Origin of the sequence: Pseudomonas sp. Irchel 3H7 (assembly GCF_900187605.1) — a bacterium.
Taxonomy (GTDB): domain Bacteria; phylum Pseudomonadota; class Gammaproteobacteria; order Pseudomonadales; family Pseudomonadaceae; genus Aquipseudomonas.
In genome coordinates, this window is sequence record NZ_FYEA01000005.1 from 115,344 (window position 1) to 230,435 (window position 115,092).

Genomic DNA, 115,092 nt, shown 5'->3' on the forward strand with positions numbered 1-115,092 from the left:
TCTGGAAGGTACCCGCTACACCGCGGCAAAAAGCGCACAGCAGCAATCACCGTTCAAGCATTTGCTCAAGCCCAAGGCCGGTGGCGTGGCGTTTGTGTTGGCGGCGATGGGTGAACAACTGGATGCGATTCTCGACGTCACCGTGGTTTATCCACAGGAGCGAATTCCGGGTTTCTGGGATTTGATCAGCGGCAACGTGCCGCGCGTGATCATCGACATCAAGACCCGCGAACTCGACCCGGCGCTGTGGCAAGGCGATTACGAGAATGATCCGGCGTTTCGCCAGAAGGTCCAGAGCTGGGTCAACCAGCTCTGGAACGAGAAGGATCAGCGCATCGCCGAACTGCGCAGCGAGCGCGGCTGAATCAGCTACCGGTGCCGGCGCCCCAGATGCTGCCCAGGCTGCTCAACAGCGAACCGCCGACGCCCTGCTGACCGAGATATTGCAGGAGCACCGGGGCAAACTGGCCGATCATGCCGCTGTCCATGCCAAGTGCGCTGAAGGCATTGTTCAGGTCGTTGGTGTCCTTGACGTTACCCAGCGCATTTTCCAGCCCGGCAGACTTGCCGGATGAACCGAGCAAGGCGCCCAGCGCCGCCAGATTGCCGCTGCCACCTGACAGTTTGTCGATGCCCGGCACTTCTTTGGCCAGTTGTGAGTAATCGGTGCTGCTCAACTGATTCTTCGCCAGCCCGAGCATCGCACTGGTGCCGCCCACGGCCTGCTCCGGCGTGACATCCAGCGCACTCAGGGCACTCAACAAACCGGCGGTTTCCGAGGTCGGCGCCGCAGCGGCCGCCTTGTCGCCACCCTGCATGCCCGAAACCGCGCCGGCCACGTCATTCAGACTGAAACCGGCAAACACCGGCCCGGCGGCCAAGGTCAGGAGCGATGCCAAGGCAAAACCGCGTGAAATTTTCATTCAGACATCCTCTTGGGAAAAGCTGCCACCGGACAACGGCGACGAAACTGGCGTTTTGACCGGGAATCCGGTGGCATGTTCCGGTCATTCCAATTCGAAATCGGGACAATTCCAAAACGTTTCTAAAAACTGTCAAACCTGACAGTTACCGACTCAATTCTAGTGAATTACATTGAATTCGAGCCAGGTTTGCCGCGGATCATTTCGATGGAGGCGCTGCGATGGAGAAGCGATTGTCAGACCGCGACGACTTGATCATTCCGCCGTTGAACGAACCGTCGAAGGACGTTGCAAAGAAAATGATTGCTCAGCCCTCAGCCATCATCTTTTGCGTTGATCCGGACGATCCCATCATTGGAAAAATCAAGGCCGGACGAAGGGTCAGTTATGAAGTGATGAAAAGCGATACAGGGCAGCAATACGCAATCAATGTTCGATTGGTTCGCGACAGAAGGAACAGATAAATCCTGGTCGCTATCGCTCGGATATGAATCGATACACAACGCAAACAGGAAGCATGGTCATGCCAAATAAACAAACCGGTACCGTAAAGTGGTTTAACGACGAAAAAGGCTTTGGATTTATTACACCTGCTGATGGCGGTGCTGACCTCTTCGTCCATTTCAAGGCTATCCAATCCGATGGATTTAAATCCTTGAAAGAAGGACAAACCGTTTCTTTTATCGCGGTGCCGGGGCAAAAAGGAATGCAAGCGGAACAAGTCGAAGTCGTATAGAAACAATCGTTCGATAAAACGGCGCCTGAATGGCGCCGTTCTGCTACTGCGTAAACCTTACGCCGCACTGAACAACTTATGCGGATCAATCACAAACTTCTTCGGCACACCCGCATCGAACTCGCCGTAACCTTCCGGCGCCTGATCCAGACTGATCACCTGCACCCCCACCACTTCGGCGATGTTGATGCGATCCCACATGATCGCCTGCATCAGTTGACGGTTGTACTTCATCACTGGCGTCTGGCCGGTGTGGAAGCTGTGCGACTTGGCCCAGCCCAGACCGAAGCGAATGCTCAGGCTGCCCATTTTTGCGGCAGCGTCCACCGCACCTGGATCTTCGGTGACGTACAGGCCCGGGATACCGATCTTGCCGGCCACACGCACCACGCCCATCAGCGAGTTGAGCACGGTGGCCGGCGCTTCGGCTTTTACGCCGTCGTGACCATGGCCGCGAGCTTCGAAACCAACACAGTCCACCGCGCAATCCACTTCCGGTTCGCCCAGCAGTGCGGCGATCTGTTCGTGCAGCGGCGTGTCCTTGGACAGGTCGACGATTTCAAAACCCTGCGCCTTGGCGTGGGCCAGGCGGATGGTGTTGACGTCGCCGATGATCACTACCGCAGCGCCGAGCAGGCGTGCGGAAGCGGCAGCGGCCAGGCCGACCGGGCCAGCGCCGGCAATGTAAACGGTGCTGCCCGGGCCAACGCCCGCTGTCACTGCGCCGTGATAACCGGTCGGCAGGATGTCGGAGAGGCAGGTCAGGTCACGGATTTTCTCCATGGCCTTGTCGCGGTCCGGCAGTTTCAGCAGGTTGAAGTCCGCATATGGCACCAGCACGTATTCGGCCTGGCCACCGGTCCAGTCGCCCATGTCGACGTAACCGTAAGCGCCACCGGCACGGGCCGGGTTGACGGTCAGGCAGACGCCTGTGTGTTGCTCTTTGCAGGAACGGCAGCGCCCGCAAGCGACGTTGAACGGCACGGAAACCAGATCACCGATTTTCAGGTTTTCGACGTCGGAGCCTTTTTCGATCACCTCGCCGGTGATTTCGTGACCCAGCACCAGACCGGTCTGCGCCGTGGTACGGCCGCGCACCATGTGCTGGTCGGAGCCGCAGATGTTGGTGGAAACCACTTTGAGAATGACCCCGTGCTCGATCTTGCGACCGCGCGGGTCCTGCATTTTCGGATAGTCGATTTTCTGTACTTCGACCTTGCCAGCGCCGAGATACACCACACCACGATTGCCAGACATGCTTTCACCTCGCTGTTGTTTTTATGGAACCGCGTTGCCCAGGCAGGCAGCGCGTTGAGTGCTCGGGTACAGATGCTGTTTATGTGTTGCCTGTCAGGGCCTCATCGCTGGCAAGCCAGCTCCCACAGGGATTTGTGTCGTTTACAGAATCTAAATCCAACACCGAATCCTGTGGGAGCTGGCTTGCCAGCGATGGCGATCTAGAGAACGACCGTACGATTGGCGTTGAGAAACACCCTCCGCTCAATGTGATACCCAACCGCCCGCGCCAGCGTCAGGCCCTCAATATCGCGCCCCTTGGCAATCAGATCCTCAGGGTAATGACTGTGATCCACCGCCTCGACGCCTTGGGCAATGATCGGCCCTTCATCGAGGTCGTTATTGATGTAATGCGCCGTCGCGCCAACCAGCTTCACGCCCTTGTTGTAGGCCTGGTGATAGGGCTTGGCGCCCTTGAAACCCGGCAGCAACGAGTGATGAATGTTGATCGCCTTGCCATCGAGCTTGCGGCACAGCTCCGGCGACAGCACCTGCATGTAGCGGGCGAGGATCACCAGTTCAGCGCCGGACTCTTCGATCACCTGACACACCTGACGCTCCTGCGACGGCTTGTCGTTGGGGTCGAGGGGGAAATGGTAGTAGGGAATCTGGTGCCAGTCGGCCAGCGGTTTCAGATCCGGGTGGTTGGAGACCACTGCCGCTACGTCCATCGACAACTGGCCAATGCGCTGACGGTAGAGCAAGTCGTTGAGGCAGTGGTCGGCCTTGGAGACCATGATCACCACTTTCGGCCGGTAGTTCGGTGCGGTCAGCTCGAAGATCATGCCGAAGGCCTGGCCACGTTCGGCTAAGCCGGCGCGGAAGGATTGCTCGTCGAAGCCGTCGGGCTGGCGGAATTCCACGCGAATGAAGAAACGCCCGGAGAGGCGGTCATCGAACGAGTGGTGCTCGGTGACGTAGCAGCCCTGCTCGAACAGAAAACGCGTGACCGCGTCCACGGTGCCGAGGACGCTGGGGCAGTCGGCGGTCAGAATCCATGTGTCTGGGGCGCGGCTCATGGTGCGGTGACTCCTGTTCTTTGTGCGGGGTGTCAGGGGGATCTTTCCCCTCACCCTAGCCCTCTCCCGGAGGTAGAGGGGACTGACCGAGGTGTTGTTTCGAGCTACGCCGACCTGAAATATCGCGTCGAACTCAGGCTCGAAAAACACACAAATCTGCTCCCTTTCCCCCTCTCCCCCCAGGGGGAGAGGGCTGGGGTGAGGGGGTAGCTCTTGATCTTTCAGGCCTGAACGCTCAACCCGTACTCAGCCGAAGCATCCTGCAACCACAACCACCAGTAATCCGAGAAGCTACGACGAATCAGCAGTTCCCAAGTGTCTTCAGCGGTATGGCGAATCATCAACTGCGATTTGGCGAACACCGTGCCGACCGCTTTACCGACCGGGAAGTTGTTCGGGTGCACGTCGTAGCTGGTGGATTTCATCAGCACCTGACGTACGTTCGGCCCGCTCAATTCGAGCACTTGCTGGCCGCCGCTGACGTTGACGATTGCGATGTGCAGATCGCCCAGCGCTTCGCGCAGTTTCTGTTCGGCAGCGAACTCTTCACCGCTTGGCACGATCAGCAGCCACTCATCCGGGCCCATCCATTGCAGGCTGGTTTCACCCTTGACGATGACGCTGAGAGCGCCGGGCAGTTCGATACCCAAGGCTTTGTGCACGCCAGCGGCGAAGGCTGCATCGTGGCCATCACCACGGATGGTCAGGTGACCGAGGAGTTTCTTTTCCCGCACGATCACGCCGGCGTTCTTGCGGCCCTTGCCGACCAGGCTGGCGAGGTCGGCATGGTGCAGCGACGACTCGGCCTTGGTGCCAGTGGTCGGGCGTTGTTGGTAAACATTGGCTGTGGTCATAAAGCACCTTCCTGAATTCTTGATCGTTCCCACTCTCTGCGTGGGAATGCCGCCATGGACGCTCTGCGTCCGCTCTTGGGACGCAGAGCGTCCCGGGATGCATTCCCACGCAGAGCGTGGGAACGATCAGTGTCAGATGTTCTGGCGATCACCCTTCGGATCGAAGAACACCGAAGAAACAATCTCCGCCTCGATCACGCTGCCGTCGGCCAGCGGTGCAAACACCCGCTCACCGAGGCGCTTCAGACCGCCCTTGACCACACCCATGGCAAACGAATAACCGAGGGAGTTGTGCGCGTAGCTGGAAGTCACGTGGCCGACCATGGTCATCGGGATCGTCTGCTTGGTGTTGAACACCAGTTGCGCGCCTTCCGGCAGCCACACGTTCGGATCGATCGGCTTCAGACCGACCAGTTGCTTACGCTGATCCTTCACGCAGTCTTCACGGTTCATGCCACGCTGGCCGATCCACGAGAACGGTTTGGTGCGACCCACACACCAGCCCATGTTCAAGTCGTCCGGGGTCATCGAGCCGTCAGTGTCCTGACCGACAATGATGAAACCCTTCTCGGCACGCAGGACGTGCATGGTTTCAGTGCCGTACGGGGTCAGGTTGTATTGCTTGCCGGCCTCGACGATTTTCTCCAGCACGCCCATCGCGTAGTCGGCCTGCACGTTGACTTCGTACGACAGCTCACCGGTGAACGAGATACGGAACACCCGCGCCGGCACGCCGCCGACCAGACCTTCTTTCCAGGTCATGAACGGGAACGCTTCGTTGCTCAGATCAATGTCGGTCACGGCGCTGAGCAGCTTGCGGCTGTTCGGCCCGGACAGGGTCATGGTTGCCCAGTGGTCGGTGACGGAGGTGAAGTAGACCTTCATGTCCGGCCATTCGGTCTGGTGGTACAGCTCCAGCCACTGCAGCACGCGAGCCGCGCCGCCGGTGGTGGTGGTCATGACAAAATGGTTGTCCGCCAGGCACGCCGTCACACCGTCGTCGAAGACCATGCCGTCTTCTTTGCACATCAAACCGTAGCGAGCCTTGCCCACGTCGAGTTTGGTCCAGGCGTTGGTGTACACGCGGTTGAGGAACTCGCGGGCATCCGGGCCTTGGATGTCGATCTTGCCGAGGGTCGAGGCGTCGAGCAGGCCGACGCTGTCGCGCACGGCTTTGCATTCACGCTTCACCGCTGCATGCAGGTCTTCACCGTTTTTCGGGAAGTACCATGGACGCTTCCACTGACCGACGTCTTCAAACTCGGCGCCGTTCTTCACATGCCAGGCATGCAGCGCGGTGTGGCGCACCGGTTCGAAGATGTGCCCACAGTGACGACCGGCCACGGCGCCGAAGGTCACCGGCGTGTAGTTCGGGCGGAACATCGTGGTGCCCATCTGCGGGATGGTCACATTCAGCGAACGGGCAGCGATGGCCAGACCGTTAACGTTGCCGAGCTTGCCCTGATCGGTGCCAAAGCCCAGCGCGGTGTAGCGTTTGACGTGCTCGACCGACTCGAAACCTTCGCGGGTTGCCAGTTCGATCGCCGCAGCGGTGACGTCGTTCTGCAGGTCGACGAATTGCTTCGGCGCCCGTGCGGTGTTCTTTTCATGTGGCACCTGGAACAGCGCCAGCGTCGGTTCTTCGTGACGGCTCAGGGCTTTCGGCAGCACGCCTTCGACGGTCTGGAAACCGGCTTCAGCGGCAGCACGCACGCCACCTTCAAAACCATCGGCCAGAGAATCACCGAGACCGTAAACGCCATTGATGCCACCGACGCACACGCGTTTCTGCGGTGCTTCGCCCGGTACGAAACCGAGGATGTCTTCGCGCCAGGTCGGCTTGCCACCGAGGTGCGAAGCCAAGTGAACAACTGGGCTGTAGCCGCCGGAGCTGGCAACCACATCGCAGTCGAGCCATTCGCCAGGACTGGTCACGGCGTGCGCTTTAACATCAATCGCCGCCACGCGGGCAGCAGTCACACGCTTGCTGCCACGGGCTTCGATCACAGCACTGCCGGTGAGGATGCGGATGCCTTTGGCTCGCGCTTCTTCTACAAGCGCACCACGCGGATTGCTGCGCGCGTCGGCGATGGCGACCACTTGCAGACTGGCGTCGAGCCAATCCAGAGCAACGCGATAAGCGTGATCGTTGTTGGTGCTGAGGACGAGCTTCTTGCCCGGTGCCACGCCGTAGCGACGCACGTAAGTCGACACCGCACCAGCCAGCATGTTGCCCGGCACGTCGTTGTTGCCGTAAACCAGCGGACGCTCGCAAGCACCGGTCGCCAGCACCACACGCTTGGCGCGGACACGGTGAATGCGCTGACGCACCTGGCCAATCGGCGCACGGTCACCGAGGTGATCGGTGAGGCGTTCGTGAATGGTCAGGAAGTTGTGGTCGTGGTAACCGTTGACCGTGGCGCGCGGCAACAGCAGCACGTCCGGAGTGTTCTTCAGTTCCGTGATGACGCTGGCGACCCAGTCCATCGCCGGTTTGCCGTCGAGGCTTTCGCGCGAGTCGAGCAGGCTGCCGCCGAACTCTTCCTGCTCATCGGCAAGGATCACTCGGGCACCGCTGCGCGCTGCGGCCAGGGCAGCGGCGAGACCGGCCGGGCCGGCGCCGACGATCAGCACGTCGCAGTGCTGGTTCATGTAGTCGTAGGTGTCCGGATCGACTTCGGTCGGCGAACGGCCGAGGCCGGCAGCCTTGCGAATGTACTTCTCGTAGGTCATCCAGAACGATTGCGGGTACATGAAGGTTTTGTAGTAGAAACCCGGCGGCATCAGCTTGCCGCCGACCTTGCCGAGAATGCCCATCATGTCGTTATTGACGCTCGGCCAGCCGTTGGTGCTGGTCGCGACCAGACCTTGATACAGCGCCTGTTGCGTGGCGCGCACGTTGGGGATTTGCGTGGCTTCGGTCGCACCGATCTGCAGCACCGCGTTCGGCTCTTCGGCGCCGGCAGCGAAGATCCCGCGCGGACGCGAGTACTTGAAGCTGCGGCCGATGATGTCGACGCCGTTGGCGATCAGTGCGGCGGCCAGCGAGTCACCCTCGAAGCCTTTGTAGCTCTGACCGTTGAAGGTGAAGCTCAGCACTTTGTTGCGGTCGATCCGTCCACCGTTGGACAGGCGATTGGTCTGGCTCATACCTTCTCTCCCAGCGCCGTCGTGGCTGTTTTCGCCGAATCAGCCTTGTCGGTGAATTGCGGCTTGGTGCCGATCTTGTAGGTTTCGAGAATCTCGTAGGTCACGGTGTCGCGGGTGACGTTGAAGTACTGACGGCAACCGGCGACGTGATCCCACAACTCGTGGTGCAGACCACGGGGGTTATCGCGGAAGAACATGTAGTCGCCCCACTCCTCGTCAGTGCAAGCGCCAGGGTCGAGCGGGCGCGGAATGTGCGCCTGACCGGATGCGTGGAATTCCTCTTCGGAGCGCAACTCGCCGCAGTGAGGACAGAAGATATGCAACATGGGGATTTCTCCTGTTAGTGGGCAACCGCAGCAGCGCCGTGTTCATCGATCAACGCACCGTTGTGGAAACGGTCGATGGAGAAAGGTGCGGCCAACGGGTGCATTTCACCCTTGGCCAGACTCGCGGCAAACACGTTGCCCGAGCCAGGTGTGGCCTTGAAGCCACCGGTGCCCCAACCGCAGTTGAAGAACATGTTCGGTACCGGGGTTTTCGAAATGATCGGGCAAGCGTCCGGGGTGGTGTCGACGATGCCGCCCCACTGGCGGTTCATGCGCACCCGCGACAGCACCGGGAACATCTCGACGATGGCCTGGATGGTGTGCTCGATCACCGGGTACGAACCGCGCTGGCCGTAGCCGTTGTAACCGTCGATACCGGCGCCGATCACCAGGTCGCCCTTGTCGGACTGGCTGATGTAACCGTGTACGGCGTTGGACATGATCACGCTGTCGATAATCGGTTTGATCGGCTCGGACACCAGCGCTTGCAGCGGGTGGGATTCGATCGGCAGACGGAAACCGGCCAGTTTGGCCATGTGCCCGGAGTTACCGGCGGTGACCACGCCGACGCGCTTGGCGCCGATGAAACCCTTGTTGGTTTCAACACCGATGCACACGCCGTTTTCCTTGCGGAAACCGATCACTTCGGTCTGCTGGATCAAGTCCACGCCCAAGGCGTCGGCGGCACGGGCAAAGCCCCAAGCCACGGCATCGTGACGGGCGACGCCGCCGCGACGCTGCACGGTCGCGCCCATCACCGGGTAGCGGGTGTTTTTCGAGCAGTCGAGGTACGGAATCTCGTCAGCGACTTGCTTGGCGTTGAGCAGTTCGCCATCAACGCCATTGAGGCGGTTGGCGCTGACCCGACGCTCGGAATCACGAATATCCTGCAGGGTGTGGCACAGGTTGTAGACGCCACGCTGGGAGAACATCACGTTGTAGTTGAGGTCCTGGGACAGGCCTTCCCACAATTTCATCGCGTGTTCGTAGAGGTGCGCCGACTCGTCCCACAGGTAGTTGGAGCGAACGATGGTGGTGTTGCGCGCGGTGTTACCGCCGCCCAGCCAGCCCTTCTCGACCACGGCGACGTTGGTGATGCCGTGCTCTTTCGCGAGGTAGTAAGCGGTCGCCAGACCGTGCCCGCCGCCGCCGACGATGACCACGTCGTAGACCTTCTTCGGCGTTGGCGTGCGCCACATGCGCTGCCAGTTTTCGTGGTGGCTGAGGGAGTGTTTGAAGAGGCCGAAGCCCGAATAGCGTTGCATAGTCAGTTACTCCAGAACACTCAGCGATAAACCGGGAAGTCTGCGCACAGGGCCGACACTTGCTGGGCAACATTGGCCTCGACATCGGCATCGCCGAGGTTGTCGAGGATGTCGCAGATCCAGCCAGCCAACACTTCGCACTGGGTCACCTTGAAACCGCGCGTAGTGACAGCCGGGGTGCCGATGCGCAGGCCCGAGGTCACGAACGGCGATTGCGGGTCGTTCGGCACGGCGTTCTTGTTGACGGTGATGTGTGCACGGCCAAGGGCGGCGTCGGCGTCTTTGCCGGTCAGGCCCTGACGGATCAGGCTGACCAGGAACAAATGATTGTCGGTGCCGCCGGACACTACATCGTAGCCACGTTTGATAAACACGCTGGCCATCGCCTGAGCGTTGTCGATCACTTGTTGCTGATAAGCCTTGAAGCCCGGCTCCAGCGCTTCTTTGAAGCACACGGCTTTACCGGCGATGACGTGCATTAACGGGCCGCCCTGAGCGCCGGGGAACACCGCGGCGTTGAGCTTCTTCTCGATCTCTTCGTTGGACTTGGCCAGGATCAGCCCGCCCCGTGGACCGCGCAGGGTTTTGTGCGTGGTGGTGGTGACCACGTCGGCGTACGGCAGCGGGTTCGGGTACAGACCGGCAGCGACCAGACCGGCGACGTGGGCCATATCGACGAAGAGCAGCGCGCCGACTTTGTCAGCAATCTGACGGAAGCGCGGGAAGTCCAGAGTCTTCGAGTAAGCGGAGAAACCGGCGACGATCATTTTTGGCTTGGATTCGACGGCCAGACGCTCGACTTCGTCGTAATCGATCAGCCCGGTGTCGGTGTTGATGCCGTACTGCACGGCGTTGTAGAGCTTGCCCGAGGACGACACTTTGGCGCCGTGGGTCAGGTGACCGCCGTGGGCCAGGCTCATGCCGAGGATGGTGTCGCCTGGCTGGATCAGCGCCAGGTACACGGCGCTGTTGGCCGAAGAACCGGAATGCGGCTGGACGTTGGCGTAATCGGCGCCGAACAGTTGCTTGGCGCGTTCGATGGCCAGCGCTTCAACTTTATCCACATGCTCGCAGCCACCATAGTAGCGCTTGCCCGGGTAGCCTTCGGCGTATTTGTTGGTCAGGCCGCTGCCTTGCGCTTGCATGACGCGTTTGCTGGTGTAGTTCTCCGACGCGATCAGCTCGATGTGATCTTCCTGACGTTGCTCCTCGGCATTCATCGCCGCCAGCAGTGCATCGTCGTAACCCTGGATCTGGTCTTGCTTGCTGAACATCGCGTCTCTCCCAGCGGCATCTGTGCGCCATTCGTCTCGGTAAGGCACTGGCAATGAAGGCAGTGCCCTTTGATGCCGATGGTATGACCGGCGCAGACAGCTCAAATGCCTGCGCGCGCCACGCAAAGGTGCGTTTACGACATGGCCGGAAATGCGTTTTCCAGACTCGATCTCGAAAACACTGGAGAACCCTGTGGGAGCTGGCTTGCCAGCGATGGCGGCGGCACATCCGGCATTGATGGTGGCTGACCCACCGCTATCGCTGGCAAGCCAACTCCCACAGGGTCATGCGGCAACTTGGCGGATAAGTAGTAGCAGGAGGAAATGTGTGGGGTAGAGGGCGTAAGCCCAACGGCGCATGGGGGGTGGCTGGAGATGTCGTGCATGTCGCAACAGGAACATTCCGAGCAGTGGCGCGAACAGACAGGTGGCAATGCCAAGAATGGCGACGCTGCTACCGAACCTTGCGGAGTCGTAAAGCACTTGCCATTGATTCGCTGCGAGACAAATCAATCCCGGCACCAAGCTGAAGTACCACGGGCGGCGAAATACCAGCAGCATCGCCAGCGGCAGCAAAACGCCGAAGAACCCGAACATCAGTCGCTCCGGAAAAACAGCGGCCAGCACCAGCGCCGCAACGCCCAGCAATCGCGACATGATCGAGGGATCCTGCCACCCCCGCGCCACCAGCAACCCCAGCGCCAGCGTCGGCATCACATTCAACGTATCGGGCTCAGGAATGTACAACCGGTAAGGAATTTCACTCACCGCACTGAACAGCAACAACCAGCCCAGGTAGCGCCATTCCGTCTTCTGCGAACCATCACGCGCCAGATTCGCCGCCATCGCCAGACAAAACCACGGAAACGCCAACCGTCCTGGCACATACAGCCAATCGACGGAAAAGCCGACATATCGCAGGTGATCGAACAACATGCTCAGCAGCGCCAGCCACTTGAGCAGATCCAGTGCGCCGTCGCGTTTGCTCAGGTGCATAATCGTCCTACAAACTGGTAATTTCCTGAACGTGACATCCCGTGTGCTCCCCGGAAGATCTTCGGTAAAGTGCGCACCCTCATTGACCACGAGCCTTCACAAGAGTCTCGACCACGGAAGCCGGCCATGACCGACAAGAGCCAACAATTCGCCAGCGACAACTATTCCGGAATCTGCCCTGAAGCCTGGGCTGCAATGGAACAGGCCAACCACGGCCACCAACGCGCTTATGGCGACGATGAATGGACCGCTCGCGCGGCCGACCATTTCCGCCAATTGTTCGAAACCGACTGCGAAGTGTTCTTCGCCTTCAACGGCACCGCCGCCAACTCGCTGGCCCTGTCGTCGCTGTGCCAGAGTTACCACAGCGTGATCTGCTCGGAAACCGCCCACGTCGAAACCGACGAATGCGGCGCCCCGGAATTCTTCTCCAACGGCTCGAAACTGCTGATCGCCGGCACCGAAAACGGCAAGATCACCCCGCAATCGATCCGCGAAGTCGCGCTCAAGCGCCAGGACATTCACTACCCGAAACCGCGTGTGGTCACCCTGACCCAAGCCACCGAAGTCGGCAGCGTCTACACCCCGGAAGAAGTCCGCGCCATCAGCGCCACTTGCAAAGAGCTGGGCCTGCACCTGCACATGGACGGCGCGCGCTTCTCCAACGCCTGCGCCTTCCTCGGCTGCTCCCCGGCCGATCTGACCTGGAAGGCCGGTGTTGATGTGCTGTGCTTCGGCGGCACGAAAAACGGCATGGCCGTGGGTGAAGCGATTCTGTTCTTCAACCACAAACTGGCCGAAGACTTCGATTACCGCTGCAAACAGGCCGGGCAACTGGCGTCGAAAATGCGCTTCCTCTCGGCACCGTGGGTCGGCATCCTCGAAAACGACGCCTGGCTGAAATACGCTCGCCACGCCAACCACTGCGCGCAGCTGCTGGCTGAACTGGTCAGCGACATTCCCGGCGTCGAACTGATGTTCCCGGTGCAGGCCAACGGCGTGTTCCTGCAACTGTCCGAGCCGGCCATCGCCGCGCTGACCGCGAAGAACTGGCGCTTCTACACCTTCATCGGCAAGGGCGGCGCACGCTTCATGTGTTCCTGGGACACCGAAGAAGAACGCGTCCGCGAACTGGCCCGCGACATCCGCGAAGTCATGTCCGCCTGACCTGACGCTACACCCTCCCCCTGTAGGAGCTGCCGAAGGCTGCGATCTTTTGATCTTGAAAAACAAAATCGAAAGATCGCAGCCTTCGGCAGCTCCTACACAGGCTGTGCTTCTGCCTGGTCTACATTGTCTGTCGAGCCCTCCGCTCACATAACAATAAGCAGGAGCATCGGCATGTCGTTACAAGGCAAAACCCTGTTCATCACCGGCGCCAGCCGTGGCATTGGTCGTGAGATTGCGCTGCGTGCCGCGAAGGACGGGGCCAACATAGTGATTGCGGCGAAAAGTGCCGAACCCCACGCCAAGTTGCCCGGGACCATTCACAGCGTCGCGGCTGAAGTCGAGGCGGCTGGCGGTAAGGCTTTGGCGCTGCAAGTGGACGTGCGTGATGAAGACGCGGTGCGTCAGGCACTTGCCCAGGCCAACGAGCACTTCGGCGGCATCGATGCATTGGTGAACAACGCCGGTGCGATAAAACTCACCGGTGTGCAACACATCGAACTCAAGCGTTTCGACCTGATGCACCAGATCAACACCCGCGCGGTGTTGCTGTGCAGTCAGGCCGCCCTGCCCTACCTGAAGAAATCCGCCGGGCACATTCTCAATCTGTCGCCGCCACTGAATCTGGCGAGCAAGTGGTTTGCGCAGTTCAGTCCGTACACCGTGACCAAGTACGGCATGAGCATGCTGACGCTGGGAATGAGCGAGGAATTTGCCAGTTACGGGATCAGCGTCAATTCGTTGTGGCCGCAGACGATGATTGCCACGGCGGCGATCGAGTTTCAGCTGGGTAATCGGGAGTCGTTCAAGCAGGCGCGTCTGCCTTCGATCATGGCGGATGCGGCGCATGTGATTCTGGATAGCAGCGGGCGGCAGATTACCGGGCGGTTGTTGATTGATGAGGAGATTTTGCGTGAGAACGGTGTGGCGGAGTTTGATCATTATCGGTTTGATCGGGAAAGCGAGGCGGCGTTGATGCCGGATTTGTTTGTTGACTGAAATAGCCCCTCACCCTAGCCCTCTCCCAAAGGGAGAGGGGACTGATCGGGGGATATTTGAGAATTACGCCGACGTGAAACTACTTTGCCGAATCCATAATCGATAAGGTCGTTCAGGTCGATGCAGAACGCCAGACACCTCCGTCGACCCCTCTCCCTCAGGAGAGGGAACTGATTGGGGAATGCTCGAGGAATACGCCGACCTGAAACTGCTTTACCGAATCTATAGTCGATAAGGTCGTTCAGGTCGATGCAGAACGCCAGACACCTCCGTCGGCCCCCTCTCCCTCTGGGAGAGGGCTGGGGTGAGGGTTACCGATCAGAAATCGATACGCACATCCCCCTTCGGCACACTGCAGCACGACAAGATAAACCCTTCGGCCTCGTCGTCCTCGGTAATCCCGCCGTTGTGCTCCATCTCCACCTCACCGCCCAGCTTCAGCACCTTGCACGTCCCGCAAATGCCCATACCGCACGCCTTCGGAATCATCAGCCCCAGCTTGGCGGCCGCCGCATGCACGGTCTCGCCCGGTGCCACACGAATGCTCTTGCCGGACGAAGTGAATTCGACCTGATGCAGATCCGCCGCATCGATTTCCGGTGCATCCGCAGCCTGCTCGGCCTGTTCGACCGCATCGGCACGGGCTTCCGGCGGCGTGGCGCCGAAGGATTCCTCGTGATAACGCGACATGTCGTAACCGGCCACTTCGAGCAGGCGCTTGACCGCGTTCATGTACGGCGTCGGGCCGCAGCAGAACACTTCGCGCTCGAGGAAGTCCGGCACCATCAATTCGAGCATCTTGTGGTTCAGGTAACCGCGATACCCGGCCCACGGCTCACCCAAGCCATGTTTCTCGCAAATCAGGTGCAGGCTGAAGTTGTCGATCCGCGACGCCATGTGCTCCAGCTCGCGGTGGTAAATGATGTCTTTCGGCGAGCGCGCGCTGTGGATAAAGGTCATGTCGACGTTAGCGTTGGTGTCGTAGAACCAGCGCGCCATCGACATGCACGGCGTGATGCCGACGCCGCCGCTCAGATACAGCACTTTCGGGCTCGGGAAGTCGATGGCATTGAACAACCCGACCGGCCCGTGCACCGCCAGTTCCTGGCCTTCATGCAGCGTATCGTGCAGCCAGTTGGAGACCTTGCCGCCCGGCACCCGTTTGATTGTCACCGAAAAGCTGTACGGCACCGACGGCGAACTGGAGATCGTGTACGAGCGCATGATCGGCTGGCCTTCGATTTCCAGCTCCAGTGTGACGAATTGCCCGGGCTTGAAGAAGAACAGGATCGGCTGATCAGCCATAAAGCAGAAGGTGCGCACGTCCCAGGTTTCCTGGATGACTTTGACGCAACGGACGATGTGTCGGCCATTGGCCCAGGTCTGGGTGGTGACCGGATTCAGGAAGCTGTTGGACATGCTGTTCTCCACGGCCGACTGTCGGCCTCATGTCGGCGATTCTGCGTATAGCGCGAACCGCCCGTTTACCTATCCGCGACATCGGCATACTTATCGCGACCAGCCCCCAACCACCGGGGGTTGCGCGTCGGGAACAGATTGCACCATGTCGCCCATGGATAAGGTTCGCGGCAGCGCCGGCCCCACACTCGCCCCAACACCAAGACAGATTCTTTACACCTTGCGTAGCAACCGTTAGCAGCACACCTGATCAGCCACTTTTCGCCGGCCACGCAGATGGCCATGAGGATCACATCGATGGACGTCACCGCAAAAATCAGCCTGGGCGATCCGCTGGAACCCGCACGCAAGGCCACCGCACAAATGCTCCAGGAGCGCGAGCGCACGTTTTCGCTGCCGCAACCGTTCTACAGCGATGAGCGGCTGTTCGATATCGACATGCAGGAGATCTTTCAGAAAGAGTGGTTGATCGCCGGCATGACCTGCGAAATCCCGGCCAAGGGCAACTACCTGACCCTGCAGGTCGGCAAAAACCCGATCATCGTCATTCGTGGCGCCGAAGGCGTCGTGCACGCGTTCCACAACGTCTGCCGCCACCGTGGCTCGCGTCTGTGCACCAGCGAAAAAGGCAAAGTCGCCAAACTGGTCTGCCACTACCACCAGTGGACCTATGAGCTGGACGGGCGGCTGCTGTTCGCCGGCACCGAAATGGGCGCCGACTTTGACATGAAGCAGTACGGCCTGAAACCGGTGAACGTGAAGACTGCCGGCGGCTACATCTTCATCAGCCTGGCGGAGAATCCGCCGGCCATTGATGACTTCCTGTCGACGCTGAACCATTACATGGAACCGTACGACATGGAGAACACCAAGGTGGCGATCACCACCACCTTGATGGAAAAGGCCAACTGGAAACTGGTGCTGGAAAACAACCGCGAGTGCTACCACTGCAACGCGTCGCACCCGGAACTGCTGAAAACCCTGCTGGAATGGGACGACGTCACCGACCCACGCGCCGATCAGGCGTTCAAGGATCACGTCGCCGCCTCCGCCGCTGCCTGGGAAGCCGAAAAGATCCCCTACGCCCACGCCAGCTTCGGCCTGCGCAACCGCATCGTGCGCATGCCGCTGCTCAAGGGCACCGTGTCGATGACCCTCGACGGCAAACAGGGCTGCGCGAAACTGATGGGCCGCATCAAGAACCCGGACCTCGGCTCGATGCGCATCCTGCACCTGCCGCACTCGTGGAACCACTGCATGGGCGACCACATCATCGTCTTCACCGTGTGGCCGATCAGCGCGCAAGAAACCATGGTCACCACCAAGTGGATCGTGCACAAGGATGCGGTTGAAGGCGTCGATTACGACGTGGAACGCATGCGTCAGGTATGGGACGCGACCAACGATCAGGATCGTCGACTGGCCGAAGAGAACCAGCGCGGGATCAACTCCACGGCGTATCAGCCTGGGCCTTACTCGAAGACGTATGAGTTTGGTGTGGTCAACTTCGTTGATTGGTACAGCGAGCGCCTGTTGAGCAACCTCGGCGCCGAGCCTGCGCCGTACCTCAAAGGCGTGCCTGTGCAGGGCTGATCAAGATCAAAAGATCGCAGCCTTCGGCAGCTCCTACAGGTGGAATGCGTTCCCCTTGTAGGAGTGAGCCTGCTCGCGATAGCTATTTCACCTTCACCACATCCCTGAACCTTGATTGCACAATTTCTGATCAATCACCCCACACCCTATACCCACCAAGCCCCCCAGCCTTCCGCAAACAAGTTATCCACATAGCCACCCACAGCAAATGGGGGTAACTGTGGATGAACGAAAAAATAACTGACTGATTTGTGAAGAAAAATCGTGACTTATCCAGAATCACGGTTTGCAAGGCGCATTGGTTGATTTTTGATCACACTCTTGTAAGCCACGTTCTGTATGGCCCGTAGAGGATGACGAACACGTTATCCACAGAAGCGCCAACAGAGTTCGGGGGTAACTTTGCCTTGTCTGTGGAAAAGCGTTGGAGGCTGTGTGAAATCGAGGTTTGCGCGGGAATTAAGTCCGGAAACTGACGAATTGACTGTTTTTTGATCATCCCTTCGAAAGCCACGGTTTGTATGGTCCTCAGCGGATAGCGAACATCTTATCCACAGAAGCGCCAACAGAGATTGGGGGCAACTTATTCAGTTATCCAAGATAAAAAGCCCAGAAAATCCGTGACTTAGGCTGGTTGCTTTTTGATCGGAGAGCTGTAGGGCTTGATTGACGTGGGGTGCAGAGAGGGGTGAACACGTTATCCACAGTTCCGCCAACAGGGATTGTGGGTAAACACTCCCCCTCACCCCAGCCCTCTCCCTCCGGGAGAGGGAGCCGACCGTATCGCCTGTTCAAACTCCACCGACCTGAACGAACATTGTGATCTCAGGCTTGGCCAGACCAAGGTCACCGCGCAATCGCAGGTCGATGTAATTAGCCAATACCACTCGGTCGGTCCCCTCTCCCTCTGGGAGAGGGCTAGGGTGAGGGGCTTTTCAGCGAACCACACCTTCTTCAATCAGCAGCTTGAGGATCGCTTCAGCCCCGGCCTGTGCGGTAACACCTTTGAGCACCTGCCCACCGCCGCCACTGGCCTTGGCCGTCGCGGCCTTCATCCGGTCCGCCCCGCTTTTGGCCTTGATCACCTTCAAGCGTTTCGGCCGCGGCTTGGCCGCCTGCAAAGTAGCCACCGACAACAGTTCATCGTCCACCACTTCGACGTCGTCAGCCTGCAAGACCCCGCGCCGCGCCGGACCATAAGCACTCTGCCGAGGCTTCGGCGCAGCGTTATCCACAGTCGCCAGAAACGGCAGCTTCACCTTCAACCGGCGCCGCTGCCCACGCGGCAACGCTTGCAGCACCAGCGCCGAACCGTCATTGATCGACTCGACCTGCGCCAGCCCGACCACCAACGGCCAGCCCAGACCTTCCGCCAGCAGGAACGGCAACATCCCCGAACCTTCACCGGTTTCCGCCTGACTGCCGGTCAACACCACTTGCGCCCCGGCATCACGCAGATACTCGGTCAGCGCCGGCAAGGCATCAGCACCGGCGGGCTGTTCCAATACATGCATCTGCTCAAGACCCATGCCCAGATAGGCGCGCAACGCCGGTTCCGCGACGTCGCCGGCATGCAGCACTTGCAGGTTATCTCCCGCCAGTTGCAGGCCCAGTTCCACGGCGCGGGCATCCTGATCAGCACGGCGTGGCCGCCCGGAAGTCGGGTGAGCGCCGATGGAAACCAGACTGATAACTTTCGTGTTCATAGCGTTTCCTTAAGCCGCATCGCGCTTGGCTTCGTTGCGGTAAGCCGCCACCGCTTCGATCAACGCTCGCAGAATCTCTGCGCTCTCGCCGATCACCGAGAGGTCGGCGCGCTTGATCATGTCGCAACCCGGATCGAGGTTGATTGCCACGACCTTGTCGCAGGCGCCGATGCCTTGCAGATGCTGGATTGCGCCGGAGATACCCACAGCCACATAAACCCGTGCGGTGACCCAGGTGCCGGACGCACCGACCTGGCGATCACGGGCCATGAAGCCATCATCCACTGCAACGCGGGAAGCGCCTTCGGTAGCGCCAAGTGCCGCCGCCGTTTGGTGAAACAACTGCCAGTCCTTGACGCCGTTGCCGCCGGAGAAAATGAACTCCGCTTCGGCCATCGGAATCGCTGCCGGGTCCACCGCCACCGCACCGAGATCTTCGATCCGCGACAGGCTGCGCGCGACGCTTGTGGATAACTCCACCGGCAACGCTTCGTGGCGAGTTTCGCTGACCGGCTCGGCGCATTCGGCCGCAGCCAGAATCAATCGTGCGACGGGACGCGCGAGGTCTTGCAGCCCGGCGCCCGCGCGGCCAATGCACTCCTGATCCTTGACCTGCCAGACCCGCGTCGCCGGACGCTCGCCAAGTGCAGCGGCAAAACGTCGACCGAGTTCACCGCCACCGCTGCGACTGTCCGGCAGCAGCCAGTGACGTGGGTTGAACTGGTTATCCACAGCGCGCAAGCCCTGCACGCGCTGTTCCGGTGCATAACCGCTGAACTCTTCACCCTCAAGCACCAGCAAGCGATCTACGCCAGCAGTCGCGAAAGCATTTTCCTTGTGCTCGCCAAAGACCACCGCCAACACCGCACCATCAGTGCCAGCGAGTTGATGGGCAAGGCCGAGCAAATCACGGTCGTGACTGCTCAAGCGGCCGCCGACCATGTCCGGCACCACGGTGATATAGAACGCCGGGGCTGGCACTTGATGCAGCGGCAGTTGCACCTCCACAGCAGCCGAACGTTTGACCGCCCCGCCCTGCTGCGCGCCGCTGCGGTCGATACGCTTGATGCCGTTGGGGCCGATAAAACCGATGCCGTGCAGATTCTTGCGGATGATGCCGTTGGGCCCCATCCAGTTGTGTTGCGCCGGTTGCATGGCCGCGTGCAGTGGGTGCAGGCGGTTACGCGCAATCCATTCGGCGCGTGGGTCGCGGCGGATAATGTCGCTCATCAGTGGGCCTCCGCAGGTTCACGTTTGGCCGGGGTGGCAGGCTTGTTCGGCGCGGCGTCTTCGAGCAGCGCGTCGGCCACCAGTTCGGCGATGTCCTTGATCAGCGGACGCGGTTCGACCACGCCTTCGAGCATCGCCGTGCACTGTGGACAACCCACCGCCACCAGTTCGGCGCCGGTCTCGCGGATGTCTTCCATGCGCATGTCGGGAATCCGCTGCTTGCCCGGAATGTCAGTGATCGGCGCCCCGCCACCGCCGCCGCAGCAGCGCGAGCGGAAGCCGGAACGTTGCATCTCTTTGACCTCGATACCGAGTGCACGCAGCACTTCACGCGGCGCTTCATATTCGCCGTTGTAGCGGCCGAGGTAGCACGGATCGTGATAGGTCACGCTGTTGCCTTTGTGCTGACCGAGATTGAGCGCGCCGGCCTGGATGATTTCCGCCATGTAAGTGCTGTGGTGTTGCACCAGGTAGTTGCCGTCGAACGCGCCGTACTCGTTTTTCAGCACGTGGAAGCTGTGCGGATCGCAAGTGACGATGCGGTTGAAGCTGTATTTGGCCAGAGTCTGGATGTTGCGTTTGGCGAGCAACTGGAAGGTCGCTTCATCGCCAAGACGCCGGGCGACGTCGCCGCTGTCACGCTCTTCGAGACCGAGTACGGCAAAGTCGATTTTCGCCGCTTTCAGCACTTTGACGAAGGCGCGCAGGGTGCGCTGATTGCGCATGTCGAAGGCACCGTCGCCGACCCAGAACAGCACGTCGGTGGATTTCTTTTCGCTGAGCAGATTGAGGTTCAAATCCGCCGCCCAGTTCATCCGCCCGCCCGGGGCAAAACCGCCCGGGTTGTCGGTGGCAATGAGGTTCTCGAGGACTTCAGCGCCCTTGTTCGGCGTCGCGCCTTTTTCCAGAGTCAGGTGACGGCGCATGTCGACGATGGCGTCGACATGTTCGATCATCATCGGGCACTCCTCGACGCAGGCACGGCAGGTGGTGCACGACCACAGGGTTTCGGCATCGACCAGACCGTTGACGATCGGTTGATGTGGATTGCCCGAGTGTTCGCCCACAGGCTTGCCGGGATAAGGGCTACCGGCGAACTTGGCGTCAGTGCCACCGGCGAGACCGACGACCATGTCCTGAATCAGCTTTTTCGGGTTCAGCGGCTGGCCGGCAGCAAAGGCCGGGCACGCCGCTTCGCATTTGCCGCACTGCACGCAGGCGTCAAAACCGAGCAACTGGTTCCAGGTGAAATCCTTGGGTTTCTCAACACCCAATGGTGCGCTCGGATCGTTCAGATCCAGCGGCTTCAAACCGGTGGAACGGCCGCCGCCAAAACGTTCGGCGCGACGGTGCCAGGCCAGGTGCAAGGCACCGGCAAAGGCATGCTTCATCGGCCCGCCCCAAGTCATGCCGAAGAACAGTTCCGACACGCCCCACAGCACGCCAATTCCGAGGATGACCGCGAGCACCCAGCCGCCAAAGTTCTCCGGGAGGATTCCGGCCACCGGCAGGGTCAGCAGAAAGAACGACGCCGAGAACGCCAGCAGGCTTTTCGGCAGGCGCATCCACGGGCCTTTCGACAGCCGCGCCGGCGGATTGCGCCGACGCAGGTAAACGAAAATCGCGCCGACGAACATCACCGCCGTCATCAGCAGCAAGGCGTAACCGAGGATGCGGTTATGCAGGCCGAAACCGTGGACCAGCAGCGCCAGCACAATCGACGCCACCGCTCCGCCCGCTGTCGCGACGTGGGTGTTGGCAATGTATTTGTCCCGCGCCACTACGTGGTGCAAATCGACCATGTAACGCTTGGGCATGGCCAACAGGCCGCCGATCAGATCGACCTTCGAGGCCCGGCCCCGGCGCCACATGGCCACCCGCCGCAACGCGCCGAGGACACCAAGGCCCAGAGCGGCGAACAACAGGATTGGAAGAAGGGTGTTCAACATGGTGAAGCTCCCACCAGTACAACCTGGAGAAACACGGCGTTCAATGATCGTTCCCACGCTCTGCGTGGGAATGCATGCCGGGACGCTCCGCGTCCCAAGCGGACGCAGAGCGTCCATTGCGGCATTCCCACGCAGAGCGTGGGAACGATCGGTTCACTAGCCCTTAGAAATCCTTGCAGAGCCGCAGAGCGTCATAAATGGCGGCGTGGGTGTTGCGCTGCGCCACGCAGTCGCCGATGCGGAACAACAAGTAGCCGTCGCCCGCCTCGCTCAGCGAAGGTTGCGGCTGGATCGCGAACAACGCCTCGACGTCGATTTGGCCCTTGTTGCGCGAACCCTCTTTGAGCGCGTAGTAGATTTCCTCATCCGGACGCACGCCGTTTTCCACCACCACCTGATCAACCACCCGCTCCTCTTTGGCGCCGGTGTATTCGTTCTCCAACACCGCGACCAGTTTGTCGCCTTCGCGGTAGACCTTCTCCAGCATCATGTCGCCGGTCATGATCACTTCTTTCGGGTACATGCTGCGGTAGTAGGTCGGGAACGACGTACCACCGATGGCCACGCCCGGTTTGATGTCGTCGGTGACGATCTCGACCTGGCTGCCCTTGTCGGCGAGGAAGTCGGCGACCGACATCCCGGTGAACTCGCAAATGGTGTCGTAGACCAGCACGTTCTTGCCCGGCGCAACCTTGCCGTCGAGCACGTCCCAACTGCTGACCACCAGCCCTTCGGCGGCGCCCCAGTGCTCGTTCTGTTCCAGATACGGATGCCCGCCGACCGCCAGCACCACTACGTCCGGACGCAGGTCCATGATGGTGTCTGCGTCGGCCGCCGTGCCCAGACGCAGATCGACTTTCAGCCGCGCCAATTCCAGCTGGAACCAGCGGGTGATGCCAGCGATCTGGTCGCGCTGCGGCGCTTTCGATGCGGTGGTGATCTGCCCGCCGATGAATTCCTTCTTCTCGAACAGGGTCACGTCGTGGCCACGCTCGGCGGCAACGCGGGCCGCTTCCATCCCGGCCGGGCCGGCACCGACGATCACAACCTTGCGTTTCGGCCCGGTGGATTTCTCGATGATGTGCGGCACGCCCATGTACTCACGGGACGTTGCGGCGTTCTGGATGCACAACACGTCGAGGCCTTGATACTGGCGGTCGATGCAATAGTTGGCGCCGACGCACTGTTTGATCTGGTCGATCTGACCCATCTTGATCTTGGCGATCAGGTGCGGGTCTGCGATGTGCGCGCGGGTCATGCCGACCATGTCGACGTAACCGCCCTCAAGAATCCGCGTGGCCTGGTTCGGGTCCTTGATGTTCTGTGCGTGCAGCACCGGCACTTTGACCACTTCCTTGATCCCGGCGGCCAGATGCAAGAACGGCTCCGGTGGATAACTCATGTTCGGAATCACGTTGGCCAAGGTGTTGTGGGTGTCACAACCCGAGCCGACGACGCCGATGAAATCGAGCATGCCGGTGTCGTCGTAATACTTGGCGATCTGCTTCATGTCTTCGTGGGACAAGCCGTCCGGGTGGAACTCGTCACCGCAGATGCGCATGCCCACGCAGAAGTCGTCACCGACCTCGGCGCGCACGGCTTTCAGTACTTCCAGACCGAACTTCATCCGGCCTTCGAAGGTGCCGCCCCATTCGTCGGTACGCTTGTTGACGCGCGGGCTCCAGAACTGGTCGATCATGTGTTGGTGCACCGCCGACAGCTCAACGCCGTCGAGGCCACCGGCCTTGGCCCGGCGTGCGGCTTGGGCATAGTTGCCGATGACCCGCCAGATTTCTTCCGGCTCGATGGTTTTGCACGTGGCGCGGTGCACCGGTTCACGGATGCCCGACGGCGACATCAGGGTCGGCCAGTGGAAACCGTCCCAGCGCGAGCGCCGGCCCATGTGGGTAATCTGAATCATGATCTTGGCGCCGTGCTTGTGCATGGCGTCGGCCAGATTCTGGAAGTGCGGGATGATGCGGTCGGTCGACAGGTTGACCGAACTCCACCACTGCTGCGGGCTGTCGATGGCGACCACGGAGGAGCCGCCACAGATCGCCAGGCCGATGCCGCCCTTGGCTTTCTCTTCGTAATATTTGACGTAGCGCTCGGTGGTCATGCCACCGTCAGTCGCGTAGACCTCGGCGTGCGCGGTGCTGAGCACGCGGTTGCGGATGGTCAGTTTGCCGATCTGGATCGGCTGGAACATTGCTTCGAAAGCCATGGCGGGTTCCTCGACTTACAACGGCTTGACGGTGAACAGGCCGTCGTCGTGGCCTTCTTCGGAGCCACCGTAGACTTGCTCGGCGACGGTGCGGATGCTGCTGCCGCGTGCTTGCAGAATCTGGTCCATGGCCCCAGCAAACCAACCGGTGAACATGTAGTCGACCTTGCGCCCGACCTTGCCGTAGACGTAGACGAACGCCGAGTGTTCGAGCTTGACGCTGGCGGTGCCTTTGTCGAGGTCGATGTCCTGGATCTTGAACAGGCCCCAGCCGCGTTGCGACAGACGCTTCATGTAGTGCTCGAACACCGCGACTCCTTCCAGGCCGTGGCATTCAGCTTCCTTCTCGCACCAGTGCCAGGCGGATTTGTAGCCGGCCTTGTAGAGGATTTCGGCGTAGGCGTCAGCGCCCAGAACCTCTTCGATGCCCATGTGGTTATTCACAAAGAAGTGACGTGGCACGTAGAGCATTGGCAGGGCGTCGGAGGTCCAGACACCGGTCTCGCTGTCGACTTCGATTGGCAATTGCGGGGCGATCTTGGCCATGGAAACTTAACTCCAGAAAATTTTAGATTCAGTGTTGGCCGCGGCCCTCACCCCAGCCCTCTCCCAGAGGGAGAGGGAGCAGATCGGCGGCGGTCTTGAGAAAGCGTTACTCGCCCCAGACGTCTTTGAGGACGTTGACCCAGTTCTCGCCCATGATCTTGCGTACCACGCGCTCGGAATGGCCGCGCTTGAGCAGGGTTTCGGTCAGGTTCGGGAACTCGCCGACGGTGCGGATGCCCAGCGGGTTGATGATCTTGCCGAAACTGGTCAGACGGCGGGCGTAACCCTTGTCGTGGGTCAGGTATTCAAAGAAGTCCTGACCGTGGCCCTGGGTGAAGTCGGTGCCAATGCCGATGGCGTCTTCGCCGACGATGTTCATCACGTATTCGATCGCTTCGGCGTAATCGTCGATGGTCGAATCGATGCCCTTGGCGAGGAACGGCGCGAACATGGTCACGCCGACGAAACCGCCGTGATCAGCGATGAACTTGAGTTCCTCATCGGACTTGTTGCGCGGGTGCTCTTTGAGACCCGACGGCAGGCAGTGGGAATAGCAAACCGGTTTTTTCGATTCGAGGATGACTTCTTCGGAAGTCTTGGAACCGACGTGGGACAGGTCGCACATGACGCCAACACGGTTCATTTCAGCCACGATTTCGCGACCGAAGCCCGAGAGGCCGCCGTCACGCTCGTAGCAACCGGTGCCGACCAGGTTCTGGGTGTTGTAGCACATCTGCACGATGCCGACGCCGAGCTGCTTGAACACTTCGACATAGCCGATCTGGTCTTCAAACGCGTGAGCATTCTGGAAGCCGAAGAGGATGCCGGTCTTGCCTTGCTCTTTGGCGCGGCGGATGTCGGCGGTGGTGCGCACCGGCATGACCAGGTCGCTGTTGTCGCGGATCAGCTTCTGGCTGGCAGCAATATTGTTCACGGTCGCCTGAAAGCCTTCCCACACCGACACAGTGCAGTTGGCTGCCGTCAGACCGCCCTTGCGCATGTCTTCGAACAGCTCGCGGTTCCATTTGGCAATGATCAGACCGTCGATAACGATGCTGTCGGCGTGTAATTCGGCTGGGCTCATCAGGCGTCCCCTTATTGGCGATTCATGCGCCGAATCGTCTGCCGGCGCTTTGGGGCCAGCATATGCCTCGGTGCCGGGGCGACCGGGTGCAAAAACGACAGGGGAATTGCCGAAAGCGTCAATCCGCGACAAAGGGTCGCCAGACGCTCCGATCAGCTACCTGTTCAAGCCCGCAAGCTTGAGCCAGAATCTCCGGCATCTTCGAAACACCACTGGATTAGAGCGGCGACAACAATGAAATCGATCTTCCTGGCTTTGGCTTTGATTGCGACCGGCGTACACGCCGCCGAAGAGTCCGACAACAACCCGTGCGACGCCGTCGAAAACGACGTCCAGACCCTGGAATGCTCGACCTACAGCCGCAGTACCGCCGAAGACCTGCTCAAGGACAACTACGCCAGCCTGACCGAACGCATGCAGACCGCGTACGGCAAAAACGCGACGCAACTGGCGGATATCACCGCCAAACTCAAAACCGCCCAGCAGCAGTGGCTGAAGACGCGGGATGCCGATTGCGCCGTGGAAGCGTTCCCGGCGACGGCGGGGAGCAAGGCGTTCACGATTGCGCAGAATGACTGCGTGGCGCGGATGAGTGATGAACGGTCGGAGTTTTTGGAGTCGATTGGGCAGGAATAGTCCTCAAAATTTGAAGGAAAATTGGCACTGCTTTCTGCAATTGCCTCGTGAATCTCTTCTTCTTACGGCACATGCCGACTTCGCCTACACCTATTGCGTGAAAGCCCCGATCTACGGGCGCTTCACGCAATATCCTGACAACTGTTCTTGATTGGCCACCTTAAAAATATAAGCAAAGATTCGCGAATCTTATAAAAGACTTATATTCTTCCATGAACAGCATCCACTGGACACGAAAGGCCGTTAAGCAACTCTTGAAATTGCACTCTGTGCATCAGGTACAGGTTCGAGATGCCGTTACGGCGCTTGCCGACATGCCTGATGTGGGCAATGTCAAAGCACTGATTGGCCATGACTACTCCTACCGCCTGCGTGTCGGTAATTATCGAGTCATGTTCGACTGGGATGGCGCAATCAAAGTGGTCAGTATTCAAGAGGTCAAGAAACGCGATGAACGCACCTACTGACATCCAAATCATCAACGACGCCGAGGGCAACCCCGCCTTCGTCGTCATTCCCTACGCGCAGTACGTTGCGCAAAAAATGCAGCCCGACCTGATTCCCCATGAGGTCGTCAGCCGGATGGTCGATGGGGCAACACCGATCCGTGCCTGGCGCGAACACCTCAACCTGACTCAGGAAGAAGTCGCCAAACGCATGGGTATTTCGCAACCGGCGTTTGCTCAACAGGAAACGGTGTCCAAGCCACGTAAAGCGACACGCGAGAAAATTGCGTCGGCGTTCGGCATCACCGCCAATCAGCTTGAGCTGTAAGCTGCCCCCTTCACTTCAAGGAATTCCCCATGAACATCTGCGGCATCGAAATCAAAGGCAGCGAAGCAATCATCGCCGTGGCCGCTCTCGACGGTTCGACCCTGAGCCACGTCCCCCTTGCCACCAAGAAAATCGCCCTTGAAGACGATGACGAGGCGGCCAACGTGAAGCTGTTCGCGGCGCAGGTGGCGTCGTTTGTGCGGGAGAACTCGGTTGATCGGATTGCGATCAAGAAACGCAGCAAGAAGGGTGAGTTTGCCGGCGGGCCGACGACGTTCAAGATTGAGGGGATTTTGCAGTTGCTGGATGGTTGCGAGGTGACGTTGTTGTCGCCGCAGACGATCAATGCGCAGGCGAAGAAGCATAATTTCGAGCTGCCGGGGACGCTGAACAAGTATCAGCATGAGGCTTACAAGGCAGCGTGTTCGGCGTTGCTGAAGAAGTAAGCGTTTTTCAGACAATGAAGATCCCAATGTGGGAGCGAGCCTGCTCGCGAAAGCGGTGGATCAGTCAATCCTGTATTGACTGACACGCCGTCTTCGCGAGCAGGCTCGCTCCCACATTGGTTTTGGGTGCATCCATTCAGGCCTGGGCGGTACGCCGGTCTTCGCGAGGGCAGCGGGCGAAGCGGGCGCGGTAACTGCGGGTGAAGTAGGACGGGGACTCGAAGCCGCAGGCGATGCTCACTTCCAGCACGCTCATGTCGGTCTGGCGCAGTAACTGGCGGGCTTTTTCCAGGCGCAGACGCAGATAAAAATTGCTCGGCGTATCGTTCAGGTGCAACCGAAACAAGCGCTCCAGTTGCCGCCGCGTCACCTTGATCGATTCCGCCAATTGCAGCGTAGTCAGCGGCGGTTCGCTGTGCTGCTCCATCTCGCCAATCACATGAACCAGTTTCTTGTTGCTGATGCCGTAACGCGTGGCGACTTCCATGCGCTGGTGGTCTTTGCGTGGACGAATGCGCCCCAGCACAAACTGCTCGCTGACCTGAATCGCCAGTTGCGGCCCATGGGCCTGGGCGATCAGATCGAGCATTAGATCGATAGAAGCCGTACCGCCGGCCGAGGTGATTCGCCGGCGGTCGATCTCGAACAGCTCCTGGGTCACGCTGAGTTGTGGATAAGATTCCTTGAAGGCATCGATGGCTTCCCAGTGCAGGGTCAGGCGATGGCCATCAAGCAGGCCCGCCTCAGCAAGGACGAAGCTGCCGGTGTCGATGGCGCCGAGGGTCACGCCTTCGTTGTCCAGCCGCCGCAACCAGTGTTCAAGGATTGGCGTGGCGAACTTCAGCGGTTCAAACCCGGCCACCACCAGCAGCGTCGCGCCTTTCTTCAGCGGGTCAAGCGCCGCGTCGGCGTTGACCGACATGCCATTGCTCGCCAGCACCGCCCCGCCGTCGGCGCTGAGCACATGCCAGCGATACAACTCGCCACGAAAGCGGTTGGCCACGCGCAGCGGTTCAATTGCAGAGATAAAGCCAATGGCGGAGAACCCCGGCATCAGCAAGAAATAGAAATCCTGAGACATGTGCGCACTCGATTCGCGGGTAACGAAAGGGAGGGTAGCGTGGCTCGTTGATACGCCGATTGTCGTCGGCGTTCAAGCGCACAGGTCGCTACAGTGCAAATGCCAGTCGCCGCAGTGCGCTTTTACGGGGGCATAGCTGCGTAACTTGGCATCACCGGCGCGTCAGACGCCGGGAACCACAATAAACGACCTGCCGAGGAACCCGACATGAAACGACTGATCAGCAGCTGTGTTCTTGCACTCAGCGGTACCGCTTTCTTGAGCGCCAGCGTCATGGCGGCCGAACCCGCCTCATGCCAGAACGTGCGCATGGGCGTGGTCAACTGGACCGACGTGATCGCCACCAGTGCCATGACCCAGGTCCTGCTCGACGGCCTCGGCTACAACACCAAACAGACCAGCGCGTCCCAGCAAATCATCTTCGCCGGGATCCGCGATCAGCGCCTGGACCTGTTCCTCGGTTACTGGAACCCGCTGATGACGCAGACCATTACCCCGTTCGTCGACGCCAATCAGGTCAAAGTCCTCGAAGCGCCGAGCCTGAAAGACGCCCGCGCGACCCTCGCGGTGCCGACTTATCTGGCCGACAAAGGCCTGAAAACCTTCGCCGACATCGCCAAGTTTGAAAAAGAACTGGGCGGCAAGATCTACGGCATCGAGCCAGGCTCGGGCGCCAACACGCAGATCAAGGCAATGATCGCCAAGAACCAGTTCGGTCTCGGCAAGTTCCAGTTGGTCGAATCCAGCGAAGCCGGGATGCTCGCTGCCGTCGACCGCGCCGTGCGCCGCAAAGAGGCCGTGGTGTTCTTCGGCTGGGCGCCGCACCCGATGAACGTCAACGTGCAGATGACGTATCTGACCGGCAGCGACGACGCCCTCGGCCCGAACGAAGGCATGGCCACGGTGTGGACCGTCACCGCGCCGAAATACGCCGAGCAGTGCCCGAACATCGGTCGCCTGCTGACCAACCTGACGTTCACCGCCGAGGACGAGAGCCGGATGATGCAGCCGCTGCTCGATCACAAGGATGCTTTCGAATCGGCCAAGCAATGGCTCAAGGATCACCCCGAAGACAAGCAGCGCTGGCTTGAGGGTGTGACCACGTTCGATGGCAAACCGGCCGCTGAAAACCTCCAGCTGACCAGCAAATAACCCTCTATTGAAAAACCCGCTCTCCCAGATGGGAGAGGCAAATGAACCACGCTTCGCAGCCCCGAACAGGGCTGCGGACAGACCCATCACGCCTGAAGGAAACCGCACCATGAACCACGACGTCATCATCACCTGCGCACTCACCGGTGCTGGCGACACGACCGCCAAGAGCCCCCACGTGCCGGTCACCCCGAAACAGATCGCTGCGGCGGCTGTGGAAGCGGCCAAGGCTGGCGCCACGGTTGTGCACTGCCATGTGCGCGATCCGCAGACCGGCAAGTTCAGCCGCGACGTGGCGCTGTACCGCGAAGTGATGGAGCGCATTCGCGAGGCGGACGTCGACATCATCGTCAACCTCACCGCTGGTATGGGCGGCGACCTGGAAATCGGCGCCGGCGAGAACCCGATGGAGTTCGGTCCGAACACCGATCTGGTCGGCCCGCTGACCCGTCTCGCCCACGTTGAAGAGTTGCTGCCGGAAATCTGCACCCTCGATTGCGGCACGCTGAACTTCGGCGATGGCGACACCATTTACGTCTCGACCCCGGCGCAATTGCGCGCCGGCGCCAAGCGCATCACCGAGCTGGGCGTGAAAGCCGAGCTGGAAATTTTCGACACCGGTCACCTGTGGTTCGCCAAGCAGATGATCAAGGAAGGTTTGCTCGATAACCCGCTGTTCCAGTTATGCCTGGGCATTCCGTGGGGCGCCCCGGCGGACACCACCACCATGAAAGCCATGGTCGATAACTTGCCGGCGGATGCGGTGTGGGCCGGGTTCGGGATTGGCCGGATGCAGATGCCAATGGCGGCGCAAGCGGTGCTGCTCGGCGGCAACGTGCGGGTCGGGCTGGAAGACAACCTGTGGCTGGACAAGGGTGTGCTGGCGACCAACGGCCAATTGGTCGAACGCGCCACCGAGATCCTCAGCCGCCTCGGCGCGCGCGTGCTGACCCCGGCAGAGGGCCGCAAAAAGATGGGCCTGACCCAGCGCGGTTAACCCTCAGCTCAAAAAACGGGGCTCTGACTGCCCCCCAAATTTCACCTGTAGGAGCTGCCGAAGGCTGCGATCTTTTGATTTTGTTTCTCAAGATCAAGATCAAGATCAAAAGATCGCAGCCTTCGGCAGCTCCTACAGGGATTACTTTCCACGGGAAAATTCCTATGAGCTTTATCACCGAAATCAAAACCTTCGCTGCGCTGGGCAGCGGTGTCATCGGCAGCGGCTGGGTGGCCCGTGCCCTCGCCCATGGCCTCGACGTGGTGGCCTGGGACCCGGCGCCCGGTGCCGAAGCGGCACTGCGCAAACGCGTGGCCAATGCCTGGGGCGCGCTGGAGAAAAACGGTCTGGCGCCGGGCGCTTCGCAGGATCGTCTGCGCTTCGTCGCGACCATCGAAGAATGCGTGCGCGATGCCGACTTCATTCAAGAAAGCGCCCCGGAACGTCTGGAGCTGAAACTTGATCTGCACAGCAAAATCAGCGCAGCGGCCAAGCCAAATGCGTTGATTGGTTCGAGCACTTCGGGGCTGTTGCCGAGCGAGTTCTACGAGAGTTCGACGCATCCGGAACGCTGCGTGGTCGGCCACCCGTTCAACCCGGTTTATCTGTTGCCGCTGGTGGAAGTGGTCGGTGGCAAGAACACCGCGCCGGAAGCTGTGCAGGCGGCCATGAAGGTTTATGAGTCCCTCGGCATGCGCCCGTTGCACGTACGCAAGGAAGTGCCCGGTTTTATCGCCGACCGCTTGCTCGAAGCGCTGTGGCGTGAGGCATTGCACTTGGTTAACGACGGTGTCGCGACCACTGGCGAGATCGATGATGCGATCCGTTTTGGCGCCGGGTTGCGCTGGTCGTTCATGGGTACGTTCCTCACTTACACGCTGGCTGGGGGTGACGCAGGCATGCGCCACTTCATGTCGCAATTCGGCCCGGCGTTGCAGTTGCCGTGGACGTATCTGCCGGCGCCGGAGCTGACTGACAAGTTGATTGATGATGTGGTCGATGGCACCAGTGATCAGCTCGGTCGTCACAGCATTTCGGCGCTGGAGCGCTATCGTGATGATTGCTTGCTGGCGGTGCTGGAGGCGGTGAAGAGCACCAAGGAGAAGCATGGGATGAGTTTCAGCGAGTGATGTGTCTGGCATGACATCGCTGCCCTCACCCTAGCCCTCTCCCGGGGGGAGAGGGAACTGACCGTGGTGTTTTTGCGAGCTACGCCGATTTGCACTACTGAGTCGAACTCAAGACTTGAAAGACTTGAAGATCTGCTCCCTTTCCCCCTCGCCCCCCTTGGGGGAGAGGGCTGGGGTGAGGGGGCAGCTCTTGATCTTAACGACCCGCCAACTGCCGGAACCCAAACCATGCCCCACCTCACCACCTACCAAACCAAAGTCATCCTCGACTGGGTCGACTACAACGGCCACCTGCGCGACGCCTTCTACTTGCTGATTTTCAGCTACGCCACCGACGCCCTGATGGACCGCCTCGGCATGGACAGCAACCACCGCGAAGCCAGCGGCCACTCGCTGTTCACCCTCGAACTGCACCTCAATTATCTGCACGAAGTGAAGCTCGACACCGAGGTCGAAGTGCACACGCAAATCATCGGTCACGACAGCAAACGTCTGCACCTCTATCACAGCCTGCACAAGGTCGGTGATGCGCAAGAGCTGGCCGGCAACGAACAGATGCTGCTGCACGTCGACCTCGCCGGCCCGCGCTCGGCGCTGTTCAGCCCGGACACCTTGAACCGCCTGCAAGACATCATCGCCGAGCAGAAAGACTTGCCCGCTCCCGCTTACATCGGCCGCGTCATCGCGCTGCCACCTGCAAGGTAAATCCATCAATCGCAAGGAGCCGCTATGAACACCGCTGCCGCTGTTGCCGATTTCCGTACTTATCCGTTGATCAGCGCGCTAAGCGGCGTGCAGACCCTGGCGGATCGCGTTGCCATCGCCTGGGCTGACGGTCGCGTCAGCCCGTTTCACCATGTCTGGTTGCGGGACAATTGCCCGTGCCCGAAGTGCGTCTACAACGTCACCCGCGAACAGGTGTTCGAGATTGTCGACGCCGCTGAAGACCTCAAGCCTGTCGCCGCGCATATCGATACTGACGGCTGCCTGCGCATTGACTGGCAGGACGGCCACCTCAGCCGCTTCGATCCCGGTTGGTTACGCGCACACGCCTACGACGATGATTCCCGCGCCGAACGTCTGGCGGGCAAACCCAAGTCTTACCTGTGGCACAGCGATTTGCAGTTGCCGGTGTTCGACTATTCGGCACTGATGAACGACAACGCCACCCTGCTGCAATGGATGATCGCCATTCGCGACATTGGCCTGACGCAGGTGCGCGGTGTGCCCACTGAACCCGGCTCGCTGAAACTCATCGCGCAGCGCATTTCATTCATCCGCGAGAGCAACTTCGGCGTGCTGTTCAACGTGCAATCCAAAGCCGATGCCGAAAGCAATGCCTACACCGCTTTCAACCTGCCCTTGCACACGGATCTGCCAACTCGCGAGCTGCAACCGGGGCTGCAATTTCTGCATTGCCTGGTAAACGCCGCCGAGGGTGGCGAGAGTATTTTTGTCGATGGCTTTGCGATTGCCGATGCGTTGCGCAGTGAAGACCCGGCGTCGTTTCAGGCCTTGTGTGAAATCCCGGTGGAGTTTCGCAACAAGGACCGCCACAGCGACTATCGCTGCCTGGCGCCGATCATTGCGTTGGATGCCTTGGGACGCGTGACGGAGATTCGTATGGCGAACTTTCTGCGCGGCGCGTTTGATACGTCGGTGGAGCAGATGCCGGTGCTGTATCGGGCTTATCGGCGGTTTATTGCGATGACCCGTGAGCCACGGTTTCGGCTCATGCAAAGGCTCAATCCCGGTGAGCTTTGGTGCTTCGATAACCGCCGCACCTTGCATGCGCGCAATGCGTTTGACCCGGCGACCGGGGCACGGCATTTTCAGGGTTGCTATGTCGATCGGGATGAGTTGTTGTCGCGGATTCTGGTGTTGCAGCGCTAGACCATAAAAAGATCGCAGCCTTCGGCAGCTCCTACAGGGAAATGCATTCCAATGCAGGAGCTGCCGAAGGCTGCGATCTCTGCTTTTCAGCAGGCAAAAAAAGCCCCGATACCAGCCGTGACTGGATCGGGGCTCAAGCTACTGTTGAGGAGCTGCCGTGCGAGGGTGACCAAACCTTCGTGTTGCAAGCTGAGTTCAGTGTGCCCACTCCCTTGAGCGGCAAGTTAGCCGAAAACGACCTGTTCATAGCCGTCGCAGCCACTGCGACAAAACGCCCTTGCCGTGCCCCGGCGTGGCTACCAGAATCGAGCCACGACCTCCGTTATTGAAGAAGGATGCGCGTCATGATGTATGCCGATTTGATCGATCAGGAAGATTTGTTGGGCCAGCTCAAGGCGTTGGGTATTCAAGTACCCAGTGGCACGACCGCCGATCAGGCCTGCGAGTGCGCGGTGCGCGGTCTGGATAATGTGCGCGCGTTTGAACTGCGCAAGATGGTCAAGGACATGTACACCAGCGGCGCCAGCATCCAGCCGGCGGTGCGGCAGGCGATCGACAAGCAGTTGTTGCCGGCATTGGCGGACTTCCAGCAAAGCCATAGCGCCTGACAGCAGATCAAAAGATCGCAGCCTTCGGCAGCTCCTACATTGGAACGCATATCCCTGTAGGAGCTGCCGCAGGCTGCGATCTTTTGCCTTACAGCCTTACGCTGGCAAACGTCGATTCATTACGCGCCTGACTCAACGCCGACATCGGCCCCGACAGCGGCGACATCACGATTGCCTGCGGGAGCGGCAGCATCGCCACTTGCTGGGTGGTGTTGGAGCCTACGCGCTCGTCACGCGGCGGAATGCCGAAGTATTCGCGATAGCACTTGGAGAAGTGCGGCGTCGAGACGAAACCACACACCGACGCCACTTCGATGATCGACATCGGCGTTTGCTTGAGCAATTGCCGGGCGCGGATCAGACGCAGCTTCAAGTAATAGCGCGACGGCGAGCAGTGCAGGTATTTCTGGAACAACCGCTCCAGCTGTCGACGCGACACAGCGACGTACACCGCCAATTCATCGAGGTCGATCGGCTCTTCGAGGTTGGCTTCCATCAGCGCGACGATTTCCTGCAGCTTCGGCTGATTGGTGCCGAGCATGTGCTTGAGCGGCACACGCTGGTGATCCTGCTCGTTGCGGATGCGTTCGTAGACGAACATTTCCGAGATCGCGGCGGACAGCTCGCGACCATGATCGCGGCTGATCAGGTGCAGCATCATGTCCAGCGGCGCGGTGCCGCCGGAGCTGGTGAAACGGTTACGGTCGAGGGTGAACAAGCGAGTGCTCATGGCCACGCGCGGGAAAGCTTCCTGCATCGCCGCCAGACATTCCCAGTGCACGCTGCAATCGAAACCGTCGAGCAGGCCAGCGCAGGCCAGCGCCCAACTGCCGGTGCACACGGCGCCAAGGCGCTTGGACTGACGCGCCTGGCTTTGCAGCCAGGAAACGTGTTCACGAGTCACGGTACGCTGAATGCCGATACCGCCGCAGACAATCACGGTGTCCAGCGGTGGCGCTTTGTGCATGGACGCGTCGGGAGTGATTTGCAGACCGTCACTGGCCCACACTTGGCCACCATCAACGGTGAGGGTGCTCCAGCGATACAGCTCGCGACCGGACAATTGGTTGGCCATGCGTAGAGGTTCTACTGCGGAGGCCAGAGAAATCAGCGTGAAATTGTCCAGCAGCAGAAAGCCGATGGATTGAGGCGCACGGTTCTGGGGTTGGGCCCCGGAGTTGAACGACGTCATCGCGGTATCTCCTCACACAAAGCGGGTGATGGCCTCAGGCGGAGGCTCTTGTTATTGCCAGCGTTCTCGCGTGGGAGACGGGCTTTGTTATGACAGAGCAATTGCCATGCCTAAAATTGGATGGCCGTTCAATAACTCCTGAAAACGACGTCGCGACGTGTCTATACGAGACGTCCGACAAAAGGTATTTCGAAGTGCCATCAGCGTGGCTGAAAGCCCTGCCCCGCAGCGTGTGAGCAAATCGGTAGCACTTGTGGGAACTGGCCTGCGCGCGGTTTGAGGGGAGTGTCACCGCAAGCACGGGTGACGGACGGTCAGGGCGCGGATCGTATGTAACAGGTGGGAAAGACTCTTATCTGTTTGCGACGCGCTAAAAGGTGGCGTGATTTATTGTCCGTGTTCACTTGGTGAGCAGTTTTGACTGGTCTGACGCTATCGCGAGCAGGCTCACTCCTACAATTGGAATGCGTTCCCCTGTAGGAGTGAGCCTGCTCGCGATTGGGGCAACGCGGTCTCAGCACTCAACCGCGCTGACCGCCAACCCACCACGCGATGTCTCTTTATATTTGTCATGCATGTCGGCGCCGGTATCACGCATGGTGCGGATCACCCGGTCCAGCGAAATAAAATGCTGACCATCCCCCCGCAAAGCCATCTGCGCCGCGTTGATCGCCTTCACGGCGGCGATCGCATTGCGCTCGATGCACGGCACTTGCACCAGGCCACCGACCGGATCGCAGGTCAGCCCAAGGTTATGTTCCAGGCCAATCTCCGCCGCGTTGCACAACTGCTCCGGCGTAGCGCCAAGAATCTCCGCCAGCCCCGCCGCCGCCATCGCGCAGGCAGAACCGACTTCGCCCTGACAGCCCACCTCAGCGCCCGAGATCGAAGCATTCTTCTTGCACAGAATCCCCACCGCCGCCGCACCGAGGAAGTAGTCGACCACGTTGGCGTCCGTCACCGCTTCGCTGAACTTCATAAAGTAGTGCAGCACCGCCGGAATGATTCCCGCAGCGCCATTGGTCGGCGCCGTGACCATGCGCCCGCCGGCCGCGTTTTCTTCATTAACAGCCAACGCAAACAGATTGACCCACTCCATCGCGCTCAGCGTCGAGCCGATCACATTGGGTTTGCCCAACTCCTGAAGACTGCGATGCAACTTCGCCGCGCGCCGACGCACATTCAATCCGCCGGGCAGGATGCCTTCGTGTTTCAAACCCTGCTCGACGCAATCCTGCATCGCCCGCCACAGCTTCATCAGCCCGGCGCGGATTTCTTCCTCGCTGCGCCAGACTTTTTCGTTGGCCATCATCAATTCAGCGACGCGAAGATTGTTCCGCTTGCACAACTCCAGCAACTCGACCGCGCTGGAAAAGTCATAAGGCAATTCAGTGCGATCCAGATCAACGACGCCGCTGGACGCCTGCGCTTGATCGACGACAAAACCACCGCCCACCGAATAGTAGGTGTCGCGATGCAGTTCGCCGTGATCACCCTCGGCCACAATCGTCATGGCATTGGGGTGGAACGGCAGGTTCTCGTCGATCAGGCGCATGTCCCGAGCCCAGACAAACGGCACCGACAAACGACCATCCAATAGAAGGGTATGAGTTTCGCGCAGCGCCTGAATGCGCGGGCCGATCTGCGACGGGTCGATTGCGTCCGGCCACTCGCCCATCAAGCCCATGATCACCGCGTTGTCGCTGCCGTGACCGATACCGGTAGCAGACAGCGACCCGAACAATTGCACTTCTATACGGCGCACCTGTTCCAGTTGGTGCTTGTCCCGTAGCGACTCGACGAACAACGCCGCGGCGCGCATGGGTCCGACGGTGTGGGAACTGGAAGGGCCGATGCCGATTTTGAACAGGTCGAAAACACTGATAGCCATTGCTGCAGAGCTCCTGAGGATGCCGGTCCGGGACGCAAAAGCGCCCGCTGGCGGAGCTGCTACGCTCAAGCTGCGATCCGCCGGAATGCCCGCATCATCAGGCTTTTGTCCGGACGCACGGCGTCTGACACCGACGCACTCATGTCCACCAGCGCCGCGCCGTTTTCGCCCCGGTTTTTCGCCGTTTTTGTACGGTTCAGATGGCCATTCGGGGCTGAAAAAAGCTGTAAGCGACGTCACTGACACTGGATGCGACCATCCCTGTACTGGATACGACCCCCCCTGTAGGCGTCAGATTTTCACTGGTACATGATCGTTATGACTCGATTGCAAGGCGCCGTGGTAGAGCTGTCTCCAGAACGCCATCCAACCGCAACCTATAAGTGCGGTGGTCCACAGTCGGAACACTGCCAAAAAAAACACCAAGGAGTCCATCCATGAAAGGTTCCCCGTCGTTGTTGTTGGCCGCCATGCTGAGTCTGCCGTTACTGGCGCAAGCTGCAGAACCGGCACAGTGCAGTACCGTTAACTTCTCTGATGTCGGCTGGACCGACATTACCGCCACCACCGCCACCACCTCCGTCGTGCTCAACGCCCTCGGCTACAAGACCAAGACCACCATGATCTCCGTGCCCGTGACCTACAAGTCGCTGGCCGACGGCAAGAACATGGACGTGTTCCTCGGTAACTGGATGCCGACCATGGAAAACGACATCAAGGCCTACCGCGACGCGGGCACCGTGGAAACCGTGCGCACCAACCTCAAGGGCGCCAAATACACCCTCGCCGTGCCGCAAGCCCTGTATGACAAAGGTCTGCATGACTTCGCCGACATCGCCAAATTCAAGAAAGAGCTCGACGGCAAGATCTACGGCATCGAGCCTGGCAACGACGGCAACCGTCTGATCCAGAGCATGATCGACAAGGACGCCTTCGGCCTGAAGACCGCCGGTTTCAAAGTCGTCGAATCATCGGAAGCGGGCATGCTCTCGCAGGTGGATCGCGCGCAAAAACGCGACACAGCGGTGGTCTTCCTCGGCTGGGCGCCGCACCCGATGAACAAGCGCTTCAAGATTCAATACCTGACCGGTGGCGATGATTTCTTCGGCCCCGATTTCGGTGCTGCGACCGTGGCGACCAATACCCGCAAGGGTTATGCCGAGGAATGCAGCAACGTCGGTCAGTTGCTGAAGAACCTGGAGTTCACCGTCGACATGGAAAGCGAACTGATGGGCAACATTCTCGACGACAAGATGAAGCCTGACGCGGCCGCCAAGGCCTGGCTGAAAAAGAATCCACAAGTGCTCGATACCTGGCTCGCTGGCGTGACCACCATTGACGGTAAACCTGGCCTGGAGGCCGTGAAAGCCAAGCTTCAGTAATCGCTTATGCCGGGCGGGTTCGCCCGCCCGGGCTGTTTATTTCCTTGCATGCGGACGTTCACTACCATGCTGATTGATCAGAAAATACCTTTAGGCCAGTACATCGCGGGCTTCGTTGAATGGTTGACGCAACACGGCGCCAACACCTTCGACGCAATCGCCGTGACCCTGGAAACGATGATCCACGGCGTGACGTTTGCGCTGACCTGGTTCAACCCACTGGTCTTGATTGGCCTGATCGCACTACTCGCTCACTTCATTCAGCGTAAATGGGGCCTGACCGCGTTCGTCATCGCCTCCTTCCTGCTGATCCTCAATCTGGGGTACTGGCAGGAGACCATGGAAACCCTCGCCCAGGTCATGTTCGCGACCCTGGTCTGCGTGGTCATCGGCGTGCCGCTGGGCATCGTCGCCGCGCACAAACCGATGTTCTACACGGTCATGCGTCCGGTACTCGATCTGATGCAGACCGTACCGACCTTCGTTTACCTCATTCCTACCCTGACCCTCTTCGGGCTGGGTGTGGTGCCAGGCCTGATCTCCACGGTGGTGTTCGCCATCGCTGCGCCGATCCGCCTGACCTACCTGGGCATCCGCGATGTCCCGCAAGAACTGATGGACGCCGGCAAGGCCTTTGGCTGCTCGCGTCGTCAACTGCTCTCACGGATCGAACTGCCTCACGCCATGCCGAGCATCGCAGCCGGCATCACCCAGTGCATCATGCTGTCGTTGTCGATGGTGGTGATCGCGGCACTGGTAGGCGCCGACGGACTCGGCAAACCGGTGGTCAACGCACTGAACACTGCTGATATCGCCCTGGGCTTCGAAGCGGGCCTGGCGATCGTACTGCTGGCGATCATGCTCGACCGTATCTGCAAACAACCCGACGCCAAAGTAGGGGGTGACGCATGAGCATAATTCGCTTCGAAGACGTCGACGTAATCTTCTCCAAAGATCCACGCGAGGCACTCAAGCTGCTCGATCAGGGCATGACCCGCAACGAGATCCTGAAGAAGACCGGCCAGATCGTCGGCGTGGAAAAAGCCTCGCTGGACATCAACAAAGGCGAAATCTGCGTGCTGATGGGCTTGTCGGGTTCCGGCAAGTCGAGCCTGCTGCGCTGCATCAACGGCCTCAACACCGTGAGCCGCGGCAAGCTGTTCGTCGAGCATGAAAACCGCCAGATCGACATCGCCTCCTGCACCCCGGCCGAGCTGAAAATGATGCGCACCAAACGCATCGCCATGGTGTTCCAGAAGTTCGCCCTGATGCCGTGGCTGACGGTGCGCGAGAACATCAGTTTCGGTCTGGAAATGCAGGGTCGTCCGGAGAAAGAACGCAAGAAACTCGTCGATGAAAAACTCGAACTGGTTGGCCTGACCCAATGGCGCAACAAGAAGCCGGACGAACTCTCCGGCGGCATGCAGCAGCGTGTCGGTCTGGCGCGGGCACTGGCGATGGACGCCGACATTCTGCTGATGGACGAACCGTTCTCGGCGCTCGACCCGCTGATCCGTCAGGGTCTGCAGGATGAACTGCTGGAACTGCAACGCAAGCTGAGCAAGACCATCGTGTTCGTGAGTCACGACCTCGACGAGGCGCTCAAATTGGGTAGCCGCATCGCGATCATGAAAGACGGCCGGATCATCCAGTACAGCGTGCCGGAAGAGATCGTGCTGAACCCGGCGGACGACTATGTGCGTACCTTCGTCGCACACACCAATCCGCTCAATGTGCTCTGCGGTCGCAGCCTGATGCGCACGCTGGACAAGTGCAAACGCATCAATGGTTCGGTGTGCCTGGATCCGGGTGGCGATTCGTGGCTGGACCTGGCCGAAGGCAACACCATCAAAGGCGCACGGCAAAATGGTTCGGTGCTGAACCTGCAGAACTGGGCACCGGGGCAAGCGGTGGAAGGCCTGGAACGCAAGCCGACACTGGTGGACTCGAACATCGGTATGCGTGACGCCTTGCAGATTCGTTATCAAACCGGCAACAAGTTGGTGCTGCACGATAACAATCATGTGGTGGGGATTCTGGGCGACAGCGAGCTGTATCACGCGTTGTTGGGCAAGAACCTGGGCTAATAACCCGGACACAAAAACGCCGCGAGAGGATCGCGGCGTTTTTGTTTGAAGATCAAAAGATCGCAGCCTTCGGCAGCTCCTACAGGGGAATGCGATCCATGTAGGAGCTGCCGAAGGCTGCGATCTTTTAAAGGAACAACGCGGTGCTTCAGACTGAAACACCGCGCACATGCGGTTTAGCTATACACCCGGCCAAGGAGCTGCCGATGGCTTTCAAACTGATCGAGCACATCCCGCGTGATCTGATCCTGCGTGAAGCCCATCAGGTCGTAATCCTGGCTGCCGTTGTGCAGATACACCTCCGCGCGGTAGTAACGCTGACGCGCTTCATCGGACTGCGCCGATTCAGTCGGGGTCGCCAGATAGCCGTCCAGGCTCACTTCGTAAACGAAAGGGTTGCCCTCTTCCATCTCGACGCGCACGCCCATGCAACGCTTGGATTTACCCAACAGCGTCTGCACTTCCAGCCCCTGTGCACGCATCTGCGCGGTGGCATCTTCCAGCGCCGGGCTGACCTGCTTGTCCATGAAACGCTGCACCACCGATTGGCTCGGTTGCAGGTCCAGTTGCGTCAGACGCTCGCTGAAACCACGACGACCGCGCTCCGCCAGTTGCGCTTGCTCCTGTTCGATCTGCACGTCCTGACGCATCGCCTTGTGCAGGCCGAACATGAAGAACACCAGCACCACCGAGAACGGCAGGCCAGCCAACACGACCATGGTTTGCATGGCTTCGAAGTTACCGGCAAACAGCAGACCGATGGTCACCAGGGTGATCACCACCGACCAGAAGATCCGCAGCCAGTGCGGCGCATCTTCATCGACGTTGCCGCCCTTGCAGGACAGATTCGCCATCATCACCGCGCCAGAGTCGGCCGGGGTCAGGAACAGTACGAAACCAACAAAGATCGACACACCGATGACGACTTTCGACGCCGGGTAGTGCTCAAGCAATTGATAAATCGCCATCGACGGCTGTTCCAGGGCCGTCTTGCCCAGCTCCACCGCGCCATGGTTCATCACCAGGTCCAGCGCCGAGTTACCGAAGATCGACAGCCAGGCCAGGGTAAAGCCCAGCGGAATCAACAGCACGCCAGCCACCAGCTCACGCACGGTACGACCACGGGAAATACGCGCGATGAACATGCCAACGAATGGCGCCCAGGAAATCCACCACGCCCAGTAGAACAGCGTCCACAGGCCCATCCAGCGCTCGGACTTGGCGTTATCGCCCTCGTACACATAAAGGTCGAAGGTTTTCAGCACGATGCCATTGAGGTAGTCACCGATGTTCTGCACGAAGCCGTTGAGCAGGTGCAGGGTCGGGCCGAACAGCAATACGAAAATCAGCAGACCACTGAACAGCACGATGTTCAGGTTGGACAGACGACGGATGCCGTTTTCCACGCCGGACACGGCAGCGATGGTCGCCACGGTGCTCATCACGATGATCACGATCAAAAGGTTAGTGTTGCTGTGTTCCATGCCGAACAGGTTTTCCAGCCCCGACGACACTTGCAGCGAACCAATCCCCAGGTTCGTCACCAGACCCAGCAGGGTCACGAACATGCCGAAGCCGTCCACCGCGTGACCGGCCGCACCCTTGACCCAACGCTCGCCGACCAGCGGATACAGCGCCGAACGCAGGGCCAGCGGCTGGTTATGCCGGTAAGCAAAGTACGCTACGGCCAGACCAACCAGTGCGTAGATCGCCCAGCCGTGCAGGCCCCAGTGCAAGAAAGTCAGCTGTACAGCCTGACGCGCGGCCATGTTGCTGGCCGATGTGCCTTCCGGCGGATTGAAGTAGTGATCCAGTGGCTCGGATGCGCCGAAATACAACAGCGAAATACCGATACCCGACGAGAACAGCATCCCCGCCCAGGCGCCGTAACTGAAATCCGGGGTGTCGTCCTTGCTGCCCAGTTTGAGTTTGCCGTACGAGGAAAACGCCAGGCCCACCACAAACACCAGGTAGGCGGCGATGACCACCATGTAGTACCAGCCGAAGCTGCGCGACAACCAGGCCTGAGCGATACCCAACAGTCTGCCGGCCTCTTGCGGGGCGATAATCAGAATGGCGGTCAACAAAAGAATCAGCGCGGTAGAGGTGTAAAACACCCAACCGTTGACCGTCACCTTCTCGGGCGGGGTCTTTATAAGCGAGGCAGAACTCATGGCACAAATGCTCCAGGCAGTGCGAGAGAAGAACACAAGGCAACACGGAACCCGACCAATCGGTTAGTTGGCAGCCGACCGGCGGGTGATATAAAGACATCCCGAAAAAAGCCCGAACCTGCCGAAATGGCGCTGCGAATCGCTTTCGTGGCCGAAGGTGGACGGACGTTCATCCGAAACCTGGCCGTGAGCGTCTTGCCCTTTCAACACGTCCATCGAATCGCGAACCGCGCCATGCCCCACGCAGGTTTCGAGCTGTTTCAGATGTCGGTTTTATCGCCACTTACACGTAGGAAAAATCTGTAGGCAGCGACGATTTGTCGCAGATCTTATTCTTTGTTGATTGAACGTTCAATCAAAACAAAATAGACTGGCCGTCAATCCGATAGGCGTCATTCGCCGCTCGGAAGGCCTAAGGAGATGTGCAAGATGCCCAAGGTCGGTATGCAACCCATCCGCCGCCAACAACTGATCGAAGCCACTTTGCAGGCGGTCGATCAGGTCGGAATGGGGGACGCCAGCATTGCGCTGATCGCCCGTTTGGCCGGTGTCTCGAATGGCATCATCAGTCATTACTTTCAGGACAAGAACGGCCTGATTGCCGCCACGATGCGGTATCTGATGACCGCCCTCAGCGAGAGCGTCACCGCGCGCCGTCAGGCGCTGGCAGATGACAGCCCACGGGCGCATCTGCAGGTGATCATCGAAGGCAACTTCGACGCCAGCCAGGTCAATGGCCCGGCAATGAAAACCTGGCTGGCCTTCTGGGCCACCAGCATGCACCAGCCGTCTTTGCACAGGTTGCAGCGGATCAACGATCACCGTCTGTATTCCAACCTGTGCTGCCAGTTCCGCCGTGTGCTGTCGCTCGAAGATGCGCGCAGCGCAGCACGAGGACTGGCAGCGTTGATTGACGGCTTGTGGTTGCGCGGCGCTTTGTCGGGAGACGCTTTCGACACGGCGCAGGCGCAACAGATCGCTTACGAATACATGGATTTCCAATTGGCCAAGAAGGTGAGCTAGAGCACACAGAAAACGCTCGGCCCCTGAACGCCACCGCAGCCTCACCGCGGTGGTCAACGCCAACCACCAATGCACTTGCGAGGACACTATGGCCCGTTTCGAACTGCAAAAACTTTACATCGATGGCGCGTACTCCGACGCCGGCAGCGATGCCACCTTCGAAGCCATCAACCCGGCTAACGGTGAAGTCCTCGCACTGGTGCAACGTGCGACCAAGGAAGACGTCGAGCGCGCCGTAGTCAGCGCTGAAAAGGGCCAGAAAATCTGGGCCGCGATGACCGCCATGGAGCGTTCGCGCATCCTGCGCCGCGCCGTCGACATCCTGCGCGAGCGCAACGATGAACTGGCTGCTCTGGAAACCCTGGACACCGGTAAAGCCTTCTCCGAAACCAAGTACGTCGACATCGTCACCGGCGCCGACGTGCTGGAATACTACGCAGGCCTGGTGCCCGCCATCGAAGGCGAGCAGATTCCACTGCGCGACACTTCGTTCGTCTACACCCGTCGCGAGCCGCTGGGCGTCGTGGCCGGTATCGGCGCGTGGAACTACCCGATCCAGATCGCGCTGTGGAAATCCGCTCCAGCCCTGGCCGCTGGTAACGCGATGATCTTCAAGCCAAGCGAAGTCACCTCGCTGACCACCCTGAAACTGGCCGAGATCTACACCGAAGCCGGCGTACCGAATGGTGTGTTCAACGTTCTGACCGGCAGCGGCCGTGAAGTCGGCACCTGGCTGACCGAGCACCCGCGCATCGAGAAAATCTCGTTCACTGGCGGCACCGACACCGGCAAAAAAGTAATGGCCAGCGCTTCGGCTTCGTCGCTCAAAGACGTGACCATGGAACTGGGTGGCAAATCCCCGCTGATCATCTGCGACGACGCCGACCTGGATCGCGCTGCCGACACCGCGATGATGGCCAACTTCTACAGCTCCGGTCAGGTCTGCACCAACGGCACTCGCGTGTTCGTTCCGGCGCACCTGAAAGCCGCGTTCGAAGCCAAGATCGTTGAACGCGTTGCACGCATCCGCGTTGGCAACCCGGAAGACGAAAACACCAACTTCGGCCCGCTGGTCAGCTTCGCGCACATGGAAAGCGTGTTGGGTTACATCGCCAAAGGTAAAGAGCAAGGCGCCCGCGTGCTGTGTGGCGGCGAGCGTCTGACCGACGGCGAATTCGCCAAAGGCGCATTCGTTGCTCCAACCGTGTTCACCGATTGCACCGACGACATGACCATCGTCCGTGAAGAAATCTTTGGCCCGGTGATGGCGATCCTCTCCTACGAAACCGAAGAAGAAGTGATCCGCCGCGCCAACGACACCGACTTCGGCCTGGCCGCTGGTATCGTCACCAAAGACCTGAACCGCGCGCACCGCGTGATTCATCAACTGGAAGCCGGTATCTGCTGGATCAACGCCTGGGGCGAGTCCGACGCAAAAATGCCGGTTGGCGGTTACAAGCAGTCGGGTGTCGGCCGTGAGAACGGCATCAGCTCGCTGAACAACTTCACCCGCATCAAATCGGTACAGGTCGAGCTGGGCGATTACGTTTCGGTGTTCTAAGACCCGAGATTTGCATTGCCCGCGAAGGCCTCTTCGCGGGCAAGCCCGCTCCCACAGGCTTGGAGTCGTCCATCCAATTTGTGGCAGCCCCCAATCCCTGTGGGAGCTGGCTTGCCAGCGATTCGAGTGCACAGCACTCGCCAAGGTCCGACCTGACCACTATCAAAGAGGGTGCATTCAATGTCCCAAGAATTCGATTACATCATCATCGGTGCCGGCTCGGCCGGTAACACCCTGGCGACCCGTCTGACTGAAGACGCCGGCGTCACCGTTCTGCTGCTCGAAGCAGGCGGCCCGGACTACCGTTTCGACTTCCGCACGCAAATGCCGGCTGCCCTGGCGTTCCCGCTGCAAGGTCGTCGTTACAACTGGGCGTACGAAACCGATCCAGAGCCACACATGGACGGTCGCCGGATGGAATGCGGTCGCGGCAAAGGCCTCGGCGGTTCCTCGTTGATCAACGGCATGTGCTACATCCGTGGTAACGCCATGGACTACGACGGCTGGGCAAAACTGCCAGGTCTGGAAGACTGGTCGTACCTCGACTGCCTGCCGTACTTCCGCAAAGCCGAAACCCGCGACATCGGCCCGAACGATTACCACGGTGGCGAAGGCCCGGTCAGCGTGACCACGCCGAAGGCGGGCAACAACCCGTTGTTCCACGCCATGGTTGAAGCTGGCGTACAAGCCGGTTACCCGCGCACCGAAGACTTGAACGGTTACCAGCAGGAAGGCTTCGGCCCGATGGACCGCACCGTGACGCCGAACGGCCGTCGTGCCTCCACCGCGCGTGGCTACCTCGACGTCGCCAAGAAGCGTTCGACCCTGACCATCGTCACTCACGCCCTGACCGACAAGATTCTGTTCGAAGGCAAGCGTGCCGTTGGCGTGCGTTACCTGGTTGGCGACGCCGAAGAGCGTGTCGAAGTCAAAGCGCGCAAAGAAGTGCTGCTGTGCTCCGGCGCCATCGCTTCGCCGCAGATTCTGCAGCGTTCCGGTGTCGGTCCTGCCGAACTGCTGAAGTCGCTCGACATTCCGGTCGTTCACGACCTGCCGGGCGTCGGTGAAAACCTGCAGGATCACCTTGAGCTGTACCTGCAATACGCCTGCACTCAGCCGGTTTCGCTGTACCCGTCGCTGCTCTGGTACAACCAGCCGGCCATCGGTGCCGAGTGGCTGTTCAACGGCACCGGCATCGGCGCCAGCAACCAGTTCGAAGCCGGCGGTTTCATCCGTTCGCGTCCGGAATTCGAATGGCCGAACATCCAGTACCACTTCCTGCCAGTGGCGATTAACTACAACGGCAGCAACGGTGTGAAAGAGCACGGTTTCCAGGCGCACATGGGTTCCATGCGCTCGCCAAGCCGTGGTCGCATCCAGGCCAAATCGAAAGACCCGCGCCAGCACCCGAGCATCCTGTTCAACTACATGGCTACCGAGCAGGACTGGCAGGAATTCCGCGACGGCATCCGCCTGACCCGTGAAATCATGCAGCAGCCGGCACTCGACGCTTTCCGTGGCCGCGAAATCAGCCCGGGCATCGAAGTGCAAACCGATGAGCAGCTGGACAAGTTCATCCGCGAGCACGCCGAAACCGCGTTCCACCCGTCCTGCTCGTGCAAGATGGGCACCGACGAGATGGCTGTGGTTGATGGCGAAGGTCGCGTGCACGGCATGCAGAGCCTGCGTGTGGTCGATGCCTCGATCATGCCGATCATCACCACCGGCAACCTCAACGCGCCGACGATCATGATCGCCGAGAAAATCGCCGACAAGATCCGTGGTCGCAAACCACTGCCGCGCAGCAATGCTGCTTACTACGTGGCGGGCGATGCGCCGGTGAAGGGCAAGCCGATGCGTGATATCACCCCGGCGGCTCAGTAAGACGTAATACCGCGTCACGGCTAATCGCTGGCAAGCCAGCTCCCACAGGGTTTTGCGTCGTTCACACATATTGTGTTCACCAAAAAACCTGTGGGAGCCTGGCTTGCCAGCGATGGGGCCCTCAGATTCAGCACAAATTCCCTCGCTGCACAGTAAATCCCCCTACACCCCCTCTTCACTTGATCCTACCCCCACGCAGGCCTACTCTAGACCTCGCGCAACCTTTTCACCCCTCCCCGCCGAGTAGCCTCACCCCGCTTCCCCCTGACAAGGAGGTTCCCGAATGTTCGATTTCCACCCCCAGCTCAAGCAGCGCTTCGCTGCCTTGCGCACGGGCGCTGAGTTCTTTTCCCTGCGATACGTACGCGAGTCCGGGCAGTACCTGTCGGTACGTAAAAACGTCGCCGAACCGCCGAGCCTGAGCCGCGACGAAGGCGCGATGCTCACCGTTCGGGTCAATGGTGTTGAGGCCTACGCGGCGACCAACGATCTGTCGCAACAAGGTCTGCAAGCCGCCCTCGAACGCGCCGAGCTGCAAGCCCGTCGGCTCAAGCCGCACGCCTTGCTCGACCTGCGCGATCAGCCAGTGTCCAGCGATCGCGCTGATTACTTTTCGCCCAATCTCGAACAACCCTTCCCGTCCCTGAGCGAATGCTTCGAGCTGCTCGGTGCGGAATCCGCCTCGGTGCCAAAGGATGAGCGCCTGGTGAATTGGCAGGTGAGCATTGGCATCACCCACGTCGAACAGATCTACCTGAGCAGCGCCGGGGCTGAATTGCGCCAGGCCCAGCGCTTCGTTTATCCAGGCCTCGACGTCACCGCTTACGACGGCAATGACAGCCAGACTCGCAGCCTCGGTCGCGAGAACTTCGGCCAACAGGGCGGCGCTGATGTGATCAGCCGTTGCGGTTTGATCGGCGCCGGTCCGCAAGTTGCCGATCAGGCCCTGCAACTGCTGCTTGCGCCGAACACCCCGCAAGGCCCGCGCGACCTGCTGTTGATGCCGGACCAGATGATGCTGCAGATCCACGAATCCATCGGCCACCCGCTGGAACTCGACCGCATCCTCGGCGACGAACGCAATTACGCCGGCACCAGTTTCGTCAAAGCCAGCGACTTCGGCAGCCTGCAATATGGTTCGAAACTGCTCAACGTGACCTTCGATCCAGGCATTCCCGAAGAACTGGCCAGCTATGGCCACGATGACGACGGCAGCAAGGCCAGCAAACAATTCCTGATCCGCGATGGCCTGTTGCTGCGTCCGCTGGGCGGGGCGCTGTCGCAGTTCCGCGCCGGTCTCGATGGCGTTGCCAACAGCCGCGCCTGCGGCTGGAACCGTGCGCCGATCGATCGCATGGCCAACCTTAATATCGAGCCGGGCGATCAGCCACTGAACAAACTGATCGAAGGCATCGAGAACGGCATTCTGATGAGCACCAACCGTTCTTGGTCGATCGACGATGCGCGCAACAAATTCCAGTTCGGCTGTGAATGGGGCCAGTTGATCGAAAACGGCGAACTCAAAGGCGTAGTAAAAAACCCGAACTACCGGGCGATTTCCGCGCACTTCTGGAAAAGCCTGCGCGCCGTCGGCGACGCCAACACCGTCAAGGTGCTGGGCACGCCGAACTGCGGCAAGGGCGAACCGAACCAGGTGATCCGCGTCGGCCACGCTTCGCCGGCCTGCGTATTCAGCAACGTTGATGTGTTTGGGGGAGACGCCTGATGAGCATTTCGAAGAGTCAGTCCGACGCCTTCAAGGTCATGGTCGAGTGGCTGCGCGACAGCGTGCGCGAGCCGGAACAATTCACCCTCAGCTTTGCCGCCGAATCCTCGGCGTTCGTGCGTTTCAATCACGCCAAGGTACGTCAGGCCGGACAAGTGCAGCAGGCCAATATCGTCCTGAAACTGATCAACGATGGTCGCCACGCCGACCTTCAGGTCACCCTGTCCGGTGATCAGGAAGGCGATCTGCAACGGCTTGCCGAAGGTCTGCAACAACTGCGCGAAACCCTGCCGTTGCTGCCGCAGGATCCGTATCTGTTGCTCAACCACCACGGCTGGCAGAGCCAGAACGTGCAGGAACATCCGCTGCCGGACACTGAACAGGTGGTCGATGAAATCTGTGCTGCCGCTGAGGGTCTGGACTTGGTTGGCTTCTATGCGGCCGGCCCGATCAGCCGTGGCTTCGCCAGTTCTTCGGGAGCGTTTGGCTGGCATCAGGCCAACAGCTTCAACTTCGATTTCAGCCTGTTCCACGAGAACGGTGAAGCGGTGAAAGCCAGCTACGCCGGGCATGACTGGAGCAGCGAAGGTTTCGCCAAGCGCTTTGCTCAGGCACGTGAGCAACTGGAGTTTCTCGGCCGCCCGCTACGCACCTTGGCGCCGGGGCAGTACCGTGCGTATCTGGCACCGGCGGCGCTGGAAGAAATCATGGGCATGCTGAGCTGGGGCGGTTTCTCGGCGCAGTCAATCGCGAGCAAGAGCAGCCCGTTGCAGAAGTTGTATGTCGGCGATCAGGCCTTCAGTCCGCTGCTGTCGCTGGATGAAAAAGTCAGTGAATCGCTGAGCCCGGCGTTTTCCGGCGAAGGTTATCCGCGCAGCGATCTGCGGCTGATCGTCGAAGGCAAAGCGGGCGATCAACTGGTCGGTTCGCGCAGCGCCGCCGAATATGGCCTGGCCGCCAACGGCGCCGGCGGCGGTGAAATGCCAAGTGCGTTGAACATGGCAGCGGGTGATCTGGCGCAAGCAGAGATCCTCAAGCAGTTGGGCACCGGGTTGTACATCAGCAACCTGTGGTACCTGAACTACTCGGATCAACCGGCCGCGCGCATGACTGGCATGACCCGTTTCGCGACCTTCTGGGTCGAGAACGGCGAGATTCAGGCGCCGGTCAGCACCATGCGCTTTGACGATAGCGCCTACAGCCTGCTCGGTTCGCAGCTGGAAGCGTTGACCGCCGAGCGCGAGTTGCTGCTGTCGGCGAGTACGTACAGCCAGCGCAATACCTCGTCGGCGTTACTGCCGGGGGCGCTGGTCAGCCGTTTAACCCTGACCCTCTGACGGTGATCGTTCCCACGCTCTGCGTGGGAATGCAGCCGGGGACGCTCTGCGTCCCAGCCAAAAGCGGACGCGGAGCGTCCGTTGAGGCATTCCCACGCGGAGCGTGGGAACGATCATTAACCCCAACGACAAGAGGTTCCATGCCCAACCGCCCGCCTCTCGACGCCATCACCGCCCGCTGGTTGCCGTGGGTCGTCGCCATCGCTTTCTTCATGCAGTCCCTCGACGGGACCATCCTCAACACCGCCCTGCCCGCCATGGCTCGCGATCTGGCCGAAGACCCCTTGCGCATGCAGGGCGTGATCATCGCCTACATGCTCACCGTGGCCTTGCTGATCCCGGCTTCGGGCTGGATCGCCGACCGCTTCGGCACCAAGAAAATCTTCTTCGGCGCGATCCTGCTGTTCAGCTTCGGCTCGCTGCTCTGCGCTTTGTCGAGCAGCCTGAGCATGCTGATTGGTGCCCGGGTCATTCAGGGTCTGGGCGGTGCGCTGATGCTGCCGGTCGGCCGACTGGTCGTGCTGCGCGCTTATCCACGATCCGAGCTGGTGCGGATCATGGGTTTCATCACCATCCCCGGCCTGCTCGGCCCGTTGATCGGCCCGACCATGGGCGGCTGGATGGTCGAATACCTGACGTGGCACTGGATCTTCCTGATCAACCTGCCGGTCGGCGTGATCGGCTGCTACGCGGTGTGGAAGTTCATTCCCGACCTGCGCGGCACTGAGCGTACGCGCTTCGATAGTCTGGGTTTTCTGTTGTTCGGCGCGGCGATGATCCTGATCACCATCGCCATGGAAGGCCTTGGCGAGCTGCACTTGCCGCACCTGCGCGTGATGTTGCTGTTGTTCGGTGGCATGGCCTGTCTGGCGGCGCACTGGTTGCGCGCCGGGCACATCGAAAACCCGCTGTTCGCACCGTCGCTGTTCAAGACCCGCACGTTTGCCGTCGGTATTCTTGGCAACCTGTTCGCGCGTTTGGGCAGCGGCGCGTTGCCGTTTCTGGTGCCGCTGCTGCTGCAAGTGGCGCTGGGTTATTCACCGTCGCAAGCGGGGATGAGCATGCTGCCGCTGGCGGCGGCGGCGATGATCGCCAAGTGGGTGGCGCGACCGCTGATTGAACGACTTGGTTATCGCATCGTCCTCACCGGCAACACGCTTGCGCTGGGGATCATGTTGGCGAGCATGGGCCTGGTCAGCGAGCAGACGCCGTACTGGCTGCTGCTGTGCCTGCTGGCGATTCTCGGCGCGATCAACTCGCTGCAATTTACCGCGATGAACACGGTGACGCTGATCGACCTCGACGACGCCAGCGCCAGCAGTGGCAACAGTTTGCTCTCGGTGGTGGCGCAGTTGTCGTTGAGTCTCGGGGTGGCATGCGCCGGTGCATTGCTCGGTGGGTTCACGGCAGAGGTCGGTAACGATGGCGTGGAAACCGTGCTCGGTGCCTTCCAGCTGACCTTCGTCACCGTCGGCATCATGGCGATGCTCGCGGCAACGATCTTCTCGCAGTTGTCGAAGGAAGACGGCCGGCGCGCCAAACGTCCGGAAGAACACATCGAACATTAAGCACTGTTCGTCCAGAACTTTCGAAGAAAGTGGCACGGGGCTGCTACACTGCGCGACATTTTGTTTTGCAGGCCAGTCCCGTGACCACCATCGCCACCGCTTTTAATACTCTGCCGCTGTCCGCCGCCATGCTGGCTAACCTCGAATCCCTCGGTTATGCCCAGATGACGCCGATCCAGGCGCAGAGCTTGCCGGTGATCCTCAAGGGGATGGACCTGATCGCCCAGGCCAAGACCGGCAGCGGCAAGACCGCCGCGTTCGGCATCGGCCTGCTCAACCCGATCAACCCGCGCTACTTCGGTTGCCAGGCACTGGTGATCTGCCCGACGCGTGAGCTGGCCGACCAGGTCGCCAAGGAAATCCGTCGTCTGGCCCGTGCCGAAGACAACATCAAGGTCCTGACCCTGTGCGGCGGCGTGTCGTTCGGCCCGCAGATTGCTTCGCTGGAGCACGGCGCGCACATCATCGTCGGCACCCCGGGGCGCATCCAGCAGCACCTGCGCAAGGGTTCGCTGGTCCTCGATGGCCTGAACACGCTGATCCTCGACGAAGCTGACCGCATGCTCGACATGGGTTTCTACGACGCCATCGAAGACATCATCATCAAGACCCCGGAGCGCCGTCAGACCCTGCTGTTCTCCGCGACTTACCCGGTGGGCATCAAGCAACTGGCGTCGAAGTTCATGCGTGATCCGCAAACGGTGAAAGCCGAAGCGTTCCACGATGACACGCAGATCGAGCAGCGTTTCTACGAGATTTCCCCGGAAGATCGCATGGGCGTGGTGACGAAAGTCCTGCACCACTTCCGTCCGGCGTCGTGCGTGGCGTTCTGCTTCACCAAGCAGCAGGTTCAGGAAACCGTTGATCACCTGACCGCCAAAGGCATTTCCGCCGTCGGCCTGCACGGCGATCTGGAACAGCGTGATCGCGATCAGGTGCTGGCGATGTTCGCCAACCGCAGTACCTCGGTACTGGTCGCCACCGACGTCGCCGCCCGAGGTCTGGACATCGATGCGCTGGACATGGTGATCAACGTCGAACTGGCCCGCGATTCGGAAATCCACATTCACCGCGTTGGCCGCACCGGTCGCGCTGGCGAGAAAGGCATCGCGATCAGCCTGGTTGCTCCGGGCGAAGCGCACCGCGCGCAAGCCATTGAGCAGCTGCAGAAGTCGCCGCTGAACTGGGATCAGGTCGATAACCTCAAGTCCCAAGGCCTTGCCCCGCTGCAACCGCCGATGACCACGCTGTGCATCGGCGCGGGCCGTAAAGACAAGGTTCGCCCGGGCGACATTCTGGGTGCTCTGACGGGTGATGCCGGTATTCCGGGTGCGCAGGTTGGCAAGATCGCGATTTTCGACTTCCAGGCTTATGTGGCTGTTGACCGCACCGTGGCCATGCAGGCCTTGCAGCGTTTGAACGACGGCAAGATCAAGGGCCGCTCGCTGCGCGTCCGCATCCTTTAAGAACAACGTAACTCCCCTGTAGGAGCTGCCGCAGGCCGCGATCTTTTGACTTTGTTTTTTAAGAGCAAGATCAAAAGATCGCAGCCTGCGGCAGCTCCTACAGTTCGTTTTGTGGTGATATTTCAGAGGACACCGTTTTGCGCTCTACCGAAGTCGTGATCATTGGCGCTGGCGCCGCTGGGTTGATGTGTGCACTGACCGCCGCCGGGCGTGGGCGTCAGGTGTTGCTGCTCGACCATGCGAACAAGGCTGGCAAGAAAATCCTGATGTCGGGTGGTGGCCGCTGCAATTTCACCAACATGTACACCGAGCCGAGCAATTTCCTCTCGCAAAATCCGCACTTCTGCAAATCCGCACTGGCGCGCTACACCCAGTGGGATTTCATCGGCATGGTCGGCAAACACGCCGTGCCGTACCACGAGAAGAAACTCGGTCAGCTGTTCTGCGATAACAAATCCAGCGACATCCTTGGCATGCTGCTGGACGAATGCGATCAGGCCGGCGTCGAGTTGCATCTGGACACGTCGATTCAGACCATCGAGAAAGTCGAGAACGGTTACCTGCTCGACACTACCCTCGGCCAGATCCAATGCCAGTCGCTGGTGATCGCCACCGGGGGTCTGTCGATCCCGACACTGGGCGCCACCGGTTTCGGTTATCAGGTCGCCAAGCAGTTCGGCCACGAGCTGCTGCCGACTCGCGCCGGTCTTGTGCCGTTCACCATCACCGATCAGCTCAAGGAATTGTGCACCGAGCTGTCCGGCACTTCGGTGGATTGTCTGGTCAGCTGCAACGACCAGAGCTTTCGCGAGAACATCCTGTTCACTCACCGAGGCCTCAGTGGTCCGGCGATTTTGCAGATCTCCTCGTTCTGGGAATCTGGCGATACGGTGGAGATCAACCTGCTGCCGGATCACGACGCCGCGAGCTGGCTGCAACAGCAAGTGGCCGAGCGCCCGAACAGTGAATTGAAAACTTTGCTGGGTGAGATTTTCACCAAGAAGATGGCCAATTTGCTGGCAGATAACTGGTTCGTGTCCAAGCCGATGAAGCAGTACACCCACGCAGAACTGGCGGAGATCGCCGAGAAGCTCGGCAGCTGGAAAGTCGTACCGGCGGGGACTGAGGGTTATCGCACGGCCGAAGTAACGCTCGGTGGCGTCGATACCCGCGAAGTGTCGTCGAAAACCATGGAATCGCTGAAAAGCCCCGGCCTGTACTTCATCGGCGAAGTCCTCGACGTCACCGGGCATCTGGGCGGCTTCAACTTCCAGTGGGCCTGGGCCTCGGGCTACGCCGCCGCGCAGTACGCTTAATTCAAAGCTAAATACAAAAACCTGTGGGAGCTGGCTTGCCAGCGATGAGGCCGGCAGATCCAACATCATTGTTGACTGTCATGCAGCCATCGCTGGCAAGCCAGCTCCCACAGGGTTCCGTGCCCAATTCAAGATTTAGTTCTACACAAGATCTCAAAGGAACACTTTTTGCTGTCAGATGTGATCGGCGCCATTGCGTCGGCGTCATTACTGGCTCAATTTAGCGGCATCGCCTCGGAAGGCCTTCGCACTTCATGTCCTCGACCTCGTTTCGTCAGTCTTTGCGGCGCCTGTGGGCGCTGGATAAATTCAGCTATAGCGTGCGGGTGTTCATCGCCCTGACCGGCAGCATGGCGCTGTGTTGGTATCAGGATGAAATGGGCCTGCTGATCCCGTTGTTCCTGGGGATTATCGCCAGCGCCCTGGCCGAGACCGACGACAGTTGGCAGGGCCGCCTCAACGCCCTCGCCGTGACACTGGTGTGCTTCAGCATCGCCGCACTGTCGGTGGAATTGCTCTTCCCCTACCCCATCGTGTTTGCCATTGCATTGGCGCTGGCCAGTTTCGGCCTGACCATGCTCGGGGCACTCGGCGAGCGTTATGGCGCGATTGCTTCGGCGACGTTGATTCTGTCCGTATACACAATGATCGGCGTTGATCAGCGCGGTGGCGCGGTCACCGATTTTTGGCACGAGCCGATGCTGCTGGTGGCCGGGGCGGCGTGGTACGGCTTGCTCTCGGTGCTGTGGCAGGCGCTGTTTTCCAACCAGCCGGTGCAACAAAGTCTGGCGCGATTATTCCGTGAGCTGGGCTTTTACCTGAAGCTGAAATCCTCGCTGTTCGAGCCGATCCGGCAAATGGATGTGGAAGCGCGGCGTCTGGAACTGGCCCAGCAGAACGGTCGCGTGGTGGCGGCGCTGAACAGTGCCAAGGAAATCATCCTGCACCGCGTCGGCAACGGCCGCCCCGGCTCGAAAGTCAGCCGCTACCTGAAGCTGTATTTCCTCGCGCAAGACATACACGAACGCGCCAGCTCCTCGCACTACCCGTACAACGCGCTGGCCGAAGCGTTCTTCCACAGCGACGTGCTGTTCCGCTGCCAACGCCTGTTGCGCCAGCAAGGCAAGGCCTGCCGCGCTCTGGCCGAATCGATCCAGATGCGCCAGCCATTTATTTATGACGCGAGTTTCGCCGAAGCCCTCAGCGACCTCGACGCCTCCCTCGAACACCTGCGCATCCAGAGCAATCCGGCCTGGCGCGGATTGCTGCGTTCGCTGCGCGCACTGGCGGCCAACCTCGGCACCCTCGATCGTTTGCTCAGCGACGCGAGCAACCCGGATGCCTTGGCCGATGCGACCGACAGCAGCCTGCTCGACCGTTCGCCGCGCAACCTCAAAGACGTCTGGGTGCGCCTGCGCACGCAACTGACGCCGACTTCTCTGTTGTTCCGTCATGCCCTGCGCCTGCCCTTGGCGCTGAGTATCGGCTACGGCATGGTGCACCTGATTCACCCGTCGCAAGGCTACTGGATCATCCTCACCACGCTGTTCGTCTGCCAGCCGAACTATGGCGCGACGCGGCGCAAACTCGGTCAGCGGATCCTTGGCACCGCTATCGGCCTGACCGTGGCGTGGGCGCTGTTCGATCTGTTCCCGAGTCCGTTGGTGCAGTCGTGCTTTGCCATCGCCGCCGGCGTGGTGTTCTTTACCAACCGCACCACCCGCTACACCCTGGCGACGGCGGCGATCACCATCATGGTGCTGTTCTGCTTCAACCAGGTCGGTGACGGTTACGGACTGTTCCTGCCACGCCTGTTCGATACGCTGCTGGGCAGCCTGATTGCCGGCCTGACGGTATTCCTGTTCCTGCCGGACTGGCAGGGTCGACGCCTGAATAAAGTGCTGGCCAACACCCTGACCTGCAACAGCATCTACCTGCGCCAGATCATGCAGCAATACGCCGCCGGCAAGAGCGACGACCTCGCCTATAGGCTGGCCCGACGTAACGCGCACAACGCCGATGCCGCGCTGTCGACGACGCTGGCAAACATGCTCATGGAGCCGGGGCATTTCCGTAAGGAAGCGGATGTCGGCTTCCGCTTTCTGGTGCTGTCGCACACGTTGTTGAGTTATCTGTCAGGGTTGGGCGCGCATCGCGAGACGCAGTTGCCGGCAGATGTGCGTGAGCAGTTGATTGATGGCGCCGGGGTGAAACTGGCGACGAGCATTGATGAAATCGCCCAAGGGCTGGCGAACAAGCAGCCGGTGGCGATTCAGAGTGACGAGGAAGAAGCGCTGGCCAATGAGCTGGAGCAGATGGCCGATGAGATCGATGAGGGGCAGCGGTTGGTGCAGACACAGTTGGCGTTGATCTGCCGGCAACTCGGACCGTTGCGGACGTTGGCGGCGCATCTGATCAAGGACACCTCAGAAATCAGCGGCGGTTGACAGGGCGTCATCGCGAGCAGGCTCACCCCTACAGGGGAACGCATTCCAAATTGTAGGAGTGAGCCTGCTCGCGATAGCGACATCTGCCACACAGAGGATTCTGGATCGACCCTCACATCCCATGCTGCCTCAACAACTTGTCATAACTGCCATCCGCCTTCATCGCCGCAATCGCCTTATCAAACCCTGCAACAATCTGCTCATGCTGCGGATTCTTCAGGCTCACCAGAATGTGCAGGCTGTTCTCACTCAACGGCTTGGGCAAAAATTCCACTGAATTGCGCACCTTGGCTGATTCGCGCGCCAGGTAATACTTCGCCACATACTCATCCTCCAGCGTCAACTTGACCCGATCCGCCGCGAGCATGCGCACGGCCATGGCGAAGTTATGCACAGGGACTTTCTGCAACGCCGTGTCGGCATCGAACGGCGCCGAATAGGCATAGCCGCGCACCACCGCAATCGGGTACGTGTGCAATTGCTGCAGATTGGAATAATCGAGTGGCGTGTCTTTGCGCTTGAGAAAGCGGATGCGGTTGAGCAGGTATTCCCCGGAAAACTCGCCCAGCTTGGTCCGCTCATCGTTGTACCAGGCGTTGACCAACACGTCGTAGCGGCCTTCGCCGACACCGAGCAGCGCCCGCGCCCAAGGCACCTGTTCGTAGCCGCTGGCATAACCGGCCCGGGCCAGGGCAGTCGTGACGATGTCGGTGGCCAGTCCGCCGTTGACCAGCGTGTCGTCGGTAAAGGGTGGCCAGATATCAAACACCAGCCGCAGCTTCTCCGCTGCAGCAGTCTGAGCCAGCAAGAGCAATCCGACCAAAGCAAAGGCTCGATGCAAACGCGGCATGCTTGAAAATCCTTAGCGGGCAGGTTGCCCAGCATGTTTTCAGCCAAAACCCCAAGGCCCCTTACCGGCAAAACCCAGGCCCTAACATTAGCTCATTGCAGCCAGTGCACAGGGCTCTTCAGCAGATTACACAAAGTCGCCGAGACTGCGAGAAAGGAATGATGGCATTTTGACCTTTGTCACAGACTCTTACGCCATAAAGACATCTTTGCCGCAGGCGCTTAGTATCGGGCGACACGTTCAAGGAATCGGCAAATGACAATCGAATGGGTCTGCAAACATCACAGTGATCTGGGCAAGGAACAGCTGTACGCGCTGTTGAAGCTGCGCTCGGACGTGTTCGTGGTTGAACAGAAATGCGCTTATCCGGACCTCGACGGTCAGGATCTGGAAGGCGATACCTATCACCTGATGGGTTGGGAAGATGATCAGTTGATGGCCTACCTGCGCCTGCTGGATCCGGAATCCCAGGGCGGCGACGTGGTGATCGGCCGGGTGATTACTGCACCGCAGGGGCGCGGCAGAGGGCTGGGGCACGAAATGATGGAGCAGGCGCTGAAACAGGCTGAAAAGCATTGGCCGCAGGTGCCGATCTATCTGTCGGCACAGGCGCATTTGCAGGGGTATTACGGCAAGTACGGGTTTGTTGTGGCGGGTGAAGAGTATCTGGAGGATGACATTCCACACATCGGGATGCGTCGCGCCTGAACAGCCCCTCACCTTAGCCCTCTCCCGGAGGGAGAGGGGACTGACCGAGTTGTGCTGCGCTATCCGCCGACCTGAAAAACCGAGTCGATTATGGATTCAACGGCGCTCGCTCACGTCGGCGTAACTCTCCAATATCCCCCAATCGGCCCCCTCTCCCTCTGGGAGAGGGCTGGGCGGGCGGCGTTCCGATGAGGGGCTTTTCAGGGATATCCCAGAACTGCCTTGATCTGCCGCAAATTACGCTCGATCCACCCGCGATCAATCGCCCCCCAATCACGAATCCGATAGCGCCCGGCGTGATTGCGCGCGCCCTCTTCCTGCTCGAACTCACAAACGATATCCAGATCCGCCAACGCCGCAATCGTGTCCTGCGCCGTGCGCCGGGGCATGCCGGTCACTTCGGTCAGCGTCGGCACACTCGGCGCCAGACCGCTGTCGATCAGGTACGCCACATACAAGCGGCGGTAGAAACTGCTTTTGGTCTTGCTGACGTCCATCCACACCTTCCTGGTTGCGTACTGTTAAGCCTGCATATCCCGCCACGTCAGGTACACGCGCAGATCAAACTCGACCTGGTGGTACCCCGGCAGCATGTGCTCACACAATTTATAGAACGCCTTGTTGTGATCCGACTCTTTGAAATGCGCCAGTTCATGCACCACGATCATTTTCAGAAAGTCCGGCGCGGCGTCCTTGAACAACGAGGCGATACGAATCTCTTTCTTGGCCTTGAGCTTGCCGCCCTGCACCCGCGACACTGTGGTGTGCAGACCGAGGGCGCGGTGCGTCAGGTCGAGGCGATTGTCGAACAGCACCTTGTCGATGGCCGGCGCGTTGCGCAGGTATTCCTGCTTCAAGTCCAGCGCATAGCTGTACAAAGCCTTGTCGCTCTGCACGTCGTGCCGTCCCGGATAGCGTTGATTCAGGTAATCACCCAGACGCCCTTCGGCGATCAATTGGCGCACCTGATCCTGTAATTGCGCGGGATAGGCCTGGAGGTACTTCAACACAGTCATGGACAAGCGACACGGTTCGAAAAAGGTGCGCCAGTGTAGCGAATTCAAACGGGCAGCGCGCTCCAGTCAAACGGCTCGGCGAAGCTGACCGCGTCCTCGGCGATCAATGGCCGGGCCACGAGGAAGCCCTGCACATACTCGCAGCCGTGGGCTTGCAGCCATTGGTATTGCTCGATGGTTTCAACGCCCTCGGCGATCACCAGCAAACCGTATTGCTTGCACAGACTGATGACCGTGCTGACCAGCGAGGCGTCGCGTTTGGAGTCCGGCAATCGCGCGATGAGATGGCGATCAATTTTCAGCGTATCGAGTTCCAGATCGCGCAGATGCGCCAGCGAACACGGCCCGGAACCGAAGTCATCCAGCGCCACCCGCACCCCAAGATTGCGCAGCAAACGCAGCTGTTTGCGGGTTTCGTCGGGGTTTTGCATCAGCGCTTCTTCGGTGACTTCGACCTCCAGTTGCCGAGGCTGCAAGGCGTGTCGCTCCATCACCTGACGCAACTCGGTGACCAGATTCGGCAGACTGAACTGGGTGTTGCTCAAACTCACGCCGAGCACCAGATCCTCGGCAAACAGGGTTTCCCAGGCTTTACGCTGACCGGCGCCGCGATGATAAATCCAGCTGCCGAGGCGGCTGATCAGCCGCGCCTCTTCCAGCAGCGGCAAGAACAACCCCGGCGGCACATCGCCGACACTCGGGTGCTGCCAGCGCAACAACGCTTCAAAGCCACGAATCTGGCCCGTGTCGATAGCCACCTGCGGTTGATAGACCAGATTGAAATCGCGATTCTCGATGGCGGCACGCACGCTCTCTTCGAGCATCAACCGCGAGCGCGCCCTACCGTTCATTTCATGATCATAAAAGCGATATTGCTGACGCCCGGCGCGCTTGGCTTCGTACATGGCGATGTCGGATGCACGCAGCAATCCGTCGAGGTTCGAGCCGCAATCCGGATAAGTGGCGATGCCGATACTCGCGCCCAAAGCGATGTCCAACCCTTCGATCTGCTGACAGATCGACACTCGCTCGATGAGTTTTTCGGCAATCTTCGCCGCTTGCTCGGGAAACTCCAGATCCAGCAGCGCGGTGAATTCATCACCGCCCATGCGCGCGAGAATGTCGAACGGTCGCAGACAGGCCTTCAATTGCTCGGAGACCCAGCGCAACACCCGGTCGCCGGCATCGTGACCGAGTGAATCGTTGACCCGTTTGAAGCCATCAAGATCCAGATACAGCAAGACCCAACTGCTATCACTGCGCTCACCGCGCAGCAACAGGTTTTCAACAGTCTGGTAAAAGCCGCGGCGGTTGAGCAACCCGGTCAGTGGATCGGTCACCGCTTGGAATTCAAGCTGCTGGTGCAAGTGCCGCACCACCGACATGTCCAGCACGGTCACCACCATCGCGTGTTGCTCGGCAGGCAACGCCGCACACGACAAGGCTACCGGCACTTGCTGGCCGGGCGCCGTGCGTAGCAAGGCGTCGTGCAGCCTTAGCGTTTCGCCACGCTTGTAGCTGGCATAAAACTCGGAATCGGCCCACAGCGGAATGTGCGGCTTCTGTAGAAAATCGAGAAACTCTTTACCTTCCAGCTCCTTCACCGGCGCATTCAACAAACGCGAAATCGCCGGATTGGCAAAACGGATCAAACCGTCTTCGCCCACCACCAGAATGCCTTCAGCCGCGTTATCCAGCACCGAGGCATTGAAGGCGCGTGCCACTTCCAGATCATGACTCAGGCGCTGCAAGGCCCGGCGATTGCGCTGGTGCTCCAGCAACGCCTGCACTTTGGGCTTGAGTATCTGCGGGTCGAACGGCTTGAACAGGTAATCCACCGCGCCACTGGCATAGCCCTTGATCACGGCGTCCTGGGACTGTTCGTTGGCGGTCAGAAAGATGATCGGCGTCAGGCGCGTGCGCTGGCTGCCACGCATCAGGCGCGCGACTTCAAAGCCGTCCATGCCCGGCATTTGCACGTCCAGCAGCACCAGATCGACGTCGTGCGAGAGCAGAATATTGAGCGCTTCGAAACCCGAGGCTGCGGTGAGGACGTGCCAATCCTGGCGCTGCAGCAACGCGCGCATGCTGATCAGATTTTCAGGGTAATCATCAACGATCAAAAGGACAGAGTTGCCTTCACCTGGCGGGGGTTGCGCGCATTCCATGCTGCTTCTCTTGTCGGGACTTTTGGTCGGCTTCCGGTAAAAACCGCACACATACTGAGCCTTCACTCTAGTACTGGATCCAAGAAAGCAGAAGCTGTCATCAGGCCATCATTTAACCAAAGCGTGAATTTGCCGACTAACGGTCACCGCTGAAGCCCCCGAAAACCGGCAGAGATGGCATTTCGACAGGATGTTGACGTCAATCATCTGCCAAACGGGCATTAACAAAAAATCCCTCTACGCTTATAAAGGCCGCCCCAAAACGTGCGGGCTAGAGCTTCTGGCACGTACGTGCAGCGAATTTTGAGTGGAAGAACCCGACATGATCGATCTCGCAACCTGGAACCTCAGCGTTCCCGTTGGCAGCCCGCCATACACCGTCGAAACCTCCAAACTGGTGAACGGCTTCAAAGATCAATACTTCCATTCCGACACCGGCACCTTGTTCTTCTGGTCACCGGTTACCGGGTCAAAAACCGAAAACGCCATCTACCCGCGCACCGAACTGCGGGAGACCTACAGCAACGGCACGCTGCGAAACTGGTATTACCCGGACGCGGACAACCTGCTGCGGGCGACCCTCACGGTTAATAAGGTGCCCAGCTCCGGCAAGATCGTCATCGGCCAGATTCACGCTTATGAAAGCCAGAAGCCGATGGTCAAACTTGAGTATCAGTACAAGACAAAAACCGAAACCGGCAACCTGGTGATCAAGGTGCGCATGCATCCGGATGACGACGAAAGCCGCGTCATCACCCTCGCCACCGGGGTCAAACTGGATCGCGAATTCAACTACCTTATTCACCTGAGTCCTGGCGGTGCGTTGGGTGTCAGTGCGGCGGGTTATCAGTGGGATTCACAGATCAGCGCGACCTGGCGCAACAAGCCGTTGTACTTCAAGGCTGGGGTTTATGTGCAGGACAACACCGGGTATACGAGTGAGGGTGGGCAAGTGACCTTCTCCAAACTCGACATCGATCACGACAAATAACCCAATCCCCACGGTAGGAGCTGCCGAAGGCTGCGATCTTTTGATCCTGTTTTTGATTCTGAAAAGACAAAATCAAAAGATCGCAGCCTTCGGCAGCTCCTACCTTTAAACAGTGCTGTTTAGATCTGTCGGCGGTTACTTCCGGATGCCTACAAGGCCTTGCGCCGTTGCCTACCACTACGCCAGAATCCGCCGGCTTGTGCGCCTGGCGGGCCATCGGTAACTTGATTCGCGTCACTGATTTCCAGTGATCGGGTTTAGTAGCCCGTGGTTTCAAGCGTTGTGCACAAGCATCTGTCAGTCAGGTATTCCCATACCTGCGCTTGATGGTAGCTGTGCGCAGGGCACCTTCGGGTGCGCCGGCTTGCTCGAAACCCCGGTCTACTAACCTGCGTACAGTTGCCTCCACTTTGATTTAGTAGCCAGAGCGGGGGCACTCCAATCAGGTTTCGAGCAAATGACAAAATCAACGCCGCACCCGCCAGAAACAGATCCCGCATCCCCCTACGAATCCCTCGATTCCAAAAAACTCAACGACGCCGCCGAGCGCGCCCTCGACCATTACCTCAAACCGTCAGCCTTCATCATGGCCAGCACGCATAAACCCGAACCCATGTACCTCGCCAACCCGAAGTACAACACCGAATCCCTGCTGGCCAACGCCAGCGAAACACTGGGTTCAGCCAGCGAAATGCTCAACAACTTCGCCGCCATGCTCGACACCTCACACCGCAAGACCGCGCTAGGCATTGCGCAAGTCGTCATGCTCGGTGAATTGGCGGTAAATCAGGCATTGGATCACGTTGAACTGAAGGAGTAGTCACTCATACCGAACTTTTCATTGAGGAATCCCTTGAATGTCCACTACAAGTGACAATCTTATCTTTTAAACGGTAAAACGCCCTCACACAAGAAACCCACCTAACGGCGGGTTTCTTTTTAGACCAGCTTAATTATTCCTAGACTTTGTAACAACGCTGATTGAACTCAAAGAAAAACCTTTTTAATACATTACCGCATCACCCACTGCGCAAACGCAACCTCAAATCAAGTGTCGATTCTTTAACAATATTATAGTCTGCTAATGAGCGCCCCTCCTCGAGTTGCTTTCCATTAAAAATCAGCCACTGCTGATCAGGCGGAATGCCCTCCTTATCCTGTACTTTCTCCTTAACATTTAGGATACTGTCGCTTGATTCGACCTCTAGAACGACAACCTTAGCATCAGACATTTTTTTTACATAAACCCGCATAGCTCCACTCCTCATTTACAAACAACAAATAGAGAGCCAATCTCCAAACCCTATTCTCCTCACATTTAAGACTTCCACACCTGATAGAACTAACAGGTTTTCATAATAAATAGCGATAAACCCCATATCAAAAAATCGTAAAAAAGTGGACGAACAAAAAAGGGAGCAGATTTATTTAGATCCTCCCATCCCTCACAGCTCCACTTACTTCGTTATAACAAGGACATAGTAGGTTATATGCCAAGAATGGCACGCATTGTATTACCCAATTATCCGCACCATATTGTGCAACGAGGCCACAACAAGCAGGTAGTATTCGCCACCCCAGAGGCTTCCGGCGATATCTCAGCCATTTGAAAGAATTCAAGCATGTATTTGGCGTGAAGGTTTACGCCCTCTGTTTAATGACTAATCACGTCCACCTCCTCCTCGCCCCAGGAGATGACGCATCTGGACTCGGGCAGTTGATGAAAGGTCTGGCTGGCCGTATGACGCGTTATCGCAATAGACTCGAAGGTCGTTCGGGCACCCTGTGGGAAAGTCGATACAAATCTAGCGTCGTCGAAAGAGACACCTATTTGCTAGCCTGTAGCCGATACATCGAACTCAACCCGGTGCGAGCCCAAATGATTGGTCGGGCACAAGATTACCCGAGATCGAGCTATTCCTTGAGACTTAATGAAACTGCCGAGAGCATTTGGCTGGGTGAAAGCCCCGGTTTCAAAGGACTTGGATTAGACTATTCAGCCCGCTTGGCTCGTTACAGCGAATTGATAGATCAGGCCACACCCCCGTCAGAGTTGCAGTTGATAAGAGGGGCGCTTCAACGCGGGCAATTGACGGGCAGTCCGCGCTTCACAGAAGAAATTGAAAACATCACGGGAATGCGGGTTTCACAACGCTCTAGAGGGCGCCCCCCCCCGAAATAGTGTGGACGCTTACAAAAAAATCGAAAGGGATTGGATTTAATAAATCTGTCCCCTTTTTGATTTCTTTTGCCACTTCCTTTTTTATCACAATAAATAATAAGCTTTATATCAAAAAAATATTAAAACTGTCATTTATTACAGGTGCCTGCTCGTTCACAAAAAACTATTCTTAGTCAAACAACGCAAAATATTAAAAAGTTAGAAGATCAAATCTGTCCATTGTTTCCAAATCACAAAAAGCAACAAATCCATCGAGGAGATTGACATGTCGCATCCGATAAATGGTGATTACAGCCACGTCTACTACGGCAAGGAAGAGACTATTCTTTTTCGCATTACTAGCCATGATGAAGCAAGTGGTAAATTCAGTGGGGAATTACTTGAGAACCAGTTCACCCCTTCTTCAACCAGCCACAATATAAATGGATGGTTCAGTTTCAATAGAAGCACAAGTTCTACATCGTTTACCTTCGAGACGCCAACAGACAAGTGGGATTTGCAATCACCCTACTTGGAGAGTCCGAATCAATTCGGGATAATGAACGCAATCCGCACCCCAAAAGACAAATCGCAACCGCCTCAAAACTGGGTTTTATTGAAAACAAATTCACACACAGGTACTTAGCCATTCTCTCACTTACCGAAATACACCTTCATGATGTCGCATTTCCTTGCGCCTAACGTAAACAGAAAACATTATTCAACCTGAGCATAGTTTCTTCCAGCGACACGTAATTCACCGCCAACTGCGCTCTCGCCGTTTTATTAAGAATTATCAGAGGGTTACCAAGAAAGATAGTTGACGAATTTGGATAGAATACATAAGCTAGACATAGAAACGGCTCAACGATTTGACCATTCCTCATGCATTAAAAAACCGCCTCACGGCGGTTTTTTTAATGCCGGCAAAACTCGAATAGCTTAGTTAACCTTGGCGTTCAACTCACCCTTCAGATAACGCTGGTACATCGCTTCCAGCGAGATCGGTTTGATCTTCGAAGCATTACCGGCAGTACCAAACGCTTCATAACGAGCGATACACACGTCACGCATTGCAGTAACAGTCGCGCCGAAGAATTTACGTGGGTCGAATTCGCTCGGGTTGGTGGCCATCAGGCGACGCATCGCACCGGTGGATGCCAAGCGCAGGTCGGTGTCGATGTTGACCTTGCGCACGCCGTACTTGATGCCTTCGACGATTTCTTCAACCGGTACGCCGTAGGTTTCTTTGATGTCGCCGCCGTACTGGTTGATGATCGCCAGCCACTCTTGTGGCACCGACGATGAACCGTGCATTACCAGGTGAGTGTTCGGGATGCGCTTGTGGATTTCCTTGATGCGGTCGATCGCCAACACGTCACCGGTCGGTGGCTTGGTGAACTTGTAGGCGCCGTGGCTGGTGCCGATGGCGATGGCCAGGGCATCGACCTGGGTGCGTTTGACGAAGTCAGCGGCTTCTTCCGGGTCGGTCAGCATTTGGCTGTGATCCAGAACGCCTTCGGCGCCGATGCCGTCTTCTTCACCGGCCATGCCGGTTTCCAGCGAACCCAGGCAGCCCAGCTCGCCTTCTACCGAAACGCCGCAGGCGTGCGCCATGGCCACGGTTTGTTGGGTAACGCGGACGTTGTAGTCGTAGTCGGTCGGGGTCTTGCCGTCTTCGCCCAGCGAGCCGTCCATCATCACCGAGCTGAAGCCCAGTTGGATCGAGCGCTGGCAGACGTCAGGGCTGGTGCCGTGGTCCTGGTGCATGCACACCGGGATGTGCGGGAATTCTTCGATCGCGGCCAGGATCAGGTGACGCAGGAAAGGCGCGCCGGCGTATTTACGGGCGCCGGCCGAAGCCTGAACGATCACCGGGGAGTCAGTCTTGTCAGCGGCTTCCATGATGGCGCGCATCTGCTCAAGGTTGTTGACGTTGAAGGCTGGAACGCCGTAGCCGAATTCGGCTGCGTGGTCCAACATCTGGCGCATGCTGATAAGTGCCATTGTGTGTGTCTCTCCCGGTTGAGGGTCGTTAATCGTGCCAGCCTGCCGGAGCGGCGGCGGCTATTCAAGTGATTGCAGATCGGGGGTTGAGGCCCGGTCTGGTGATTCGATAAAGCCAATTCTTCAGAACTGCGCAGAACCCTTGTAGGAGTGAGCCTGCTCGCGATAGCCATCTTTCAGTCAATATTGCAGCGACTGTCAGGTCGCTATCGCGAGCAGGCTCACTCCTACATTGGGTCTGCGGTGATGCAATTACTGCGCTTTGCAGCCGCGGCCGATCAGGTCATTGGTGGCGACCCAGTACACCAGGCCTTCCTCTCCCTTGACGTGAAACGCCAGCATGCCGTCGCTGTACAGCGTGCCCGAGGCCCCCGGCTCTTCTTTCAGGCGATAGACCTGATCACCGCCACCCAGTCGAACGTCGACTTCCTTCTGGCCGGCATCGGCGTAACGCCACAGCACTTTGGCCTGGCTGTCGCAGGTCCAGGTGGTCCAGTTGTCCGCCGGAGCAGACGACTGAAACAGGTTCAACTGCGCGCAACCGCCCAACAATGCCAACGCCGCAATGGCGATCAAGCCTTTCATCCGTGTTCCTCGACTGACGGCGCATGCCGCCAGCCCTGAGTTAAAGAGTCAGACCCGTCAAGGACAACCATGTTCCTTGGCCGGGGTTTGCGTCTCGTATTTGTCCAGGCCGTCCGGCCCCGAGCGCTTGTTCAGCACCGGGTTGGTTTCGGCCTGCCAGTCGGCCTGATAACAGCCCTTCTGCGACTCGCTCGGCGCCGGCGTGGCCTCGGCCTTCGGGTTACTCCCGCAGGCCGCCAGCGTACCGGTCAGCAACAACAGCGCTAACGACTTGACCATGAAAACACTCCTTTGCCTGGCCAAACGGGCGGCCTCAGGCCTTGGCCCGGCTTTCCAGGACTTCAACGGCTGGCAGCACTTTGCCCTCGACGAATTCGAGGAACGCGCCACCACCGGTGGAAATGTAGGAGATTTGCTCAGCCACGCCATATTTATCGATCGCGGCCAGGGTGTCGCCACCGCCAGCGATGGAGAACGCCGAGCTTTCCGCGATGGCCTGAGCCAGCACTTTGGTGCCGTTGCCGAACTGGTCGAATTCGAACACACCGACCGGGCCGTTCCACAGAATGGTTTTCGACGACTTCAGCAGTTCGGCGAAGTTGGCTGCGGTTTGCGGGCCGATGTCCAGAATCATGTCGTCAGCCGCGACGTCGGCGATCAGCTTGACGGTCGCTTCAGCGGTTTCAGCGAATTCTTTGGCAACCACCACGTCAACCGGCAGTGGCACGCTGACTTTGGCAGCGATGGCGCGCGCGGTGTCGAGCAGATCCGGTTCGTACAGCGACTTGCCAACCGGGTGACCGGCGGCCGCGAGGAAGGTGTTGGCGATGCCGCCGCCGACGATCAGTTGATCGCAGATCTGGCTCAGGCTGTTCAGCACGTCGAGTTTGGTCGACACCTTAGAGCCGGCAACGATGGCCGCCATTGGCTGAGCCGGTGCGCCGAGGGCTTTGCCCAGTGCATCCAGTTCAGCGGCCAACAGTGGGCCAGCAGCGGCGACTTTGGCGAACTTGGCCACGCCGTGGGTCGAACCTTCGGCGCGGTGAGCGGTGCCGAACGCGTCCATCACGAACACGTCGCACAGGGCGGCGTATTGCTGGGCCAGTTCGTCAGCGTTCTTTTTCTCGCCTTTGTTGAAGCGCACGTTTTCGAACAGAACGATGTCGCCGGCCTTGACGTCAACGCCGCCGAGGTAATCGGCGACCAGCGGCACTTCACGGCCCAAGGCCTTGCTCAGGTAGTCAGCAACAGGCTTGAGGCTGTTCTCGGCGGAGAACTCGCCTTCGGTCGGACGGCCAAGGTGCGAGCAGACCATCACGGCCGCGCCTTTTTCCAGGGCCAGCTTGATGGTCGGCAGCGAAGCCAGGATACGCGCGTCGCTGGTGACAACACCGTCCTTGACTGGGACGTTGAGGTCTTCGCGGATCAATACGCGCTTACCTTGCAGATCGAGGTCGGACATCTTCAACACGGTCATGGGTCGCACTTCCTACGGTTTTTTTGAAGTTGCTGTTTGCAGATAGTGTTCTGCAACGTCCAGCATTCGGTTGGCAAAACCCCATTCGTTGTCGAACCAGGCCAGGATGTTCACCAGTTTGGGGCCGGAAACACGGGTCTGACTGGCATCGACGATGGCCGAATGTGGGTCATGGTTGAAATCACAACTGGCGTGCGGCAGCTCGGTATAGGCGAGCAGACCTTTGAGCGGGCCATAGGTGGCGGCTTCGCGCAGGATCCGGTTGACCTCATTGGCATCGGTCGCGGTGGCGGTCTGCATCGTGATGTCGAGGCAGGACACGTTGACCGTCGGCACGCGTACGGCTTTGGCCTGAATTCGCCCGGCAAGTTCCGGCAGCAGGCGCTCGATACCGCGCGCCAGACCAGTGGACACCGGGATCACCGACTGAAACGCCGAACGCGTGCGGCGCAGGTCTTCGTGGTGATAGGCGTCGATCACCGGCTGATCGTTCATCGCCGAGTGAATCGTGGTGATCGACACGTAATCGAGGCCGATCGCCTTGTCGAGCAGGCGCAACAACGGCACGCCGCAGTTGGTGGTGCAGGAGGCGTTGGACACCAGCAGCTCGTCGCCGGTCAGGCAATCCTGATTGACGCCATAAACGATGGTGGCGTCGACATCCGCCTCGCTGGCCATCGGCTGCGAGAACAACACGCGTGGCGCGCCGGCGTCGAGAAAGCGCTGGCCGTCGGCACGGGTGTTATAGGCACCGGAGCATTCGAGCACCAGATCGACACCAAGCGACGCCCAATCGATGCCTTCGGGGGTGGCACTGCGCAGGACCTTCACGCAGTCGCCATTAATATGCAGACAATCGCCTTCTACTCGCACCTCGCCCGGGAAGCGGCCGTGGGTGGAGTCGAAGCGTGTCAGGTATTCGATGCTGGCCATGTCCGCCAGATCGTTGATCGCGACAATTTCAAACCCGGCTTTCTCGCCTCGCTCAAACAACGCACGCAAGACGCAACGACCAATCCGGCCGTAGCCGTTGAGTGCAACTTTGTAAGGACGCGGTTGAGGCATGGGGTTCTCGATAATATTCGCTACAACACAACCTCATGTAGGAGCTGCCGAAGGCTGCGATCTTTTGATCCTGTTTTTTTCAGATCAAGATCAAAAGATCGCAGCCTCCGGCAGCTCCTACAGGGGAACGCGGTGGCCGGGGCCACCGCATTCGTACTGCTTAGTCTTCCAGCAGTTCTTCAGCCTGACCCAGGATGTTTTCCAGGGTGAAGCCGAACTCTTCGAACAGTGCCGAAGCCGGAGCCGATTCGCCGTAAGTGGTCATGCCGATCACGCGACCTTCCAGACCCACGTACTTGAACCAGAAGTCGGCGTGAGCCGCTTCGATGGCGATACGCGCGCCAACCTGCAATGGCAGCACGGCTTGCTTGTAGCCGGCGTCCTGAGCATCGAACACGCTGGTGCACGGCATGGAAACCACGCGCACCTTGCGACCTTGTTCGGTTAGTTTGTCGTAAGCCTGAACCGCCAGACCGACTTCCGAACCGGTGGCGATCAGGATCAGCTCAGGCTCGCCTGCGCAGTCCTTCAGCACGTAACCGCCACGGCTGATGTCGGCAATCTGGCCGGCATCGCGTTCCTGGTGTTGCAGGTTCTGACGCGAGAAGATCAGCGCCGATGGGCCGTCCTTACGCTCCAGCGCGTTTTTCCAGGCCACGGCCGATTCCACGGCATCGGCTGGACGCCAGGTGTCGAGGTTCGGCGTGGTACGCAGGCTGGTCAGTTGCTCGATCGGCTGGTGCGTCGGGCCGTCTTCGCCCAGACCGATGGAGTCGTGGGTGTAGACGTGGATGACCTGCTTCTTCATCAGCGCCGACATGCGTACAGCGTTGCGCGCGTATTCCATGAACATCAAGAAGGTCGCGCCGTAAGGCACCAGACCGCCGTGCAGGGTCACGCCGTTCATGATCGCGGTCATGCCGAATTCGCGCACGCCGTAGTACATGTAGTTGCCGCTGGCATCTTCAGCGCTGACGCCTTTGCAACCTTTCCACAGGGTCAGGTTGGAACCGGCAAGGTCAGCGGAGCCGCCGAGCAGTTCCGGCAGCAGCGGACCGAACGCGTTCAGGGTGTTCTGGCTGGCTTTACGGCTGGCGATGGTTTCGCCTTTGGCCGCGACTTCAGCGATGTAGGCCGAAGCTTTTTCGGAGAAGTCGGCCGGCAGTTCACCGCTCAGGCGACGTACCAGTTCGTTGGCTTCGGTCGGGAATGCAGCGGAGTAGGCAGCGAAACGCTGATCCCACTCGGCTTCGGCCGCGCGACCTTTTTCCTTGGCATCCCACTCGGCATAGATGTCGGCCGGGATTTCGAACGGGCCATGGTTCCAGTTCAGCGCCTGACGGGTCAGGGCGATTTCCGCATCACCCAGTGGAGCGCCGTGGCACTCTTCTTTGCCCTGCTTGTTCGGCGAACCGAAACCGATGGTGGTCTTGCAGCAAATCAGGGTCGGCAGCGGGCTCTTGCGCGCGGTCTCGATGGCGGTCTTGATCTCTTCCGGGTCATGACCGTCAACGTTGCGGATCACTTGCCAGTTGTAGGCCTCGAAACGCTTCGGCGTGTCATCGGTGAACCAGCCTTCGACTTCGCCGTCGATGGAGATGCCGTTGTCATCGTAGAAAGCGATCAGCTTGCCCAGACCAAGAGTGCCGGCCAGCGAAGCGACTTCGTGGGAAATGCCTTCCATCATGCAGCCATCACCCAGAAACACGTAGGTGTGGTGGTCGACAATGTTGTGGCCAGGACGGTTGAACTGCGCGCCCAGCACTTTTTCAGCCAGAGCGAAGCCCACAGCGTTGGCCAGACCCTGACCCAGCGGGCCGGTGGTAGTTTCAACGCCCGGGGTGTAACCGAACTCCGGGTGGCCCGGGGTGCGGCTGTGCAGTTGACGGAATTGCTTGAGGTCTTCGATCGACAGGTCATAACCGGTCAGGTGCAGCAGCGAGTAGATCAACATCGAGCCGTGGCCGTTGGACAGCACGAAGCGGTCACGGTCGGCGAACGATGGATTGCTCGGGTTGTGCTTGAGGTAGTCGCGCCAAAGCACTTCGGCGATATCTGCCATACCCATAGGGGCACCGGGATGGCCGCTGTTGGCTTTTTGCACGGCATCCATGCTGAGGGCACGAATGGCGTTGGCACGCTCACGACGGCTAGGCATCGCTGATCTCCTGGGTTCTGGTAAGTCGAAACGGAAAAAAGGAGGGCATTTTCCCTCACCGGGGCGCCTCGGGGCAATGACAGATAGTCATCGGGGGGCGTTTTTCCAATGGATAGCGGCGCTTTCTGTTGGTGAAACCTTTCCGCTACTCGTTTGTAGAGTTAACCGCCTGGTGAGAAGTGCCATTTATCGAGCAATATCAAAACTTTTTGATATTGCCCTTGCGATGAATTCCCCCCGTCTCTAGACTGCGGCCCTATGAATTTACGCGTGCCTTCCATTCGCCATGACGATTGCGACGAGCTGGCGGCCCTGTGCAAGGCCGGCGGCGATCCGTTGCGGCTGAATGTCCTGCGCGCATTGGCCAACGATTCGTTCGGTGTTCTGGAACTGGCGCAAATTTTCGGCATTGGCCAGTCCGGCATGAGCCACCACCTCAAGGTACTGGCCCAGGCTGATCTGGTGGCAACCCGCCGTGAAGGCAACGCGATTTTCTATCGCCGCGCCCTGCCCCACACCGAACTGCTCGGTGGCAAGCTGCACGCGGCACTGTTAGAAGAAGTCGACAACCTGGATCTGCCTGACGACGTGCAGGCGCGCATCGAACAGGTTCACGGCCAGCGTGCCGCGGCCAGTCAGGACTTTTTCGCCCGGGTGGCGGAGAAATTCCGTGCCCAGCAAGACTTGATCGCAGGCCTGCCGCAGTACCGCGAAAGCGTGCTGGCCCTGCTCGACAAACTGAACTTCAATGGTGCCGCCACGGCCATTGAAGTCGGCCCCGGCGATGGTGCTTTTCTGCCGGAACTGGCCCGTCGCTTCGGCACCGTAACCGCGCTGGACAACAGCCCGGCGATGCTCGAACTGGCGCGTCAGGTATGTGAACGTGAACAGCTGGCTAACGTCAGCCTGCAATTGGCCGATGCATTGAACGGCACCAGCCTTACGGCCGATTGCGTAGTGTTGAACATGGTGTTGCACCATTTCGCCGCGCCGGCCGATGCGCTCAAGCACATGGCCGACCTGCTGCAACCGGGCGGTAGCCTGCTCGTGACAGAGTTATGTAGCCACAACCAGAGTTGGGCCAGGGAGGCCTGCGGTGATCTGTGGTTGGGGTTTGAACAGGACGATTTGGCCCGTTGGGCCACCGCTGCGGGACTCGTTCCCGGGGAAAGCCTCTATGTAGGCTTACGTAATGGTTTCCAGATCCAGGTCCGCCATTTTCAGCGACCGGCTGGCGACACTCACCATCGGTAAATTCAGGAAAACATCGAGATGAGCGAATACTCCCTCTTCACCTCCGAGTCCGTGTCCGAAGGACATCCGGACAAAATCGCCGACCAGATTTCCGATGCGGTGCTGGACGCCATTATTGCCCAGGACAAACACGCACGCGTTGCTGTGGAAACCCTGGTCAAGACCGGCGTAGCCATCGTTGCCGGTGAAGTGACCACCAGCGCCTGGGTCGACCTGGAGCAGATCGTTCGTGACGTGATTTGCGACATCGGCTACACCAGCTCCGAAGTTGGCTTCGACGGCGCGACTTGCGGCGTGATGAACATCATCGGCAAGCAGTCCCCAGACATCAACCAGGGTGTTGACCGTGCCAAGCCTGAAGATCAGGGCGCCGGCGACCAGGGCCTGATGTTCGGCTACGCCAGCAACGAAACCGACGTTTTGATGCCAGCCCCGATCACCTTCTCGCACCAGTTGGTGCAGCGCCAGGCCGAAGCCCGTAAATCGGGTCTGCTGCCTTGGCTGCGTCCGGACGCCAAGTCGCAAGTGACTTGCCGTTACGAAGGCGGCAAGGTTGTCGGTATCGACGCAGTTGTTCTGTCGACCCAGCACAACCCTGAAGTGTCGTACAAAGACCTGCGCGAAGGCGTGATGGAGCTGATCGTCAAGCACGTGCTGCCTGCCGAATTGCTGAGCAAAGACACCCAGTTCCACATCAACCCGACCGGCCAGTTCATCATTGGCGGCCCGGTAGGTGACTGCGGTCTGACCGGTCGCAAGATCATCGTCGACAGCTACGGCGGCATGGCCCGTCACGGCGGTGGCGCGTTCTCCGGTAAAGATCCATCGAAGGTTGACCGTTCGGCTGCCTACGCTGGCCGTTATGTTGCCAAGAATATCGTCGCTGCAGGCCTGGCCGAGCGTTGCGAGATCCAGGTTTCCTACGCGATCGGCGTGGCTCAGCCAACTTCGATCTCGCTGAACACCTTCGGCACCGGCAAGATCAGCGATGACAAGATCGTCAAACTGGTGCGTGAAGTGTTCGACCTGCGTCCATACGCAATCACCACCATGCTCGATCTGCTGCACCCGATGTACCAGGAAACTGCAGCGTACGGCCACTTCGGTCGCACGCCAGAGACCAAGACCGTTGGGGAAGACACCTTCACCACGTTCACCTGGGAAAAAACCGACCGCGCCGACGCCCTGCGTTCCGCTGCTGGTCTGTAAGACTTCCCCGGCGGTACAAAAAGCCCCGCACGGTTCGCGCCGTGCGGGGCTTTTTCATGCCTGAAACCGGGAGTTCAACTCAGAACGTTCAGGTCGATGCATATCCAGCAAACCACTCGGTCAGTCCCCTCTCCCACCGGGAGAGGGTTAGGGTGAGGGGCTGTTTTCACTGCACAGAAACAAGCCGTAAAACACCCATCCGGCGGAGTAAATATTTTCGCCTAACCTTCAAACATTCCCCTTGAGCAAGGACGCTCACGATGCTTGCCACGCTGCGCCTGTTATTTATTTTCCTGCTGATGCCCGCCACATTCAGCGCGCAAGCCACCTGCCAAAACTGGCCCGCTGCACACGCCCAACGCGAAATCTCCGCCCTGCAAAACCAGATCGACCAATGGGACGACGCCTACTACCGCGAAGGCCGCTCACTGATTGCCGACGAACTCTACGACCAATCCCTTGCGAAACTGAACGAGTGGCGAGCGTGTTTCAAAGTGCCCTCGCCACCCGATCCTTTGCGCACAGTCTCAGGCTCAAACGCGCACCCCATCGCCCATACCGGCCTGGATAAAATCCACAAAGATGAGGCCGTGGGGGCCTGGCTACGTGATCGCAAGGACGTCTGGATACAACCCAAAGTCGACGGCGTCGCAGTGACGCTGATTTACCGTGCCGGCGTTTTGCATCAGGCCATCAGTCGCGGTGACGGGGTTCGCGGGCAAGACTGGACGCCATCAGCGCAGAAGATCGGCGCTATTCCTCAACGCCTGTCCCAACCATTGGATCTGCTGGTGCAGGGTGAACTCTACTGGCGCGTGAACGAGCACGTGCAAGCTCGATCCGGCAGCGTTAACGCTCGCGCCACCGTGGCCGGATTGATGAGCCGCAAATCCCTGAGCGCAGAACAGGCCACCGGCATCGGGCTGTTCGTTTGGGACTGGCCACAAGGACCTTTGGACTTGCCCCAGCGCATATCCGGATTGGCAACGCTGGGGTTCGTCACAATTGAACCGTACAGCCAACCCGTTGCCGACTTGGCAGAGGCACAGAAATGGCGCGATCACTGGTATCGCTCACCTTTGCCGTTTGCCACTGACGGCGTGGTTTTGCGCCAGAGTCTGCGACCTCCCGCAGATCGCTGGCAGGCGCGCTCACCCTACTGGGCGGTCGCCTGGAAATATCCGTTTGCGCAAGCCTTGGCTGAAGTGCGCAAGATCAACTTCAAGATCGGGCGCACCGGGCGCATCACACCGGTGATCGAGCTGATCCCCGTTAGGCTCGACGACCGCGAGATCAAACGCGTCAGCGCCAGTTCGTTGAAGCGCTGGCAAGCGTTGGACATTCGTCCCGGCGATCAGATTGCGATCAGCCTCGCCGGCCTGACCATTCCTCGGCTCGACAGCGTTGTATGGCGCACCACCGAACGCACGGATATCGATATCCCCAACGCCGATGACTTCCACGCCTTGAGTTGCTGGCAACCGACCCCCGGATGTGAAAGCCAGTTTCTCGCCCGTTTGACCTGGCTCAGTGGCAAACAAGGGCTGGCGATGCAGCATGTCGGTCGCGGTACCTGGGAGAAACTTCTCGAAACACGCCGCGTGAACAACCTGCTTGATTGGTTAACCCTTGATGGGCCGGAGCTTGCTAACATTGCCGGCTTCGGCGAGCGCAGCAGCGAACGCTTGATGCACAGTTTTCACAGCGCCCGCCAACGGCCCTTTGCCCAGTGGCTCAAAGCCTTGGGCCTGCCGCCAACCGGCCAGGCAATACTTACTGATTCCTGGCAGTCGCTGGCACAACGCAACACCGAACAATGGCAGGCTGAAGCCGGTATCGGCCCGGGACGCGCAGCGCAATTGAGCGCATTCTTCCGCGACCCGCAGGTACAGGCTTTGAGCGAAACCTTACATGCCGCCGGAATCGACGGTTTCTGACCACGCAATCCCGGCGCGCCGGGAACCCATCGGCCACCGAGGCGCTCCAACAGCGCAGTGCCTGACCGACCCGACTGCCTTTGCACATGGAGCTTTTATGAAATTTCTCGCACCACTCGCCATGCTGACCCTTTGCGGCGTAATGGTCGCCCCCGTCATGGCCGACGAAGACGCCCCGGGCCTGACCGGTTGCGCCGCCAAGAAGCAGGGCATCATGAATCAGATCGAACAGGCCAAGTCGCGCGGCAACGCCGATCAGCAGGCAGGCCTGGAAACGGCCTTGCGTGAAGTGACCGAGCACTGCACCGACGCCGGCCTGAAGAAAGAACGCGAAAACAAGGTGCTCGAAGCCAAGCACGAAGTGAGCAAGCGTCAGGCGGATCTCGACAAGGCGATGAAAAAAGGCGACCCGGAGAAGATCAACAAGCGCAAAGACAAACTGGCCGAGTCGCGCAAAGAACTGCAGGACGCGCTGGACGAAATCGATAAGTAAGCATTGATGCAGTGAGTTTGATGGCCTATTCGTCAGCTCGTCGCCCGGAACAAGCTCGCTCCCCTATTGATCCGTATTCACCTGTACAACTCGGTCAACTGTGGGAGCGAGCCTGCTCGCGAAGGCGTCAGCTCAAACAATAGAAATCAATGATCGCGAAACTGTTTATGGCAAGCGCTGCAAGCATCTTCAACTTTCTGCACCGCCGGCCCGAGATTGCTGGCCTTGTACGGCTGAACCTGACTGGCAATCACCAATTCACCGGTGGCCGCTTCAAGGTTGCGGGCCATTTCCTGAAAACGCGCCTGCTGTTTCCAGACATCATCCTTGGCGCTGGTGTGATCTTCTTCACGCACCTGCGGAAAATGCTTCCACGGTTCATGGGACAACGCATCGAGTTTTACCGCGCCTTCGGCGAACTTCGGCCCGTCGAACGGAATACGCCCACGCAACATGCCACCCAGGTCTTCACCGGTTTTGAGCATTTGCTTGAAGATCGCTTTGCGTTGGCCCAGCGGAGAATTCGGATCGACACCGCCACAGGCGGAAAGGGTTAGACAGGCCAGCAATACAACAGCAATTCTTTTAAGAGTCATGGTGGCTTCAGGTCACGGAATTCGGCGGCCAGTATCCTCGCGTCACCGCCAAACACCAATAGCCCTATTAAAAATACGGGTTGTTCGAGCGCATGGAGCACGCGGGCAACCGACACAGGAATCACTCCATGAACAGCCGTTTCAAGGCCTGGCGTCACCCGTTGTTCGCAACCCTGCCGCTGCTGGCGATTCTCGCCGGCTGCACCGGTGGCGACAGTGCCAAGCCAAAAACCCACGCACTGGCCACTTACTCCAGCGCTACCTGGGAAGCCCTGCCAGCAGTGTCCGACAGCGATCTGGTTGCCGGTTTCGGTTCGTGGCGCAGCGCGTGCACCCGGCTCAAGGCTGACGCCATCTGGGGCAGCACCTGCGCAGCGGCGGCCAATGTGCCGCAGAGCGCCGCAGAGATTCGTGCGTTCCTCAAACAGAATCTCGATGTCTACGGCCTGCGCGCTGAAAACGACAACGCCAACGGTTTGATCACCGGCTACTACGAGCCAGTCTACCCCGGCAGCCTGACGCCCACCGATGTGGCGAACGTGCCGGTGTATGGCGTGCCGGAAGACATGATCATCGTCTCGCTGGAAAGCATTTATCCCGAACTGAAAGGCAAGCGCCTGCGCGGTCGCCTCGAAGGCCGAGTGCTCAAGCCTTACGACGACGCAGCAACCATCGAATCCAAAGGTGTGAAAGCGCCCGTGGTGGCTTATCTGACCGACCCGATGAACCTGCAATTTCTGCAGATCCAGGGTTCCGGGCGGATTCAGACCGAGGACGGCAAACAGCTGCGCATCGCCTACGCCGACCAGAACGGCCATCCGTACCGACCAATCGGGCGCTGGCTGGTCGAGCAAGGTGAGCTGAAGAAAGAAGACGTGACCATGAACGCGATCAGCAATTGGGCCAAGGCCAATCCGTCGCGCATCCCGGAACTGCTCGGCAGCAACCCGAGCTACGTGTTCTTCACGCGCAACCCGGACAGTAATGAAGGCCCGCGAGGTTCGCTGAACGTGCCGCTAACTGCCGGCTACAGTGCGGCGGTGGACCGCAAGGTGATTCCGTTGGGCAGTCTGTTGTGGCTATCAACTACTAAACCGGATGGCACTGCACTGGTCCGCCCGGTCGCGGCACAGGACACCGGCGGCGCGATTGCCGGCGAGGTGCGTGCGGATCTGTTCTGGGGCACCGGTGATGCGGCCGGGCAATTGGCCGGGGACATGAAGCAGCAGGGGCAGATCTGGATGCTTTGGCCAAAAGGTGCCGCGTTGCCGCAAGTGCCGCAGGTGGCGGATACAGAGAAGAAGTAAGCCTTGGAATCTGCTGAGGTAATCAGATAGCTATCGCGAGCAGGCTCACTCCTACAGGGGAACGCATTCCAAAATGTAGGAGTGAGCCTGCTCGCGATGAGGCCATCAGCAACACCAGTAAAATAATCAGACCGACACGAAGAAGAACGAAGCGATCAGCCCCATCCCCACAAACCACACTAGCGACCGCAAGATCGCCCAGTCCGCCAGATAGCAAATGATGTACAGCAGGCGACTGGTGATAAACAGCACCGCCAGCACATTGACCGTCACCAGCTCCGCCGTCCCCACCAGGTGCGCGACGATCACTGCCGCCGCAAACGCCGGCGTCACTTCAAAGCTGTTCATCTGCGCCGCATGCGCACGCCTGGCCACACCGTTGAGACTTTCGAGAAAGTCGCGCGGATCGTGGTTGTCACTCAACCGGTAGCCACCCACGGCTTTCGCCACGCCAGTGCAGATATACGGCAGAAAAATTGCGATCAACACACACCACAGAGCCACCGTCATAACGCCGTCCTTTTTTCGAGTTATAGAATTCGCGAGCGGTCAGAACTTCATCACCAGCATGCCGATCAGCACCAGCCCACAGGCTAAGAGCCGTGGACGGCCGAAAGGTTCTTTCAAGTAGCGCATGCCGAACAGCACCACCAGAATCACACTGATCTCACGCAATGCCGCGGCCTCAGCAATCGAGCCCAACTGCATCGCCCACAGCACCAGAGCGTAGCTGGCCAATACGCAGAAGCCCACCGCCAACCCCAGCTTCCATTGCTCACGCCAGAACAACATGAACGCCGGACGCTTGGCGACCCACGCCAACAGCGGAAACGGCCACGCGCTGAACAACGTGACCCAGACCAGGTAATCGAGCGGATGCGACCAGCGCCGCAATGCCTGGCCGTCTATGTAGGTGTAGCAACCAATACACAGGCCGATCAACGCCACCACCGGCAGCATCGACCATGGCAAATGCTTGCCGCCACCGCCCTGCCACAACAGACAAACCATGCCCAACGGGATCAGCATGATCCCGAAAATCTGCTGCGTGGTGAGCACTTCACCGGCGAAGATCAAGGTCAGCACCAGCACCACCAACGGCGACAATCCGCGCATCAGTGGATACACCAGGCCCAGATCGCCGACCCGATACGCCTGAATCAGCAGGTAGCGATACAGCAGCTCAAAAGCTGCCGAAGCGAGAATCCATGGCCAGATTTCCATGGGCGGCAAGCTCACGAATGGAAACGCGATGGCAACGACCAGCAGCGCCACGGTGTCCATGCACGCCACCACCAGCAGCCGCTCGGCGCTGAACTTGATTAACGTATTCCACGTCGCATGCAACAGCGCCGCCATCAATACCAAAGCTGTCGCCAGCACGTCTTACCCCTTATTTTTATGAGTCCCCGTGTAGGAGCTGCCGCAGGCTCGGGCTCCTACAGTGAAAATCCGAATAGTCAGATTATTGATTCGCGATGTGTCAGCAGCTGTTTATACTGCAAGCGACCACGCCGCACTCAGTTGCGCACAGAAAAATACCAATAATTCCTGCCTGCACCGCCCTCCATCGAGATCGGTCGTCGGCTTGCGTATGCCTGATCAAAGCGTCAAGACTACCGACAGAGACCTTGCGCATGCCACTCGCCTTGCTTGCCCTCGCTGTTGCCGCGTTCGGCATCGGCACCACCGAATTCGTCATTATGGGCTTGTTGCCCGACGTCGCCCGCGACCTTGCCGTGAGCATTCCCCACGCAGGTCTGTTGATTACCGGTTACGCGCTGGGCGTGGTGTTCGGCGCGCCGATTCTGGCGATCGGCACCGCGAACATGCCGCGTAAAGCAACGCTGCTGGGCATGACGCTGATGTTCATCCTCGGCAATATCCTCTGCGCCCTCGCACCGAACTACGCGACGCTGATGGCTGCTCGTGTGGTCACCGCGCTGTGTCACGGCGCGTTCTTCGGCATTGGCTCGGTGGTTGCCGCCGGGCTGGTCGCGCCGAACAAACGCGCGCAAGCGATTGCGATGATGTTCACCGGCCTGACATTGGCCAACGTCCTCGGCGTACCGCTGGGCACGGCGCTCGGGCAATACGCCGGTTGGCGCTCGACCTTCTGGGCGGTGTCGGTGATTGGTGTCGTCGCCGCCCTGGCGCAGTGGCTGTGGTTGCCGAAACACATCCCGATGGACAAGGCCAACCTTGCCAGCGAGTTCAAGGTGCTGGGCAAGGTCAACGTGTTGCTGGCGCTGGGCATGAGTGTTTTGGCCTCGACCAGTCTGTTCAGCGTGTTCACCTATATCGCGCCGATCCTGCAAGACATCACCGGCGTCAGCCCGCACGGCGTCACGGTGATGCTGCTGTTATTCGGTGTAGGCCTGACCGGCGGCAGCATGCTCGGCGGGCGTCTGGCTGATAGCCGTTTGCTGCCGTCGCTGGTCGGTGTGGCCCTGGCGGTGGTGGTGATTCTGGCGGCGTTCAGCCAGACCAGCCGCTCGGTTGTGCCGGCGGCAATCACCCTGGTGCTGTGGGGGATTTTTGCTTTTGCGCTGTGCCCGATTCTGCAATTGCTGATCATCGATCAGGCCCATGAGGCACCGAACCTCGGCTCGACGTTGAACCAGAGCGCTTTCAACCTCGGTAATGCCGCGGGTGCGTGGATCGGTGGGCTGGTGGTGGCCAGTGGCGCGGATCTGGCGGACTTGCCGTGGACCGGTGCGCTGGTTGGCGTATTGACCGTGCTGACGGCGCTGTTTTTCATCTATCTGCAACGTCGCGGCGCGGCTGCGGTCAATGTGTCCGGCTAATCGGGTTTAGCCTGCAAGAGCTCTCACCCTAGCCCTCTCCCAGTGGGAGAGGGGACTGACCGTGTTGAGTGTTCGAGTTACATCGACCTGAAATTTCGAGCCGAACTCAGGCCCTGAAAGACTTGAAGATCTGCTCCCTTTCCCCCTCTCCCCAAGGGAGAGGGCTGGGGTGAGGGGGCTCTTGATCTCATCACACCATCAACTGTGTCCCGATCCTGACTCAGCCCATCCAACCCCTGCACCAAAGATTCGGTGCGCTATCTTTCACCCCTCATCCAAAGGACCCCGGATGCTTGAACTTGTCGCCGCTTTCATCTGCCTCACCACCCTCCTCACCTTCGTCAACTTCCGCTTCATCGGCCTGCCGCCGACCATCGGCGTGATGGTCACCGCACTGCTGTTCTCGCTGATCCTGCAAGGCCTGAGCGTGCTCGGCTACCCCGGTCTCGAAGAACGCGTGCAGCAACTGATCGGCCAGATCGACTTCGGCGATCTGCTGATGAACTGGATGCTCTCATTCCTGCTGTTCGCCGGCGCCTTGCACGTTAACCTCAACGATCTGCGCAGCTACCGCTGGCCCATCGGTCTGTTGGCGACTTTCGGTGTGTTGATTGCCACCACGGTGATCGGCAGCCTCGCCTATTACATTTTTGCCCTGTTCGGCTGGCACGTGAGCTTCTTGTACTGCTTGCTGTTCGGCGCGCTGATTTCGCCGACCGACCCGATTGCCGTGCTCGGCGTGCTGCGTACCGCCAACGCCTCGAAGCCGCTGAAAACCACCATTGTCGGTGAGTCGCTGTTCAACGACGGCACGGCCGTCGTGGTGTTCACCGTGCTGCTGGGCATCGCCCAACTCGGCGAAACCCCGACCGTCAGCGCCACCGCGATGTTGTTCGTTCATGAAGCCATCGGCGGTGTGCTGTTCGGCGGTCTGATCGGTTATCTGGTTTATCGAATGATCAAAAGCGTCGAGCAGCATCAGATCACAGTGATGCTGACCTTGGCGCTGGTCATTGGCGGTTCGGCGATGGCCACCGAGATTCACGTTTCCGCGCCGATCGCGATGGTGGTGGCCGGTCTGATCATCGGCAACGTCGGGCGCAATCTGGCGATGAATGACATGACCCGCCGCTATCTCGACGGTTTCTGGGAATTGCTCGATGACATGCTCAACGCGCTGTTGTTCGCGCTGATCGGCATGGAACTGTTGCTGCTGCCATTCAACTGGCTGCACATGGCAGCGGCAGGTTTGCTGGCGGTGGCGATTCTGCTCTCGCGCCTGCTCACCGTAGCACCAGCGATTCTGCTGCTGCGACGCTGGCGGACAGTGCCCGCCGGCACCATCCGCATTCTGACCTGGGGCGGCTTGCGCGGCGGTGTTTCGGTGGCACTGGCGCTGGCCCTGCCGCTGGGCCCGGAGCGCGATCTGCTGCTGAGCATCACTTACATCGTGGTGCTGTCGTCGATCCTGTTGCAGGGGCTGACCATCGGCAAACTGGTCAAACACGCGACTCGCAACGAGCCGAGTGCTGCGACCGAAACCGCACACTGACACATCACTGCGGCGCCGTCGTGGAGTACTTTCATGACGGATCGCAGAGTAATTCGAGCAGATGTCGCATCGCCAACGGGCGGTGCGGCGTCGAGCTGTGCATCACCACCAGTTCCCGCGAATAACGCTGCTCCTTTTCCACCGGCAGGACATACATTCCGTCCAGCGCCATCCCGGCCCATTGCGGCACCAGTGACACTCCCATCCCCTGATTGACGAGCATGACGATGGTTTCCAGCGCATCCAGTTCACACAGCAAATTCGGCTCGATCGCCTGCTCGTCGAGGTAGCGCTGTGCAATCTGCCCGCCCCATGAACGCGCGTCGTAACGTATGAATGGACCTGCACGCAGCAATGTTTCCAGCGATTGCCCGGTGTGCGTGGCCGGAGCAACCAGAACCAACGGCTCGATCTTAAGCACGGTCAGCGCCAGAGCCTTGGGTGGCTGAAATGGTGGCCTGACCAGAATCGCCGCATCCAGTTCGCCCGCCAGCACTTTTTCGTAAAGGCTTTTTGAATCCCCGGGCGTGATCTTCAGCTTCAACGCCGGCGCCGAAAATGCCAATCGCTCGATCAACCCCGGCAACACACCCGTCAACGCCGTCGAGATCGCGCCAATCTTCACCTCTCCCGTCAGAGCATCGTGGTTCAGATCGTTTTGCAACGCCTGCGCCTGTTCGATGATCGCCCTGATTTGCGGCAGCACCTGCAGACAGAGATCCGATGGCCGTACGGCATGCGCGGTGCGCACCAACAAGGCATAACCCAGTGACCGTTCGAGTGCCTGAACTCGCTGACTGATCGCCGCCGCCGTGCGGTTTTCGCGGCGAGCGGCGGCCGCAATCGAACCGGTTTCAACTACTGCGATCAGGCTTTGAAGAAAGCGCACGTCCATAAGTTTTCCTTTCGCTCAGAACAAGACGAAGCCGTTTTGCCCCGCCGCATGGCCTGTTTACCCTGAGTGCTCCTTCACTCAGGGCTATCACATGAACAGACCTTTTCACGCTGCATACCATGTTTGCGACCTGGAACAGACGCGGACTTTTTATCGAGATGTGTTGGGCTGCACTGAAGGCCGCAGTACAGAGACGTGGGTCGACTTCGACTTTTTCGGCAATCAACTCTCGCTGCACCTGGGCAAACCCTTCGCGACAACCCGCACCGGGCAGGTCGGCGAGCACAAGGTGCTGATGCCACACCTCGGTGTGGTGCTACCGCTAGAGGAATGGCTGGAACTGGCCGAGCGGCTGAACCGCCTGGGCACTCACTTTGAAATCCCACCGGTGATTCGTTTCGCCGGCGAAGCGGGCGAGCAACGCACGATGTTCTTCCTTGACCCCAGCGGCAACCCGATCGAAGTCAAAGGCTTCAAGGACTTCAACGGTCTGTTTGCGCATTGATTCCAACCCCAACAAACACAATAAAAAGGGGCACAGCATGAGTAGCAAAACATCCACCAGCCTGGTCACTCGCATCATGATCGGGCTCGCCGCCGGGGTCGTCGTCGGCATCCTCCTCAACCAGTTTCCCGAACACAAAGCCTGGTTTATCGACAACCTGCTGCAACCGGCGGGCGACCTGTTTATCAGGCTGATGAAAATGATCGTCGTACCGCTGGTCTTTGCCTGCATGGTCGTTGGCATTGCCGGCGCGGGCAGTACCAAGGCCTTGGGACGGGTCGGGATAAAAACACTGGTGTATTTTTTCACGATCACCAGCATCGCCATCGTCTTCGGGCTGATCATCGGCAATGTATTCCAGCCCGGCGCTGGCGCGGATTTCAGCAGCACCTTGCAAGCACCGGTCACCGGCCTGGCCACTACGGGTGAAACGCAGAACCTGGGTCGAACCTTGGTCAACATCGTCCCGGACAACATCGTATTGGCCATGTCGCAGGGCAAACTGCTGTCGGTGTTGTTCTTTGCCATCCTGTTCGGCTGCGCCTTGTCGATGCTGCCCGAGCAACAGAAGGCGCCGCTGATCGCGGTGATGCAGGCGGTTTCCGACACCATGTTCAAAGTCACGCATCTGGTCATGCACTATTCGCCGATCGGTATTTTCGGCCTGATCGGCGTGACTGTAGCCAGCTTTGGCCTGAGCGCCTTACTGCCACTGGCCAAGCTGATCGGCATCACTTATGTGGCGGTGTTGCTGTTCGCATTGTGCGTGCTGGGTTTGGTGGCGCGAATGGCCGGGATCCGTTTTTTCCACCTTATCCGCGAAATACGCAGTGAACTACTGCTGGCCTACAGCAGCGCTGCTTCGGCCACGGTGATGCCGCAGTTGATCGAAAAAATGGAACGCTATGGAGCGCCGCGCCCGATTACCAGCATGGTCATTCCGCTGGGCTACTCGTTCAACCTCGACGGCGCATCACTGTTTGCAGGGCTGGGCACATTGTTCATCGCTCAGGCTTATGGCATTGACCTGGGTCTGGCAGATCAGGCGATGCTGGTGCTGATCATGGTGCTGACATCCAAAGGCGCGGCGGGCGTGCCGGGCTTCATGTTCATCATTCTGACGGCAACGCTGACCGCCGCCGGATTGCCAGTGGAAGGCGTGGCGATCATCGCTGGCGTTTACCGGTTGATGGACATGCCGGTGACTGCGCTGAACGTGTTGGGCAACGCGCTGGCGCCGCTGGTCATTGCACGTTGGGAAGGCCAGCTCAAGGCGCCTGAAAGCGAGCCGGCCGCGTCACCGGTCAGCCCGCCGTTCAACGCCTGAAACTATCGGCTTTTGCTGTCTGAATCATCCTCGCGGGATTCGCCAGAGGCGGGTTTATCCGTCTTTGGCGCGCCGCTCTCGCTGCGAATCTGCGCATGGCTGATCAGCGCAAAGATAAAGCTGCCACCAATGATGTTCCCCGCCAGCGTCGGCCCGGCGAAGACCATCCAGAAATCACTCCACGGCAACTCGCCGGCGAACACCAGATATGACACCTCCGCCGAACCCACCACGATGTGAGTGAAGTCGCCGAGCGCCATCAGGTAGGTGATGAGGATAATGATCCACATCTTCGCGCTCTCCATGGACGGAATCATCCAGACCATAGTGGCGATCATCCAGCCGGAAACGATGCCCTTGGCGAACATCTGGCTGGCGTGGTTTTCCATGACCTTGCGGCCGATTTCGAGAAAGGCGTGGTCAGTCTTGGTGTCGAAGATCGGCAGTTCGAGCATCACGTACGCGACCAGAATCGTGCCGCACAGGTTGCCGACCAGCACCACCGTCCACAGGCGGATCAGCCGGCCGAAGTTTTGCAGGGTCGGCTTGGTCATGACCGGCAGCACGGCAGTCAGGGTGTTTTCGGTGAACAGTTGCTGACGGGCGAGGATCACCGCGAGAAAACCTGCGCAGTAACCGAAGCTGGCGATCACCTTGAATTCGTCACCGTCGGGCAGGCGCGAGTTGAGCAGGCCCATGCCCATCAATGACAAGCCCATGGTCAGCCCGGCCGCCAGCGCCGACCACCACAGCGCGGCGATGCTGCGCTCCAGTTCCTGATCGCCTTGGCTGCGGATGATTTCGTGCAGAACGGCCGCGCGGGGCGGCTGGTTTTTCTCGACTTCGTGTTGCTCTTTGGCCGAGAGATCGGGGGTCTTGCCGTCGGTGGGAGTGGTCATGGCGTGGGAACCGTGGGGGTGGTGTTTACCTACGACCCTTGAGGCTTGGAATACGTTCTGTGAGCGCCACGCTAATAGTGTAGGAGCTGCCGAAGGCTCGGGCCGCGATCGGACGATCTTTTGATCTTGCCTCTATAAAACAAGATCAAAAGATCGCAGCCTGAGGCAGCTCCTACAGAGCTCGCATTACTCGCTGACTAACTCATCTTCCTGGAACTGGTCTTTGACGTACTTGATTTCAGTGCGCCCGTGCGGTGCCGGCAAACCGTCTTCACCGAGGTTCACAAAAACCATCTTCTCAACGGTGAGAATGCTCTTGCGAGTGATCTTGTTGCGCACTTCGCACGTCAGGGTGATCGAGGTGCGGCCGAATTCGGTGGCGGTAATGCCCAGTTCGATGATGTCGCCCTGGCGCGAGGCGCTGACGAAGTTGATTTCGGAAATGTACTTGGTCACCACGCGCTGATTGCCCAACTGCACAATGGCGTAAATCGCCGCTTCCTCGTCGATCCAGCGCAGCAGGCTGCCGCCGAACAGGGTGCCGTTGGGGTTGAGGTCTTCGGGTTTTACCCATTTGCGGGTGTGGAAATTCATCTTCACTCCTGAGTGTCTTGCCGAACGATGGACGGTATCTTGGCAGACTGAGCGGTCAGGCTCCATGCGGCTTCGACTATGGTCGTCATTAACGATCTTCATCTGGCCGACAGAAACCCTTTGGAAGATCAGTCTAGACGGCTATAATCGCCCCCGTTTCAAAACGGTCATCTTCAATTGATACCGTTTTCCCGCCACCTGTCCGAGGGGCGCTGCAGCAGGTTCAACCTGTCAGGCTCGGATGGGGCGTTGACCGGCCTTAGGCTGGACACTAAACGCACAACGGCGCCCATTCGCATACATTACGAATGGAGGCTCTTCATGAGCGCTGTTATCACGCCTGCAGATTTTAACGATTACAAAGTTGCCGACATGTCCCTGGCTGCCTGGGGCCGTCGCGAAACCATCATCGCCGAATCGGAAATGCCGGCTCTGATGGGTCTGCGTCGCAAGTATTCCGGCGAACAGCCGTTGAAAGGCGCCAAGATCCTCGGCTGCATCCACATGACCATTCAGACTGCCGTGCTGATCGAAACCCTGGTTGCCCTGGGTGCCGAAGTACGTTGGTCGTCGTGCAACATTTTCTCGACTCAGGATCAGGCTGCTGCCGCTATCGCTGCTGCCGGTATCCCGGTTTTCGCCTGGAAAGGCGAAACTGAAGAAGAGTACGAGTGGTGCCTGGAGCAGACCATCCTGAAGGATGGCCAGCCATGGGACGCCAACATGATCCTCGACGACGGCGGCGACCTGACTCAGTTGCTGCACGACAAGTACCCACAAGTACTGGATCGCGTTCACGGCGTGACCGAAGAAACCACCACCGGCGTACACCGTCTGCTGGACATGCTGGCCAAGGGCGAGCTGAAAATCCCGGCCATCAACGTCAACGACTCGGTGACCAAGTCCAAGAACGACAACAAGTACGGCTGCCGTCACAGCCTGAACGACGCGATCAAGCGCGGTACTGACCACCTGCTGTCCGGCAAGCAAGCGCTGGTCATCGGTTACGGTGACGTGGGCAAGGGCTCGGCTCAGTCCCTGCGTCAGGAAGGCATGATCGTTAAGGTTTCCGAAGTTGACCCGATCTGCGCCATGCAGGCGTGCATGGACGGTTTCGAACTGGTTTCGCCATTCATCGACGGTATCAACAACGGCACCGAAGCAAGCATCGACAAAGCGCTGCTGGGCAAGATCGACCTGATCGTGACCACCACCGGTAACGTCAATGTTTGCGACGCGAATATGCTCAAAGCTCTGAAGAAGCGCGCTGTTGTCTGCAACATCGGTCACTTCGACAACGAGATCGACACCGCTTTCATGCGCAAGAACTGGGCATGGGAAGAAGTGAAGCCACAGGTACACAAGATCCACCGTACCGGCCCGGGCGCTTTCGACGCTCAGAACGACGACTACCTGATCCTGCTGGCCGAAGGCCGTCTGGTAAACCTGGGTAACGCCACTGGCCACCCAAGCCGCATCATGGACGGTTCGTTCGCCAACCAGGTTCTGGCGCAGATCTTCCTGTTCGGCCAGAAGTACGCCGACCTGTCGCCAGCCCAGAAAGCCGAGCGTCTGACCGTTGAAGTACTGCCGAAGAAACTCGACGAAGAAGTGGCCCTGGAAATGGTTCGCGGCTTCGGTGGCGTGGTCACTCAACTGACCAAGCAACAGGCTGACTACATCGGCGTGACCGTCGAAGGCCCGTTCAAGCCACACGCTTACCGCTACTGATTGGCTGAGCGTCGACGCGGTGTGCCTGGCGCACCGCGTTGCCTGACTGGCGCTGCTGACCGCTCTGTGTAGGAGCTGCCGCAGGCTGCGATCTTATGATCTGCAAAGATCGCAGCCTGCGGCAGCTCCTACAGGGTGCAGCGTCCGGCTTACGTGTTTCCAAGGGTATGACCATGTCCCAAGACCGTCGCTACAGCTTCGAGTTCTTCCCGACCAAGACCGATGCTGGGCATGAAAAACTGCTCGCCACTGCCCGTCAGCTGGCCACATACAATCCTGACTTCTTTTCCTGCACCTATGGCGCTGGTGGTTCGACCCGTGATCGCACCCTCAACACCGTTCTGCAACTGGAAAGCGAAGTCAAAGTACCGGCCGCACCGCACCTGTCGTGCGTCGGCGACAGCAAGGACGACCTGCGCGGCCTGCTGAACGAGTACAAGGCTGCCGGCATCAAGCGCATCGTCGCCCTGCGTGGTGACCTGCCGTCTGGTATGGGCATGACCAGCGGCGAGCTGCGTCACGCCAATGAACTGGTTGAATTCATTCGTGAAGAAACCGGTGATCATTTCCACATCGAAGTCGCTGCGTACCCGGAGATGCATCCGCAAGCACGCAACTACGAAGACGATCTCGCCAACTTCGTGCGCAAGGCCCGTGCCGGCGCCGACAGCGCAATCACCCAGTACTTCTTCAACGCCGACAGCTACTTCTATTTCGTCGACCGTTTGCAGGCGCAGGGTGTCGATCTGCCAATCGTTCCGGGGATCATGCCGATCACCAACTACAGCAAACTCGCGCGCTTCTCCGATGCCTGCGGTGCGGAAATCCCGCGCTGGATCCGCAAGCAACTGGAAGCCTACGGCGATGACACACAAAGCATTCAGCGCTTTGGTGAGCAAGTCGTCAGCGAGATGTGCGAACGCCTGTTGCAGGGCGGCGCGCCGGGGCTGCACTTCTATTCCATGAACCAGGCTGAGCCGAGTCTGGCGATCTGGAATAACCTGAAGTTGCCGCGTTGAAACAGCGGCAAGCTTCAAGCTGAAAGCAACAAGCAAGATCAAAAGATCGCAGCCTTCGGCAGCTCCTACACAGGATTTAATTACACCTGTAGGAGCTGCCGAAGGCTGCGATCTTTTGCTTTTAAATCCCCGAATTAGAGCTTGTGCAGGCACTTTCTGGCTCTTTCGCGTTTCTCGTCGTAATCTCAAGCCATGCCTTTGATCACGCAGTTATTCGCCGTGCTGGTTTTTGCTTGCCTGAGCTTCGCCGCTCGAGGCGAGAAGTTGCGTATTGTCACCGAGCCGTGGGCGCCTTACGTCTATGAAGAGAACGGTAAGAACCTCGGACTGGATTACGAAACCACGGCCATCGTCTTCAAACGGCTGGGCATAGAAGTCGAATGGCAATTCCTGCCGTGGAAGCGTTGCCTGTCGATGCTTGAAACCGGCCTTGCCGATGGCGCGCTGGATATCTTCCATAGCGATGAGCGCGACGCCACCCTGCTCTACCCGAGCGAGCCGCTGTCGGACGTCGAATTCGTGATGTTTTACGCCAACGACCGGCCGCACCCGTTCAGCAAACTCGAAGAACTCAAAGGCCTGACCATCGGCACCTCGCCGGGTTATCTCTATAGCCCAGACTTCAGCGAATCAACATTGTTTACCCGTGAACCGGCCCCGACCCACGAAGCCAACTTCGGCAAACTGGTGCGCGGTCGCATTGACTTGCTGATCACTGACCGTCGCGTCGGTCAGCATTTGCTCGATGAGCTGAATATTCGCGATCAAATCACCGAAAACCCGACGGTTATTAGCCGTCAGAGCCAGTTTCTCGCGGTTCGACGCAATGCCGGCATGGATTTGCTGGTGCAGCGGTTTGGCGCCGAGCTCAAGCGATTCAAGCGCGAACCGGCCTACGCCGAGCTGAGCGCACGCTACGGCGCCGCCCCCGCCAGCAGCCCATCAATGAATTCAGCCACGGCCAGCGGCAAAACCGTTGAGCAGCAGGAAAGCAGCGCGCAGTGATTGCTCTGTTATACTCCGGCGTTCCCGCCAGGCTCACGCCCGGACGCCCGGAACCGTAACAGGCCTCTCGACCCGCTACAGCGCAGCTTTGCAGCCCGCGCGAGCGCTCCAGACGTGCCTTCGGAACCGCAGCAGGACCGGACGGGATTGCGTCCTCTTAAACGTGATTCGCGCCAGGCAAGACTCCCATTGGGCCAAGCCCTAACTAAAACAGGATTACTCATGTCCTTTGCTTCCCTCGGTCTCTCCGAGGCTTTAGTCCGCGCCATCGAAGATGCGGGCTATACCGAGCCTACTCCGGTGCAACAGCGGGCCATTCCCGCCGTGTTGCAAGGTCGCGACCTGATGGTTGCGGCACAGACAGGTACCGGTAAAACCGGCGGTTTCGCCCTTCCGATCCTGGAGCGGTTGTTCCCCAATGGTCACCCGGACAAATCCCAGCGTCATGGCCCGCGCCAACCGCGCGTACTGGTCCTGACCCCGACCCGCGAACTCGCGGCCCAGGTTCACGAGAGCTTCAAGATCTACGCCCGTGACCTGAAATTCGTCAGCGCCTGCATCTTCGGCGGCGTTGGCATGAACCCACAGGTTCAGGCCATGTCCCGTGGTGTTGACGTGCTCGTTGCGTGCCCGGGTCGTTTGCTCGATCTCTGCGGCCAGGGCAGCGTTGACCTGTCCCACGTGGAAATCCTCGTCCTCGACGAAGCCGACCGCATGCTCGACATGGGTTTCGTGCACGACGTGAAAAAAGTTCTCGCGCGTCTGCCGTCCAAGCGTCAGAACCTGCTGTTCTCGGCAACCTTCTCCAAAGACATCACCGACCTCGCCGGCAAGCTGCTGCACAACCCGGAACGCATCGAAGTGACGCCGCCGAACACCACGGTCGAGCGCATCGAACAACGCGTGTTCCGTCTGCCGGCCAGCCACAAGCGTGCGCTGCTGGCGCACCTGATCACCGCCGGCGCGTGGGAACAGGTGCTGGTGTTCACCCGCACCAAGCACGGCGCCAACCGTCTGGCCGAGTACCTGGACAAGCACGGCCTGCCGGCTGTGGCGATCCACGGTAACAAGAGCCAGAACGCACGGACCAAAGCGCTGGCCGACTTCAAGGCCAACCAGGTGCGTATCCTGGTGGCTACCGACATCGCCGCGCGCGGTCTGGACATCGATCAGTTGCCACACGTGGTCAACTTCGAACTGCCGAACGTCGATGAAGATTACGTTCACCGTATCGGCCGTACTGGCCGTGCCGGTCGTTCGGGCGAGGCGATTTCGCTGGTCGCGCCGGACGAAGAAAAACTGCTGAAAAGCATCGAACGCATGACCAAACAGAAAATCGCCGACGGCGACCTGATGGGCTTCGATTCGAGCACCATTGAAGCCGAGAAGCCGGAAGTGCGTGAACGTCCGGACGTGCGTAACCCGCGCAATCCACGTGGCCCACGCGGCGACGGGCCGAATGGCGGCGGCGGTGGTGGCGGTCGTAAGGACAAAGGCAAAGACAAGGGCAAGGAAAAACCGGCCGGTGAACGTGGCGAGCGCCCTGCCCGTCAGCAGAAACCGCGCGAAGGTACTCCGAGCCGCGAACAGCGTCCGAGCCAACCGCCACGTGCGGCAGCTGATCGCGCACCGGACGAATTCCTCGACGACGATATCGATAACTTCGGTAACCGCGTTGACTACGTGCCGAAACCGGCTCCTGCTGGCGGCCGTGGTCGTCGTCCAGGCGCACCGGCTCAAGGTGCTGGCGCAGGTTCGGGCGCACCTCGCGGCGGTCAGTCGCAGGGTCGCCAGAACGGCCCGCGCAACAGCAACGGTTCGAGCACCGGCACCCCACCGGCCAAACGCAGCGGCCCGCGCAATGGTGCACCGCGTGACGGTCAGTCGGGTCGTCGCGACGATTCCGCTTCGTCCTCGCGCAACCGCCGTCCAGCCCGTGACGATCAGCCACGCAGCGAGCCAGCCGTGCAGAACCCGCGCAGCACCGGCCCGAAGATCATGCACAAGGAATCGAAAGCCGATCGCTTCCCGACGCCTGAGCAGCTTGATCAACTGCCAAGCCGCCCGCGTGGCGAAAAACCAGCCTTGCTGACCCGCAATCGCTGATTTGACGCTGCAATGAAAAATGCCCCGCCTCGAAAGAGCCGGGGCATTTTTTATGGACGACCCAAACCCGCTTTCTGTAGGAGCAGCCTTCGGCAGCTCCTACAGGGGATCAGGGTTGTGGCAGGCAATAAAAAACGCCCCCGGCCTTTCAACCGGGGGCGTTTTTATGTGGCGAGGAGAAAGTTACTTAACTTTCACGCCTTCCAGCGAGATGTCCAGATCCGCAGTTTGCGAGGTAGGACCTGGGCCCTTGATCCCGAAATCGTTCAGGTTGAGGGTGGTCTTCGCGTTGAAACCAGCACGCTCGCCGCCCCATGGATCCTTGCCTTCGCCGTTGAACGTGGCCTTGAAGGTCACAGGCTTGGTCACGCCGTGCAGGGTCAGGTCGCCAGTCACGTCAGCAGTCTTTTCACCGGTCGACTTAACAGCGGTGGAGACGAACTTGGCGTCAGCAAACTTGCCCACGTCGAGGAAGTCTTTGCTGGCGATGTGCTTGTCACGTTCAGCGTGGTTCGACCAAAGGCTGGCGGCTTTCACATCGACGGAGATTTTGCTGGCTTCAGGCTTGGCCGAATCCCACGAGAACGTACCGTCGAAATCTTTGAAAGTACCGTGGATGAAGCTGTAACCCAGGTGGCTGATTTTCCAGTCAACGAAGGCGTGCTGACCTTCCTTGTCGATTTTGTAGTCCGCCGCCATGGCCTGGGCCGAGAGCAGTGCAGAACCGATTGCCAGAGCGGCCAGAGTCTTTTTCAACATGCTTTCTTTTCCTTTGAGTCGAGGTTGAATTTCAGGCTTTGCGACCGAGCATTCGCGTCAGGGTCGCATCACGATCGATAAAGTGGTGCTTCAATGCTGCCAACGCATGGAGACCGGAAAAAATTACCAGTGCCCACGCCAGCCAGAGATGAATCACCCCAGCGGTATCTGCCTGATCCGGTAGCCCGGAAACCAGTGCAGGAACTTCAAACAGGCCAAACACCGGAATCCCGACACCGTCTGCGGTGGAAATCAGGTAACCGGCAAGCATCACAGCGAACAGCGCCAGATACAGAAACCCGTGGCCGAACTTGGCGCCGATACGGGTCATGCGGCTGTAGCTCTGCAGCGTCGGCGGCGGTGGGCTGATAAAACGCCACAGCACCCGCAACACCATCACGGCCAGCAACACCAGGCCGATACTCTTGTGCAGATCCGGCGCCTCTTTGCGCCAGCTGCTGTAGTAATCCAGCCCGACCATCCACAGGCCCAGCGCAAACAGCCCGAAGACCACCAGCGCCACGCCCCAGTGCATGAAGATGCTGACCCAACCATAGCGCGAAGAAGAGTTACGTAGCTGCATTGCCCAAATCCTGTGAGAACTGCGAACCAAGACTAGCGAGTTATCTATCGAATTAAAGCGGAAAATTTTGCTTTGAAATATCGAGAAATACGATCAAGAGTCTGGAAGTGGCTTGTTAAGGAAAGATTAACGGGGAAAGTGTGGCGGGATGTTAGGTGGCAGATCCTGATGATGCGCTGTCTGGACAGGCTTCATCGCGGGCAAGCCCGCTCCCACAGTGGTCGGTGGCGTTCATAAATTCTGCGTTCACCTCAGAAACCTGTGGGAGCTGGCTTGCCAGCGATGGGGCCCTCACAGGCAAAAAAAAAGCGCGGCATAAACGCCGCGCTTCTTCATTCACCGCAAGGCTTACTGCGCCTTGGTCTCGGTCGTTGCCGCAGGCTTGGCCGCTGGCTTCTTCGCCGGTTCAGCCTTCTTCGCCGCCGGTTTCGCCGCAGGCTTTTTCGCTTCGGTTTTAGCCGCCGGCTTCTTCGCCGCAGGCTTGGCTGCCGCTTTCTTCGCAGGCTCAGCCTTTACCGGAGCTGCAGGCTTCGGCGCTTCCACCGGAGCTGGCGCAGGTGCCGGGGTCGGCGCAGGTGCTGGAGCGACCGGAGCAGGTGCCGGCTCTGGCGCCTTCACTGGCTCAGGCTTCTTCTCGTCATCCGAACCGCCGAACAGATTAGTGAAGAAGTTGCCCTTCTTCGCCGCCACGGCACCCGCCGCGCCTGCCGCTGCTGCAGCCGGCAGCACTTTGGCTGGCTCGAACGATTTGCCCGCCGCCAGATCTTCAACCTGACTGGCCGCTCGCTGGCCAGTGCGCAGTGCGCCTTCCAGAGTTCCCGGGTACAAGGTGTCGGTGTGTTCGCCGGCGAAGGTCACGCGTTGCAGCGGACGTTCCCACAGGCGCCAGAACTTGCTGATCTGCCCCGGGCCGTAAGCCAGGTAGGCGCCGCCCATCGACGGGTCGGTGCTGTAGCGACGGATTTCATAACCGGTGAACGAGCCACGGGCCTGTGGATAAAACGCGTGCAGACGGATCAGCACCTGATCGACCATCTGCTTGTCGCCGAACGCCTGCATCACGCGGGCATTGTCGCCGGACAGGTTGATCACCACGTTGGCGCCGCCCTTCAGGGCAGGTTCGATCCAGAGCATGCCGAGACCGGTGTTGCTGTAGATCTCGCCGGACATGCGCGCCTTGCTTTCCCACACCGGCGTCTTGAACTTCAGCATGATCTGGTCGCGCCAGCCGTAGTTGGTGCCCTTGATCGCGGCCATGTGCTGGGCATCCAGCGCCGGCGTCAAAGCAATCTTGTTCAGCGCACGCAATGGCACGGCCAGTACAACGTAATCAGCCTGATAACCAACACTGCCGACCTTGACGGTCACGCCATCCTTGTCCTGATTGATCGCCGACACCGGCGAATTGGTCTTGATCGTCTTGATCTGTTTAACGAACGCCTGCGCCAGCACCTGGCTGCCGCCGACCAGACGCGAAGCACGCAGGTCGCGGTCGGAGATGCCGCGATACACGCGGTTCTGCTGCGCGAAGTACAGCAGCGACAGACGCGAAGGTTCGTCGTAGTGGGTGCGGATGTCCTGGTTGATCAGCTGACGCGCTGTGGCCGGCAGGTTCTGCTTGTCGAGCCAGCTCGATACGGTGATCTGGTCCAGTGCGTGCAACGTACTGGTCGCCGCCGGGTTCTGCGGATCGTCGATCGAACGCGCCAGATCGTCGAGGGTTTTCTGATAGCGCTTCAAGGCATCGGCGGTGGCCGGTTGCTTGGTCGCCAGATCGGCGGCAGAGAAATACTCGCCGTCGATCAGGTAGCCCGGGGTCCGCACGAACTCAGGTGCCGCCGTGGTGCCCAGCTTGAACGTCGACACGTACTTGTTCAGCACCGGCTGGGTCTTGTCGTTGCCGATCCACTCGCTGGTGGCCATGCCCGAGCGTCCGCCCAGGCTCGGCTTGGCTTCCAGCAGGGTGACCTGCCAGCCTTTGTTTTGCAGTTCATAAGCGGCAGTCAGACCCGAGAGGCCGCCGCCGATCACGATTGCAGTTTTATCCTTGGCCAGCGCTGTAACGCTGAACAGCCCCAACATCACCAGCGCACAGGCGCGCAGCCAACCGACAGACATTCAGCGAACTCCGGAAATACACGTAGGAAAAAGCAGTTTTGCGGGTCAGACGACCCAAAGAACCGCGAAGAATACGTTAGCCATCAAAACGCCGCCAGCGACGTCTATCGGCTCATACAAAGTAGCTCAATCGACACAATGGGTTGTCCCCGCGCGATGCATTGCATAGGCTTGCGCGATTGTTTGCCCGCGCCTGACGCGAGCCGCCTCGAGGAGACTGTAAATGGGCCTGAATAACCAGTGGATGCAACGCGACCTCGCGGTGTTGTGGCATCCCTGCACCCAGATGAAAGACCACGAACAGCTGCCGCTGATCCCGATCAAGCGCGGCGAAGGCGTCTGGCTCGAAGACTTCGAAGGCAAGCGCTACCTCGACGCGGTCAGCTCGTGGTGGGTCAACGTGTTCGGCCACGCCAACCCGCGCATCAACCAGCGCATCAAGGATCAGGTCGATCAACTGGAGCACGTGATTCTGGCTGGCTTCAGCCATCAACCGGTGATCGAGCTGTCCGAACGTCTGGTGAAGATGACGCCGGAAGGGCTGAACCGGGTGTTCTACGCCGATAACGGTTCGTCCTGCATCGAAGTCGCGCTGAAAATGAGCTTTCACTACTGGCTCAATCGCGGTCAACCGAACAAGAAGCGCTTCGTCACCCTGACCAACAGCTACCACGGCGAAACCATGGCGGCGATGGCGGTCGGTGACGTGCCGCTGTTCACCGAGACCTACAAAGCGCTGCTGATGGACACCATCAAGGTGCCGAGCCCGGATTGCTACGGGCGCCCCGAGGGGATGAGTTGGGAAGAACATTCGCGCAACATGTTCGCGGCCATGGAACAGACCTTGGCCGAGAACCATGACAGCGTCGCGGCAGTGATCGTCGAGCCGCTGATTCAGGGCGCTGGCGGCATGCGCATGTATCACCCGGTGTACCTCAAGCTGCTGCGCGAATCCTGCGATCGCTACGGCGTGCATTTGATCCTCGACGAAATCGCCGTTGGTTTCGGTCGCACCGGAACCATGTTTGCCTGTGAACAGGCCGGCATCCGCCCGGACTTCCTCTGCCTGTCGAAAGCGCTGACCGGCGGCTATTTGCCGCTGGCCGCGTGCCTGACCACCGACGAGGTCTACAGCGCGTTCTACGATGACTATCCAACCCTGCGCGCCTTCCTCCATTCGCACAGCTACACCGGCAACCCGCTGGCGTGCGCGGCGGCATTGGCAACGCTGGATATCTTCGAGCAGGACAACGTCATCGAGAACAACAAGGCGCTGGCCCAGCGCATGGCCTCGGCGACGGCGCATCTGGTCGATCATCCGAACGTCTCCGAAGTGCGCCAGACCGGCATGGTGCTGGCCATCGAGATGGTCAAGGATAAAGCCACCAAAGAGGCCTACCCTTGGCAGGAACGTCGCGGTCTGAAAGTGTTCCAGCATGCGCTGGAGCGTGGCGCGTTGCTGCGTCCGCTGGGTAGCGTGGTGTATTTCCTGCCGCCGTACGTGATCACCCCGGAGCAGATCGACTTCCTCGCAGAAGTGGCTAGCGAAGGCATCGACATTGCCACGCGTGACAGCGTCAGCGTGGCCGTGCCGAAAGACTTCCACCCCGGCTTCCGCGATCCGGGTTGATCCGGTTTACTCGCTCGTTCCCACGCTCCGCGTGGGAATGCAGCCCGGGACGCTCCGCGTCCCAAAGCGGACGCAGAGCGTCCATTGAGGCATTCCCACGCAGAGCGTGGGAACGATCTAATCTGAGAGACCCGAAATGAGACTGTCCCGCTTCTTTATCGACGCCCCCCTGAGCACCGGCGAACACGAATTGCCGGAGGCCCAGGCGCACTACATCAGCCGCGTGCTGCGCATGGCCGAGGGCGATGCGGTGCAGCTGTTCGACGGTTCCGGCCATGAATTTCGCGGCGCCCTGCTGGAAGTCGGCAAGAAACGTGTAACCGTGCAGATCGACGAACAATTCGCCGGCCAGGTCGAATCGCCGCTGCACATCCACCTCGGCCAGGGACTGTCCCGTGGCGAGCGAATGGACTGGGCCATTCAGAAAGCCACCGAACTGGGCGTGAATGAAATTACGCCGATCTTCAGCGACCGCTGCGAAGTCCGTCTCAAGGACGAACGCGCCGACAAACGCCTGCTGCACTGGCGTCAGGTGGCGATCAGCGCCTGTGAACAATGCGGGCGCTCGCGGGTGCCGGTGATTCATCCGCCGGTGTTGTTGGCAGACTGGATCAAGCAGACCGAAGCCGAGTTGAAACTGGTGTTGCATCCGGTGGCGGAGCCGTTGGTGAGTCATGCCAAACCGGCGACGCTGGCGTTCTTGATCGGGCCTGAAGGTGGGCTGACTGACGCCGAAGTCGAGCAAGCCAAAGGCAACGGCTTCCACGCCGCCCGCCTCGGCCCGCGGGTGTTGCGCACAGAGACGGCGCCAGTGGTTGCGCTGGCGGTGGCCCAACAGCTTTGGGGTGATTTCTAAGGCCCCATCGCTGGCAAGCCAGCTCCCACAGGATCTTTGTTGGCCACAACATCCGTGAACAACGCTAAACCCTGTGGGAGCTGGCTTGCCAGCGATTAGCCGCACCTCGGTCTATAGGACGTAAAACAAGATCGCCACAAAGTGCAGCAAGCTCCCCGCGATCACAAACAAATGCCAGATCCCATGCGCATGCCGCAGCCGGTGATCCAAGGCAAAAAAGATAATCCCCACCGTGTACAAAACCCCGCCCGACGCCAGCCAGGCAAAACCTGTCGTACCCAGCGCCGCAATCAGCGGCTTGACCGCCACCAACACAATCCAGCCCATCACCGCGTAAATCACGATCGATAGAATCCGCGCCTCCGAACGCGGTTTGATCTCTTGCAGAATGCCGATCAGCGCCAGCCCCCAGACAATCCCGAACAGCGTCCAGCCCCACGGCCCGCGCAGGGTCACCAGGCAGAAAGGCGTGTAGCTACCGGCAATCAACAGATAGATCGAAAAGTGATCGACCTTCTTCATGATCGCTTTCTTGCGCCCGCGCACGCTGTGGTACACGGTCGAAGCGCTGTAAAGCACCAGCAAGGTAAACGCGTAAATCGCCACACTGACAATCTTCCACGGGCTGCCATCCAGGCAGGCGATCACCAACATCCAGACGCCGCCGACAAAAGCCGCCACCGCCCCGACCAGATGGGTCCAGGCGTTCAATCGTTCTCCGTGATACATGTATTGCTCACCTCACATTCGTTACCGCAGCGCGCAAGGCTCGGGCCTTGAGCGTAAAAGCGCAATCAAAAGATCGCAGCCTTCGGCAGCTCCTACCTTCGAACGCATTCCAATGCAGGAGCTGCCGAAGGCTGCGATCTTTTGATCTTCAAGGCACAATCGACGCATTCCAAAAAGAGTCCGCGCCATGCTGATCGACGAAGAATTGACCCTGAAAAAACTCGAGGTGTTCCTCGCCTTCATGCGCACCGGCAACCTCGCCCGCGCTGCCGCCGAGTTGCAGACCAGCAACGTCAGCGTGCACCGCGCTATTCATTCGCTGGAAAGCGCCCTGCGCTGTCCGCTGTTCAAACACGAAGGTCGCAACCTGACACCGCTGGAAAGTGCTTACGTCCTCGAAGAACGCGCACAGAAGCTGATCAACGACGTCGTCGAAAGCGTGCGCCTGACCCGCGAAGCGGCCGGGTTCTCCGCCGAACGCTTCAAACTCGGTTCGCTGTATTCACTGACAGTGAAAACCGTACCGCAATTGATCATGGGCCTGAAGATTCGTCGTAGCGAACTCAACATCGACCTGATCCTCGGTTCGAACATCGACCTGCTCTACAAGCTGAAAAACATGGAAGTTGACGCGATTCTGGTGTCGCTGGACGACAGCATCAACGACCCGGATTGCGAGCAGATTGCGTTGTTCTCCGATGATATTTTTCTCGCCACGCCGGCAGATTCAAAGTTCGCCCAGCGCAGTGAAGTGGATCTGGCTGAAGTGCGCGATGAAACCTTCATCACCCTGACTCAGGGTTTTGCGACCCATCAGGATGGTGTGCGGGTGTTCAAGCAGGCGGGGTTCGAACCGAAGGTGGCGATGCAGGTGAATGACATTTTCACGCTGTTGAGCATGGTCAGCTCGGGGGTGGGTTATGCGTTGCTGCCGGGGCGGATTGCGGCGGTGTATGAAAACCGGGTGAAGCTGATTCCGTTGCAGGAGAAGTACCGGTTGCAGCAGCACATTGGTGTGGTGTTTTTGAAGGCCAAGGAGAGGGATCCGAATTTGCTGGCGTTGTTGGCGGAGTGTCGGATGTATGCGAATCGGCAGGCTGGGGTTTAGATCAAGATCAAGATCAAGATCAAGATCAAGATCAAGATCAAGATCAAGATCAAGAGCTACCCCCTCACCCCAGCCCTCTCCCCCAAGGGGTAGAGGGGGAAAGGGAGCAGATCTCCATGGTTTCAAGGCCTGAGTTCCACTCAGAAATTTCAGGTCGATGTATAACGCCAAAACAACGCGGTCAGTCCCCTCTCCCTCCGGGAGAGGGCTAGGGTGAGGGGCTTTTGATCTTCAGCCCACAATCCCGCGAACAATGAAGAACAACAGCGATGGCCCCAGCAAGCACCCAAGCCCGGTGTGGAACGTCGCCGTCAACGCCCCATAAGGCACCAACCGCCGATCCGTCGCCGCCAACCCAGCTGTAACGCCGCTGACAGTCCCGGCCAACCCACCAAACACCATCGCCGAACGCGGGTTATCCAGGCCCATCCAGCGCGCCGCGACCGGCGTGCCGACCATCACCAGAATCGCCTTGATCAACCCGGTGGCAATCGACAGCGCCATCACATCCGAGGTCGCGCCAATCGCCGCGCCAGTCACCGGCCCGACGATGTAAGTCACCGCCCCGGCGCCGATGGTGGTCATGCTCACCGCATCGCGATAACCGAACGCCCAGGCCATGCACGCGCCGACAATGAACGGCAAAATCGTGCCCAGCAGCAGCGCAATCACACCAATCAACCCAGCCTTCTTCGCCTCGGTCGCCTGCACTTCAAACGCTGTGGCCACAATCGCAAAATCACGCAGCATCGCCCCGCCCATCAGGCCTATACCAGAGAACAACGTCAGATCCGCTAGCCCCTTCTGCCCACCGGTCATGGTGCCGCCGACCCACGCCAAAACCAGACCTATAACGATGGCAATCGCCGAGCCGTGAATGCGTCCGAACGTCAGGCGTTTGGACAGAACCACCGACACCCACATGATCACGCCGACAAAAGCGAATGCAGTGACCAGCCCATTGTGTTCCAGACCTTTCTCGATGAGATCCCACATATCAGCGGCCTCCTACTGGCGTGCCGACCGGGGAGATTTCCGCCGATTCATCAGGCAATGGCTCGCCTTTATGCGTGCGGCTGATCAAGGCAATCGTGCAACCACAGACCACCACCGAACCAATCGCCGCCAGCACCGCCACCGGGCCACCATGCAGCGCAGTGACAACGTTCTGTTGCGCGGCCATCGCCACCACCACAGGAATGTACATGGCGCCCCAGAAGCCGACGCCCATCTCGCATTCCTTGGTCATGCCGCCGCGCTTCTGCATCCACAACCGCGCGCAAATCAACAGGATCATGGCGATGCCGACCCCGCCGACATTGGATTTGACGCCCAACAACACGCCGAGCATGTCACCCATGATCACCCCTGCCAGCGTACAGATCGCGAGCAGCGCCACACCGTAAATAATCATTGTTGTAGTCCTCAAAGTGCATCGTCGAATGTTGTTTTTGTTGTTCGAAGCTTGAGTCGGCGGTTTTAGAGTTGGCGGCCACCCTCCTCTCGTAACAGCGCCTGCAAAGTGTCGAGGCGCGCACTGTCAAAGGCAGTCACGGTGCCTTGTTCGAACACCCGGCGCGCCAGCCCGGTCAGCACCGCACCGGGCGGCAGTTCGATCTGTAAACGTACGCCACGCTCGTAGGCGCTTTGCACGGTGCCGCGCCAATCCACCACGCGGCACATGTTGAAGGCGAGGTCGTCGCGCAGCGCTTCTACTTTGGTCACAGGACGCGCGCGGCTGCCGCTCAGGTAAGCGATTTTCGGGGTTTTCAGTTCAATCTTGGCGAAAGCTTCGGCGAGGGTTTGCGCCGGTTTTTCCAGCAGCGGACAGTGCGACGGCACACTCACCGCAAGACGTTTTGCCAACCCGGCGCCACGACTGCGCGCCAGTTCGGCCACCGCTTGCATGGCCTTGTCACTGCCGGCAATCACCACCTGATTGTCGGCGTTGATGTTGGCCAGATACACCGGCGAATCTTCGCTATGCACCTGCGCCAGCAACGTTTCGACTGTGGATAATTGCAGGCCGATGATCGCGGTCATGCCGTAGCCCTGTGGATAAGCCTGTTGCATCAGTTCGCCGCGCAGGCTGACCAGATGCAACGCATCGCTGAAGCTCAACGCCCCCGCAACCACTGCTGCCGGGTAAGCGCCGATGGACAAGCCGGCGACGTAATCCGCCGTCAGTCCGTCCTGCAACAACTGCCGCGAAGCAGCGACGCCGGCGATCAGCAGGCACAGCTGAACCGCCCTTGTCGTGCGCAACGCATCGCTGGAATCCAGCAACAAAACATATTCACCAAGCACATCACTGGCCTCGACCAACGATTCCCGAGGCAAACGCTGCAGCATGCCCGCTTGCTGCGCACCCTGGCCGGGGAACACCAGCAGACTGCTCACGCTGCCTGCTCCTGCGGGTTCCACGGGTCAGTCACCAAACAGGCCTGATACTCGTTTTTCAGCAGCACGCGTGCCGATCCGCTGGCCCACTCGCGCAATGCGACCGCACCGAACGGCGTCTGCAACTGCATGTCGATCCGGCACTCGGCTTGATCAAAAATCTCTACGAATTTACGAGCCTGATTACGCGTGATCAGTTGTGGTGTACGCAGAATCAGATCGAGATCGCTGGCCGCGTGCATCGCGATAAAACCACTGGCCAATTCAAACCCGACACTGCCGCTGACACCCCAGACCCAACCGCAGTCATCGAGCATCGGCCGCAGTTGTTTGAGCGCGTGTATGACCGGCAGATCGCGCTCGCACTCAACATGACAAAGCGCTTCGGGACTGACCCGACAGGCAATCGAATCAACCGCCATAAACGCCGCCAACCGCTGCTCGCGCAACACACCGCGCACGCCGACCGCGATAGAACCCTCATCGCTCAACGCGCGCCGTACCACCACCGGTTGCCCGGCGGCCAGCGACTCGACTGCCCACAACGGCGCATCCGCCGGCAACTGCGCCGGGGTCATGCCCCAGAGCAGATCGTGGGCCAGAGGCGTGTTCACCACTGCGCCCTCAACAGTTCGCGCACTTTGCTGGAAGCCGCACGATTTTTCGCGCCGAGACGATTGCTCAGATCAGTGCTGACGACATCGCCGATGGCTTGCTTCAGGCACTCGTTAACGCTCGAAAGATCATCCGCCGTCGGCTGCTCAATCTGTTGCACCGACAGGGTTTCCCAGAGCAAACCGAGGCTCGCATAACTGTCGATGTCATAAGCCATCGGCGGCACACTGGCGGCCAGCGCTTCCAGCTCTTCAACACTGCGCAACGTCACTCGCGCCGCCGAAGCCTTGCCCATCGCATGCACCATCACGCCGGGATCGCGCAGCGCAATCAAACGGTTGGCCTGATAACCATGAGCGAGAAACGCCCCGGACATCGCCTTACCGACCAGCAACGCAATCACTGGATGCCCGGCCAACCGCGCACGGGCATAACTGTCTGCCGCACCGGCCAGCGCCTGATGAATGCCAAGTGCTTCTTCGCGACGACCGTAGGCCTGGCTCGGCACATCGACGATGGCGATGATCGGGCGCTTTTGCGCTTTATCACGATCAGCAGTGATCACGTCATCCACAGCCTTGGCCAGACCCCAGCCTTCGAGTAAACCGACTTCGCCATTGCGAGCACGCGGAAAACGATTGTCCGGGTCAGCGACCACAGCGATAAAACGTCCCAGCTCACCGTCAGCCACCTTCAACGAGGCCGGCAGCCCTTCAAAGCTTTTAGCGCCCGCGCTCAAGGCGTTGAACCAGTGCAAACCGCGCAGCGAATAACCGCTCATGAGCGCTCTCCTTGATACAGATCGCGAACCACCGACGGTTCGATTTGCGGGTCAGTGTTCAGACTGTCGAGACGCTGCAGAAACCATTCGGCACGTTGACTGCGCGGTTGCTTTGGCAAACCCTGCTGCAGTAATTCACCGACCTGCTGACGAATCTTCGCCACGTCATCGGCGACATACCGATCGACCAGACCACTGGCGAAACGCTGCTCGCCGCCGGTCAGGCTCCAAATGAAAGGCCGGTCGCGGGAGTCGTATTCCTCGATCCCGGCTTCCTGCTCGATCACCTGCGGGCCATTCAAGCCGAGGCGTGCTTCCTGAGTCACCAGCAAATAACTGCACAACGCCGCCGCAATCGACATACCACCGAAGCAACCGACACTGCCCGCAACCACACCGACCACCGGTTGGTATTGCTGCAAATCGACAATCGCCGCATGAATATCAGCAATCGCCGCCAGCCCGAGGTTGGCTTCCTGCAGGCGCACACCCCCGGTTTCCAGCAACAACACCGCCCGAGTCGGGATACCTTTGCGGTTGTCTTCGGCGGCCAGTTCCAGCGCGCCGGCAATCTTCGCCCCGCCGACTTCGCCGAGGCTGCCGCCCTGAAACGCGCCTTCAATCGCGGCGATCACCACCGGCAAACCGTCGAGGCTGCCCTTGGCAATCACCACACCGTCATCGGCCTGCGGCACCACGCCCTGAAGTTCGAGCCACGGCGACATGACGCGTTGAAACGGGTCGAGCAGTTCGCGAAAACTGCCGGCATCGAGCAGGGCTTGCGCCCGTTGCCGCGCGCCGAGTTCGACGAAGCTGTGTTTGTTGAGCAACGCTGCGCTGTCAGTCATGGCCGATCTCCTCGAAACCTTGTTCCAGTCGCAAGCGCACCACCCCCGGCGTCGCGCCGAAATCGTGGATATCGATGGCCATCGCCGGCGGCGTGGTGCCGTCGAACATCCGCGCAAACAGGTGCTGCCAGCGCAGTTGCGCGCCGTTGACCGAGGTCTGCACATTGATCGTCAGCTTGCCGGCCAGGCCCGGTTCGATCAGCACTTCCAGATCACCCGAGCCGACACAACCGACCAGCGCACGACCGCGTGGCGGCTGCCCAGCGGGGAATTCAAACGATAGGGTTTCCATCAAAACGCTCCCTGAAGGATGCCGTCGCGCTCGATACGGTCGAGCAGCAGCGTGGCGGCGAGCAAGTCGGCGGCGCCACCGGGCGAGGCATTCAATGCGATGAGTTGTTGATCGAGTTCGTGCAGGCGGCGGCGACCGCTGAGGCTTGCGCTGCCACCGGCGTCGAGCACCGCTTGCGCGCCGTTTTGCATGGTTTGCAGCCCCTCTTCGCCAGCGCGGTAGAGCACGCAGGTGTCGGCCAGGTCAGTCATGATCGCGAGCAAGGCGTCGAGCCGGGCGTTCTGTTCGCCGTGGCCGTTGGCGCGGCTGCGTTTGAGTTGTGGCAGACCGCGTTGCAGCACCGAAGGGAAGCCGAGTTGCGCTTCTTCACGAGCGCCACGGGCGCCGTAACGCAGGGCGACTTGGGCGCCGTGGCTCAGTGGTTTTGGTGCGTAGCGGTCATCTAGTAAGGCTAGGCGCGCGGCACGCAGGGATACCGCATTGGCGCTGGAAGATTGCGGTTCCAGTGCAGCGGCCGTCACCAACAGACCCAAGGCCCAGATCGCCCCGCGATGGGTGTTCACACCGTTGGTGGTCGCGAGCATCGATTGCTCACCTTCACGACCAATCCGGCCAATCGCTTCGCGTAACGTTGAATCGACTTCGCCGATTGCAACCGCCGCTTCGGCCATCTCTTTGAACGCCGGCCACAACGACAGCGCCGAAGCGTGCATCAGGCCCAGGTGCAAATCGATGTGCGCGCCATTGCCGCGACGGTCGACCAGCGCCGGTTTCGGCGACAGATCGGCTTCGTCGATCAGCGCGTCCACCGCCAGATCGGCCAATCGGTCCGCCAGAGAAAGCGGTTTCGCTTGCAGATTAAATGCGTGCATTACCAGCTCCTGAATTTCGCGGGCGGGTTGTACAAACCGCCGGACCACTCGACCAGATCGGCCACGCTCTTCGCCGCGAGCAGTTCGCGGGTGGCGTCGGTACGGCGGATGCCGAGATCTTCGGGCAAGGCGATCAGGCCTTCGCGGCGCATACGCTCGGTGTCTTTCGGGTTGTGGCGCAGGCCGATGGCGGTGACGCCCGCAACGGCGGCGATCATTGCCTGGCGCTCTTCCAGCGAGCGCGCCTTGTACAGGTAGGCGATGCCTTCTTCGGTGAGCAAGTGGGTGACGTCGTCGCCGTAAATCATGATCGGCGCCAGCGGCATGCCGCTTTTCTTCGCCACCTCGACCGCGTCGAGGGTTTCGACGAAGGTCGGTTTGCCGCCCTCCTGGAAGGTCTCGACCATTTGCACCACGAGTTTCTTGCCACGTTCGAGCATCGGTTGCTGCGCATCGTCATGACGCATATCGAGCCACGCCGGGGTGCCGTGACGGCGACCGCGCGGGTCGTGGCCCATGTTCGGCGCGCCACCGAAACCGGCGAGGCGGCCACGGGTCACGGTCGAGGAATGGCCATCGCCATCGACCTGCAACGTCGCGCCGATAAACAGATCCACCGCGTATTGCCCGGCGAGTTGGCAGAACATCCGGTTGGAACGCAGCGAGCCGTCGCGACCGGTGAAGAACACGTCGGGCCGCGCGGCGATGTAGTTTTCCATGCCCAGTTCGGTGCCGAAGCAATGCACGCTTTCGACCCAACCGCTTTCAATCGCCGGGATCAGCGTCGGATGCGGGTTGAGCGTCCAGTTGCGGCAGATTTTGCCTTTGAGGCCGAGGGATTCGCCGTAGGTCGGCAGGATCAGCTCAATGGCAGCGGTGTTAAAACCGATGCCGTGGTTGAGCGACTGCACGTTGTGTTTTTCGTAGATCCCGCGAATCGCCATCATCGCCATCAACACGTGCACAGGCTTGATGTGGCGCGGGTCACGGGTGAACAGCGGTTCGATGTAGAACGGCTTGTCCGCCACCACGACGAAATCGACCCACGACGCCGGGATGTCCACGCGGGGCAGCTCGCTGACGTCGTCGACCAACTGGTTGACCTGGACGACGACGATGCCGTCGCTGAACGCCGCCGGTTCGATCAGTGCCGGGGTGTCTTCGGTACTGGGGCCGGTGTAGATGTTACCGGCGCGGTCGGCCATGAACCCGGCCGAGAGCACGACGTTGGGGATCAGGTCCACCACCAGCCGGGCGTAGAGTTCGATGTAGGTGTGGATCGCGCCGACTTCCAGCAAGCCGTCTTCAAGCAACTGGCTGATGCGCAAGCTCTGGGTGCCGGCGAAGGAGAAATCCAGCTTGCGGGCGATGCCGCGTTCGAACAGATCAAGGTGCTCGGAGCGGCCGACGCTGGGCATGATCATGTGCAGGTCGTGGAGCTTTTCCGGGTCGGCTTTGGCCAGCGAGCGCGAGAGGAAATCCGCCTGCTTCTGGTTGTTACCCTCCAGCACTACACGGTCACCGGGATGGATCAGCGCTTCGAGCGCGGCGACGATCTTGTCGGTGGGCAACACCACACCGTCGGCCAGCCCGCGCACCTTGTCGAGGCGGCGCTGCTTCTCATCGCGCCGCCGCGTCCAGCGCGAGTCGGGGGAAATTGTTGTTGTCATGCTCACTCCACGGGGTTCGCTGTCGTGGAGCTAAGGTAGGCGTGTGGGGTGGGGGCATCAATCAAGCGCAGAGGTGAATCATTACGCTGAGCGTAACGATCAAGAGCACCCTCACCCTAGCCCTCTCCCGGAGGGAGAGGGGACCGATTGGGGGATATTCGGGAATTGCGCCGACCTGGGAATGTTGTACTGAATCCAGAATTTACCAGGTTCACCAGATCCATAATCGACTCGGTTTTTCAGGTCGATGTATGACGCCAGACACCTCGGTCGGCCCCCTCTCCCTACGGGAGAGGGCTGGGGTGAGGGTCAGCTTTTAAGTCACTCCGTCGGCACCAACCTATCCAACAAACGGTTAACAGCCATCTCCGCCACCATCACTACCTGCGCAATACCTTGCACAGTCTTGCGATGCGTACCTTCCACCATTGCCGCATGGTTGTTGAGCATAACCGTGGCCGAACCGAGGGTTTCACTGGCGTCGGCCAGCAGGGATTCGGTGTCGGCGTTGGGGTTGGCCATATACAACGTGTTGGGGGTGTAGGGCGTGGCCATCAGGTCGGCGTTGGTAGGGCCGAGATAATGGTCGAGGGCGCGTTCGGCGGCTTCGTGGAATTTCTTGGAGTCGGGGGATTCGTAGGGGGATGCGGGATCTGTGTGCGGGGGGTTAGGCGTAGGTTTAATCATCTTCAGGTTCCGAAATAAAGCTGGAACCGCTTCTCTGCTAAAAGAAGGGGTGGCAGCTGAACGCAGGTTAGCAGACCGGGGAACCTAAGGAAGCCGGCGCGCCGAAGCGCCCTGCGCACAGCCGCCATCGAGTGCAGGCTCTGAGCCTGACGATGATGTATGTGCACCCTTAGATTAACCACGGGCTGCTAAACCCGATCACTGGAAATCAGTGACGGAATCAAGTTACGCAGCATGCCAAAGGCGCACAAGCCGGCGGATTCTGGTGCATGCGTAGGCAGCGGCGCAAGGATTTGTAGGCCAGGGAGCCGTAACACAGAGTGTCTTTAAACAACGGGGTTAAAGGGTGTTTATTGCACTGCAGAAATTGAGGATTTGCCTGTAAGAATTTGCTGGTGCTACTGGCCCCATCGCTGGCAAGCCAGCTCCCACAGTGTCCGAGTTGTATTCGAATTCTGTGAACCACACAAAACCCTGTGGGAGCTGGCTTGCCAGCGATGAGGCCAGTCAGAGCAACACAAATTCTGGATCAATGGACCAGCCCCGCCTCCACCAACAACTTCTCCAGCCCCAACAAATCCGGCACCTTAGCCACCTGTTCCCCGACCTGCACCGCCGCCTGCTCCAGCGCACACAACGGCACGTCGACATAACTTAACTGACTATCAAGCTTGTACGACCGTGGAATCCCCTGCACCAGCAGTGCAATGAACTTCAACTCCGGCAACCCACCCAGCGCATTCAAAATCACGATCCGCGCGCGCTCGCCAATGACGATTTTCTGCCCACAGGCCGATTCAAAACTCAGCAACGGAATCTGCCGCTCACGCCACGTAACTTTGCCCAGATACCACGGCGGCGTGTCCAGATCGAAGGCACTGGCCTGGTAATCGATCAACTCAGCGACAGCGACGTTAGGCAGGATCAGATTGCGATCCGCCAGCGGCAGCAGCAACCCGGTCAGTTGGCTGCTGCGCTGATTATGCCGGCGCTCATGCATGTTTCTTGCTCCACTGGGCAATGCTTTCAAGCAGCACCGACTCTTGATACGGCTTGCCGAGGTAGTCGTTGACGCCGATGGCCATGGCGCGGTCGCGGTGTTTCTGCCCGGTGCGTGAGGTGATCATGATGATCGGCAGGTGTTGCAGGCGTTCGTCGTTGCGCACCTGAGTGGCGACTTCGAAGCCGTCCATGCGCGGCATTTCGATGTCGAGCAGCATCAGGTCGGGCATGTGTTCTTCGAGCAACAACATGGCGTCGACACCGTCCTTGGCGGTCAGCACGTTCATGCCGTGGCGCTCGAGCAAGCGGCTGGTGACCTTGCGCACAGTGACCGAGTCGTCGACCACCATCACCAGCAGTGGTTTGTGCGGTTCGTTGTCGATCTCCGGCAGCGTTGACGTCGGCGCAATGCGTGCCTGCATGGCGCGGATCGGTGCGAGCAAATCGAGAATCAGCACCACCCGACCATCGCCGAGAATCGTCGCGCCGGACACGCCCTGCACCGCCGCGAATTGCGCGCCAAGGCTTTTGACCACGATCTCGCGGGTGCCGGCCATGGTATCTACTAGCACGGCGATGCGCCGGTCGTTGTAGTGCACCAGCAGCACCGGCAACGGCAGGTTCTGCCCCAGCAGTTTCGGTCGTGGCGCAGTTTTCAGCAGCTCGCCGAGGTAGCACAGCTCATAGGTCTGGCCGCCGTACTGATAGCGCGGCGGATCAGCACGAAAGTGAGCTTCCAGATCATTCGGCAACACGCGGACGATGCCTTCGATGGTGTTCAGCGGAATCGCGTATTGATCCTCACCGCACTGCACCATCAACGCGCGGTTGACCGACACGGTGAACGGCAAGCGAATACGGAAATGCACACCCTGCCCCGGCACGGAATCGATGCTCATGCTGCCGCCGAGCTGCCGCACCTCTTCGTGCACTACGTCCATACCAACGCCACGCCCGGAAATCTGCGTGATTTTTTCGGCGGTCGAGAATCCCGGCTGGAGGATGAACTGCAACACGTCGCGGTCGCTGATCTCGGCTTCCGGCGCGAGCATGCCGCGTTTGATCGCCTTGCGCCGCACCGCCTCCAGCGGCACCCCGGCGCCGTCGTCGCGAATGTCGAAAACGATGTCGCCACCCTCGCGGGACAGGTCGAGGCTGATCTGCCCTTGCGCCGGTTTGCCCGCCGCCAGCCGCACCTCGGCGGACTCCAGACCGTGGTCGACGGCGTTGCGCAGCATGTGTTCCAGCGGCGCGGCCATGCGTTCGAGGACGTTGCGATCCATCTCGCCTTCAGCGTTGCCGACGACGAAGGCGACGTCTTTGTTCAGCTCTTCAGCGACCTGACGGACGATGCGTTTGAGGCGCGGCAACATGCGCTCGAACGGCACCATGCGCGTGCGCATCAGGCCTTCCTGCAATTCGGTGTTGATGCGGCCCTGTTGCTGCAACAGGTTCTCGGCGTCGTGATTGCGCCGATCGAGGGTTTCCTTGAGATCGAGCAAGTCAGAGGCGGATTCGAACAGCGCCCGCGACAGTTGCTGCAACTGCGAATGGCGGTCCATTTCCAGCGGATCGAATTCTTCGTAGCCGAGGCGTTCGGCATCGACCTGCTGACGGCTGAGAATCCGCCCTTGGGTTTCGGTGTCGAGACGGCGCAACTGATCGCGCATCCGTTCGATGGTGGTTTCCATCTCGTTCAGCGCGATCTGCGCGTCGTTGACTTGCTGTTCGATACGACCACGGAAGATCGAGGTTTCGCCGGCCAGATTGACCAGTTCATCAAGCAGTTCGGCGGAGACCTTGACCATGTCCGCGCCAGCCTCGGCAGCCGGCGGCGCCGCGTCAGTCTTAACCGGAACAGACAGCACTGGCGGTGTTTCTACCGCCACCGGGTGACTGAAATTCTGGATCGCATTGATCAACCGATCCGCCGGCGGACACGGTTGCCCGGCGCGCACGCCATCGAGCATTTGTGCCAAGCGATCATGACCGCGCTGCACCAGCGCAAACAGCTCCGCCGATGGCTGCAACGCGCCGCTGGAAAGACTTTCGTAAAGGTATTCCAGCTCATGGGCGAGGTCGCCGATCGGGCCGATCTCGACCATCCGCGCGCCGCCCTTGAGGGTGTGCAGATCGCGCAGCAGGGTTTCCACTTCCTGGCGATTGCCCGGCTCGGCCTGCCAGCGCAGCAGCGCGGCACCGGAGTTTTCGATGATGTCGAAACCTTCTTCGAGGAAGATTTCCAGCAACTCCGGGTCGTGACCGGCACTGTCGTGATCGGCCGCTGGCTGGGGCGTTTCGCTGACGGTCTGGCCTTGACGCACCTGACGCAGGGTTTCGATCAAATCCTGCGCCGGGGTCAGTGGCTGATGCTGTTGCAGCTGTTCAAGCAGCAGCGCCAAACGCTCATGACTCTTGAGCAGCAGACGCCTCAAGGTTTCGCTGTAGTTGAAGCGACGATCGACCAGACCTTCGTAAAGGCTTTCCAGCTCCTGGGCCAGATCGCCAATGGCCTCGACTTCGGCCATCCGCGCGCCGCCCTTGAGCGTATGCAAATCGCGCTGCAACGAGGACAGTGGCGCGGTGTTGTCCGGGTCGCTCAACCAGCGCTGCAAGGCCTGGCCTGAGCTGTCGAGAATGTCCACCGCCTCTTCGAGGAAGATCTCGACAATCTCGTCATCGGGCTCAAGCGCCGTTGCCTTTTGCTGCAACTCAGCGGTGGCGCTGCCCAGATCACGGATGCTCAGGGTGCGGCTGCCATCGCTGCGAATCAGGCCCATGGAAGAAGGATCGAGGCTCTGATCGAGCAGATCATGCAACGCCCGAATCCGCTCTGGCTGCGGTGTGACTTCCTGACCGGCAGCCAGTTCATCGAGCATGTTGATCAGCGCTTCATGGGCGTTCTGCGCTTCCTGGAAAAACTGCTCGCTGACCGCCAGGCTGCTTTCTTCCACGGCGCCGTAGAGATCGAGCAAGGCTTCGCACAACACATCCACCGGCAGCAAATCCGCCAAATGCGCGCCTTCGCCAAGGGTGGTCAGTTCATCCAGCAAGGCGCTGAGTTCCTGACGCTCGCCGGGGTGTTGCTGCCAGCGCTGTAGCAGGCTCTCAGCATCCAGCAGGATGTCCATGCCTTGAGCGAGGAAGTTATTGATCAGTTGCGGATCGCGCTTGACCCGCAGGCCGGTATTGGGCGCATCGAGGATCGACGCCAGACGCTCGGCAAGCAGGGTTTCCGAGCGTTTGATCAGCGACTGCGCACCGACAATCGGCGCCAGCGGATCATGCTTGAGCTGACGCAGACCGACGCGGAACAGACCCTCGGCTTCAAGCAGCAATTCCACTTCGTCGAGGTCCAGCGGCAACTGGTGCGCCTTGAACTCGCGGGCCAGTTGATCGAGCGGTGCAGCGAGTTCGGCAATCGGCAATACGCCGGCCATCGAGGCGCTGCCCTTGAGCGTGTGCAAGGCGCGCTGCAACTCGTCACTGGCCTGCAACGGCACATGCTCGGCGGCCTGATCGAGGAAACGGTTGAGGCTGGCGAGGTGGGTTTCGGCTTCGTTGCGGAAGATCTCCAGCAACAACGGATCGAGTGCCGCCACATCGTCGACGTCTTCGGCGGCCAGCGGTTCATCGCCTTTGGCCAAGGCGTGGGCGCGAGCAGCGAGTTGATCGACATCGCTGCGCTGACGCTGACTGTTGGTGGCGAATTCGTTGATCAACTCGGGCAGCAACAACACCGTGTCGGTGAGCAGTTGCTGCACCACCGAACCGGGCTCGACGCTCTGTTCGAGCACGCGGTTGAGCAGGTTTTCCACCGCCCAGGCCAGTTCACCGAGGATCAGCGCGCGGACCATGCGCCCGCTGCCCTTCAAGGTGTGGAAAGCGCGGCGCAGCTCAGTCAGCGCGTCGCGATCCTGCGGATTGGCCGACCAGCGCGGCAGGTATTCGTGGAGAACTTCGAGGACCTCATCGGTCTCTTCAAGGAAAACTTCGCGCAGTTCATCGTCGACCGGCTCTTCATCGGCCGGTGGCGGCATCAGGCTGCCGGGGGTGATCAGCGCTGGCGGGTTGAGCGCCGAAACCGGGCTGGCCAGAACATCTGCCAGCGACTGTACGGTTTCCGGATCATCGAGCGCCTGCATGTCCTGCATCACCAGCGCTTCGCTGGGGCTGAGCACGTCGTCGAGCAC

Annotated in this window: 101 protein-coding genes, 1 pseudogene and 1 riboswitch (2 of these 103 running past the window's edge); of the genes and pseudogenes, 49 read left to right on the plus strand and 53 right to left on the minus strand. The window is 59.7% G+C overall.

Annotated features, from left to right (window positions below):
* Window positions 1-364, plus strand: partial view of an acyltransferase gene (locus CKW38_RS10925; RefSeq protein ID WP_095112739.1) — the final stretch only. The gene continues 524 nt to the left of window position 1, outside the view; 364 of the gene's 888 nt are visible here — the last part of the coding sequence; the start codon falls outside the window, past its left edge; its stop codon occupies window positions 362-364.
* 1 nt (window position 365) lies between these two features.
* On the opposite strand, the gene CKW38_RS10930 is transcribed toward CKW38_RS10925, so the two are convergent.
* On the minus strand, window positions 366-923 hold the full coding sequence (locus CKW38_RS10930; RefSeq protein WP_095112740.1) for a DUF2780 domain-containing protein: 558 nt from the start codon (window positions 921-923) through the stop codon (window positions 366-368).
* Between the two features lie 221 nt (window positions 924-1,144).
* Between CKW38_RS10930 and CKW38_RS10935 the strand changes: the two genes are divergently transcribed.
* Together CKW38_RS10935 and CKW38_RS10940 are read left to right on the plus strand one after the other, a co-directional pair.
* The gene (locus tag CKW38_RS10935; protein WP_095112741.1) at window positions 1,145-1,387 is read left to right on the plus strand and encodes a hypothetical protein; all 243 of its coding nucleotides are present in this window, start codon (window positions 1,145-1,147) and stop codon (window positions 1,385-1,387) included.
* A gap of 59 nt (window positions 1,388-1,446) precedes the next feature.
* Window positions 1,447-1,659 carry a cold-shock protein gene (locus CKW38_RS10940; protein WP_095112742.1) on the plus strand — a complete coding sequence of 71 codons (213 nt, stop codon included), beginning with the start codon at window positions 1,447-1,449 and terminating at the stop codon, window positions 1,657-1,659.
* A gap of 57 nt (window positions 1,660-1,716) precedes the next feature.
* Here CKW38_RS10940 and fdhA read toward each other — a convergent pair whose 3' ends face one another.
* From fdhA to CKW38_RS10980, 8 genes are all read right to left on the minus strand, one after another.
* Window positions 1,717-2,916: a formaldehyde dehydrogenase, glutathione-independent gene (gene fdhA, locus CKW38_RS10945; protein ID WP_007909990.1), complete on the minus strand. Its 1,200-nt coding sequence runs from the start codon at window positions 2,914-2,916 to the stop codon at window positions 1,717-1,719.
* A 200-nt stretch (window positions 2,917-3,116) separates the two neighbouring features.
* Window positions 3,117-3,974, minus strand: a complete 858-nt coding sequence (gene purU / locus CKW38_RS10950; RefSeq protein ID WP_095112743.1) for a formyltetrahydrofolate deformylase — start codon at window positions 3,972-3,974, stop codon at window positions 3,117-3,119.
* A gap of 221 nt (window positions 3,975-4,195) precedes the next feature.
* Complete coding sequence (locus CKW38_RS10955) at window positions 4,196-4,828, minus strand: sarcosine oxidase subunit gamma (protein ID WP_095112744.1); 633 nt, start codon at window positions 4,826-4,828, stop codon at window positions 4,196-4,198.
* A 132-nt stretch (window positions 4,829-4,960) separates the two neighbouring features.
* A complete protein-coding gene (locus tag CKW38_RS10960; protein WP_007913126.1) occupies window positions 4,961-7,978 on the minus strand; it encodes a sarcosine oxidase subunit alpha in 3,018 nt (1,005 codons plus the stop codon).
* Complete coding sequence (locus CKW38_RS10965; protein ID WP_007913119.1) at window positions 7,975-8,304, minus strand: sarcosine oxidase subunit delta; 330 nt, start codon at window positions 8,302-8,304, stop codon at window positions 7,975-7,977. The genes CKW38_RS10960 and CKW38_RS10965 overlap by 4 nt, the downstream gene beginning before the upstream one ends.
* Before the next feature lie 14 nt (window positions 8,305-8,318).
* The gene (locus CKW38_RS10970; protein ID WP_003206307.1) at window positions 8,319-9,569 is read right to left on the minus strand and encodes a sarcosine oxidase subunit beta; all 1,251 of its coding nucleotides are present in this window, start codon (window positions 9,567-9,569) and stop codon (window positions 8,319-8,321) included.
* A 20-nt stretch (window positions 9,570-9,589) separates the two neighbouring features.
* A complete protein-coding gene (locus tag CKW38_RS10975; RefSeq protein WP_007913117.1) occupies window positions 9,590-10,843 on the minus strand; it encodes a serine hydroxymethyltransferase in 1,254 nt (417 codons plus the stop codon).
* Between the two features lie 285 nt (window positions 10,844-11,128).
* Window positions 11,129-11,839: a TraX family protein gene (locus tag CKW38_RS10980; protein ID WP_095112745.1), complete on the minus strand. Its 711-nt coding sequence runs from the start codon at window positions 11,837-11,839 to the stop codon at window positions 11,129-11,131.
* Between the two features lie 126 nt (window positions 11,840-11,965).
* Here CKW38_RS10980 and CKW38_RS10985 point away from each other — a divergent pair, with 126 nt between their 5' ends.
* Window positions 11,966-13,006, plus strand: a complete 1,041-nt coding sequence (locus CKW38_RS10985) for a low specificity L-threonine aldolase (RefSeq protein WP_007913115.1) — start codon at window positions 11,966-11,968, stop codon at window positions 13,004-13,006.
* Between the two features lie 174 nt (window positions 13,007-13,180).
* A complete protein-coding gene (locus CKW38_RS10990; RefSeq protein WP_095112746.1) occupies window positions 13,181-14,005 on the plus strand; it encodes an NAD(P)-dependent oxidoreductase in 825 nt (274 codons plus the stop codon).
* Between the two features lie 318 nt (window positions 14,006-14,323).
* Here CKW38_RS10990 and gbcB read toward each other — a convergent pair whose 3' ends face one another.
* Window positions 14,324-15,424 (minus strand): glycine-betaine demethylase subunit GbcB, encoded by a 1,101-nt coding sequence (gene gbcB, locus CKW38_RS10995; RefSeq protein ID WP_007911227.1) that lies wholly within the window; start codon window positions 15,422-15,424, stop codon window positions 14,324-14,326.
* Between the two features lie 297 nt (window positions 15,425-15,721).
* Between gbcB and gbcA the strand changes: the two genes are divergently transcribed.
* Window positions 15,722-17,017, plus strand: coding sequence for a glycine-betaine demethylase subunit GbcA (gene gbcA / locus CKW38_RS11005; RefSeq protein ID WP_095112747.1), 1,296 nt, complete (start codon window positions 15,722-15,724; stop codon window positions 17,015-17,017).
* A 935-nt stretch (window positions 17,018-17,952) separates the two neighbouring features.
* Here the strand turns inward: gbcA and CKW38_RS11010 are convergent.
* The 6 genes from CKW38_RS11010 to CKW38_RS11035 form a co-directional block, all read right to left on the minus strand.
* The gene (locus CKW38_RS11010) at window positions 17,953-18,723 is read right to left on the minus strand and encodes an electron transfer flavoprotein subunit beta (RefSeq protein ID WP_095112748.1); all 771 of its coding nucleotides are present in this window, start codon (window positions 18,721-18,723) and stop codon (window positions 17,953-17,955) included.
* A 9-nt stretch (window positions 18,724-18,732) separates the two neighbouring features.
* Complete coding sequence (locus CKW38_RS11015; RefSeq protein WP_095112749.1) at window positions 18,733-19,953, minus strand: electron transfer flavoprotein subunit alpha/FixB family protein; 1,221 nt, start codon at window positions 19,951-19,953, stop codon at window positions 18,733-18,735.
* Entirely contained in the window at window positions 19,953-21,902 is a 1,950-nt protein-coding gene (gene dgcB, locus CKW38_RS11020; RefSeq protein ID WP_095112750.1) for a dimethylglycine demethylation protein DgcB, read from the minus strand. Before dgcB ends, CKW38_RS11015 begins: the two co-directional genes overlap by 1 nt.
* A gap of 163 nt (window positions 21,903-22,065) precedes the next feature.
* Window positions 22,066-24,126, minus strand: coding sequence for a dimethylglycine demethylation protein DgcA (gene dgcA, locus CKW38_RS11025; protein ID WP_007911244.1), 2,061 nt, complete (start codon window positions 24,124-24,126; stop codon window positions 22,066-22,068).
* Window positions 24,127-24,141: 15 nt separating this feature from the next.
* Window positions 24,142-24,672 carry a DUF5943 domain-containing protein gene (locus tag CKW38_RS11030; protein ID WP_007907543.1) on the minus strand — a complete coding sequence of 177 codons (531 nt, stop codon included), beginning with the start codon at window positions 24,670-24,672 and terminating at the stop codon, window positions 24,142-24,144.
* Window positions 24,673-24,778: 106 nt separating this feature from the next.
* Window positions 24,779-25,756: a dipeptidase gene (locus tag CKW38_RS11035; protein ID WP_095112751.1), complete on the minus strand. Its 978-nt coding sequence runs from the start codon at window positions 25,754-25,756 to the stop codon at window positions 24,779-24,781.
* Between the two features lie 234 nt (window positions 25,757-25,990).
* Here CKW38_RS11035 and CKW38_RS11040 point away from each other — a divergent pair, with 234 nt between their 5' ends.
* From CKW38_RS11040 to CKW38_RS11055, 4 genes are all read left to right on the plus strand, one after another.
* Window positions 25,991-26,392 (plus strand): lysozyme inhibitor LprI family protein, encoded by a 402-nt coding sequence (locus CKW38_RS11040; protein WP_007911252.1) that lies wholly within the window; start codon window positions 25,991-25,993, stop codon window positions 26,390-26,392.
* A 212-nt stretch (window positions 26,393-26,604) separates the two neighbouring features.
* On the plus strand, window positions 26,605-26,859 hold the full coding sequence (locus CKW38_RS11045; protein ID WP_007911254.1) for a type II toxin-antitoxin system RelE/ParE family toxin: 255 nt from the start codon (window positions 26,605-26,607) through the stop codon (window positions 26,857-26,859).
* Window positions 26,843-27,166 carry a helix-turn-helix domain-containing protein gene (locus tag CKW38_RS11050; protein ID WP_095112752.1) on the plus strand — a complete coding sequence of 108 codons (324 nt, stop codon included), beginning with the start codon at window positions 26,843-26,845 and terminating at the stop codon, window positions 27,164-27,166. The genes CKW38_RS11045 and CKW38_RS11050 overlap by 17 nt, the downstream gene beginning before the upstream one ends.
* A 29-nt stretch (window positions 27,167-27,195) precedes the next feature.
* Entirely contained in the window at window positions 27,196-27,612 is a 417-nt protein-coding gene (locus CKW38_RS11055) for a DUF3010 family protein (RefSeq protein ID WP_077574831.1), read from the plus strand.
* A 136-nt stretch (window positions 27,613-27,748) separates the two neighbouring features.
* On the opposite strand, the gene CKW38_RS11060 is transcribed toward CKW38_RS11055, so the two are convergent.
* Window positions 27,749-28,693 carry a GlxA family transcriptional regulator gene (locus tag CKW38_RS11060; protein WP_095112753.1) on the minus strand — a complete coding sequence of 315 codons (945 nt, stop codon included), beginning with the start codon at window positions 28,691-28,693 and terminating at the stop codon, window positions 27,749-27,751.
* 207 nt (window positions 28,694-28,900) lie between these two features.
* Between CKW38_RS11060 and CKW38_RS11065 the strand changes: the two genes are divergently transcribed.
* The 6 genes from CKW38_RS11065 (at window position 28,901) to CKW38_RS11090 (ending at window position 34,473) form a co-directional block, all read left to right on the plus strand.
* The gene (locus tag CKW38_RS11065; protein ID WP_095112754.1) at window positions 28,901-29,845 is read left to right on the plus strand and encodes a choline ABC transporter substrate-binding protein; all 945 of its coding nucleotides are present in this window, start codon (window positions 28,901-28,903) and stop codon (window positions 29,843-29,845) included.
* Window positions 29,846-29,954: 109 nt separating this feature from the next.
* A complete protein-coding gene (locus CKW38_RS11070; RefSeq protein WP_016983621.1) occupies window positions 29,955-30,842 on the plus strand; it encodes a 3-keto-5-aminohexanoate cleavage protein in 888 nt (295 codons plus the stop codon).
* Window positions 30,843-31,006: 164 nt separating this feature from the next.
* Window positions 31,007-31,972 carry an L-carnitine dehydrogenase gene (locus CKW38_RS11075; RefSeq protein WP_095112755.1) on the plus strand — a complete coding sequence of 322 codons (966 nt, stop codon included), beginning with the start codon at window positions 31,007-31,009 and terminating at the stop codon, window positions 31,970-31,972.
* 228 nt (window positions 31,973-32,200) lie between these two features.
* Window positions 32,201-32,677 (plus strand): thioesterase family protein, encoded by a 477-nt coding sequence (locus tag CKW38_RS11080; protein ID WP_095112756.1) that lies wholly within the window; start codon window positions 32,201-32,203, stop codon window positions 32,675-32,677.
* A gap of 24 nt (window positions 32,678-32,701) precedes the next feature.
* Window positions 32,702-33,865, plus strand: a complete 1,164-nt coding sequence (locus CKW38_RS11085) for a gamma-butyrobetaine dioxygenase (protein WP_095112757.1) — start codon at window positions 32,702-32,704, stop codon at window positions 33,863-33,865.
* Window positions 33,866-34,209: 344 nt separating this feature from the next.
* The gene (locus CKW38_RS11090; RefSeq protein ID WP_095112758.1) at window positions 34,210-34,473 is read left to right on the plus strand and encodes a hypothetical protein; all 264 of its coding nucleotides are present in this window, start codon (window positions 34,210-34,212) and stop codon (window positions 34,471-34,473) included.
* A gap of 88 nt (window positions 34,474-34,561) precedes the next feature.
* Here CKW38_RS11090 and CKW38_RS11095 read toward each other — a convergent pair whose 3' ends face one another.
* Window positions 34,562-35,665, minus strand: coding sequence for a GlxA family transcriptional regulator (locus tag CKW38_RS11095; RefSeq protein ID WP_007949927.1), 1,104 nt, complete (start codon window positions 35,663-35,665; stop codon window positions 34,562-34,564).
* A gap of 514 nt (window positions 35,666-36,179) precedes the next feature.
* Window positions 36,180-37,556 (minus strand): L-serine ammonia-lyase, encoded by a 1,377-nt coding sequence (locus CKW38_RS11100; RefSeq protein ID WP_095112759.1) that lies wholly within the window; start codon window positions 37,554-37,556, stop codon window positions 36,180-36,182.
* Between the two features lie 437 nt (window positions 37,557-37,993).
* Between CKW38_RS11100 and CKW38_RS11105 the strand changes: the two genes are divergently transcribed.
* The 3 genes from CKW38_RS11105 to choV all read left to right on the plus strand — a co-directional run bounded on the left by CKW38_RS11105 (window position 37,994) and on the right by choV (window position 41,025).
* A complete protein-coding gene (locus CKW38_RS11105; RefSeq protein ID WP_007918300.1) occupies window positions 37,994-38,938 on the plus strand; it encodes a choline ABC transporter substrate-binding protein in 945 nt (314 codons plus the stop codon).
* Between the two features lie 66 nt (window positions 38,939-39,004).
* Window positions 39,005-39,850 carry a choline ABC transporter permease subunit gene (gene choW / locus CKW38_RS11110; RefSeq protein ID WP_007918299.1) on the plus strand — a complete coding sequence of 282 codons (846 nt, stop codon included), beginning with the start codon at window positions 39,005-39,007 and terminating at the stop codon, window positions 39,848-39,850.
* Window positions 39,847-41,025, plus strand: a complete 1,179-nt coding sequence (gene choV / locus CKW38_RS11115; protein ID WP_095112760.1) for a choline ABC transporter ATP-binding protein — start codon at window positions 39,847-39,849, stop codon at window positions 41,023-41,025. The genes choW and choV overlap by 4 nt, the downstream gene beginning before the upstream one ends.
* A 176-nt stretch (window positions 41,026-41,201) precedes the next feature.
* Here choV and betT read toward each other — a convergent pair whose 3' ends face one another.
* Window positions 41,202-43,199, minus strand: a complete 1,998-nt coding sequence (gene betT / locus CKW38_RS11120) for a choline BCCT transporter BetT (RefSeq protein WP_007918294.1) — start codon at window positions 43,197-43,199, stop codon at window positions 41,202-41,204.
* Window positions 43,200-43,628: 429 nt separating this feature from the next.
* On the opposite strand from betT, the gene betI reads away from it, so the two are divergent.
* The 9 genes from betI (at window position 43,629) to yccS (ending at window position 57,527) form a co-directional block, all read left to right on the plus strand.
* The gene (gene betI, locus CKW38_RS11125; RefSeq protein ID WP_007918292.1) at window positions 43,629-44,222 is read left to right on the plus strand and encodes a transcriptional regulator BetI; all 594 of its coding nucleotides are present in this window, start codon (window positions 43,629-43,631) and stop codon (window positions 44,220-44,222) included.
* An 88-nt stretch (window positions 44,223-44,310) separates the two neighbouring features.
* Window positions 44,311-45,783, plus strand: a complete 1,473-nt coding sequence (gene betB, locus CKW38_RS11130) for a betaine-aldehyde dehydrogenase (protein WP_095112761.1) — start codon at window positions 44,311-44,313, stop codon at window positions 45,781-45,783.
* A 180-nt stretch (window positions 45,784-45,963) separates the two neighbouring features.
* Window positions 45,964-47,667, plus strand: a complete 1,704-nt coding sequence (betA, locus tag CKW38_RS11135) for a choline dehydrogenase (RefSeq protein WP_007913795.1) — start codon at window positions 45,964-45,966, stop codon at window positions 47,665-47,667.
* A 283-nt stretch (window positions 47,668-47,950) separates the two neighbouring features.
* Window positions 47,951-49,393, plus strand: a complete 1,443-nt coding sequence (locus CKW38_RS11140) for a TldD/PmbA family protein (RefSeq protein ID WP_095112762.1) — start codon at window positions 47,951-47,953, stop codon at window positions 49,391-49,393.
* A complete protein-coding gene (locus CKW38_RS11145; protein ID WP_095112763.1) occupies window positions 49,393-50,730 on the plus strand; it encodes a TldD/PmbA family protein in 1,338 nt (445 codons plus the stop codon). The genes CKW38_RS11140 and CKW38_RS11145 overlap by 1 nt, the downstream gene beginning before the upstream one ends.
* A gap of 140 nt (window positions 50,731-50,870) precedes the next feature.
* Complete coding sequence (gene mdtD / locus CKW38_RS11150) at window positions 50,871-52,298, plus strand: multidrug transporter subunit MdtD (protein ID WP_095112764.1); 1,428 nt, start codon at window positions 50,871-50,873, stop codon at window positions 52,296-52,298.
* 80 nt (window positions 52,299-52,378) lie between these two features.
* Complete coding sequence (gene dbpA, locus CKW38_RS11155) at window positions 52,379-53,764, plus strand: ATP-dependent RNA helicase DbpA (RefSeq protein WP_064388129.1); 1,386 nt, start codon at window positions 52,379-52,381, stop codon at window positions 53,762-53,764.
* A 137-nt stretch (window positions 53,765-53,901) separates the two neighbouring features.
* Window positions 53,902-55,080 carry an NAD(P)/FAD-dependent oxidoreductase gene (locus CKW38_RS11160; RefSeq protein ID WP_095112765.1) on the plus strand — a complete coding sequence of 393 codons (1,179 nt, stop codon included), beginning with the start codon at window positions 53,902-53,904 and terminating at the stop codon, window positions 55,078-55,080.
* A 254-nt stretch (window positions 55,081-55,334) separates the two neighbouring features.
* The gene (gene yccS / locus CKW38_RS11165; protein WP_007913783.1) at window positions 55,335-57,527 is read left to right on the plus strand and encodes a YccS family putative transporter; all 2,193 of its coding nucleotides are present in this window, start codon (window positions 55,335-55,337) and stop codon (window positions 57,525-57,527) included.
* A 112-nt stretch (window positions 57,528-57,639) separates the two neighbouring features.
* On the opposite strand, the gene CKW38_RS11170 is transcribed toward yccS, so the two are convergent.
* Window positions 57,640-58,377: an ABC transporter substrate-binding protein gene (locus tag CKW38_RS11170; protein ID WP_007913782.1), complete on the minus strand. Its 738-nt coding sequence runs from the start codon at window positions 58,375-58,377 to the stop codon at window positions 57,640-57,642.
* 255 nt (window positions 58,378-58,632) lie between these two features.
* Between CKW38_RS11170 and CKW38_RS11175 the strand changes: the two genes are divergently transcribed.
* Entirely contained in the window at window positions 58,633-59,085 is a 453-nt protein-coding gene (locus CKW38_RS11175) for a GNAT family N-acetyltransferase (protein WP_007913781.1), read from the plus strand.
* A gap of 200 nt (window positions 59,086-59,285) precedes the next feature.
* On the opposite strand, the gene CKW38_RS11180 is transcribed toward CKW38_RS11175, so the two are convergent.
* Genes CKW38_RS11180 through CKW38_RS11190 form a run of 3 tightly spaced genes read right to left on the minus strand, consistent with a single transcriptional unit; the run spans window position 59,286 to window position 62,269 of the window.
* Window positions 59,286-59,582, minus strand: coding sequence for a helix-turn-helix domain-containing protein (locus CKW38_RS11180; protein WP_095112766.1), 297 nt, complete (start codon window positions 59,580-59,582; stop codon window positions 59,286-59,288).
* Between the two features lie 24 nt (window positions 59,583-59,606).
* Window positions 59,607-60,101: a M48 family metallopeptidase gene (locus CKW38_RS11185; protein WP_095112860.1), complete on the minus strand. Its 495-nt coding sequence runs from the start codon at window positions 60,099-60,101 to the stop codon at window positions 59,607-59,609.
* 44 nt (window positions 60,102-60,145) lie between these two features.
* The gene (locus CKW38_RS11190; protein WP_095112767.1) at window positions 60,146-62,269 is read right to left on the minus strand and encodes a bifunctional diguanylate cyclase/phosphodiesterase; all 2,124 of its coding nucleotides are present in this window, start codon (window positions 62,267-62,269) and stop codon (window positions 60,146-60,148) included.
* A 322-nt stretch (window positions 62,270-62,591) separates the two neighbouring features.
* Between CKW38_RS11190 and CKW38_RS11195 the strand changes: the two genes are divergently transcribed.
* Both CKW38_RS11195 and CKW38_RS11200 read left to right on the plus strand, forming a co-directional pair.
* Window positions 62,592-63,260, plus strand: coding sequence for a polysaccharide lyase family 7 protein (locus CKW38_RS11195; protein WP_007913770.1), 669 nt, complete (start codon window positions 62,592-62,594; stop codon window positions 63,258-63,260).
* Window positions 63,261-63,717: 457 nt separating this feature from the next.
* The gene (locus CKW38_RS11200; RefSeq protein WP_007913768.1) at window positions 63,718-64,080 is read left to right on the plus strand and encodes a DUF6124 family protein; all 363 of its coding nucleotides are present in this window, start codon (window positions 63,718-63,720) and stop codon (window positions 64,078-64,080) included.
* A gap of 199 nt (window positions 64,081-64,279) precedes the next feature.
* On the opposite strand, the gene CKW38_RS11205 is transcribed toward CKW38_RS11200, so the two are convergent.
* Window positions 64,280-64,513 carry a ubiquitin-like protein gene (locus tag CKW38_RS11205; protein ID WP_095112768.1) on the minus strand — a complete coding sequence of 78 codons (234 nt, stop codon included), beginning with the start codon at window positions 64,511-64,513 and terminating at the stop codon, window positions 64,280-64,282.
* Between the two features lie 237 nt (window positions 64,514-64,750).
* Here CKW38_RS11205 and CKW38_RS11210 point away from each other — a divergent pair.
* Window positions 64,751-65,442: pseudogene (locus CKW38_RS11210) on the plus strand (transposase).
* 265 nt (window positions 65,443-65,707) lie between these two features.
* Window positions 65,708-66,067 carry a hypothetical protein gene (locus CKW38_RS29635; RefSeq protein WP_141232657.1) on the plus strand — a complete coding sequence of 120 codons (360 nt, stop codon included), beginning with the start codon at window positions 65,708-65,710 and terminating at the stop codon, window positions 66,065-66,067.
* 296 nt (window positions 66,068-66,363) lie between these two features.
* Here the strand turns inward: CKW38_RS29635 and fba are convergent, their stop codons facing one another.
* From fba to tkt, 6 genes are all read right to left on the minus strand, one after another.
* Window positions 66,364-67,428, minus strand: coding sequence for a class II fructose-bisphosphate aldolase (gene fba, locus CKW38_RS11215; RefSeq protein ID WP_007913760.1), 1,065 nt, complete (start codon window positions 67,426-67,428; stop codon window positions 66,364-66,366).
* A gap of 252 nt (window positions 67,429-67,680) precedes the next feature.
* Window positions 67,681-68,013: an MliC family protein gene (locus CKW38_RS11220; RefSeq protein ID WP_016987235.1), complete on the minus strand. Its 333-nt coding sequence runs from the start codon at window positions 68,011-68,013 to the stop codon at window positions 67,681-67,683.
* A gap of 57 nt (window positions 68,014-68,070) precedes the next feature.
* Entirely contained in the window at window positions 68,071-68,292 is a 222-nt protein-coding gene (locus CKW38_RS11225; protein ID WP_007913756.1) for a hypothetical protein, read from the minus strand.
* A gap of 34 nt (window positions 68,293-68,326) precedes the next feature.
* Entirely contained in the window at window positions 68,327-69,490 is a 1,164-nt protein-coding gene (locus CKW38_RS11230; protein ID WP_007913753.1) for a phosphoglycerate kinase, read from the minus strand.
* Window positions 69,491-69,502: 12 nt separating this feature from the next.
* On the minus strand, window positions 69,503-70,555 hold the full coding sequence (epd, locus tag CKW38_RS11235) for an erythrose-4-phosphate dehydrogenase (protein ID WP_095112769.1): 1,053 nt from the start codon (window positions 70,553-70,555) through the stop codon (window positions 69,503-69,505).
* Between the two features lie 160 nt (window positions 70,556-70,715).
* On the minus strand, window positions 70,716-72,713 hold the full coding sequence (tkt, locus tag CKW38_RS11240; RefSeq protein ID WP_095112770.1) for a transketolase: 1,998 nt from the start codon (window positions 72,711-72,713) through the stop codon (window positions 70,716-70,718).
* Between the two features lie 258 nt (window positions 72,714-72,971).
* Between tkt and CKW38_RS11245 the strand changes: the two genes are divergently transcribed.
* The 4 genes from CKW38_RS11245 to CKW38_RS11260 all read left to right on the plus strand — a co-directional run bounded on the left by CKW38_RS11245 (window position 72,972) and on the right by CKW38_RS11260 (window position 77,606).
* Complete coding sequence (locus CKW38_RS11245; protein ID WP_095112771.1) at window positions 72,972-73,967, plus strand: metalloregulator ArsR/SmtB family transcription factor; 996 nt, start codon at window positions 72,972-72,974, stop codon at window positions 73,965-73,967.
* 18 nt (window positions 73,968-73,985) lie between these two features.
* Entirely contained in the window at window positions 73,986-75,176 is a 1,191-nt protein-coding gene (gene metK / locus CKW38_RS11250; RefSeq protein WP_007913745.1) for a methionine adenosyltransferase, read from the plus strand.
* 260 nt (window positions 75,177-75,436) lie between these two features.
* Window positions 75,437-77,113, plus strand: a complete 1,677-nt coding sequence (gene ligB, locus CKW38_RS11255) for an NAD-dependent DNA ligase LigB (RefSeq protein WP_095112772.1) — start codon at window positions 75,437-75,439, stop codon at window positions 77,111-77,113.
* A gap of 97 nt (window positions 77,114-77,210) precedes the next feature.
* A complete protein-coding gene (locus tag CKW38_RS11260) occupies window positions 77,211-77,606 on the plus strand; it encodes a DUF1090 domain-containing protein (RefSeq protein ID WP_007913741.1) in 396 nt (131 codons plus the stop codon).
* A 146-nt stretch (window positions 77,607-77,752) separates the two neighbouring features.
* Here CKW38_RS11260 and CKW38_RS11265 read toward each other — a convergent pair whose 3' ends face one another.
* Entirely contained in the window at window positions 77,753-78,202 is a 450-nt protein-coding gene (locus tag CKW38_RS11265; RefSeq protein WP_095112773.1) for a cytochrome c, read from the minus strand.
* 128 nt (window positions 78,203-78,330) lie between these two features.
* On the opposite strand from CKW38_RS11265, the gene CKW38_RS11270 reads away from it, so the two are divergent.
* Window positions 78,331-79,509: a murein transglycosylase A gene (locus tag CKW38_RS11270; protein WP_095112774.1), complete on the plus strand. Its 1,179-nt coding sequence runs from the start codon at window positions 78,331-78,333 to the stop codon at window positions 79,507-79,509.
* Window positions 79,510-79,635: 126 nt separating this feature from the next.
* On the opposite strand, the gene CKW38_RS11275 is transcribed toward CKW38_RS11270, so the two are convergent.
* Together CKW38_RS11275 and CKW38_RS11280 are read right to left on the minus strand one after the other, a co-directional pair.
* Entirely contained in the window at window positions 79,636-80,019 is a 384-nt protein-coding gene (locus tag CKW38_RS11275; RefSeq protein WP_008081053.1) for an MAPEG family protein, read from the minus strand.
* Between the two features lie 39 nt (window positions 80,020-80,058).
* Window positions 80,059-80,892 carry an EamA family transporter gene (locus CKW38_RS11280; RefSeq protein WP_095112775.1) on the minus strand — a complete coding sequence of 278 codons (834 nt, stop codon included), beginning with the start codon at window positions 80,890-80,892 and terminating at the stop codon, window positions 80,059-80,061.
* A 254-nt stretch (window positions 80,893-81,146) separates the two neighbouring features.
* Between CKW38_RS11280 and CKW38_RS11285 the strand changes: the two genes are divergently transcribed.
* Window positions 81,147-82,316 (plus strand): MFS transporter, encoded by a 1,170-nt coding sequence (locus CKW38_RS11285; protein ID WP_007913735.1) that lies wholly within the window; start codon window positions 81,147-81,149, stop codon window positions 82,314-82,316.
* A gap of 289 nt (window positions 82,317-82,605) precedes the next feature.
* Complete coding sequence (locus CKW38_RS11290) at window positions 82,606-83,868, plus strand: sodium:proton antiporter (protein ID WP_095112776.1); 1,263 nt, start codon at window positions 82,606-82,608, stop codon at window positions 83,866-83,868.
* A gap of 31 nt (window positions 83,869-83,899) precedes the next feature.
* On the opposite strand, the gene CKW38_RS11295 is transcribed toward CKW38_RS11290, so the two are convergent.
* Window positions 83,900-84,763, minus strand: a complete 864-nt coding sequence (locus tag CKW38_RS11295; protein ID WP_095112777.1) for a LysR family transcriptional regulator — start codon at window positions 84,761-84,763, stop codon at window positions 83,900-83,902.
* Between the two features lie 91 nt (window positions 84,764-84,854).
* Between CKW38_RS11295 and CKW38_RS11300 the strand changes: the two genes are divergently transcribed.
* Together CKW38_RS11300 and CKW38_RS11305 are read left to right on the plus strand one after the other, a co-directional pair.
* Window positions 84,855-85,268, plus strand: a complete 414-nt coding sequence (locus tag CKW38_RS11300) for a VOC family protein (protein ID WP_095112778.1) — start codon at window positions 84,855-84,857, stop codon at window positions 85,266-85,268.
* A gap of 76 nt (window positions 85,269-85,344) precedes the next feature.
* Window positions 85,345-86,595 (plus strand): cation:dicarboxylate symporter family transporter, encoded by a 1,251-nt coding sequence (locus CKW38_RS11305; protein ID WP_095112861.1) that lies wholly within the window; start codon window positions 85,345-85,347, stop codon window positions 86,593-86,595.
* 2 nt (window positions 86,596-86,597) lie between these two features.
* On the opposite strand, the gene CKW38_RS11310 is transcribed toward CKW38_RS11305, so the two are convergent.
* Window positions 86,598-87,494 (minus strand): formate/nitrite transporter family protein, encoded by an 897-nt coding sequence (locus CKW38_RS11310; protein ID WP_095112779.1) that lies wholly within the window; start codon window positions 87,492-87,494, stop codon window positions 86,598-86,600.
* 186 nt (window positions 87,495-87,680) lie between these two features.
* The gene (locus CKW38_RS11315; RefSeq protein WP_007913723.1) at window positions 87,681-88,088 is read right to left on the minus strand and encodes an acyl-CoA thioesterase; all 408 of its coding nucleotides are present in this window, start codon (window positions 88,086-88,088) and stop codon (window positions 87,681-87,683) included.
* 198 nt (window positions 88,089-88,286) lie between these two features.
* Window positions 88,287-88,386: riboswitch (S-adenosyl-L-homocysteine riboswitch) on the plus strand.
* A 23-nt stretch (window positions 88,387-88,409) separates the two neighbouring features.
* On the opposite strand from CKW38_RS11315, the gene ahcY reads away from it, so the two are divergent.
* From ahcY to CKW38_RS11335, 4 genes are all read left to right on the plus strand, one after another.
* Window positions 88,410-89,819, plus strand: a complete 1,410-nt coding sequence (ahcY, locus tag CKW38_RS11320; protein ID WP_007913721.1) for an adenosylhomocysteinase — start codon at window positions 88,410-88,412, stop codon at window positions 89,817-89,819.
* A gap of 173 nt (window positions 89,820-89,992) precedes the next feature.
* Window positions 89,993-90,838 carry a methylenetetrahydrofolate reductase [NAD(P)H] gene (gene metF, locus CKW38_RS11325; RefSeq protein WP_064388104.1) on the plus strand — a complete coding sequence of 282 codons (846 nt, stop codon included), beginning with the start codon at window positions 89,993-89,995 and terminating at the stop codon, window positions 90,836-90,838.
* A gap of 192 nt (window positions 90,839-91,030) precedes the next feature.
* Window positions 91,031-91,843 carry an ABC transporter substrate-binding protein gene (locus tag CKW38_RS11330; protein WP_007913718.1) on the plus strand — a complete coding sequence of 271 codons (813 nt, stop codon included), beginning with the start codon at window positions 91,031-91,033 and terminating at the stop codon, window positions 91,841-91,843.
* Between the two features lie 222 nt (window positions 91,844-92,065).
* Window positions 92,066-93,949 (plus strand): DEAD/DEAH box helicase, encoded by a 1,884-nt coding sequence (locus tag CKW38_RS11335; protein WP_007913716.1) that lies wholly within the window; start codon window positions 92,066-92,068, stop codon window positions 93,947-93,949.
* 183 nt (window positions 93,950-94,132) lie between these two features.
* On the opposite strand, the gene CKW38_RS11340 is transcribed toward CKW38_RS11335, so the two are convergent.
* The 3 genes from CKW38_RS11340 to CKW38_RS11350 form a co-directional block, all read right to left on the minus strand.
* Window positions 94,133-94,708 (minus strand): YceI family protein, encoded by a 576-nt coding sequence (locus tag CKW38_RS11340; RefSeq protein WP_095112780.1) that lies wholly within the window; start codon window positions 94,706-94,708, stop codon window positions 94,133-94,135.
* Window positions 94,709-94,739: 31 nt separating this feature from the next.
* Window positions 94,740-95,291 carry a cytochrome b gene (locus CKW38_RS11345; RefSeq protein ID WP_007913713.1) on the minus strand — a complete coding sequence of 184 codons (552 nt, stop codon included), beginning with the start codon at window positions 95,289-95,291 and terminating at the stop codon, window positions 94,740-94,742.
* Between the two features lie 348 nt (window positions 95,292-95,639).
* Window positions 95,640-97,409, minus strand: a complete 1,770-nt coding sequence (locus CKW38_RS11350) for a flavin monoamine oxidase family protein (RefSeq protein ID WP_095112781.1) — start codon at window positions 97,407-97,409, stop codon at window positions 95,640-95,642.
* A gap of 223 nt (window positions 97,410-97,632) precedes the next feature.
* Here CKW38_RS11350 and CKW38_RS11355 point away from each other — a divergent pair, with 223 nt between their 5' ends.
* Window positions 97,633-99,039 carry an adenosylmethionine--8-amino-7-oxononanoate transaminase gene (locus CKW38_RS11355; protein ID WP_095112782.1) on the plus strand — a complete coding sequence of 469 codons (1,407 nt, stop codon included), beginning with the start codon at window positions 97,633-97,635 and terminating at the stop codon, window positions 99,037-99,039.
* Window positions 99,040-99,175: 136 nt separating this feature from the next.
* Window positions 99,176-99,895 carry a 16S rRNA (uracil(1498)-N(3))-methyltransferase gene (locus CKW38_RS11360; RefSeq protein WP_007913710.1) on the plus strand — a complete coding sequence of 240 codons (720 nt, stop codon included), beginning with the start codon at window positions 99,176-99,178 and terminating at the stop codon, window positions 99,893-99,895.
* Between the two features lie 111 nt (window positions 99,896-100,006).
* Here the strand turns inward: CKW38_RS11360 and CKW38_RS11365 are convergent, their stop codons facing one another.
* Window positions 100,007-100,624: a hemolysin III family protein gene (locus tag CKW38_RS11365; protein WP_007913708.1), complete on the minus strand. Its 618-nt coding sequence runs from the start codon at window positions 100,622-100,624 to the stop codon at window positions 100,007-100,009.
* Between the two features lie 187 nt (window positions 100,625-100,811).
* Between CKW38_RS11365 and CKW38_RS11370 the strand changes: the two genes are divergently transcribed.
* Complete coding sequence (locus tag CKW38_RS11370) at window positions 100,812-101,732, plus strand: LysR substrate-binding domain-containing protein (RefSeq protein ID WP_095112783.1); 921 nt, start codon at window positions 100,812-100,814, stop codon at window positions 101,730-101,732.
* A 231-nt stretch (window positions 101,733-101,963) separates the two neighbouring features.
* On the opposite strand, the gene madM is transcribed toward CKW38_RS11370, so the two are convergent.
* The 12 genes from madM to CKW38_RS11430 form a co-directional block, all read right to left on the minus strand.
* On the minus strand, window positions 101,964-102,728 hold the full coding sequence (gene madM / locus CKW38_RS11375) for a malonate transporter subunit MadM (RefSeq protein WP_007913704.1): 765 nt from the start codon (window positions 102,726-102,728) through the stop codon (window positions 101,964-101,966).
* A gap of 1 nt (window position 102,729) precedes the next feature.
* Complete coding sequence (madL, locus tag CKW38_RS11380; protein WP_095112784.1) at window positions 102,730-103,146, minus strand: malonate transporter subunit MadL; 417 nt, start codon at window positions 103,144-103,146, stop codon at window positions 102,730-102,732.
* A 65-nt stretch (window positions 103,147-103,211) separates the two neighbouring features.
* A complete protein-coding gene (gene mdcH / locus CKW38_RS11385) occupies window positions 103,212-104,132 on the minus strand; it encodes a malonate decarboxylase subunit epsilon (RefSeq protein WP_095112785.1) in 921 nt (306 codons plus the stop codon).
* Complete coding sequence (locus CKW38_RS11390; protein WP_095112786.1) at window positions 104,129-104,749, minus strand: malonate decarboxylase holo-ACP synthase; 621 nt, start codon at window positions 104,747-104,749, stop codon at window positions 104,129-104,131. The genes mdcH and CKW38_RS11390 overlap by 4 nt, the downstream gene beginning before the upstream one ends.
* Complete coding sequence (mdcE, locus tag CKW38_RS11395; protein ID WP_095112787.1) at window positions 104,743-105,528, minus strand: biotin-independent malonate decarboxylase subunit gamma; 786 nt, start codon at window positions 105,526-105,528, stop codon at window positions 104,743-104,745. The genes CKW38_RS11390 and mdcE overlap by 7 nt, the downstream gene beginning before the upstream one ends.
* Entirely contained in the window at window positions 105,525-106,376 is an 852-nt protein-coding gene (locus tag CKW38_RS11400) for a biotin-independent malonate decarboxylase subunit beta (RefSeq protein WP_095112788.1), read from the minus strand. Before CKW38_RS11400 ends, mdcE begins: the two co-directional genes overlap by 4 nt.
* Window positions 106,369-106,668, minus strand: a complete 300-nt coding sequence (locus CKW38_RS11405; RefSeq protein ID WP_007913697.1) for a malonate decarboxylase subunit delta — start codon at window positions 106,666-106,668, stop codon at window positions 106,369-106,371. The genes CKW38_RS11400 and CKW38_RS11405 overlap by 8 nt, the downstream gene beginning before the upstream one ends.
* Window positions 106,668-107,540, minus strand: coding sequence for a triphosphoribosyl-dephospho-CoA synthase (locus CKW38_RS11410; protein ID WP_095112789.1), 873 nt, complete (start codon window positions 107,538-107,540; stop codon window positions 106,668-106,670). The genes CKW38_RS11405 and CKW38_RS11410 overlap by 1 nt, the downstream gene beginning before the upstream one ends.
* Window positions 107,540-109,210, minus strand: a complete 1,671-nt coding sequence (gene mdcA, locus CKW38_RS11415; RefSeq protein ID WP_095112790.1) for a malonate decarboxylase subunit alpha — start codon at window positions 109,208-109,210, stop codon at window positions 107,540-107,542. The genes CKW38_RS11410 and mdcA overlap by 1 nt, the downstream gene beginning before the upstream one ends.
* Before the next feature lie 321 nt (window positions 109,211-109,531).
* Window positions 109,532-109,897 (minus strand): DUF6124 family protein, encoded by a 366-nt coding sequence (locus CKW38_RS11420; RefSeq protein WP_095112791.1) that lies wholly within the window; start codon window positions 109,895-109,897, stop codon window positions 109,532-109,534.
* 529 nt (window positions 109,898-110,426) lie between these two features.
* The gene (locus CKW38_RS11425) at window positions 110,427-110,897 is read right to left on the minus strand and encodes a chemotaxis protein CheW (protein WP_007913679.1); all 471 of its coding nucleotides are present in this window, start codon (window positions 110,895-110,897) and stop codon (window positions 110,427-110,429) included.
* Window positions 110,890-115,092 carry the 3' portion of an Hpt domain-containing protein gene (locus CKW38_RS11430; protein ID WP_095112792.1) on the minus strand. The gene runs 1,695 nt beyond the window's last position, so 4,203 of the gene's 5,898 nt are visible here — the last part of the coding sequence; the start codon falls outside the window, past its right edge; it ends in the stop codon at window positions 110,890-110,892. Before CKW38_RS11430 ends, CKW38_RS11425 begins: the two co-directional genes overlap by 8 nt.

Coding starts and splice junctions, on each gene's coding strand:
- CKW38_RS10930 (WP_095112740.1), bottom strand. CDS start 923: ATGAAAATTTCACGCGGTTTTGCCTTGGCATCGCTCCTGACCTTGGCC.
- CKW38_RS10935 (WP_095112741.1), top strand. CDS start 1,145: ATGGAGAAGCGATTGTCAGACCGCGACGACTTGATCATTCCGCCGTTG.
- CKW38_RS10940 (WP_095112742.1), top strand. CDS start 1,447: ATGCCAAATAAACAAACCGGTACCGTAAAGTGGTTTAACGACGAAAAA.
- fdhA (WP_007909990.1), bottom strand. CDS start 2,916: ATGTCTGGCAATCGTGGTGTGGTGTATCTCGGCGCTGGCAAGGTCGAA.
- purU (WP_095112743.1), bottom strand. CDS start 3,974: ATGAGCCGCGCCCCAGACACATGGATTCTGACCGCCGACTGCCCCAGC.
- CKW38_RS10955 (WP_095112744.1), bottom strand. CDS start 4,828: ATGACCACAGCCAATGTTTACCAACAACGCCCGACCACTGGCACCAAG.
- CKW38_RS10960 (WP_007913126.1), bottom strand. CDS start 7,978: ATGAGCCAGACCAATCGCCTGTCCAACGGTGGACGGATCGACCGCAAC.
- CKW38_RS10965 (WP_007913119.1), bottom strand. CDS start 8,304: ATGTTGCATATCTTCTGTCCTCACTGCGGCGAGTTGCGCTCCGAAGAG.
- CKW38_RS10970 (WP_003206307.1), bottom strand. CDS start 9,569: ATGCAACGCTATTCGGGCTTCGGCCTCTTCAAACACTCCCTCAGCCAC.
- CKW38_RS10975 (WP_007913117.1), bottom strand. CDS start 10,843: ATGTTCAGCAAGCAAGACCAGATCCAGGGTTACGACGATGCACTGCTG.
- CKW38_RS10980 (WP_095112745.1), bottom strand. CDS start 11,839: ATGCACCTGAGCAAACGCGACGGCGCACTGGATCTGCTCAAGTGGCTG.
- CKW38_RS10985 (WP_007913115.1), top strand. CDS start 11,966: ATGACCGACAAGAGCCAACAATTCGCCAGCGACAACTATTCCGGAATC.
- CKW38_RS10990 (WP_095112746.1), top strand. CDS start 13,181: ATGTCGTTACAAGGCAAAACCCTGTTCATCACCGGCGCCAGCCGTGGC.
- gbcB (WP_007911227.1), bottom strand. CDS start 15,424: ATGTCCAACAGCTTCCTGAATCCGGTCACCACCCAGACCTGGGCCAAT.
- gbcA (WP_095112747.1), top strand. CDS start 15,722: ATGGACGTCACCGCAAAAATCAGCCTGGGCGATCCGCTGGAACCCGCA.
- CKW38_RS11010 (WP_095112748.1), bottom strand. CDS start 18,723: ATGAACACGAAAGTTATCAGTCTGGTTTCCATCGGCGCTCACCCGACT.
- CKW38_RS11015 (WP_095112749.1), bottom strand. CDS start 19,953: ATGAGCGACATTATCCGCCGCGACCCACGCGCCGAATGGATTGCGCGT.
- dgcB (WP_095112750.1), bottom strand. CDS start 21,902: ATGTTGAACACCCTTCTTCCAATCCTGTTGTTCGCCGCTCTGGGCCTT.
- dgcA (WP_007911244.1), bottom strand. CDS start 24,126: ATGGCTTTCGAAGCAATGTTCCAGCCGATCCAGATCGGCAAACTGACC.
- CKW38_RS11030 (WP_007907543.1), bottom strand. CDS start 24,672: ATGGCCAAGATCGCCCCGCAATTGCCAATCGAAGTCGACAGCGAGACC.
- CKW38_RS11035 (WP_095112751.1), bottom strand. CDS start 25,756: ATGAGCCCAGCCGAATTACACGCCGACAGCATCGTTATCGACGGTCTG.
- CKW38_RS11040 (WP_007911252.1), top strand. CDS start 25,991: ATGAAATCGATCTTCCTGGCTTTGGCTTTGATTGCGACCGGCGTACAC.
- CKW38_RS11045 (WP_007911254.1), top strand. CDS start 26,605: ATGAACAGCATCCACTGGACACGAAAGGCCGTTAAGCAACTCTTGAAA.
- CKW38_RS11050 (WP_095112752.1), top strand. CDS start 26,843: ATGAACGCACCTACTGACATCCAAATCATCAACGACGCCGAGGGCAAC.
- CKW38_RS11055 (WP_077574831.1), top strand. CDS start 27,196: ATGAACATCTGCGGCATCGAAATCAAAGGCAGCGAAGCAATCATCGCC.
- CKW38_RS11060 (WP_095112753.1), bottom strand. CDS start 28,693: ATGTCTCAGGATTTCTATTTCTTGCTGATGCCGGGGTTCTCCGCCATT.
- CKW38_RS11065 (WP_095112754.1), top strand. CDS start 28,901: ATGAAACGACTGATCAGCAGCTGTGTTCTTGCACTCAGCGGTACCGCT.
- CKW38_RS11070 (WP_016983621.1), top strand. CDS start 29,955: ATGAACCACGACGTCATCATCACCTGCGCACTCACCGGTGCTGGCGAC.
- CKW38_RS11075 (WP_095112755.1), top strand. CDS start 31,007: ATGAGCTTTATCACCGAAATCAAAACCTTCGCTGCGCTGGGCAGCGGT.
- CKW38_RS11080 (WP_095112756.1), top strand. CDS start 32,201: ATGCCCCACCTCACCACCTACCAAACCAAAGTCATCCTCGACTGGGTC.
- CKW38_RS11085 (WP_095112757.1), top strand. CDS start 32,702: ATGAACACCGCTGCCGCTGTTGCCGATTTCCGTACTTATCCGTTGATC.
- CKW38_RS11090 (WP_095112758.1), top strand. CDS start 34,210: ATGATGTATGCCGATTTGATCGATCAGGAAGATTTGTTGGGCCAGCTC.
- CKW38_RS11095 (WP_007949927.1), bottom strand. CDS start 35,665: ATGACGTCGTTCAACTCCGGGGCCCAACCCCAGAACCGTGCGCCTCAA.
- CKW38_RS11100 (WP_095112759.1), bottom strand. CDS start 37,556: ATGGCTATCAGTGTTTTCGACCTGTTCAAAATCGGCATCGGCCCTTCC.
- CKW38_RS11105 (WP_007918300.1), top strand. CDS start 37,994: ATGAAAGGTTCCCCGTCGTTGTTGTTGGCCGCCATGCTGAGTCTGCCG.
- choW (WP_007918299.1), top strand. CDS start 39,005: ATGCTGATTGATCAGAAAATACCTTTAGGCCAGTACATCGCGGGCTTC.
- choV (WP_095112760.1), top strand. CDS start 39,847: ATGAGCATAATTCGCTTCGAAGACGTCGACGTAATCTTCTCCAAAGAT.
- betT (WP_007918294.1), bottom strand. CDS start 43,199: ATGAGTTCTGCCTCGCTTATAAAGACCCCGCCCGAGAAGGTGACGGTC.
- betI (WP_007918292.1), top strand. CDS start 43,629: ATGCCCAAGGTCGGTATGCAACCCATCCGCCGCCAACAACTGATCGAA.
- betB (WP_095112761.1), top strand. CDS start 44,311: ATGGCCCGTTTCGAACTGCAAAAACTTTACATCGATGGCGCGTACTCC.
- betA (WP_007913795.1), top strand. CDS start 45,964: ATGTCCCAAGAATTCGATTACATCATCATCGGTGCCGGCTCGGCCGGT.
- CKW38_RS11140 (WP_095112762.1), top strand. CDS start 47,951: ATGTTCGATTTCCACCCCCAGCTCAAGCAGCGCTTCGCTGCCTTGCGC.
- CKW38_RS11145 (WP_095112763.1), top strand. CDS start 49,393: ATGAGCATTTCGAAGAGTCAGTCCGACGCCTTCAAGGTCATGGTCGAG.
- mdtD (WP_095112764.1), top strand. CDS start 50,871: ATGCCCAACCGCCCGCCTCTCGACGCCATCACCGCCCGCTGGTTGCCG.
- yccS (WP_007913783.1), top strand. CDS start 55,335: ATGTCCTCGACCTCGTTTCGTCAGTCTTTGCGGCGCCTGTGGGCGCTG.
- CKW38_RS11170 (WP_007913782.1), bottom strand. CDS start 58,377: ATGCCGCGTTTGCATCGAGCCTTTGCTTTGGTCGGATTGCTCTTGCTG.
- CKW38_RS11175 (WP_007913781.1), top strand. CDS start 58,633: ATGACAATCGAATGGGTCTGCAAACATCACAGTGATCTGGGCAAGGAA.
- CKW38_RS11180 (WP_095112766.1), bottom strand. CDS start 59,582: ATGGACGTCAGCAAGACCAAAAGCAGTTTCTACCGCCGCTTGTATGTG.
- CKW38_RS11185 (WP_095112860.1), bottom strand. CDS start 60,101: ATGACTGTGTTGAAGTACCTCCAGGCCTATCCCGCGCAATTACAGGAT.
- CKW38_RS11190 (WP_095112767.1), bottom strand. CDS start 62,269: ATGGAATGCGCGCAACCCCCGCCAGGTGAAGGCAACTCTGTCCTTTTG.
- CKW38_RS11195 (WP_007913770.1), top strand. CDS start 62,592: ATGATCGATCTCGCAACCTGGAACCTCAGCGTTCCCGTTGGCAGCCCG.
- CKW38_RS11200 (WP_007913768.1), top strand. CDS start 63,718: ATGACAAAATCAACGCCGCACCCGCCAGAAACAGATCCCGCATCCCCC.
- CKW38_RS11205 (WP_095112768.1), bottom strand. CDS start 64,513: ATGCGGGTTTATGTAAAAAAAATGTCTGATGCTAAGGTTGTCGTTCTA.
- CKW38_RS29635 (WP_141232657.1), top strand. CDS start 65,708: ATGTCGCATCCGATAAATGGTGATTACAGCCACGTCTACTACGGCAAG.
- fba (WP_007913760.1), bottom strand. CDS start 67,428: ATGGCACTTATCAGCATGCGCCAGATGTTGGACCACGCAGCCGAATTC.
- CKW38_RS11220 (WP_016987235.1), bottom strand. CDS start 68,013: ATGAAAGGCTTGATCGCCATTGCGGCGTTGGCATTGTTGGGCGGTTGC.
- CKW38_RS11225 (WP_007913756.1), bottom strand. CDS start 68,292: ATGGTCAAGTCGTTAGCGCTGTTGTTGCTGACCGGTACGCTGGCGGCC.
- CKW38_RS11230 (WP_007913753.1), bottom strand. CDS start 69,490: ATGACCGTGTTGAAGATGTCCGACCTCGATCTGCAAGGTAAGCGCGTA.
- epd (WP_095112769.1), bottom strand. CDS start 70,555: ATGCCTCAACCGCGTCCTTACAAAGTTGCACTCAACGGCTACGGCCGG.
- tkt (WP_095112770.1), bottom strand. CDS start 72,713: ATGCCTAGCCGTCGTGAGCGTGCCAACGCCATTCGTGCCCTCAGCATG.
- CKW38_RS11245 (WP_095112771.1), top strand. CDS start 72,972: ATGAATTTACGCGTGCCTTCCATTCGCCATGACGATTGCGACGAGCTG.
- metK (WP_007913745.1), top strand. CDS start 73,986: ATGAGCGAATACTCCCTCTTCACCTCCGAGTCCGTGTCCGAAGGACAT.
- ligB (WP_095112772.1), top strand. CDS start 75,437: ATGCTTGCCACGCTGCGCCTGTTATTTATTTTCCTGCTGATGCCCGCC.
- CKW38_RS11260 (WP_007913741.1), top strand. CDS start 77,211: ATGAAATTTCTCGCACCACTCGCCATGCTGACCCTTTGCGGCGTAATG.
- CKW38_RS11265 (WP_095112773.1), bottom strand. CDS start 78,202: ATGACTCTTAAAAGAATTGCTGTTGTATTGCTGGCCTGTCTAACCCTT.
- CKW38_RS11270 (WP_095112774.1), top strand. CDS start 78,331: ATGAACAGCCGTTTCAAGGCCTGGCGTCACCCGTTGTTCGCAACCCTG.
- CKW38_RS11275 (WP_008081053.1), bottom strand. CDS start 80,019: ATGACGGTGGCTCTGTGGTGTGTGTTGATCGCAATTTTTCTGCCGTAT.
- CKW38_RS11285 (WP_007913735.1), top strand. CDS start 81,147: ATGCCACTCGCCTTGCTTGCCCTCGCTGTTGCCGCGTTCGGCATCGGC.
- CKW38_RS11290 (WP_095112776.1), top strand. CDS start 82,606: ATGCTTGAACTTGTCGCCGCTTTCATCTGCCTCACCACCCTCCTCACC.
- CKW38_RS11295 (WP_095112777.1), bottom strand. CDS start 84,763: ATGGACGTGCGCTTTCTTCAAAGCCTGATCGCAGTAGTTGAAACCGGT.
- CKW38_RS11300 (WP_095112778.1), top strand. CDS start 84,855: ATGAACAGACCTTTTCACGCTGCATACCATGTTTGCGACCTGGAACAG.
- CKW38_RS11305 (WP_095112861.1), top strand. CDS start 85,345: ATGATCGGGCTCGCCGCCGGGGTCGTCGTCGGCATCCTCCTCAACCAG.
- CKW38_RS11310 (WP_095112779.1), bottom strand. CDS start 87,494: ATGACCACTCCCACCGACGGCAAGACCCCCGATCTCTCGGCCAAAGAG.
- CKW38_RS11315 (WP_007913723.1), bottom strand. CDS start 88,088: ATGAATTTCCACACCCGCAAATGGGTAAAACCCGAAGACCTCAACCCC.
- ahcY (WP_007913721.1), top strand. CDS start 88,410: ATGAGCGCTGTTATCACGCCTGCAGATTTTAACGATTACAAAGTTGCC.
- metF (WP_064388104.1), top strand. CDS start 89,993: ATGTCCCAAGACCGTCGCTACAGCTTCGAGTTCTTCCCGACCAAGACC.
- CKW38_RS11330 (WP_007913718.1), top strand. CDS start 91,031: ATGCCTTTGATCACGCAGTTATTCGCCGTGCTGGTTTTTGCTTGCCTG.
- CKW38_RS11335 (WP_007913716.1), top strand. CDS start 92,066: ATGTCCTTTGCTTCCCTCGGTCTCTCCGAGGCTTTAGTCCGCGCCATC.
- CKW38_RS11340 (WP_095112780.1), bottom strand. CDS start 94,708: ATGTTGAAAAAGACTCTGGCCGCTCTGGCAATCGGTTCTGCACTGCTC.
- CKW38_RS11345 (WP_007913713.1), bottom strand. CDS start 95,291: ATGCAGCTACGTAACTCTTCTTCGCGCTATGGTTGGGTCAGCATCTTC.
- CKW38_RS11350 (WP_095112781.1), bottom strand. CDS start 97,409: ATGTCTGTCGGTTGGCTGCGCGCCTGTGCGCTGGTGATGTTGGGGCTG.
- CKW38_RS11355 (WP_095112782.1), top strand. CDS start 97,633: ATGGGCCTGAATAACCAGTGGATGCAACGCGACCTCGCGGTGTTGTGG.
- CKW38_RS11360 (WP_007913710.1), top strand. CDS start 99,176: ATGAGACTGTCCCGCTTCTTTATCGACGCCCCCCTGAGCACCGGCGAA.
- CKW38_RS11365 (WP_007913708.1), bottom strand. CDS start 100,624: ATGTATCACGGAGAACGATTGAACGCCTGGACCCATCTGGTCGGGGCG.
- CKW38_RS11370 (WP_095112783.1), top strand. CDS start 100,812: ATGCTGATCGACGAAGAATTGACCCTGAAAAAACTCGAGGTGTTCCTC.
- madM (WP_007913704.1), bottom strand. CDS start 102,728: ATGTGGGATCTCATCGAGAAAGGTCTGGAACACAATGGGCTGGTCACT.
- madL (WP_095112784.1), bottom strand. CDS start 103,146: ATGATTATTTACGGTGTGGCGCTGCTCGCGATCTGTACGCTGGCAGGG.
- mdcE (WP_095112787.1), bottom strand. CDS start 105,528: ATGAGCGGTTATTCGCTGCGCGGTTTGCACTGGTTCAACGCCTTGAGC.
- CKW38_RS11400 (WP_095112788.1), bottom strand. CDS start 106,376: ATGACTGACAGCGCAGCGTTGCTCAACAAACACAGCTTCGTCGAACTC.
- CKW38_RS11405 (WP_007913697.1), bottom strand. CDS start 106,668: ATGGAAACCCTATCGTTTGAATTCCCCGCTGGGCAGCCGCCACGCGGT.
- CKW38_RS11410 (WP_095112789.1), bottom strand. CDS start 107,540: ATGCACGCATTTAATCTGCAAGCGAAACCGCTTTCTCTGGCGGACCGA.
- mdcA (WP_095112790.1), bottom strand. CDS start 109,210: ATGACAACAACAATTTCCCCCGACTCGCGCTGGACGCGGCGGCGCGAT.
- CKW38_RS11420 (WP_095112791.1), bottom strand. CDS start 109,897: ATGATTAAACCTACGCCTAACCCCCCGCACACAGATCCCGCATCCCCC.
- CKW38_RS11425 (WP_007913679.1), bottom strand. CDS start 110,897: ATGCATGAGCGCCGGCATAATCAGCGCAGCAGCCAACTGACCGGGTTG.